At 42.9% G+C, this 115,343-nt stretch carries 100 protein-coding genes, 1 tRNA gene, 1 pseudogene and 2 riboswitches (2 of these 104 cut by a window edge); of the genes and pseudogenes, 42 read left to right on the forward strand and 60 right to left on the reverse strand.

Translation table 11 applies throughout. From position 1 onward, the window contains the following. From recB to rppH, 11 genes are all read right to left on the reverse strand, one after another. On the reverse strand, nucleotides 1-1,164 hold the beginning of the coding sequence (gene recB, locus PR795_RS10120) for an exodeoxyribonuclease V subunit beta (RefSeq protein ID WP_272516826.1). It extends 2,448 nt beyond the left edge of the window; 1,164 of the gene's 3,612 nt are visible here — the first part of the coding sequence; the start codon lies at nucleotides 1,162-1,164; its stop codon lies beyond the left edge, outside the window. Further along, entirely contained in the window at nucleotides 1,161-4,055 is a 2,895-nt protein-coding gene (gene ptrA / locus PR795_RS10125) for a pitrilysin (protein WP_006659228.1), read from the reverse strand. Before ptrA ends, recB begins: the two co-directional genes overlap by 4 nt. Nucleotides 4,056-4,071: 16 nt before the next feature. Continuing rightward, on the reverse strand, nucleotides 4,072-7,446 hold the full coding sequence (gene recC, locus PR795_RS10130) for an exodeoxyribonuclease V subunit gamma (RefSeq protein ID WP_154633215.1): 3,375 nt from the start codon (nucleotides 7,444-7,446) through the stop codon (nucleotides 4,072-4,074). Then, nucleotides 7,424-7,807, reverse strand: a complete 384-nt coding sequence (locus PR795_RS10135; protein ID WP_036962874.1) for a prepilin-type N-terminal cleavage/methylation domain-containing protein — start codon at nucleotides 7,805-7,807, stop codon at nucleotides 7,424-7,426. The genes recC and PR795_RS10135 overlap by 23 nt, the downstream gene beginning before the upstream one ends. Beyond that, entirely contained in the window at nucleotides 7,804-8,247 is a 444-nt protein-coding gene (locus PR795_RS10140) for a DUF2509 family protein (RefSeq protein WP_036975995.1), read from the reverse strand. Before PR795_RS10140 ends, PR795_RS10135 begins: the two co-directional genes overlap by 4 nt. Continuing rightward, complete coding sequence (locus PR795_RS10145; RefSeq protein ID WP_006659224.1) at nucleotides 8,244-8,858, reverse strand: prepilin peptidase-dependent protein; 615 nt, start codon at nucleotides 8,856-8,858, stop codon at nucleotides 8,244-8,246. Before PR795_RS10145 ends, PR795_RS10140 begins: the two co-directional genes overlap by 4 nt. Continuing rightward, nucleotides 8,852-9,361, reverse strand: a complete 510-nt coding sequence (locus PR795_RS10150; protein WP_006662969.1) for a prepilin-type N-terminal cleavage/methylation domain-containing protein — start codon at nucleotides 9,359-9,361, stop codon at nucleotides 8,852-8,854. Before PR795_RS10150 ends, PR795_RS10145 begins: the two co-directional genes overlap by 7 nt. 342 nt (nucleotides 9,362-9,703) lie before the next feature. Then, the gene (locus PR795_RS10155) at nucleotides 9,704-10,555 is read right to left on the reverse strand and encodes a thymidylate synthase (protein WP_006659222.1); all 852 of its coding nucleotides are present in this window, start codon (nucleotides 10,553-10,555) and stop codon (nucleotides 9,704-9,706) included. Nucleotides 10,556-10,633: 78 nt separating this feature from the next. Then, the gene (gene lgt / locus PR795_RS10160; RefSeq protein WP_006662968.1) at nucleotides 10,634-11,530 is read right to left on the reverse strand and encodes a prolipoprotein diacylglyceryl transferase; all 897 of its coding nucleotides are present in this window, start codon (nucleotides 11,528-11,530) and stop codon (nucleotides 10,634-10,636) included. A 100-nt stretch (nucleotides 11,531-11,630) separates the two neighbouring features. Then, nucleotides 11,631-13,877: a phosphoenolpyruvate--protein phosphotransferase gene (gene ptsP / locus PR795_RS10165; protein ID WP_181480203.1), complete on the reverse strand. Its 2,247-nt coding sequence runs from the start codon at nucleotides 13,875-13,877 to the stop codon at nucleotides 11,631-11,633. 4 nt (nucleotides 13,878-13,881) lie between these two features. Further along, nucleotides 13,882-14,415: an RNA pyrophosphohydrolase gene (gene rppH, locus PR795_RS10170; RefSeq protein WP_006659219.1), complete on the reverse strand. Its 534-nt coding sequence runs from the start codon at nucleotides 14,413-14,415 to the stop codon at nucleotides 13,882-13,884. A gap of 113 nt (nucleotides 14,416-14,528) precedes the next feature. After that, nucleotides 14,529-14,621: riboswitch (TPP riboswitch) on the forward strand. Between the two features lie 62 nt (nucleotides 14,622-14,683). On the opposite strand from rppH, the gene thiB reads away from it, so the two are divergent. The 6 genes from thiB (at nucleotide 14,684) to rluA (ending at nucleotide 24,352) form a co-directional block, all read left to right on the forward strand. Continuing rightward, nucleotides 14,684-15,688, forward strand: a complete 1,005-nt coding sequence (gene thiB / locus PR795_RS10175; protein ID WP_006662966.1) for a thiamine ABC transporter substrate binding subunit — start codon at nucleotides 14,684-14,686, stop codon at nucleotides 15,686-15,688. Beyond that, entirely contained in the window at nucleotides 15,664-17,268 is a 1,605-nt protein-coding gene (thiP, locus tag PR795_RS10180) for a thiamine/thiamine pyrophosphate ABC transporter permease ThiP (RefSeq protein WP_006659217.1), read from the forward strand. The genes thiB and thiP overlap by 25 nt, the downstream gene beginning before the upstream one ends. Next, entirely contained in the window at nucleotides 17,261-17,971 is a 711-nt protein-coding gene (gene thiQ, locus PR795_RS10185; RefSeq protein WP_006659216.1) for a thiamine ABC transporter ATP-binding protein ThiQ, read from the forward strand. The genes thiP and thiQ overlap by 8 nt, the downstream gene beginning before the upstream one ends. 62 nt (nucleotides 17,972-18,033) lie before the next feature. Beyond that, entirely contained in the window at nucleotides 18,034-20,385 is a 2,352-nt protein-coding gene (locus PR795_RS10190) for a DNA polymerase II (protein WP_272516827.1), read from the forward strand. 333 nt (nucleotides 20,386-20,718) lie between these two features. Further along, entirely contained in the window at nucleotides 20,719-23,625 is a 2,907-nt protein-coding gene (gene rapA / locus PR795_RS10195) for an RNA polymerase-associated protein RapA (protein WP_181480205.1), read from the forward strand. Between the two features lie 76 nt (nucleotides 23,626-23,701). Further along, nucleotides 23,702-24,352 (forward strand): bifunctional tRNA pseudouridine(32) synthase/23S rRNA pseudouridine(746) synthase RluA, encoded by a 651-nt coding sequence (gene rluA / locus PR795_RS10200; protein ID WP_006659213.1) that lies wholly within the window; start codon nucleotides 23,702-23,704, stop codon nucleotides 24,350-24,352. Between the two features lie 140 nt (nucleotides 24,353-24,492). Here the strand turns inward: rluA and djlA are convergent, their stop codons facing one another. Next, entirely contained in the window at nucleotides 24,493-25,308 is an 816-nt protein-coding gene (gene djlA / locus PR795_RS10205; protein ID WP_272516828.1) for a co-chaperone DjlA, read from the reverse strand. A gap of 204 nt (nucleotides 25,309-25,512) precedes the next feature. Between djlA and lptD the strand changes: the two genes are divergently transcribed. The 6 genes from lptD (at nucleotide 25,513) to apaH (ending at nucleotide 32,269) form a co-directional block, all read left to right on the forward strand. After that, nucleotides 25,513-27,873, forward strand: a complete 2,361-nt coding sequence (gene lptD, locus PR795_RS10210; protein WP_181480923.1) for an LPS assembly protein LptD — start codon at nucleotides 25,513-25,515, stop codon at nucleotides 27,871-27,873. A 68-nt stretch (nucleotides 27,874-27,941) separates the two neighbouring features. After that, nucleotides 27,942-29,264 (forward strand): peptidylprolyl isomerase SurA, encoded by a 1,323-nt coding sequence (gene surA, locus PR795_RS10215; protein WP_036962849.1) that lies wholly within the window; start codon nucleotides 27,942-27,944, stop codon nucleotides 29,262-29,264. Continuing rightward, nucleotides 29,245-30,237, forward strand: coding sequence for a 4-hydroxythreonine-4-phosphate dehydrogenase PdxA (gene pdxA / locus PR795_RS10220; RefSeq protein WP_006662960.1), 993 nt, complete (start codon nucleotides 29,245-29,247; stop codon nucleotides 30,235-30,237). Before surA ends, pdxA begins: the two co-directional genes overlap by 20 nt. Next, entirely contained in the window at nucleotides 30,234-31,043 is an 810-nt protein-coding gene (gene rsmA, locus PR795_RS10225) for a 16S rRNA (adenine(1518)-N(6)/adenine(1519)-N(6))-dimethyltransferase RsmA (RefSeq protein ID WP_006662959.1), read from the forward strand. The genes pdxA and rsmA overlap by 4 nt, the downstream gene beginning before the upstream one ends. An 18-nt stretch (nucleotides 31,044-31,061) precedes the next feature. Beyond that, complete coding sequence (gene apaG, locus PR795_RS10230; RefSeq protein WP_006659207.1) at nucleotides 31,062-31,439, forward strand: Co2+/Mg2+ efflux protein ApaG; 378 nt, start codon at nucleotides 31,062-31,064, stop codon at nucleotides 31,437-31,439. 2 nt (nucleotides 31,440-31,441) lie between these two features. Next, nucleotides 31,442-32,269, forward strand: coding sequence for a bis(5'-nucleosyl)-tetraphosphatase (symmetrical) ApaH (apaH, locus tag PR795_RS10235; protein WP_006659206.1), 828 nt, complete (start codon nucleotides 31,442-31,444; stop codon nucleotides 32,267-32,269). A gap of 79 nt (nucleotides 32,270-32,348) precedes the next feature. Here apaH and folA read toward each other — a convergent pair whose 3' ends face one another. After that, a complete protein-coding gene (folA, locus tag PR795_RS10240) occupies nucleotides 32,349-32,843 on the reverse strand; it encodes a type 3 dihydrofolate reductase (RefSeq protein WP_006659205.1) in 495 nt (164 codons plus the stop codon). Nucleotides 32,844-33,045: 202 nt separating this feature from the next. On the opposite strand from folA, the gene PR795_RS10245 reads away from it, so the two are divergent. After that, on the forward strand, nucleotides 33,046-33,660 hold the full coding sequence (locus PR795_RS10245) for a LysE family translocator (protein WP_006659204.1): 615 nt from the start codon (nucleotides 33,046-33,048) through the stop codon (nucleotides 33,658-33,660). 44 nt (nucleotides 33,661-33,704) lie between these two features. Here the strand turns inward: PR795_RS10245 and ftsP are convergent, their stop codons facing one another. From ftsP to nudF, 7 genes are all read right to left on the reverse strand, one after another. Beyond that, nucleotides 33,705-35,120 carry a cell division protein FtsP gene (gene ftsP / locus PR795_RS10250; protein ID WP_006662958.1) on the reverse strand — a complete coding sequence of 472 codons (1,416 nt, stop codon included), beginning with the start codon at nucleotides 35,118-35,120 and terminating at the stop codon, nucleotides 33,705-33,707. Between the two features lie 295 nt (nucleotides 35,121-35,415). After that, nucleotides 35,416-36,144, reverse strand: coding sequence for a 1-acylglycerol-3-phosphate O-acyltransferase (locus tag PR795_RS10255; protein WP_006662957.1), 729 nt, complete (start codon nucleotides 36,142-36,144; stop codon nucleotides 35,416-35,418). A gap of 57 nt (nucleotides 36,145-36,201) precedes the next feature. Then, nucleotides 36,202-38,457, reverse strand: a complete 2,256-nt coding sequence (gene parC / locus PR795_RS10260; protein WP_006662956.1) for a DNA topoisomerase IV subunit A — start codon at nucleotides 38,455-38,457, stop codon at nucleotides 36,202-36,204. Between the two features lie 36 nt (nucleotides 38,458-38,493). Beyond that, complete coding sequence (gene parE, locus PR795_RS10265) at nucleotides 38,494-40,389, reverse strand: DNA topoisomerase IV subunit B (protein ID WP_006659200.1); 1,896 nt, start codon at nucleotides 40,387-40,389, stop codon at nucleotides 38,494-38,496. Nucleotides 40,390-40,507: 118 nt separating this feature from the next. Beyond that, entirely contained in the window at nucleotides 40,508-41,098 is a 591-nt protein-coding gene (gene yqiA, locus PR795_RS10270) for an esterase YqiA (protein WP_181480207.1), read from the reverse strand. Further along, entirely contained in the window at nucleotides 41,098-41,937 is an 840-nt protein-coding gene (gene cpdA, locus PR795_RS10275) for a 3',5'-cyclic-AMP phosphodiesterase (RefSeq protein ID WP_006659198.1), read from the reverse strand. The genes yqiA and cpdA overlap by 1 nt, the downstream gene beginning before the upstream one ends. Nucleotides 41,938-42,070: 133 nt before the next feature. After that, nucleotides 42,071-42,709 carry an ADP-ribose diphosphatase gene (nudF, locus tag PR795_RS10280; protein WP_006662955.1) on the reverse strand — a complete coding sequence of 213 codons (639 nt, stop codon included), beginning with the start codon at nucleotides 42,707-42,709 and terminating at the stop codon, nucleotides 42,071-42,073. 309 nt (nucleotides 42,710-43,018) lie between these two features. On the opposite strand from nudF, the gene tolC reads away from it, so the two are divergent. The 3 genes from tolC to PR795_RS10295 all read left to right on the forward strand — a co-directional run bounded on the left by tolC (nucleotide 43,019) and on the right by PR795_RS10295 (nucleotide 46,682). Further along, nucleotides 43,019-44,401, forward strand: coding sequence for an outer membrane channel protein TolC (gene tolC / locus PR795_RS10285; RefSeq protein WP_006659196.1), 1,383 nt, complete (start codon nucleotides 43,019-43,021; stop codon nucleotides 44,399-44,401). Nucleotides 44,402-44,807: 406 nt separating this feature from the next. Continuing rightward, nucleotides 44,808-45,515: a DUF1190 family protein gene (locus PR795_RS10290; protein WP_036962839.1), complete on the forward strand. Its 708-nt coding sequence runs from the start codon at nucleotides 44,808-44,810 to the stop codon at nucleotides 45,513-45,515. Nucleotides 45,516-45,521: 6 nt separating this feature from the next. Next, nucleotides 45,522-46,682, forward strand: a complete 1,161-nt coding sequence (locus PR795_RS10295; protein WP_036962837.1) for a glutathionylspermidine synthase family protein — start codon at nucleotides 45,522-45,524, stop codon at nucleotides 46,680-46,682. A 90-nt stretch (nucleotides 46,683-46,772) separates the two neighbouring features. Here the strand turns inward: PR795_RS10295 and ygiD are convergent, their stop codons facing one another. Together ygiD and ribB are read right to left on the reverse strand one after the other, a co-directional pair. Continuing rightward, a complete protein-coding gene (gene ygiD, locus PR795_RS10300; protein ID WP_039861851.1) occupies nucleotides 46,773-47,576 on the reverse strand; it encodes a 4,5-DOPA dioxygenase extradiol in 804 nt (267 codons plus the stop codon). 170 nt (nucleotides 47,577-47,746) lie between these two features. Beyond that, a complete protein-coding gene (ribB, locus tag PR795_RS10305) occupies nucleotides 47,747-48,400 on the reverse strand; it encodes a 3,4-dihydroxy-2-butanone-4-phosphate synthase (protein ID WP_006659192.1) in 654 nt (217 codons plus the stop codon). A gap of 154 nt (nucleotides 48,401-48,554) precedes the next feature. After that, nucleotides 48,555-48,722: riboswitch (FMN riboswitch) on the reverse strand. 191 nt (nucleotides 48,723-48,913) lie between these two features. On the opposite strand from ribB, the gene ubiK reads away from it, so the two are divergent. After that, nucleotides 48,914-49,192, forward strand: a complete 279-nt coding sequence (gene ubiK / locus PR795_RS10310; RefSeq protein WP_006662951.1) for a ubiquinone biosynthesis accessory factor UbiK — start codon at nucleotides 48,914-48,916, stop codon at nucleotides 49,190-49,192. 88 nt (nucleotides 49,193-49,280) lie between these two features. Here ubiK and hldE read toward each other — a convergent pair whose 3' ends face one another. From hldE to PR795_RS10325, 3 genes are all read right to left on the reverse strand, one after another. Beyond that, complete coding sequence (hldE, locus tag PR795_RS10315; RefSeq protein WP_181480209.1) at nucleotides 49,281-50,708, reverse strand: bifunctional D-glycero-beta-D-manno-heptose-7-phosphate kinase/D-glycero-beta-D-manno-heptose 1-phosphate adenylyltransferase HldE; 1,428 nt, start codon at nucleotides 50,706-50,708, stop codon at nucleotides 49,281-49,283. Nucleotides 50,709-50,803: 95 nt separating this feature from the next. After that, nucleotides 50,804-53,647, reverse strand: coding sequence for a bifunctional [glutamate--ammonia ligase]-adenylyl-L-tyrosine phosphorylase/[glutamate--ammonia-ligase] adenylyltransferase (gene glnE, locus PR795_RS10320; RefSeq protein ID WP_154636119.1), 2,844 nt, complete (start codon nucleotides 53,645-53,647; stop codon nucleotides 50,804-50,806). 11 nt (nucleotides 53,648-53,658) lie between these two features. Continuing rightward, entirely contained in the window at nucleotides 53,659-54,621 is a 963-nt protein-coding gene (locus PR795_RS10325) for a CYTH domain-containing protein (protein ID WP_181480210.1), read from the reverse strand. Nucleotides 54,622-54,901: 280 nt separating this feature from the next. On the opposite strand from PR795_RS10325, the gene PR795_RS10330 reads away from it, so the two are divergent. Beyond that, nucleotides 54,902-55,513 (forward strand): TIGR04211 family SH3 domain-containing protein, encoded by a 612-nt coding sequence (locus tag PR795_RS10330; protein WP_006662948.1) that lies wholly within the window; start codon nucleotides 54,902-54,904, stop codon nucleotides 55,511-55,513. A 10-nt stretch (nucleotides 55,514-55,523) separates the two neighbouring features. After that, nucleotides 55,524-56,765, forward strand: coding sequence for a multifunctional CCA addition/repair protein (locus PR795_RS10335; protein WP_006659186.1), 1,242 nt, complete (start codon nucleotides 55,524-55,526; stop codon nucleotides 56,763-56,765). A gap of 51 nt (nucleotides 56,766-56,816) precedes the next feature. Here the strand turns inward: PR795_RS10335 and folB are convergent, their stop codons facing one another. Next, nucleotides 56,817-57,176, reverse strand: a complete 360-nt coding sequence (gene folB / locus PR795_RS10340) for a bifunctional dihydroneopterin aldolase/7,8-dihydroneopterin epimerase (RefSeq protein ID WP_006659185.1) — start codon at nucleotides 57,174-57,176, stop codon at nucleotides 56,817-56,819. 115 nt (nucleotides 57,177-57,291) lie between these two features. Here folB and plsY point away from each other — a divergent pair, with 115 nt between their 5' ends. Together plsY and PR795_RS10350 are read left to right on the forward strand one after the other, a co-directional pair. Further along, nucleotides 57,292-57,945: a glycerol-3-phosphate 1-O-acyltransferase PlsY gene (gene plsY / locus PR795_RS10345; RefSeq protein ID WP_006659184.1), complete on the forward strand. Its 654-nt coding sequence runs from the start codon at nucleotides 57,292-57,294 to the stop codon at nucleotides 57,943-57,945. 295 nt (nucleotides 57,946-58,240) lie between these two features. Further along, nucleotides 58,241-59,773, forward strand: coding sequence for a methyl-accepting chemotaxis protein (locus PR795_RS10350; protein ID WP_006662947.1), 1,533 nt, complete (start codon nucleotides 58,241-58,243; stop codon nucleotides 59,771-59,773). Between the two features lie 69 nt (nucleotides 59,774-59,842). Here PR795_RS10350 and tsaD read toward each other — a convergent pair whose 3' ends face one another. Next, nucleotides 59,843-60,862 (reverse strand): tRNA (adenosine(37)-N6)-threonylcarbamoyltransferase complex transferase subunit TsaD, encoded by a 1,020-nt coding sequence (tsaD, locus tag PR795_RS10355; RefSeq protein ID WP_006659182.1) that lies wholly within the window; start codon nucleotides 60,860-60,862, stop codon nucleotides 59,843-59,845. 353 nt (nucleotides 60,863-61,215) lie between these two features. On the opposite strand from tsaD, the gene rpsU reads away from it, so the two are divergent. From rpsU to rpoD, 3 genes and pseudogenes are all read left to right on the forward strand, one after another. After that, entirely contained in the window at nucleotides 61,216-61,431 is a 216-nt protein-coding gene (gene rpsU / locus PR795_RS10360; protein WP_001144069.1) for a 30S ribosomal protein S21, read from the forward strand. Between the two features lie 117 nt (nucleotides 61,432-61,548). After that, nucleotides 61,549-63,294 carry a DNA primase gene (gene dnaG, locus PR795_RS10365; protein WP_006659180.1) on the forward strand — a complete coding sequence of 582 codons (1,746 nt, stop codon included), beginning with the start codon at nucleotides 61,549-61,551 and terminating at the stop codon, nucleotides 63,292-63,294. A 164-nt stretch (nucleotides 63,295-63,458) separates the two neighbouring features. Further along, nucleotides 63,459-65,324 (forward strand): annotated as a pseudogene (rpoD, locus tag PR795_RS10370) (RNA polymerase sigma factor RpoD); the annotation flags it as partial. Nucleotides 65,325-65,413: 89 nt separating this feature from the next. Here the strand turns inward: rpoD and PR795_RS10375 are convergent. Continuing rightward, the gene (locus tag PR795_RS10375) at nucleotides 65,414-65,815 is read right to left on the reverse strand and encodes a hypothetical protein (RefSeq protein ID WP_006662946.1); all 402 of its coding nucleotides are present in this window, start codon (nucleotides 65,813-65,815) and stop codon (nucleotides 65,414-65,416) included. Between the two features lies 1 nt (nucleotide 65,816). Further along, nucleotides 65,817-67,148 (reverse strand): MFS transporter, encoded by a 1,332-nt coding sequence (locus tag PR795_RS10380; protein WP_154636117.1) that lies wholly within the window; start codon nucleotides 67,146-67,148, stop codon nucleotides 65,817-65,819. Nucleotides 67,149-67,246: 98 nt separating this feature from the next. Here PR795_RS10380 and PR795_RS10385 point away from each other — a divergent pair, with 98 nt between their 5' ends. Further along, on the forward strand, nucleotides 67,247-68,140 hold the full coding sequence (locus PR795_RS10385) for a LysR family transcriptional regulator (RefSeq protein ID WP_154636116.1): 894 nt from the start codon (nucleotides 67,247-67,249) through the stop codon (nucleotides 68,138-68,140). Here PR795_RS10385 and PR795_RS10390 read toward each other — a convergent pair whose 3' ends face one another. From PR795_RS10390 to PR795_RS10515, 25 genes are all read right to left on the reverse strand, one after another. Further along, the gene (locus PR795_RS10390; protein ID WP_036962826.1) at nucleotides 68,141-68,737 is read right to left on the reverse strand and encodes an ATP-binding cassette domain-containing protein; all 597 of its coding nucleotides are present in this window, start codon (nucleotides 68,735-68,737) and stop codon (nucleotides 68,141-68,143) included. A 4-nt stretch (nucleotides 68,738-68,741) separates the two neighbouring features. Further along, the gene (locus PR795_RS10395; RefSeq protein ID WP_006662942.1) at nucleotides 68,742-69,527 is read right to left on the reverse strand and encodes an ATP-binding cassette domain-containing protein; all 786 of its coding nucleotides are present in this window, start codon (nucleotides 69,525-69,527) and stop codon (nucleotides 68,742-68,744) included. Then, entirely contained in the window at nucleotides 69,521-70,333 is an 813-nt protein-coding gene (locus PR795_RS10400; protein ID WP_181480212.1) for an ABC transporter permease, read from the reverse strand. Before PR795_RS10400 ends, PR795_RS10395 begins: the two co-directional genes overlap by 7 nt. Then, nucleotides 70,330-71,298 carry an ABC transporter permease gene (locus PR795_RS10405; RefSeq protein ID WP_006659172.1) on the reverse strand — a complete coding sequence of 323 codons (969 nt, stop codon included), beginning with the start codon at nucleotides 71,296-71,298 and terminating at the stop codon, nucleotides 70,330-70,332. Before PR795_RS10405 ends, PR795_RS10400 begins: the two co-directional genes overlap by 4 nt. Continuing rightward, nucleotides 71,298-72,854 carry an ABC transporter substrate-binding protein gene (locus PR795_RS10410; protein WP_392397806.1) on the reverse strand — a complete coding sequence of 519 codons (1,557 nt, stop codon included), beginning with the start codon at nucleotides 72,852-72,854 and terminating at the stop codon, nucleotides 71,298-71,300. The genes PR795_RS10405 and PR795_RS10410 overlap by 1 nt, the downstream gene beginning before the upstream one ends. Before the next feature lie 79 nt (nucleotides 72,855-72,933). Beyond that, nucleotides 72,934-73,959: a hydrogenase expression/formation protein HypE gene (hypE, locus tag PR795_RS10415; protein ID WP_071524965.1), complete on the reverse strand. Its 1,026-nt coding sequence runs from the start codon at nucleotides 73,957-73,959 to the stop codon at nucleotides 72,934-72,936. Between the two features lies 1 nt (nucleotide 73,960). After that, on the reverse strand, nucleotides 73,961-75,073 hold the full coding sequence (gene hypD, locus PR795_RS10420) for a hydrogenase formation protein HypD (RefSeq protein WP_006662940.1): 1,113 nt from the start codon (nucleotides 75,071-75,073) through the stop codon (nucleotides 73,961-73,963). Further along, nucleotides 75,057-75,353 carry a hydrogenase maturation factor HybG gene (hybG, locus tag PR795_RS10425; protein WP_006659168.1) on the reverse strand — a complete coding sequence of 99 codons (297 nt, stop codon included), beginning with the start codon at nucleotides 75,351-75,353 and terminating at the stop codon, nucleotides 75,057-75,059. Before hybG ends, hypD begins: the two co-directional genes overlap by 17 nt. Further along, nucleotides 75,344-76,453, reverse strand: coding sequence for a hydrogenase nickel incorporation protein HypB (hypB, locus tag PR795_RS10430; RefSeq protein ID WP_006662939.1), 1,110 nt, complete (start codon nucleotides 76,451-76,453; stop codon nucleotides 75,344-75,346). The genes hybG and hypB overlap by 10 nt, the downstream gene beginning before the upstream one ends. Nucleotides 76,454-76,579: 126 nt before the next feature. Continuing rightward, nucleotides 76,580-76,921, reverse strand: coding sequence for a hydrogenase maturation nickel metallochaperone HypA (gene hypA, locus PR795_RS10435; protein WP_181480213.1), 342 nt, complete (start codon nucleotides 76,919-76,921; stop codon nucleotides 76,580-76,582). Beyond that, nucleotides 76,921-77,406 (reverse strand): hydrogenase-2 assembly chaperone, encoded by a 486-nt coding sequence (hybE, locus tag PR795_RS10440; protein WP_006662938.1) that lies wholly within the window; start codon nucleotides 77,404-77,406, stop codon nucleotides 76,921-76,923. Before hybE ends, hypA begins: the two co-directional genes overlap by 1 nt. A 7-nt stretch (nucleotides 77,407-77,413) precedes the next feature. Continuing rightward, nucleotides 77,414-77,908 (reverse strand): HyaD/HybD family hydrogenase maturation endopeptidase, encoded by a 495-nt coding sequence (locus PR795_RS10445; RefSeq protein WP_006659163.1) that lies wholly within the window; start codon nucleotides 77,906-77,908, stop codon nucleotides 77,414-77,416. Continuing rightward, nucleotides 77,908-79,611, reverse strand: coding sequence for a hydrogenase 2 large subunit (gene hybC / locus PR795_RS10450; RefSeq protein ID WP_006659162.1), 1,704 nt, complete (start codon nucleotides 79,609-79,611; stop codon nucleotides 77,908-77,910). The genes PR795_RS10445 and hybC overlap by 1 nt, the downstream gene beginning before the upstream one ends. Beyond that, nucleotides 79,608-80,795, reverse strand: a complete 1,188-nt coding sequence (gene hybB, locus PR795_RS10455; protein WP_006659161.1) for a Ni/Fe-hydrogenase cytochrome b subunit — start codon at nucleotides 80,793-80,795, stop codon at nucleotides 79,608-79,610. The genes hybC and hybB overlap by 4 nt, the downstream gene beginning before the upstream one ends. After that, the gene (hybA, locus tag PR795_RS10460) at nucleotides 80,782-81,846 is read right to left on the reverse strand and encodes a hydrogenase 2 operon protein HybA (RefSeq protein ID WP_006659160.1); all 1,065 of its coding nucleotides are present in this window, start codon (nucleotides 81,844-81,846) and stop codon (nucleotides 80,782-80,784) included. The genes hybB and hybA overlap by 14 nt, the downstream gene beginning before the upstream one ends. Before the next feature lie 2 nt (nucleotides 81,847-81,848). Further along, a complete protein-coding gene (gene hybO, locus PR795_RS10465) occupies nucleotides 81,849-82,967 on the reverse strand; it encodes a hydrogenase 2 small subunit (protein WP_006659159.1) in 1,119 nt (372 codons plus the stop codon). A gap of 609 nt (nucleotides 82,968-83,576) precedes the next feature. After that, a complete protein-coding gene (gene hypF / locus PR795_RS10470; RefSeq protein ID WP_181480215.1) occupies nucleotides 83,577-85,859 on the reverse strand; it encodes a carbamoyltransferase HypF in 2,283 nt (760 codons plus the stop codon). 136 nt (nucleotides 85,860-85,995) lie between these two features. After that, nucleotides 85,996-86,850, reverse strand: coding sequence for an MrpH family fimbial adhesin (locus PR795_RS10475; RefSeq protein ID WP_181480216.1), 855 nt, complete (start codon nucleotides 86,848-86,850; stop codon nucleotides 85,996-85,998). A 19-nt stretch (nucleotides 86,851-86,869) separates the two neighbouring features. Then, nucleotides 86,870-87,382: a fimbrial protein gene (locus PR795_RS10480; RefSeq protein WP_006659155.1), complete on the reverse strand. Its 513-nt coding sequence runs from the start codon at nucleotides 87,380-87,382 to the stop codon at nucleotides 86,870-86,872. Further along, the gene (locus PR795_RS10485; RefSeq protein ID WP_006659154.1) at nucleotides 87,379-87,882 is read right to left on the reverse strand and encodes a fimbrial protein; all 504 of its coding nucleotides are present in this window, start codon (nucleotides 87,880-87,882) and stop codon (nucleotides 87,379-87,381) included. The genes PR795_RS10480 and PR795_RS10485 overlap by 4 nt, the downstream gene beginning before the upstream one ends. An 11-nt stretch (nucleotides 87,883-87,893) precedes the next feature. Beyond that, nucleotides 87,894-88,376, reverse strand: a complete 483-nt coding sequence (locus tag PR795_RS10490; RefSeq protein WP_006659153.1) for a fimbrial protein — start codon at nucleotides 88,374-88,376, stop codon at nucleotides 87,894-87,896. A 34-nt stretch (nucleotides 88,377-88,410) separates the two neighbouring features. Continuing rightward, nucleotides 88,411-89,151: a fimbria/pilus periplasmic chaperone gene (locus PR795_RS10495; protein WP_006662931.1), complete on the reverse strand. Its 741-nt coding sequence runs from the start codon at nucleotides 89,149-89,151 to the stop codon at nucleotides 88,411-88,413. Between the two features lie 22 nt (nucleotides 89,152-89,173). Next, complete coding sequence (locus PR795_RS10500) at nucleotides 89,174-91,645, reverse strand: fimbria/pilus outer membrane usher protein (protein ID WP_272516829.1); 2,472 nt, start codon at nucleotides 91,643-91,645, stop codon at nucleotides 89,174-89,176. 152 nt (nucleotides 91,646-91,797) lie between these two features. Beyond that, on the reverse strand, nucleotides 91,798-92,364 hold the full coding sequence (locus PR795_RS10505) for a fimbrial protein (protein ID WP_006659150.1): 567 nt from the start codon (nucleotides 92,362-92,364) through the stop codon (nucleotides 91,798-91,800). A 1,170-nt stretch (nucleotides 92,365-93,534) separates the two neighbouring features. After that, nucleotides 93,535-93,611 (reverse strand) — tRNA-Ile (locus PR795_RS10515). A 354-nt stretch (nucleotides 93,612-93,965) separates the two neighbouring features. Here PR795_RS10515 and PR795_RS10520 point away from each other — a divergent pair. Next, the gene (locus tag PR795_RS10520) at nucleotides 93,966-95,039 is read left to right on the forward strand and encodes an NAD(P)H-dependent amine dehydrogenase family protein (protein ID WP_181480246.1); all 1,074 of its coding nucleotides are present in this window, start codon (nucleotides 93,966-93,968) and stop codon (nucleotides 95,037-95,039) included. Nucleotides 95,040-95,098: 59 nt separating this feature from the next. Here the strand turns inward: PR795_RS10520 and PR795_RS10525 are convergent, their stop codons facing one another. Then, nucleotides 95,099-95,695, reverse strand: a complete 597-nt coding sequence (locus tag PR795_RS10525; RefSeq protein ID WP_006662929.1) for a GNAT family N-acetyltransferase — start codon at nucleotides 95,693-95,695, stop codon at nucleotides 95,099-95,101. Nucleotides 95,696-95,947: 252 nt separating this feature from the next. Here PR795_RS10525 and PR795_RS10530 point away from each other — a divergent pair, with 252 nt between their 5' ends. Beyond that, complete coding sequence (locus PR795_RS10530; RefSeq protein ID WP_036968774.1) at nucleotides 95,948-97,969, forward strand: NADPH-dependent 2,4-dienoyl-CoA reductase; 2,022 nt, start codon at nucleotides 95,948-95,950, stop codon at nucleotides 97,967-97,969. 61 nt (nucleotides 97,970-98,030) lie between these two features. Here the strand turns inward: PR795_RS10530 and sstT are convergent, their stop codons facing one another. The 3 genes from sstT to PR795_RS10545 form a co-directional block, all read right to left on the reverse strand. Then, nucleotides 98,031-99,287 carry a serine/threonine transporter SstT gene (sstT, locus tag PR795_RS10535; protein WP_036959973.1) on the reverse strand — a complete coding sequence of 419 codons (1,257 nt, stop codon included), beginning with the start codon at nucleotides 99,285-99,287 and terminating at the stop codon, nucleotides 98,031-98,033. A gap of 281 nt (nucleotides 99,288-99,568) precedes the next feature. Continuing rightward, nucleotides 99,569-100,438 carry a hypothetical protein gene (locus PR795_RS10540; protein ID WP_272516830.1) on the reverse strand — a complete coding sequence of 290 codons (870 nt, stop codon included), beginning with the start codon at nucleotides 100,436-100,438 and terminating at the stop codon, nucleotides 99,569-99,571. Between the two features lie 102 nt (nucleotides 100,439-100,540). Beyond that, the gene (locus tag PR795_RS10545) at nucleotides 100,541-101,512 is read right to left on the reverse strand and encodes a TerC family protein (RefSeq protein WP_006662925.1); all 972 of its coding nucleotides are present in this window, start codon (nucleotides 101,510-101,512) and stop codon (nucleotides 100,541-100,543) included. Between the two features lie 609 nt (nucleotides 101,513-102,121). Between PR795_RS10545 and PR795_RS10550 the strand changes: the two genes are divergently transcribed. The 5 genes from PR795_RS10550 (at nucleotide 102,122) to PR795_RS10570 (ending at nucleotide 104,614) form a co-directional block, all read left to right on the forward strand. Next, entirely contained in the window at nucleotides 102,122-102,781 is a 660-nt protein-coding gene (locus PR795_RS10550) for a DedA family protein (protein WP_006659142.1), read from the forward strand. Nucleotides 102,782-102,943: 162 nt separating this feature from the next. Further along, nucleotides 102,944-103,249: a DUF883 family protein gene (locus tag PR795_RS10555; protein ID WP_006659141.1), complete on the forward strand. Its 306-nt coding sequence runs from the start codon at nucleotides 102,944-102,946 to the stop codon at nucleotides 103,247-103,249. Between the two features lie 9 nt (nucleotides 103,250-103,258). After that, nucleotides 103,259-103,666, forward strand: a complete 408-nt coding sequence (locus PR795_RS10560; RefSeq protein WP_006659140.1) for a phage holin family protein — start codon at nucleotides 103,259-103,261, stop codon at nucleotides 103,664-103,666. After that, nucleotides 103,650-103,955 (forward strand): YqjK-like family protein, encoded by a 306-nt coding sequence (locus PR795_RS10565; protein ID WP_006662924.1) that lies wholly within the window; start codon nucleotides 103,650-103,652, stop codon nucleotides 103,953-103,955. Before PR795_RS10560 ends, PR795_RS10565 begins: the two co-directional genes overlap by 17 nt. 263 nt (nucleotides 103,956-104,218) lie before the next feature. Continuing rightward, on the forward strand, nucleotides 104,219-104,614 hold the full coding sequence (locus PR795_RS10570) for a DoxX family protein (RefSeq protein ID WP_006659138.1): 396 nt from the start codon (nucleotides 104,219-104,221) through the stop codon (nucleotides 104,612-104,614). Between the two features lie 338 nt (nucleotides 104,615-104,952). Here the strand turns inward: PR795_RS10570 and PR795_RS10575 are convergent, their stop codons facing one another. Further along, a complete protein-coding gene (locus PR795_RS10575) occupies nucleotides 104,953-105,846 on the reverse strand; it encodes a LysR family transcriptional regulator (protein ID WP_006659137.1) in 894 nt (297 codons plus the stop codon). A 122-nt stretch (nucleotides 105,847-105,968) separates the two neighbouring features. Here PR795_RS10575 and PR795_RS10580 point away from each other — a divergent pair, with 122 nt between their 5' ends. The 10 genes from PR795_RS10580 (at nucleotide 105,969) to dagF (ending at nucleotide 114,963) form a co-directional block, all read left to right on the forward strand. Continuing rightward, on the forward strand, nucleotides 105,969-106,676 hold the full coding sequence (locus PR795_RS10580; protein WP_006659136.1) for a pirin family protein: 708 nt from the start codon (nucleotides 105,969-105,971) through the stop codon (nucleotides 106,674-106,676). A gap of 188 nt (nucleotides 106,677-106,864) precedes the next feature. Beyond that, the gene (locus tag PR795_RS10585; RefSeq protein WP_006659135.1) at nucleotides 106,865-108,802 is read left to right on the forward strand and encodes a BglG family transcription antiterminator; all 1,938 of its coding nucleotides are present in this window, start codon (nucleotides 106,865-106,867) and stop codon (nucleotides 108,800-108,802) included. A gap of 481 nt (nucleotides 108,803-109,283) precedes the next feature. Beyond that, nucleotides 109,284-109,622, forward strand: coding sequence for a transcriptional antiterminator (locus PR795_RS10590; RefSeq protein ID WP_006659134.1), 339 nt, complete (start codon nucleotides 109,284-109,286; stop codon nucleotides 109,620-109,622). A gap of 32 nt (nucleotides 109,623-109,654) precedes the next feature. Further along, nucleotides 109,655-110,020 (forward strand): SFCGS family glycine-rich protein, encoded by a 366-nt coding sequence (locus PR795_RS10595; protein ID WP_006659133.1) that lies wholly within the window; start codon nucleotides 109,655-109,657, stop codon nucleotides 110,018-110,020. Then, nucleotides 110,020-110,316 (forward strand): DUF4312 family protein, encoded by a 297-nt coding sequence (locus PR795_RS10600; RefSeq protein WP_006659132.1) that lies wholly within the window; start codon nucleotides 110,020-110,022, stop codon nucleotides 110,314-110,316. Before PR795_RS10595 ends, PR795_RS10600 begins: the two co-directional genes overlap by 1 nt. Nucleotides 110,317-110,342: 26 nt before the next feature. Beyond that, nucleotides 110,343-111,134, forward strand: a complete 792-nt coding sequence (locus PR795_RS10605) for a DUF4311 domain-containing protein (RefSeq protein WP_004258184.1) — start codon at nucleotides 110,343-110,345, stop codon at nucleotides 111,132-111,134. Between the two features lie 2 nt (nucleotides 111,135-111,136). Then, nucleotides 111,137-111,787, forward strand: a complete 651-nt coding sequence (locus PR795_RS10610; RefSeq protein ID WP_006659130.1) for a DUF4310 family protein — start codon at nucleotides 111,137-111,139, stop codon at nucleotides 111,785-111,787. 198 nt (nucleotides 111,788-111,985) lie between these two features. After that, nucleotides 111,986-113,125 (forward strand): amidohydrolase/deacetylase family metallohydrolase, encoded by a 1,140-nt coding sequence (locus PR795_RS10615; protein ID WP_272516831.1) that lies wholly within the window; start codon nucleotides 111,986-111,988, stop codon nucleotides 113,123-113,125. After that, nucleotides 113,109-114,221 carry a DgaE family pyridoxal phosphate-dependent ammonia lyase gene (locus PR795_RS10620; RefSeq protein WP_272516832.1) on the forward strand — a complete coding sequence of 371 codons (1,113 nt, stop codon included), beginning with the start codon at nucleotides 113,109-113,111 and terminating at the stop codon, nucleotides 114,219-114,221. The genes PR795_RS10615 and PR795_RS10620 overlap by 17 nt, the downstream gene beginning before the upstream one ends. A 1-nt stretch (nucleotide 114,222) precedes the next feature. Continuing rightward, nucleotides 114,223-114,963, forward strand: coding sequence for a 2-dehydro-3-deoxy-phosphogluconate aldolase (dagF, locus tag PR795_RS10625; RefSeq protein ID WP_006662920.1), 741 nt, complete (start codon nucleotides 114,223-114,225; stop codon nucleotides 114,961-114,963). Between the two features lie 126 nt (nucleotides 114,964-115,089). Here the strand turns inward: dagF and PR795_RS10630 are convergent, their stop codons facing one another. Continuing rightward, on the reverse strand, nucleotides 115,090-115,343 hold the 3' end of the coding sequence (locus PR795_RS10630; RefSeq protein WP_154629479.1) for a 4Fe-4S binding protein. 838 nt of this gene lie beyond the right edge of the window; the window shows 254 of its 1,092 coding nt (coding positions 839-1,092); the start codon falls outside the window, past its right edge; it ends in the stop codon at nucleotides 115,090-115,092.

A 115,343-nucleotide genomic window follows, 5' to 3' on the forward strand; every position in this document is an offset into this window, starting at 1 on the left:
AGGAAAACGCTTAGCTATTGCTTCGGCAAGCAGCTCGCCCCCATCTTTATGTAAAGCACTATCTAAACGGGTTAGTAAATCGTCAAATCCTAGCTCTCCTCGCGTTTGCTTTTCATGAGCAATAGTTTGGCGTACTTCGCTAATCGCTTGAGGAATAATTAAGTCTTTAATAGTGAGATTTTGAGCAAGTAATTCATCGATAAGCCGAAATACTGCATGAGAAGGTCCCGAACCGCTTTTAGATTTTTCATCTAATCTGGACTGAGCAAAACGCTCTAAAATATCCTGAGGAAGCTGGTAATCATCTGTTTCTTGCGCCGCCCAATGGGATATTTTCTCCAACCATGTTGGTAAATAACGCCCGCTATAGCTGCGTTTATCTACATCAGAATCCGCAATCAACTTTTCAAAATCAGCAACGTTTTGGCACCATTCATCTTTTACGTTTTGAATTAGATTAATTAGCCTATGATGGCGCTCTTCTAGCGTTTCGAGCTCTTTAGGTTGATTAATAATGGTGGGAATATCACCTTGTAAGAATGGTTTAATTTCATTCAATAGCGCTTCAGGTCCACTCCACTGAGAATGAACGACTTTCGTCATCGAATAATCCAAAGGATAAAAATGACGCCGCCAAAAATCCGCACATGCTTGTTTCTGAATCGGAAATTCATCTTGGATCATCGTTTGCTCAAATAAAATGCCAGACTCAAACGCATTGTGAGCCAGCATTCGTTGGCAAAAACCATGAATCGTATAAATTGCCGCTTCATCCATTTGGCGCTCAGCGGCTAGCAACCAATTAGCGGCAAAGTCCCTCTGCTCTTTACTTGGTAATTCTGCCAGTAACCTAAGGTATTCGGGTTCTGATTCAAAGCCTAAGCCATTACGTAAACATGCTAGACGCATTTTATGAATACGTTCGCGAATACGTCCACGTAATTCATTTGTCGCAGCTTCGGTAAAGGTAACGACCAAAATTTCTTCAACACTTAAAGGGCGAGGGAATGCATTCTCATTCCCTAACCCCAGTAATAAACGCAGATAAAGAATCCCAATCGTATAAGTTTTACCTGTACCCGCAGATGCCTCGATTAACCTCTGTCCATTTAAAGGCAATTTATAGGCATCTAACAATTGGGAATTCATCTGCATTTTATTCACTCAGCATTTTCCTTAATCGGTAACTTCTTCTGAAGGTCAGATGCATTCAGATATAGCGCCCAGTTTTTAAATTGTGCATATCCCGATTTCGTATCGACATTCTGACCAATAACTTGAGATGCCATAGCCAAGCCTTGGCGTTTTAATACTGCGTTTTCGTAGTAGTTAATCACTTCAGCTTGAGTTGCTGCCGCTAATCTCGTTAACAGTTTATCTCGAGTATCAAAACTGAAAATATTACGAGAAAAATCAGAACCATAACGTCCTACTTCTTCATAGAATGTTTGCGGTGGCTGCTTCATTTCTGTAATGATGGATTGCTTATATTGCTCAAACTCACTAGCAGGCAATTTTTTCAGCTTATCCAAAGCCGCCGTATAGAAATCCTGATAGCGAGTATTGAGATAATTTGGAGTTTTGGCATTACTTTGTAGTAAGAAACCAATTCCCCATTGATCGCCCAGCCCAACCTTAAAGGCAAATACCGCATAACCTAATTGCTCATTGGTTCGCAGTTGATCGTAGAACCAGGGTTGAACAATTTTCGATAAAATACCCGATAAAACAGCGCCATCGATACGATCATAGCCAGTAGGAATAAATAGCTCAGCTAACGCATTATCACTGCTATTACCTTGTTTATGGAAATTTGCCAAATACGTTTTATCTACAACAACGATATCACCACGCCACCAATTTTTACCTTTGCTCTTCAATAACTTACTCGCGTCCAAAATAGTTTGAATACTTTGTTGCTGAGTTAGATTTCCTACCACTAACGCCTGTAAGGCAGCCCCCTCAACGACGGAATCACGGTAGTCCGTAATATCCTTAAGCGTGATAGTCTCTAAAGCGGCTAACCGTTGTTCTTGTTCAAAATAAGGAACACTATTGAGACGCTGCAGTGGTTGCATAGCGAGTTCATACGCTTTCGCATTGTTTGCTACTTCGATTTGTTCTTTGTACCAAGATTTTGCTTGGGCTAACTCTCTTTCTGTTGGCTCAAAACTTAAATATTGCTTGGTCATGGACAAAAACAGCTCAGATAAATGCTGGGTATAACCACTAGCATTGAGCTGTAAACCAACCCCTTGAGAAACTGAAACAGACATTCCAGCTACAGAAGCCTGATACTGTAATTCATCCATTTTTAACGATGAAATATATTGCAGAAGTGAGCCAGCCACTTGAGATTTAGCCGTTTTATCTTGCTCGTTGTACCGGAGATCTAACGTAATACTCGCCTTAGGTTCATCAGCAAAATATTGGCTCGGCATATACAGAACACGGGTATTTCCTTCCTGATAAACCATTTCAGGATGCTTGTAAGCTTTGTCTGTTTTAATCAGTGACAAGTTGTCTGGAATATATGGGTTAAGTTTAGGCAATTTAAACGTCATTTTTGACTCTAAATCAGCCCACTGCGTAAATTGCTTTTTGCTAATTTTATCAACCTGATAGGGTGCATCGACAAAATAAGCTTTTTTATTACTTGGCTCATTCGGACTAATAAACCAAATACGGGCATTTTGCGCAGTTAACTCAGAAAGTCGCTGTTTTATTGCAGCAGGGTTATATTTATCCGCCACGTAATCAGAGTCCAATACATGATTAACTGGCATTGTGATCATTTGGTCAGATAGCCATTCGATATAGTTCATGTCTCTTACAATTGAACCATAACGGAATGATAAATTAAGCACTTTGGCTATTTCATCAAAATAACCTTGGTTAACACCTTGGTTTTTAATCAAATCAATATAAGCAAAAATGGCGGCAATGATTTGATCACGCTCGGCTAATCCTTTGTCAGTTAACGTGACATAAATAGAAAAGGAGCCATAGTTACGATCAGAATTTGGTGATGCTGATGCACTAATACCTTCCGCTAATCCTTGGGAGATCAGCCAGTCTGATAACGTACCAGGGCTACGGTTCCCGATTAAGTAGCTAATATATTCATCACTTTTGCTACGAAAGTCAGCCATATTATTTTTGATACTAAATTCAATTTGCAGTGCTTTTTGCGGCTGAGACGGAACGTAATGAATCACAATACCTTTTTCTTTATCCGTAACTGCTGGGATCGTGACTTCAGGTACTGAGGCATTAAAATTAGGGATACGACCAAATGTTTCATTGGCGATTTTCGCCAATTGCTCAATAGATTGATCGCCATATAGCACCCCGTTCATCAGGTTCGCAGAATAATAACGCTTGTAGAAACTCACTAACTCATCTTGAAGCTTACTATTTTTTTTATCCTTTAGCGTTTCTAGATTCCCCCCAGCAAAGCGAGAATTTGGGTGCGCGGGATTTAAGGTTTCTGAACGAATCTGCCAAATGCGCATTCCATCACGGGCACGAGCCATTGTCAGTTCTGCATTAACTGCATTACGTTCTTTATCCGCATTGATAGGGTCTAGTAATGGTTCTGCAAGGGCATCCGCGAGCCTATCAGTCGCCGCTTCTAATGCACCATTTTCGACTTCAAAATAGTAGGCTGTACGGTGAGGAGCTGTACTCGCGTTATGACTCCCGCCATGCTTTTGTAAAAATTCAGAGAAGCTGCTTGGCTCTGGGTATTTTTTAGAGCCCATTAACACCATATGTTCTAAATAGTGAGCAAGTCCTAACTGACTATCTGGATTCTCAATACTTCCAACAGGTAATGAGACCGCAGCTAACGATTTTGTGGCTTTAGGATCCGAAACCAGTAAAACCGTCATGTCGTTATTCAATTTAATAGCTTTATATTCTCGGGGATCACTCACGCTTTTATTGATAGTCTCTGGCAATACTTGCCAAAGTGGTTGCGCAGCAATGGCACTACCGACAAACAGTAGTGATAACAAGAACAGATGAGCGATATGTTTCGATAATCGTAACATTCTTGGATGCTCTCCTTTATTTTAAGTGCTCTGCCATCGGCAGTAAGAAGCGCCGAGTATTACTCAGCAGCGATTCAATCAATGAACTATTTATGCTTCTACAAGCCCGCAATACATAATCATCTTCCATTTCACCCACTTTCATTTGGCTTCCCTGAAGGCTTTGTAGTAGCGCCGATAACGCCTTTTGCTGCACATCTTCCGAAATAAAATCATATTCCTTTGTTTTTTTATCTAAACACGCTGAGAGCCAATTCCAACCACTTTGGTTTAAGAGGATCAGAGGCGTATTCATTCCTTCACAATAACCTTTGATAAAGGTATTTAAGTGCTCTTTGGCATTTTCGGTTGGTATGGCAGAAAAATGCCAAACACTGTTTTCTCGTCCTAATGCAATGCTCTCACCTTCACGAATGAATGCATTGAAAAATAAATGCTCTATCCATAATTGCACCCCATCATTAGCCGTTAGATAGGCAGGTCGATAGCGCAATATTCCTGATTCATGAATGTTTCTCAATAAACCCGTGATTTTGATTCCTTGTATTTCACATTCAATCGGGTAATCAATACGCTGATCGCCATACTCTTTAACTTTTTCAGCTAATGGAGCAATGTCATTTAGTTGCTTTTCCCAAAATATCTGACCAAATTGTTTAGCGGGTAGTTGTCCTGAGGCCTTTAAAGCATGATAAAGCGGATTTGGGTCTTCATCTTTTACCAACAAATCTAAAACTTGATCATTGATTTTATAACGTTGTAATCCACCTAATACAAACGGTTCCTCTTCTGGAAGCTCGGTCTCTTCAACCGAAAAATGGACCTTCAGACGTTGTTGGAAAAAGCCACGAATTGGGTGTCGATAAAAACGTAAAATTTGTTCTAACGATAATTCTGTAATAGGTTCCCTTTGCTTTAATACTGAAGTGAACACTTCCGTTGCTTTATCCTCACTTTTTGCTGCAGGTAACCACTCCTGAGCAAAACTTTGATAAAGAGAGTTTGGTACAAAATTTTCTTTCGCAAATGGTACTCGATTATGCTCAGTGACTAAGTGCTGCTTTAAGCGCTGGGCACTATCATCGATATTAAGTGATTGGTCACCTTGTAGGCAGAAGCTCTGACAGATGTACTCCAATAGTTCAGTCACCAACACCGATGGATTACATTCTTGATTATCTCGGATCGAGCGCCCGATATAACTAATGTAGAGCTGTTTAGCTGCTGAATTCAGCGCTTCTAAAAATAAATATCGGTCATCATCGCGGCGTTTTCTGTCGCCACGTTGTATTTTTTCTGCCATTAAATCAAAACCTAATGGCGGTACATTACGCGGATATGCCCCATCATTCATACCAAGCAAACAAACGACTTTGAACGGCACTGAACGCATTGGCATCAATGTACAAAAATTTATTGCTCCGGCAAGAAAACGCTGACTAATTTTTTCATCATCAAAACAAACAGATAACTCATCACGAATTAATCGTAATGGAATTGTTTCTTGATAATTGGAGGTCAGGGCATTTTCAATAATTTTATGCCATTGCTCAGTCAATAATGCCAACACCACTTCAGTTTCACTATCCACTTTGAAGCAAGTATCAATCAATTGCTGACAGACAGTTTTCCACTCCTCAAGAGTACGTTCTTGCTCCAGCAATGTTCTCCATTCTCTAAGAGTATCAACGAGTAATGCAAGTTTCCCCGCTAACTGAGCAGCTAACCCACTGCATTCATCATACGGTAATACCCCATTCCAGGGACCATTACGGCTATCCATTGCATAGCCAAGTAACATACGGCTTAAACCAAACTGCCATGTATTTTGCCCAATAACAGGCAAAGACAGTGAGCGAACATTGTCATCATCAAGTCCCCAACGAATACCAGATTCATTAACCCAACGTCTTAATAAACTCAGTTCACTTTCATCTATGTTGAAACGTGCTGAAAATGCCGACACTTCTAATAATGTTAAAACTTGTTCTGTAGAAAATCGGCTTTGAGGGAGATCTAATAACATGATAAAAGCTTGCAAGATCGGGTGAGCTTGCAACGCTTTTCTATCTGATATTGAGAATGGAATATAGTGTGATGAGTTTGTATTACCAAAGACGGCTTGAATATAAGGGGCATAACTATCAATGTCTGCAACCATCACGATCACATCTCGTGGTGTCAATGTTGCATCTTCTTCAAACAATGCCAGTAAACGATCCTGTAAAACTTCAACTTCTCGCTGAGCACTGTGGCATGAATGGAATGTCACTGATTGGTCTAATTGATTAAGCGGTCGCTTATGCTGACTACTTTCGTACTCTTCTAATGTCGCGCCTAATTGCGCGTGATTTTCAAGATCTAGAATATCTTGCTGTAAATTTTCAAGGAGATTATTTCTCCCATTCTCTACAAAAGCAGAAACTTCATTTGTGGCGTCAATTTGAGAAATAAAATACAGGTTGTCACGCCCAAGCTTACCCCATGATGCCAGTAATGGATTCGCAATATTTTGCTCGCCATCAGCATTAAATAAATTAGCGGCATGCTCCTCAATTTTAAAACGAGATATTTCATATTTATCTAAATAATGGCGCAATTTTCGTTGTTGCAATCTCGCCAAAAAGGCACTGCTTTGAATATCACCCCAATAATAGCGACATGGGTTGGTAAACATTAAGTGAATATCCGTATGTTCCGCAATAGCATTAAGCGCTTGTAGGTACACTGGTGGTAAAGAAGAAATACCACAGATAAATAAGCGAGTGGGTAAATTTTTAGCCAACTCTGGTGATTCCCGCAGCTTATCAATAAAGCTCTGGTATAGATTTGCACGGTGCCAAGGCGACTGACCAAGTTGCGCTGTATACTCGACCAAGCAGAGCCATAATCTTTTTTGCCATAATTGATTTGAGCTTAATCCTTCAATTAGTTCATTACACTGCCAGTGAGAAATCCACTCTGGTCGATAGACCAAATACTGGTCAAATAAGTCAGCAATTCGTCCTGATAATTGATGTAATTTACGCTTATCTGAGTCGTCATTAAGATAATGACGTAAAGGCTCAAATTCAGCTTCATTAATAACTGTTGGCAAAATAGTCATTAATTTCCACGTCATCGCTTGCTTGGTATAAGCACTTTCCTTAGGAATATCTGGAAGAACTCGACGGAACATATCCCAAATAAACGTCGCTGGTAATGGGTAGTTTATGTTAGCGGCTATCCCAAAACGCTTAGCAAGTTCTATTTGTAACCACTGAGACATTCCAGGGCTTTGAACTAACACAATTTCTTGCTCAAAAGGATGTGTGAGTGGATCATTCTCCATTAAGTGTGCAATTAGCTCTTTAAGAAGATCTAATTGGTTAGAATGATAAACCTGAAACATGACTCTCTCCTTTTGCGCATTGCCAGCGACTTATCGAATGCCGTTTATTGCCCGCTGACAAGGACACCTTAGATTCAGCACAGCTCCCAACATTGGCAGAATATACAATTTCTATCTGCTGTTCTCGATTCTGTAAATCATGAGCCCATGGCTCTACTTTTAATGGAATAGCGTTATGGGAAGATACTGTTTTTTCTAATGTTCCATGTAGAGACCTGACTGCCTTTGCACTTTGAGATATTTGATTAAAATTCAAAGCGATATATTGACTGTAGTTTAACAGAGCTATGAGTAAGATAGCAAAAACAACCACCGCTATCATCGACTCTACCAGCGCAAATCCTTGCTGTGAATTCTTCATTGACAAAATCCTTTAATGGCGACAGGGCAATAATCTATCCACCCATTTTCTCGTGCTTGTAGACGCCCTTCATTCCATATCGGTATTACCCAACGATATACCGTTAACGACTTGTTAGGCAGTAACTCACCGGTTCCCGATAAAATGAATTGATTGTTTTTATAATATTTAAGACAACTCACCCACCCTTGATTCTGTTCTTTTTGACATACCCAAGAACCTGATTTATCTGTCTTCAGCACCCAATGTTGAGTGAGCCCCCACGCCAAAGCAGATTCTGCTAAATTAAACGATTGATAATATTTTTCTTCTCGGCTCAGTTCATAGCTAGCCCGTGTTTGGTAGTAATGTAACGCTTTTAATAGTATGAGCCCTATACTCATTAAAACCATCACCATCACTAAAGCAATATTACCTTGCTCCGCTATCTTCCACTTCATGGCATATTCCTTAACATCACGGTAGAGCGGTAATTAAATGTTTTACTTGGCAATAAAAGGCTTTCTAAATTGATATGCGTCTCTAACATGTGCACAGCTGGCTGCCAATTAAAATTAAGCTTATTAACTTTAACAATAGAAGGATCAAATAAGGACTGCCAACGAGTTCCGTCACAGCTTGTGACGTTACGATTAGATTCAAGCTTATTATTGTTAAGCCTAAATCCAAAAAAATCTGAATGTAATGTCTTTTCTTGCCCGACAACCCAACTCCCTGATAAGTCTTGGTCATAGGCAAAAATAATGCAGGAGTTCATTTGGTGACTTAAAAACTTGGCGCTGATAGTGATTGCCTTACCTTCGCAGCGAGGCTTAGAGAGAGACTGGCTACAATGACCAATTCGGCGAAAATCCTTTTCTATATTAATCAGTACCTGTCTCACCTCCCTATCTAATTGGTATTGGAAAAACGCCTGAAATAGTTGCTTAAATAGCACGGGGATCGTATTCATTGCAGCTATACACACTAAACAGCCGACCAGCATTGCGACCAAAGACTCCAATAGTGAGAACCCTTTTTCCCTTTTATTCTCTCTAGCGCGTATTAACATTTAGGTACGCCTGCTAATGCTTGTTTGCTACAACTACGTACTCGTCCAGCAGATGAAACTATCACTGATATTTGGTCACTTTGATTACTGAGCGCTATTTGAAAAGGGCTGCTGGTTCCTTGCTTACCGTATAAATGAATCGATTGTCTAGACGCATGCTTAAGTTCAATACCATCGAATTTATCACCACTAAATTGGCTTATTTTCTGTAGTGTATCCACATTAGCGACCTTTAAATTCCAGCTCGTTAATGTGGAACTAACCGACATAATTCGATGTTGATTGAGATAAATCCCTTCCATTAAGTTACTGTAGATAAATTCTGCGGTTTGCCTCGCAGCATCAATAAGCTGTAACCGCTTCACTTGTTGTTGCCATTGATAAAATGCAGGTAACCCCACGATTGAACAAAGAAACAGTACAACTAACATTTCAATTAACGTGAATCCCTGTTCATCCTTTTTTTTCTTCAACCACTTCGTCGTTTTATTTATCAAATTCATCTGGTTTATCTTTCCCTTCTGATAGCAACCTATCTAGCCCCAGAGATAAGCATGACCGGAAATATCATAGGACAACAATCTTCATCGCCTATTTTTCGTAGCGCTTTCCAGAAAAATGTAATGGTTACATTTTCTCTCGTACTTTCTGGATACCACTTTGAATAATAAATAAAGGGGCAAAAAAATAGCTCACGAAAAAAAGAATGATGCTGGAAAGTAGTTGAACAAATGGCAAAGCAAAAAGATGAGAGGTAGAGAATTCAAGAGTAATTACATAGGCAGGCAATAAAGGCATAAGCAATGTGAAATGCCTATGCCTTCAGATCAACTAATCAATACTAATTAAACCGTAAATGGATATTTAATGGCTTCGTGACACTGATAACCTTCCAAAGTGAAGTCATCCGTTGTTACCCACGTTTCAATATCTTCTAAGGTTTTAATTTCAGGATTAATCGTTAAATTTGGAGATGGGTATGGCTCACGCGTTAATTGGACATCACGCATTAAAGGTAGCTGATTTTCATAAATATGAGCATTCACAATTTTATGGTAAGCCTTACCTGCTTTATGACCCGTAATACGCGCCATTAGCGCCAACAAGACAAAACATTGCACCTGATTAAAATTGAGTCCAAGGGGAACATCGCAGCTACGTTGGTATGAAGTTAAATGCAATGTATCGCCAAGCAGTGAAAAGGTATGGGTATGCATACATGGACGTAAGCAGCCCATTTCGAATTCGCCAGGGTTATAGAAAGTAATAATTTCCGCACGGTCATCAATGCCATTTTTCAGGTTATTAACGACTTTCTTTAATTGGTCAAGATGAGAACCATCGGGACGTTGCCATGAACGACCTTGGACACCATAAACGCGCCCCATGTCATCTTCGCCTTTGCGGTGCGGATTATCTAACCATGCTTGGTTTTCATTCGCATTGGCATTCCATGTATTACAACCAATTTCACGAAATTGTGCCGCGTTATCATAGCCACGTAAGTACCCTAATAGTTCAGCAATAGCGGCTTTATAAAAGCTTTTGCGGGTCGTAATTAGAGGAAATTGATTGTTACCTACATCATATTCGAGATCAGCATTAATAACGGTTAAACAGCGAACATTTGTGCGCTTGTTTTCAACCCATTGACCTTCATCGAGAATACGTTGGCATAATTCAAGATACTGCTTCATAGTGGCTCTCTTACTCAAAAATACAGGCGGTTTGTGCTATAAAACATCAGTAATAACACAAACCTATATTGACTTGATTTACTTACTGTCTGCGTTCTTAGCGGGCTTATGGGCAGGAATATTTTTACCATATTTATAAGCCCAAATAATCATCAATACACCGATAAGAATCATCGGAATTGAGAGTATTTGCCCCATACTGATGCCGCTAAATAGCCCTAACTGCGCATCCGGTTGTCTGAAGAATTCCACAATGATACGGAATGCACCATAGCCAATAAGGAATAAGCCCGATACGCTTCCCATTGGGCGAGGCTTACGAACAAATAAATTCAAAATCAGGAATAAAACGATGCCTTCTAAAAACATTTCATACAGCTGAGATGGGTGTCTTGGTAACACGCCATATTGCTCAAGAATAGGCAACAGGGATGGATCTTGTGCCGCAAGCTGAATATCTTCACTTCTTGAATGAGGGAATAAAAACGCCCATGGTGTATCTAATGTGACGCGTCCCCATAATTCACCATTAATAAAGTTACCGATACGCCCCATACCAAGACCAAAGGGAATTAAAGGTGCAACGAAATCAGACACTTGTAAAAAGCGTCGTTTAGTGCGATAGGCAAACAACATCATGGCACAGATAACGCCGATCAAGCCACCATGGAAGGACATTCCCCCATCCCACACTTTGAATAGGTACAATGGGTCAGCTAAGAAAACAGGTAAATTATAGAAGAAAACATAGCCTAATCGCCCACCAACAAATACACCGACAAAGCCAATATACAGGAGGTTTTCGACTTCATTTTTTGTCCAGCCGCTATTTGGCTTAGCCGCTCTACGCCCTGCTAGCCATAACGCAAAAACGAACCCCACAAGGTACATAAAACCATACCAATGTAGAGAAACTGGTCCAATCGAAAACATAACGGGATCAATTTCCGGAAATGCTAAGTAGCTGTTACTCATCGTTCCCCACTTTAAAATAATTGATTCAAAAATTATGCCGCATAATAACACGAGGTTATTGTCAGCATATAATTACATATTAATAACATAGAAGATCAAATTAGATCCCGCCACGCACAAACCCACCGAGTCCATTTTTTTCCATGAACTCACTGATTTTGTGTCGGACATTTTCACTCGTTTCTGCCGAAAGCAGTTCAGGTACTAATTCAGACATCAATAGAGGATCAAGCTGGCGAATTAAATACTTCATGCGAGGCACACTACGCCCACTCATACTTAAACTTCGATAGCCTAAAGCCATTAGCACCATCGCGCTTAATGGTTGACCCGCCATTTCACCGCACACACTGATTGGTAAACCAATACGCTGACATTCGGTATGAACCAGGGATAAAAAGCGAACCACCGCAGGGTGCAGGTTATCATAGAGTGCCGCTACATGAGTGTTATTACGGTCAACTGCAAGTAAATATTGTGTAAAGTCATTGGTACCAATAGAAATAAAATCAACACGTTGTTTTAGCTCTGGCAGCAAAAACAATAACGAAGGTACTTCCAGCATGACGCCTATTGGCGGTAAATTAATTGGTTTACCAAGCTGTTGGCTGACTTCATTTCGGGCGCGATTAATCAAGCCAATCGCTTCATCCACCTCATTAATGCTGGTGATCATCGGCAGCAAAATACGCAAATTCCCCGTATCTTGGTTCGCTCGCAACATAGCTCGTAACTGGATCAAAAATATCTCAGGTTGATCCAACATCACACGGATCCCACGCCAGCCTAAACATGGATTCTCTTCATTAATCGGCATATACGGCAGCTGTTTGTCCGCCCCAATGTCCAACGTTCTTAGCACAACCGGTTTGGTTGAAAACAGTTGCAATACTTCACGATATAACTGCTTCTGCTCATCTTCTGAGGGAAAGCCATTGTGCAGCATAAATGGCAGCTCAGTACGGTATAACCCGACTCCGTCAACACCATCATGAATTTGTTGTTCATAACGCGGACTCAGCCCAGCATTAAGGCAAATATCCACATGCTCGCCATTTTTCAGTATGGCGTCTTGGGAAAGTGTTCCTTCCGCTAATCGGCTAAGGTCATTTTCTTCTTCGATGATTTGCTGATATTCCTGAGCGATAAAATTTTCAGGTTCAATAAATACTTCACCACGATACCCATCCAAAATCAGATGACGATTGTGTAATAACGAAGGCTCAATATCCGCCCCCATAATGGCTGGGATCCCCATTGCGCGGATCAAAATCGCCGAGTGTGAATGTGTTGCACCATCGCGAACAATCACTCCTGCCAATTGCTCAAGCGGTAACTCAGCAAGAACACTGGCACTCAACTCATCCGCAACCAAAATAAAACGATCTGGCCATTGACTAGTGGGAGTCTGAGAGTCATCCAGATGAAACAATAAACGCTGCCCTAACGTCCGAAGATCCGAGCCGCGCTCTCTTAAATAAAGATCTCTCAGGCGAGAGAACTGCAAGGCATAATCTTCGATAACTGTTTTGACGGCCCACTCTGCCACTGCGCCTTGATTGATCGCCGTAAACAATCGTTTTTTCAGTTGGGGATCGCTAAGCAAGTGGTTATACAGATCAAAAATGGCAGCGCTCTCTTTGGATGAACTTGCCATAAAACGTTTGCTGATCCGGCGAAATTCCGCAGCGGCACTTTCCAGTGCAACAACCAAACGCTGGCGTTCTTCATCAATATTTAATGTGGTGGCTTGGCATATGCTATCTAAAGATGGCTGGGAAGTATCTTGCCAACCATATGCCATTGAAATTCCTTGTGAAACAGGAATGGCTTTAAAGCGATTTTGACGATATTGTCCAAAAATACCTTTGGTCTGTGCTTGAGATAAAATCACCGCTAACTGCATAGATAGCGTCACCATAAAGGACTCTTCGGTTTCGTTAAATAACCGCTTTTCTCGTTGCTGAACGACCAGCACACCCAGTAGCTGACGTCGATAAACCACAGGCACACCAAGAAATGCCTTGAGCTGCTCTTCTTTAATTTGAGGGAGATATTTGAATTGAGGGTGTTCACGAATGTCCGCGAGATTCAGCATTTCAGATTGTCGACCGACAGCGCCAACAACCCCTTCGTCAAATCCTAGACGAATAGCAATCCCGCTAGGCTTTTTCAGCCCGCGGGTTGCCATTAGGTAATAACATTGACGAGGATGATCTGCTAAATAAATCGAGCACACATCTGTGCGCATCGCTTTGCAGGTTTCATTGACCAAAACTTCAAGCGCTTGGGTCAAGCTGGTCGCCATCGCGACCTTTTCGACAATGTCACGTAAACGCGTCAACATAGGCTTATTTGACTCCGCGCCTACGATTATTAAAAACAGGTCGTTGTGGTAATTTTTGTTCCTGCAAAGGCATAACCACGGGGGCGAATTCCTTCATAACACGCCGATAAACTTCGCGTTTAAAAGAAACCACTTGCCTAACAGGATACCAATAACTGACCCACCGCCAGCCGTCAAATTCTGGCGATTTACTGCGCTGCACATTTATATCGGCGTCATTACATTGGAGTTGAAGTAAAAACCAACGTTGTTTCTGTCCAATACAAACAGGTTTTGTATCCCAACGCACCAAACGCTTAGGTAATTTGTAGCGTAACCAATTACGGGTAGATGCAAGTAACCTGACATCTTTACGCTGTAGTCCGACTTCCTCGTATAACTCACGATACATCGCTTGTTCTGGCGATTCCCCAGGGTTAATCCCACCTTGAGGAAATTGCCAAGAATGCTGACCATAACGGCGAGCCCATAAGACTTGACCTTGCCGATTACAAATTACAATTCCTACATTCGGGCGGTAGCCATCATCATCGATCACTAGACTACCTCAATAACCAAATTTGAAAGATGCCTAATTGTTTCACACATACCTAAACTGGTAAACCTATATCAATACAGTTTGCAGATATGTCTGAAGTAACTACAATAGTCTGCGTCTCAACGGGGTGCCAATTTGGGCTGAGAAATAACCCGTAGAACCTGATCCGGCTAATACCGGCGTAGGGATTTGAGCTGCCGTCTACAAATTATTGTATCGGTCCCCCCTCAAATCCTGTGTGTTTTTTATGATTTACGCAGGAATTACAATGACTAAAAATAAGCTATTTACCTCTATCATTGCATTAACCACCTTAAGTTTTGCAACGTTAGCCTCAGCCGAGAAACCAACGCTGACTGTCTATACCTATGATTCTTTTGCCGCTGAGTGGGGTCCAGGTCCACAAATTAAAAAGAATTTCGAAGCCCAATGTGATTGTGAATTGAAATTAGTTTCATTAGGTGATGGTGTTGCGCTACTCAACCGCCTGCGTATGGAAGGTGCTAAAAGCAAAGCTGACGTTATCTTAGGTTTAGATAACAACTTGCTTGATTCCGCAGAAAAAACAGGATTATTCGCCGCTGCAGATATCAAAACTGATGCCCTCAAATTACCTATCGAATGGAATAGCAAAACATTCATTCCTTACGACTATGGCTACTTCGCGTTCATCTACGATACCAATAAAATTAAGCAGCCACCGAAAAGCATGAATGAGCTGCTTGATAGCAAAAATAATTGGAAAATCATTTATCAAGATCCTCGCACCAGCACCCCTGGCTTAGGGTTAATGTTGTGGGTTGAAAAAATCTACGGTGAAAAATCTGCCGATGCATGGAAAAAAATGGCAGACAAAACGCTCACGGTCACGAAAGGCTGGAGTGAATCTTATGGATTATTCTTGAAAGGCGAAGGTGATTTTGTTCTTAGCTATACCGCCTCTCCAGGCTACCAGATTCTGAATGATAAGAAAGATAACTACGCTGCGGCTCTGTTTGATGAAGGGCATTATATGCAAGTCGAGGTAGCAGCTAGATTGAAGCACAGCCCGCAGCCTGAGCTCGCAAAGCAGTTTTTACAGTTTATGTTAACGCCAGAATTCCAAAACACATTACCCACAACTAACTGGATGTATCCGGTGATCGATATACCGCTACCTGAAGTGTATAACGTGTTGCCATTACCGAAAAAATCATTGCAATTTAGTGCTCAAGAAGTGGCTAAAGAACGTCAAGCATGGACTCGTTTATGGCAAACCGCCGTCAGTCGTTAATCAACTTAACTTTATTACCGGGGGCGCTTGCCTCCGGTTTATTGCTTGTCGTTGCATTGCTCGCATTTGGGGCTCTGTGGTTTTTCGCACCTGAAATTTCGCTCAAAGAAATCGTTGAAGATGATTACCTCTGGCATGTCATCGGTTTTACATTTTGGCAGGCACTGCTTTCCGCGATTTTTTCCATTATTCCCGCTATTTTTCTTGCAAGAGCCCTTTACCGCCGGCGGTTCTGGGGACGAACGCTCTTCCTCCGCCTATGCGCTATGACTCTCGTTTTACCCGTATTGGTGGCTGTTTTTGGTATTTTATCGGTATATGGGCAAACCGGATGGCTTGCAAAACTGTGCCAATGGCTAGGATTTGAATACCAATTCTCGCCTTATGGATTACGTGGCATTTTGTTGGCTCATATCTTTTTCAATATGCCACTCGCCACCCGAATGCTATTACAATCGCTTGAAAATATTGCTATTGAGCAACGACAAAGCGCAGCTCAACTTGGATTTAATGAGTGGCAACAATTCGCTATTTTGGAATGGCCCTATTTGCGCCGCCAGATGTTACCGACTGGCGCCTTAATTTTTATGTTGTGCTTTGCCAGTTTTGCGACAGTACTTGCTTTGGGAGGCGGTCCAGCAGCGACAACTATCGAGTTAGCGATTTATCAAGCGCTTAGCTACGACTTTGATTTAGGACGAGCCACATTGCTCGCCTTGATTCAGCTTGGCTGCTGCGTGGGCTTAATGTTAATTTGCCAGCACATTAATCATGCATTCTCAATTGGCTTTAGTCATCAAAATCAGTGGTTTGACCCTGCCGATAACCTATTTCGTCGCTTGCGCGATTTGCTTGTGATTGCTGCCGCCCTCCTCCTATTAATCCCGCCCTTATTAGCGGTTATTGTCGATGGACTAAATAGTCAACTACTGGACGTCCTCCAGCAATCAGCCTTATGGCAAGCAACATCAACATCACTGTTTATCGCACTTTTCGCAGGAGTGATATGTGTCATCCTCACGCTAATGCTGCTTTGGAGTAGCCGAGAACTACGACTGAGAAATGCGCTAAAACTTGGACAAGCGATTGAACTCAGCGGTCTCATCATTCTCGCGATGCCTGGGATTGTTCTGGCAACTGGCTTTTTCATTTTTTTCAATGAAACCATTGGTATCCCTGAGACTCCTTATCCGCTCGTGATCATGACAAATGCCTTACTTGCGATCCCTTATGCCCTAAAAGTGCTTGATAACCCTATGCGGGATTTGGCTCAACGTTATAATCCATTGTGTCAATCTTTGGAAATTACAGGCTTTAACCGATTTAAAATTATTGAGTTACGCGCGCTACGTAAACCTATCGCTCAAGCATTAGCGTTTGCTTGTGTTATTTCAATCGGGGATTTTGGCGTCGTCGCCCTGTTTGGTAATGAAGCGTTTCGCACTCTACCTTACTATCTTTATCAGCAAATAGGCGCTTATCGTACTCATGACGGTGCTGTCACCGCGATGCTATTGCTGTTACTTTGTTTTTGCCTGTTCAGCTTACTTGAGAGATTATCGGGAAAGACTCATGATTGAATTAAAAAACCTAGATTATCAATACGATAGTCTGAACATGCACTTTGATTTCATAGTTGCTTCAGGAGAAAGAGTCGCGATCATGGGACCGAGCGGCGCAGGCAAGAGTACCCTACTTAGCCTAATTAGTGGATTTCAGTATCCTCGCCACGGCACTATCACGTTAAATGGCGAAAATCATACTTTGACACCCCCTGCGAAGCGCCCTGTCTCCATGCTATTCCAAGAAAATAATCTCTTTGCCCACCTCACGGTTAGGCAAAATATTGGGCTAGGCTTACAACCTAGTTTGCGCCTTAATCAACTGCAAATGACTGAAGTTGAACAGATGGCACAACACGTCAGCTTAACTGAATGTTTGGATAGAACACCGGCGCAGTTATCGGGTGGTCAACGTCAACGTGCAGCGCTTGCTCGCTGTTTAATTCGCAACCAACCTATTTTATTGTTAGATGAGCCATTTTCTGCCTTAGATCCCGCTTTACGCAATGAAATGCTGCAATTACTCAATGACATTTGCGTTAATAAATCCATCACGTTATTGATGGTCTCTCATAGTATTGAAGACTCGCTACAAATCGCCCCTCGTAGCTTAGTGATTGCCGATGGCGCAATTGTGTATGACGGCGATACCGAAACACTGTTACAAGGCAAAACCGATGCTTCTGCATTATTAGGTATTTCTAATTATCTCGATAAATAATACTGTATAAATCCCCACTATTCGCGTATATTAATTGCAGATTATTTACGCGAGTTTCCTTTATGCCTCCATCCAATGCCCCCGCTGAAAAAGGCTTTATTCTTAGCCGCCATTGGCGAGATACCCGCTACGGTATCGAGGTCAGCTATTGGCTACTTACCGATAATCAACCGCAAAAAGTCATTGTTCCTTATCAACAAGCCGTCGGTTTTTTACCCGAATCTAAACTGCCCCTTGTACGCCATTTATTTGAAGGGCAAGCTGATATTAGCTATCGCCCCGTTGAGCTTCGGGATTTTAAACGCGAAAAAGTGTATGCCATTTACTGTCAGCAATATCGCCAGTTACAAAATTTGGGCAAAAATTGCCAAGCGCTAGGTGTCGAGTTATTAGAAACTGACATTCGCCCTTGTGAGCGTTATTTAATGGAGCGCTTTATTACCGCTCCCGTGTGGTTTTCTCGAAATCATCAAGGAAAATATCAACTTAAACCTTGTGACGGTTATCGACCAACATTACGCGCTGTCTCCCTTGATATTGAAACTAGCCAGCATGGGGAACTTTACTCAATTGGGTTAGCTGGCTGTGGTGATAATGTCGTGTTTATGCTGGGGCCTGAACAAGGTCCAGCCCTCAACAATGAACATCGGCTAGTGTACGCAAACAGTCGCCCTCAGTTACTCGAACAATTAAACGACTGGATTCAGCAATATGATCCTGACGCCATTATCGGTTGGAATTTAATTCAATTTGATTTGCAAGTGTTACAAAAACACGCAGAGCGTTATGGCATTCCACTTTTATTAGGTCGGCAAGGGAAAAAGCTTGAATGGCGAGAACACGGTTTTAAGCAAGGGGTGTTCTTTGCCTCCGCTGAAGGTCGCTTAATTATTGATGGTATTGATGCGTTAAAATCGGCAACATGGAGTTTCAGTTCATTCAGTTTGGAATCCGTTGCCCAGCAATTGCTTGGTGAAGGAAAGGCAATTGATACTCCCTATGATCGGATGGATGAAATTAACCGCCGCTTTGCTCACGATAAACCCGCCCTCGCCCATTACAATATTCAAGACTGTATTTTGGTGCATCGCATCTTTGAAAAAACCGATTTAATGGCATTCTTGCAAGAACGCTCTACAGTCACAGGGCTCGCCGCCGATCGCATGGGAGGCTCAGTCGCCGCCTTTTCCCATTTATATATTCCTCGGCTACACCGCTTAGGGTTTGTTGCCCCTACGCTCTCTGAGCAAAAATTTCAGCTCAATCCCGGCGGATTTGTCATGGACTCCCAACCTGGTTTGTATGACTCTGTTTTGGTGCTTGATTATAAAAGCCTATATCCCTCAATTATTCGCACCTTTTTGATTGACCCTGCAGGCATGATTGAAGGGCTGGCTCATCCTGAACCTGAGCATTCTGTTGAAGGATTTCGTGGGGCATGGTTTTCCCGCACTACGCACTGTTTACCTGATATTGTCAGCCATATTTGGCAAGGTCGAGATAAAGCTAAACAACAAAAAAATGCCCCTCTATCCCAAGCACTCAAAATCATTATGAATGCATTTGCAGGGGTTTTAGGTGCCGATGGATGTCGCTTTTTTGATCCTAGATTAACCGCTTCAATTACGATGCGTGGTCATGAAATCATGCGCATTACGAAGCAATTAATTGAATCTCAAGGCTATCAGGTAATCTATGGGGATACAGATTCCACCTTTGTTTGGCTAAGGGATCCTCACACAGATGAACAAGCGCAAAAAGTCGGTTATCAATTGCGAGATCATGTTAATAATTGGTGGAAACAACATCTTAAAGAAGAGTGGCAACTCGATGGTGTTCTCGAACTTGAATATGAAACCCACTATCGACGCTTTTTGATGCCAACGATCCGCGGAACTGACCAAGGCAGTAAAAAACGCTATGCAGGTTTAAGCCAAGATACCATGGTTTTTAAAGGGTTAGAGACTATCCGCTCTGATTGGACGCCTCTCGCTCAAAATTTCCAAAAAGAGTTGTATACCCGTATTTTTTATCGTCAGCCTTATCGAGAGTTTATTAACGATTATATTCGTGCCATTCGTTCTGGAGAATATGACAATCGCTTGATTTATCGTAAACGCCTGCGTCGTAAATTGTCCGATTATCAGCGTAATGTTCCCCCTCACGTAAGAGCTGCACGACAGGCGGATGAATACAATTTAAAATTACAGCGCCCTTTGCAGTATCAAAATGGGGGTTGGATCAGCTACATTATTACCCAAGCGGGTCCTGAACCGCTTGAAACTGTGACGGCTAAACCCGATTATGAGCACTATATTCTCAAACAAATCAAGCCTATCGCCGATGGGATTCTCCCTTTTCTGCAAGATGATTTCGATACCATTTTGACAGGGCACATTAATCTTTTGTTTTAAAGCCTAACGAGCAGCGAGAATTGTACAATTCTTATTACAATTGCCGCATTTTTAACAGGTGACGATAAGCGAATGTTGAATTAATATAACGCCCCTTTGATATCTCGACCTGTTATACGCACAGCTTGGCGAGAAAATCGGCTATACTCATCATAATTCGAGCAACGCGACTCGAAAGAGAAAATAGCTATAATTGCCAAACGGCAAAACGATTAAAAAATTTCGCATCACCCTTGGTATATAACCGTTATATCAACACTGGGCAAAGACACCGATTAGTTGTCTTAAACATCTAAAAATAAACAATCAAAATTATGGAATTAAATTAAACCTATGCCATTTACTCTTGGTCAACGCTGGATCAGCGACACAGAAAGCGAACTTGGGTTAGGCGCCGTCGTGGCTATTGATGCCCGTATGGTGACGTTGCTTTTCCCTGCAACAGGGGAAAACAGACTGTATTCACGAAGTGATGCGCCCATCACCCGAGTGATGTTCAACGAAGGTGATACCATCACCAGTCACGAAGGTTGGCAGCTACAAGTTGAAAGTATTCAAGAAGATAAAGGGTTACTGACCTATACCGGAACGCGCTTAGACACCCAAGAAGCGGATGTCAGTTTGCGAGAGGTTTTCCTCGATAGCAAATTGACGTTTAATAAGCCACAAGACAGGCTGTTCGCGGGTCAAATCGATCGTATGGATCGCTTCGCTCTGCGTTTTCGCGCACGTAAATTCCAAAGCGAACAAGTTAAACACCAAGCCACTGGCTTACGTGGTATCCGCGCAAGTTTAATCCCTCATCAGCTGCATATTGCTAACGAAGTAGGTAAACGTCATCATCCGCGCGTTTTACTGGCAGACGAAGTGGGCTTAGGAAAAACAATCGAAGCGGGTATGATTATCCATCAACAATTGATGGCGGGTCGTGCTGAGCGCGTCTTAGTGATTGTACCGGATAGCTTGCAGCACCAATGGCTAGTCGAAATGCTGCGCCGCTTTAATTTACGCTTTTCCCTATTTGATGATAGCCGCTACAGTGAAGCGCAACATGATAGCGATAATCCATTTGAAACTGAGCAGTTAGTGCTGTGTTCTTTGGATTTTGTTCGCCGTAATAAACAGCGCTTTGACCAACTCGTTGACGCAGGCTGGGATATGATGGTGGTTGATGAAGCTCATCACCTGCAATGGAGCGAAACCGCCCCAAGCCGTGAATATCAAGTCATTGAAACGTTAGCGGAACATGTTCCGTCTGTGTTGCTATTAACCGCAACCCCTGAGCAGCTTGGTCAAGAGAGTCACTTTGCGCGTTTGCGCCTCCTCGATCCTAGCCGTTTCCACGACTACCAAGAGTTTTTAGCTGAGCAAGAAAACTATCGCCCTGTCGCAGATGCGGTTTCACTGCTGCTGTCTGGCGATAAATTAACGAACGATCAGCAAAATATACTGAACGAACTCATTAAAGAACAAGATATTGAGCCGTTACTGAAAGCTGCGAATCTTGAAGGTGATGACAGCCAAGCCGCTCGCCAAGAACTGATCCACATGCTGATGGACAGACACGGTACTAGCCGCCTGTTATTTAGAAACACTCGTAATGGTGTCAAAGGCTTCCCACGCCGTGAATTGCATTCTTTAAAAATGCCACTGCCAACTCAATACCAAACGGCAATCAAAGTCGCTGGCATTATGGGCACGAAAAAGGATGTGGAAACTCGCGCAAAAGAGATGCTGTATCCTGAACAAATCTACCAAGAATTTGAAGGCGAAAACGCCACTTGGTGGAACTTTGACCCACGTGTTGAATGGCTGATGGGCTTCTTAACCGCGAATCGCCACGAAAAAGTACTGGTTATCTGTGCTAAAGCTGCCACCGCATTGCAACTTGAGCAAGTTCTGCGTGAACGTGAAGGGATACGCGCCGCGGTATTCCACGAAGGTTTATCGCTGTTAGAGCGTGACCGTGCTGCTGCCTACTTTGCTTCACAAGAAGAGGGTGCACAGGTTTTACTGTGTTCAGAAATTGGCTCCGAAGGCCGTAACTTCCAATTTGCTAACCAATTAGTGATGTTTGATCTGCCATTCAACCCTGACCTGCTTGAGCAGCGTATTGGGCGTTTGGATCGTATTGGTCAAAGCCGCGATATCGTCATCAACGTGCCGTACTTAGAAAATACTGCGCAATCTGTGTTGATCCGCTGGTACCACGAAGGGTTAGATGCATTCGAGCATACTTGCCCAACGGGTCGTACTATTTACGACAAATACTATCAGCAACTGCTGCAATTTATGGCAGAGCCAACTATCACTGACGGGTTTGATGAATTTATCAAAAACTGCCGTGAAGAACACGATGCACTGAAAGCCCAGTTAGAGCAAGGTCGCGACCGATTGCTGGAAATGCACTCAAATGGTGGTGATGCGGGTAATCAACTAGCCGAAGAAATTGGCGAAGGAGATAACGAAACTGAGTTAGTCAACTTTGCGTTGAACTTGTTTGATATCGTAGGCATCAATCAAGAAGATAAGAGCGATAACTTAATTATCCTCACGCCATCAGATCATATGTTAGTCCCTGATTTCCCAGGATTACCACAAGATGGTTGCACCATCACCTTTGATCGTGAGCAGGCTCTTTCGCGCGAAGATACACAGTTTATTAGTTGGGAGCACCCAATTATTCGTAACGGTTTGGACTTAGTGTTATCGGGTGATACCGGTAGCTGTGCCGTGTCTGTTTTGAAAAATAAAGCATTGCCAGTCGGTACATTACTGACCGAATTGATTTATGTGGTTGAAGCTCAAGCCCCTAAACAACTGCAAATCAGTCGTTTTCTACCCGCAACGCCAGTACGTTTATTAATTGATTTAAAAGGTAATAACCTCTCTTCACAAGTGGAATTCGAGAGCTTTAACCGCCAATTAAATGCAATTAACCGTCATATGGCGAGCAAGTTAGTCAATGCGGTACAAAACGAAGTGCATTCAGTGCTACGACTCTCTGAACCAATGATTGAGAAAGAAGCTAAATCTATTATTGAGAATGCGAAAGAAGCGGCCGATAAAGCTCTAACTCTTGAGCTGTCACGTTTAGAAGCACTGAAAGCGGTTAACCCGAATATCCGTGATGAAGAACTCGACATTATCGAAGAAGAGCGTCGCCAATTGATAACCAATATCGACCAAGCATCATGGCGCCTCGATGCTATTCGCCTCGTGGTTGTCACGCATCAGTAGAGAATGTAGCTCGGCACTAGCGGTGCTGGCTGATAGCAGCCAACACCGCTACAGCGTGAAGAATGAAGGATAAAAAATGTTACCCTATAATCCGCCAACAGACCCTTGGCTATATGTCCTTTACCAAGATGAACATATCATCGTAGTAAACAAGCCTAGCGGTCTGCTTTCAGTGCCAGGGAAAGCCCCTGAGCACCATGACAGCATTATGAGCCGTATTCAGCGAGATCACCCTGCTGCTGAATCTGTTCACCGTTTGGATATGGCAACCAGCGGAGTAATGGTGGTTGCGCTGCACAAAGCCGCTGAGCGGGAACTCAAACGCCAATTTCGAGAGCGTGAGCCCAAAAAACACTATGTTGCGCGCGTATGGGGTCATTTAGAAAAGCCCGAAGGTTTGGTGGATTTACCACTAATTTGTGATTGGCCGAATCGCCCTAAGCAGAAAGTCTGTTTTGAAACGGGTAAATCGGCACAAACCGAATACCTTGTTCTGGAATATGAAGAGCAAGCCACACGAGTTAAACTTTCCCCCATTACTGGGCGCTCGCATCAATTACGTGTGCACATGTTGGCACTGGGGCATCCAATCCTTGGGGATAGATTCTATGCTCATGAAGAAGCATTAGCATTGGCGCCACGTTTGCAATTACATGCTCAGGAGCTCTATATCACACATCCAGAGTATGGTACGCCAATGCATTTTACTTGCCAGCCAGACTTCTAACTGTCGCGTCGAATTTCCCTAATCACGCAGACTACCGCAAGGTCATGCCGATTGAATAAATCCCTAGGCACGTAGATAACTGCGTAACTAGGGAATCCTGCGAAGCCAATAACACCGAAGTACAAAATATAGTGGGGAAATTATTTGAAGCCTCGTTCTTTTTTGACTAGATCATAAGCGGCTTGAATTGACTGCGCTTTTTGCTTAGCTATCTCCATCATTTCCGGCGGTAACCCTTTTGCTACCAGCTTATCCGGATGGTGTTCACTCATCAGCTTACGATATGCGCGCTTAATTTTTGTCGGCTCATCATTCACAGCGACACCAAGCACCTTGCAAGCATCTTCCAGCGTCGGTCCATTATTTTGCTGATAGTATCCCCCAGACTGCTGTTGAGAGTAACCATGACCAAACTGACGACCGCTTTGAATCATACTCAAGAACTGTTCGAACTGAACTTGGGAAATGCCGAGCTCTTCTGCAATGATTAACAGCACTTTCTTTTCATTCGGATGCAATGAGCCATCGGCAAAAGCAGCTTGCAGTTGAATTTCCAGAAACATCTGAATTAGGTCATGCCGACCATAACATGCCATACGCAATTGCTTTAAAACATCACGTAGTGGAAACTCTGGCGATTTCCCTTCTCTAAAGGCTTGCTGAGCCGCTTTACGCGTTTCCCCATGCAGTTGCATTCTATCCATCAAATTCGACGCTAACTGAATGTCTGTCTCAGTAACACGCCCTTTCGACTTGGTTAAATGCCCTAGTATTTGGAAGGTACTCGCGAAGAAAATAATTTGTCTATCGCGCTTATTGATGGAGCTGGCGAACTTACGTTGAGCCGAGGCTTTATCAAAACCGTGTCCAATGAGTAAGCCTGCTAGTGCTCCCCAAAACCCTAAACCGGAGACAATAGCGAGTATCACCCCAATAATTTTACCCCAATAGTGCATATATCCCTCAATTCTTCAATGCTCAGAATGCAATTTTGCATTATCATACTATCCATTCTGCTTTTGTGCATAACGATAAAGAGCCTAACAAGTTGCTAACAACGAACGCCACAGTTTTGATATTATGCTGGCGAAAACGGATTGGCTAAGATAGTCTTTGAGCGTTTGCCGACTGTGCCCATTTGACGGACTCCTTATTTAATGATGAAAAAAAGTTATCCCACAATAATCGCCACCATGGTATGGGCGGCTATTTATAGCCAGCAAGCACATGCTGATCTTGCAGCACAATGTATGCTTGGGGTGCCTGTTTATGACAAACCGCTGGTCACTGGCGACTCCAATAGTTTACCGATTGAAATTCAAGCTAACGATGTCACTGGGGAATACCCTAATTTTGTCGAATATACAGGCAATGTTGATATTCAACAGGGTAACCAAACTCTCACCGCAGATAAGGTCAAACTGACGCAAACCCAAAAAAACGGTGAAGAACCTGTTCGTGAAGTGACGGCAACGGGTAACGTTCATTATGATGACCCTCAGATTATCCTGAAGGGACCTTCCGCATGGTCGAATTTAGATAACAAAAATACTGATGTTGATGACGGTAACTACATGATGGTAGGTCGTCAGGGTCGCGGTGAAGCGAAAAAAATGAAAATGCGAGGTGAAAACCGCTATTCCATTATGGAAAACGGAACCTTCACCAGCTGTTTACCGGGAAGTAATACCTGGAGCGTTGCAGGCTCTGAAGTCATTATTGACCGTGAAGAAGAAGTGGCTGAGATTTGGCATGCACGCTTCCGTATTGCGGATGTCCCTGTATTTTATAGTCCATATATGCAGCTACCAATTGGTAGTAAACGTCGTTCTGGTTTCTTGATCCCGATGGGAAGCTATTCAAATAATGACGGGCTGGAATTCACACTCCCGTATTATTGGAACATTGCCCCGAATTACGACGCTACTATCACACCACAGTTTATGACTCACCGTGGCGTTAAATTAAATAACGAATTCCGTTATTTAATTACACCTGGTACAGGCACCATGGCTTTCGATTTTATCAACCATGACCGTGCTTATATAAAAGATAAAGAGAATGGTAAACGAGATGCACGTGACAGCGATGACCGTTGGTTATTCTACTGGCGTCATTCAGGCACCTTTGCTCAACACTGGAACTTTGGTGCAGATTATACCAAGGTAAGTGACCGCCAATACTTTACTGATTTTAGCTCTCAGTACGGTAGTACCACCGATGGTTATGCCACGCAAAAATTTAATGTCGGCTATTCAGATACGAACTGGAACATGAATGTTATCCATAAACAGTTCCAAGTCTTCGTTGATAATCCAAACCGCCGCGCGTATAAAGCAGAGCCGCAAATCGATTTTAACTATTATCAAAATAACGTCGGTATGTTGGATTTCCATACCTATGCACAAGCTGCCCGCTTTACCAGTGTAGGTGAAAATAACCCAGATGCGACGCGTTTGCATATCGAGCCAGAAGTCAGCATGCCGCTGTCCAATGGCTGGGCGCAAATGAACAATAGTGTCAAACTGTTCGCAACACACTATGACCAAGACATTCCTAAAGCTCAAGAAAACAGTGGGTTAGATAAAAATGTCACCCGTGTACTACCGTTATTAAAGAGTGATGCGAAAGTCGTTTTTGAACGTGACCTATATCAAGGCAGTGATTTCGTTCAAACTTTAGAACCGCGCGTCCAGTACTTGTATATCCCGTATAAAGATCAGGACAATATCAATAACTACGATTCATCATTGCTACAATCTGATTACTCAGGTTTATTCCGTGACCGTATCTACAGTGGTTTAGACCGTATCGCCTCTGCAAACCAGTTCACCACCGGTGTAACCACTCGTATTTATGATGAAAACTTAGCCGAGCGATTTAATTTCTCCGTCGGGCAAATTTACTATTTAGAACGCCCTCGCGCAGGTAATTCAACAAGAAAAATAGATGATAAGAGTGACACTGGTTCATTACTGTGGGCAACCGATGCCATGTGGCATATTGATGAAAACTGGGGCATCCGTGGAAACTTACAATATGACCGCCGTCTCGGTAATATCACCATGGGGAATGCGGTTACTGAATATCGTTTAGACTCAGATCGTTTGATTCAACTTAACTACCGTTTTGTCGACCGAGACTATATTCAAGCAACCTATCAAAAAGATAATGAGCAGGTGTATAAGCTCCCTGAATACCAACAAGGTATTTCACAAGTTGGTACCGTGGTTAGCTGGCCGTTAAGTGACAACTGGGGCTTTGTGGGCTCTTACTATTATGATACCAAGCAGCAACAATCAGCGAGCCAGCTCGTCGGATTACAATACAATGCGTGCTGTTGGGCAGTCAATTTAGGGTATGAACGTAAGATTGTCGGTTGGCAGAAAGAGAAGTTTAACAGCGAATATGACAACAAATGGTCAATTAATGTGGAACTTAGAGGCCTAAATAACAATCATAGTTTAGGTAGTCAGGAGATGTTGAAACAAGGTATTATTCCTTATCAACGTGCTTTCTGATAATAAACAACATAACGATCACGATTAGCCCGCATATGCGGATTAAAAGTCAATTTTATAGGACCATTATGAAGAATTGGAGAACGCTTATTCTAGGACTGATGTTCGCAAGCTCTGCTAGTTTAGCTGCGCCACAGCAAATGGATAAAGTGGCTGCGGTTGTCAACAACGGAGTTGTACTGGAAAGCGACGTCCAGAATATGATCAACACAGTGAAACTGAATGCGCGTAACGCAAATCAACAAGTTCCTGATGATCAAACCTTGCGCCAGCAAATCATTGACCGTTTGGTTATGGATAACATCATGTTGCAGATGGCCAACCAAATGCAGATTAATATCCCTGAAGAAGCAGTTAATGCCACTATCGCGGATATTGCTCGCCAAAACAATTTAACCTTACCTCAGATGGAAAAACGCCTGACGGCAGATGGCATTAACATTGCCAAATACCGTAGCGAAATCCGTAAAGAAATGCTATTAGCGGAAGTGCGTAACAATGAAGTTCGCCGCCGTATTACTATTTTACCTCAAGAAGTCGATGCATTAGCGGACCAAATGGATTCTCAAATGAACGCGCAAAAAGGCGTGAATTTAAGCCATATCCTGATCCCACTGCCAGAAAACCCAACGCCAGAACAGCTGGCGAAAGCTGAATCTTTAGTCGATAAAATCTTAAGCGACCTGAAAAAAGGCTCTGATTTCGGTAAATTAGCGATTGCTTACTCTGCTGACCCTCAAGCACTGAAAGGTGGAAACATGGGTTGGTCACGTCTGCAAGAACTGCCTGTCGTATTTTCTGATGAACTAAAAAATGCGAAGAAAGGCGACATCGTCGGTCCAATCCGCTCTGGTGTTGGCTTCCATATTTTACGTGTAAATGAAGTTAGTGGTGATACTCACCAGCCAATTTCCGTCACTGAAGTTAAAGCGCGTCATATCTTACTGAAATCATCACCAATTATGGATGATGCCACAGCAAGACAAAAACTGACTCAGCTGGCTCAAGAGATCCGTAACGGTAGAATTTCATTTGAAGAAGCCGCTAAAGAGAACTCTGAAGACCCAGGTAGCGCATTAAAAGGCGGTGAGTTAGGCTGGAACATGCCAGATGTTTACGACCCAGCATTCCGTGATGCGTTAATGAAACTGAAAAAAGGCGAAATCAGCCAACCTGTTCCTTCAAGTTTCGGCTGGCACTTAATTCAATTAGAAGATACTCGTAGTGTCGATAAAACTGATGCGGCGAAGAAAGATCAAGCGTACCGTTTACTGTTCAACCGTAAGTTTAACGAAGAAGCGCAGACTTGGATGCAAGAACAGCGCGCAGCAGCTTATGTGAATATCGTCGATGGTCGCCAAAGCCAATCTAATGATGAACAAGCAAAATAAGCCCATTATCATCACCCCCGGCGAACCAGCCGGGGTAGGTCCGGATCTCCTGATTCAGCTGGCTCAACAAGCATGGCCAGTTGAATTAGTCGCTTGTGCCGATCCGGATTTACTTCTTCAACGTGCTAAGATGCTCAACTTGCCATTAACTCTGCACGAATATCATGCAGATCAGCCGCAATCGTCCATGGCAAGTCACCTTTCCATTGTTCCTGTTTCGTTGAACGTGCCTGCTGAGCCTGGAAAGCTGAATGTTCGTAATGGCGAATACGTCACTGAAACCTTAGCCCGTGCCTGTGATGGTTGTTTGAATGGCGAATTTTCTGCCATTGTGACGGGACCGGTTCACAAAGGCATTATTAATGATGCAGGCATTCCATTCAGCGGTCATACTGAGTTTTTTGCTGATAGAAGCCACTGTGACCGCGTTGTGATGATGCTCGCAACTCAAGAGCTACGTGTTGCCTTAGCCACCACGCACCTCCCGTTAAAAGATGTGTCCGATGCGATAACTCAGCAAAGCTTGCATGAAGTCATCACCATTTTGCATCATGATCTGCAAACTAAGTTTGGCATTGAAAACCCGCATATTTATGTTTGTGGACTTAACCCGCATGCAGGAGAAGGCGGACATATGGGAACGGAAGAGATTGATACCCTCATTCCAGCCCTAGAAACACTGCGTAAACAAGGTATGACCTTAATGGGTCCGTTACCCGCAGACACCTTATTCCAACCGAAGTATTTAGAGGATGCAGACGCTGTATTGGCGATGTATCACGATCAGGGACTACCTGTGTTAAAATACCAAGGTTTCGGCAGAGCGGTAAATATTACCCTTGGTCTGCCATTTATCCGTACTTCCGTCGATCACGGCACAGCGCTTGAATTAGCAGGTACGGGTCAAGCCGATGCGGGCAGTTTTATCACCGCATTGAAATTAGCTATCCAAATGACACAAAAGAATTCATGAATAATCGAGTCCATCAGGGGCACCTTGCCCGCAAACGTTTCGGGCAGAACTTTTTAACTGACCAATTTATTATCGACAGTATTGTGGATGCTATGCACCCGCAACCAGGACAAGCCATTGTAGAAATTGGTCCCGGTCTTGGTGCATTAACTGAGCCTGTTGGTAGCCGCATGGATAAAATGACGGTAGTTGAGCTTGACCGCGATCTCGCCGCTCGCCTGCACGTCCATCCTCAATTAAAAGATAAACTGACCATCATCCAACAAGATGCGATGACTGTAGACTTCGGTGAACTGGCAAAACAAGCTGGACAGCCAATACGTGTCTTTGGTAATTTGCCTTATAACATCTCAACCCCGTTGATGTTCCATCTGTTTACATTCACCAACCAAATTTCCGACATGAACTTCATGTTACAGAAGGAAGTGGTTAACCGGTTAGTCGCAGGTCCGGGGAGCAAAGCTTATGGTCGTTTAAGTGTTATGGCACAATATTACTGCAATGTTGTTCCTGTGCTCGAAGTTCCACCAACCGCTTTTGCCCCGCCACCAAAAGTGGATTCAGCAGTAGTAAGATTGATCCCTCACAAGGAAAATCCATACCCTGTGAAGGATATTAAAGTATTAAGCCGTATTACGACTCAAGCATTTAACCAACGTCGTAAAACTGTCCGCAATAGTCTTGGGGATTTATTCAGTGTTGAGCAGTTAACCGAGTTGGGTATCGACCCAGGTACACGCGCTGAAAATATCTCTGTTGAGCACTATTGTAAGATGGCAAACTATCTGTGTAATTTATCGGAATAGAGAATCTGAGGAGGCACAATGCTGAATGATCCTAATGTGAGCATCCAAGTTCAAAGTGTCTACATAGAAAGCCAATCCCAACCTGAGATCGCCCGTTTCGTCTTTGCGTATACCATTTGTATCCGTAATGTAGGGCGAGTCCCGATACAGTTAATGAGCCGGTATTGGCTCATTACCAATAGTGATGGCCGTAAAACTGAAGTGCAAGGTGAAGGCGTGGTTGGCGAACAACCCGTGATTTTACCGGGCAAGGAATATCGCTATACCAGCGGTGCAATATTAGAAACACCAATGGGTACGATGGAAGGCTATTACGTCATGCTGAGCGACCAAGGAAATCACTTCCATGTTGATATTCCTGCATTTCGTCTCGCCATCCCAACACTGATTAATTGATTATGTCCACATATATTGTAGGTGATATACACGGTTGTTATCGTGAGCTGCGGGAACTTCTTGATAGCGTGAGTTTCGATCCACAGCAAGATACATTATGGCTAACAGGTGATCTTGTCGCCCGCGGTCCCGATTCACTGCAAGTATTGCGCTACGTGAAAAGCTTAGGGTCATCTGCACGATTAGTACTTGGCAATCATGACCTACACTTAATTGGTATTTATTGCAAAATTAGCCGTAATAAACCCAAAGACCATCTTGATGAGCTACTGAATGCGCCTGATATTGATGAATTAATCAATTGGTTACGCCGCCAGCCACTGTTGCAAGTCGACGAAGACCAAAAAATGGTCATGACCCACGCAGGGATAACCCCTCAGTGGGATCTCGAAACAGCCAAAATGTGTGCTCGAGAAGTGGAAGCCGTTTTATCTAGCGATGCCTACCCACTTTTTATTGACTCGATGTATGGTGATATGCCAAACAATTGGTCTGAGAGCTTAATGGGGCTCGCACGTTTACGCTACAGTACGAATGCCCTTACCCGTCTGCGCTATTGTTTTCCTAATGGTCAGCTGGATATGGACTGCAAAGAAAGCCCAGCTAAAGCCCCTGCGCCTTTAAAACCGTGGTTTTCTCTACCAAGTCAATTCCCTGAAGATTACTCAATTTTCTTTGGTCATTGGGCATCACTGGAAGGTAAATTTACACCAGAGCATGTGTATGCAATGGATACGGGTTGTTGCTGGGGAGGAGATTTAACGCTGCTTCACTGGGAAACTAAAACATTCCATAGACAAAAATCTCACCAAAAACGTCGTAAAGAGTAAGTGTTTTCTCAGATACCAAAATGATAGATAGTAAAATGGCACCTAACAGTGCCATTTTTATTGACTAGACCAACAACGATTAGACGCGACGAGTCAGAACTTCAATGCAGAAACCGTGGCTATTCGCTTCGTCTGCTTCGTGATACTCAGTGAAAATAGAATCCCATTCATCGGGTTCATAGGCAGGGAAATGTGTATCTCCAATCACTTCCGCATCTACATGGGTCAAATACAGTTTATTGGCGAGTGGTAGAAACTGCTGGTAAACCTTGCCACCACCAATCACCATAATTTCATCGGCACCTTCAACTGCTTTCGCAGCTTCTAATGCTTCTTCAATGGATTTAACCCAGATAACACCGGTTTCAGTCCCTGCTTGACTACTTAAAACAATATTAACACGCTGTGGTAAAGGGCGGCCTAACGCTTCATAAGTCACGCGTCCCATAATCACAGGTTTATTCAATGTTTGACGTTTAAACCACGCCAAATCACCAGGTAAATTCCAAGGCATCGCATTTTCCATGCCGATAACCTGATCGAACGCCATTGCTGCGATTAAGCTAATATTCATCTAACCACCTTAGAAACGAAATATAAAAATTGTGCACACTATACGGAAACAGACATACTACGTCGACTAAATTTAATCTTCCTTAAATACGACGCAATCCCTTATACTCGAACGAATCAAGTCAATGCACTAAACGATGTTTACAACGCTTTTAGTCCCTTATTACTCAGTTTAGTTCAACCTAAAATAAAGAGATTACATTATGTATCAGACCAGTATCATGGTCGCGACGATTGCCGCCCTTGGCATGGTTTCACCCGGTCCAGATTTCTTTTTAATTATCAAAAACGCAGCACGCTACCAACGTTCTGCCGCTATGATGACCGCCTTCGGTATTATCGTCGCCATTGCACTTCACATGTCCTATTGCGTGGCAGGTCTTGCCGTGTTGATTACCACCACGCCATGGCTATTTAATATTCTCAAGTATGCTGGTGCTGCCTATTTAATCTGGATTGGACTAAAAAGCCTCATGCCACAAAAAGTCCAACGCATTGATTTGACTACCAATCAACATGAGCATGTGACGTTTAAAAAGGCTTTTATGCAAGGCTTCTTATGTAATGTATTGAATCCTAAAGCCACTTTATTCTTCTTAGCCATTTTTACGCAAGTGCTCAGTGTCGATTCTACATTCTCAGAAAAGCTGTGGTTCGCCTTTATTATTTGGGGTCTTGCAGTGATTTATTGGCCGATTTTAGTTTTATTGATTCAAAGCACCCCGGTCAGAAAAGGGTTAGCTAAAGTCCAAAAATATGTGGATAAAGTACTCGGAGTGGTACTTGTCGCCTTTGGCGTGCGTGTTGCGTTAAGTTAATGCTGAAAATGATAAAGCCCCAAATAATGGGGCATTATCTTTTATTAGTTAGCACTATCTTCTGGTGTAATGACCAATTGCCCTGCGGAGCCTAAATCCGCTTTCTCTAAATTTTGGCTATAAAACAAGAATGGGAAGTGGTTATATGATGGTTGCATCATTTGAACAAGTAGCTCACAACGCCCATCAATCCAAACTGTGTCTTTCCAACCAAAATTATCGGGTTGAGCGGGCTGACCGTTACAATTAATAACTTTGAATCGAACACCTTCAATGTGGAATGCCTGTGGCTGTTGGCTGCTCACATTCCAACGCTCCCAGCTACCTTGGCGAGAGGTGATATCCACACGAGTGGTATCTAATTTTGCACCGTTGATCCCCACAGGATCATTCAATTGAATCTCACGATTGGTGATTGACGACGTAATTTGCGTTGTATCCAAAACTAATTGTTTTGGAACATCATCCGTCACCAGCGACATTAATCCTGTTGCTTTGATGGTTAACACATTGGTCGAGATTAAGTTATTAGAAGGCTCAAATAACCCTTTTACGCGATCCATTAACGATGCGGACTCCCCTGCCGTTATCGTTAACTCTTGAGTTTTAGCCATATCAATCAAGACTTCACGACGTTCTCCCGGCGCAAGCGGCAACTCTTGAACACTCGCGGGAACCGTTAATAATCCTTGATCAGAGCCAATCATGATAAAAGGACGCCCATCACTAATTTTCATGACATAACGTCTAGAGTTAGATGCATTCAATAAGCGTAAACGTATCCAACCACGAGAAACCTCAATATAAGGGTCTTGTACCCCATTAACCACGAGTGTATCCCCAAGGAATCCATTTTCATCAACGTGATATTCAGGGGCTCCAAAATTATCTAAGCGCTTATCTTGAATAATAATAGGGAAATCATCGACACCGTAATGCTTAGGTAAACGTAGCTCTTTGGTAGAATCATCATCAATAATCCACATTCCCAGTAGACCATTGTAGACTTGCTGCCCCATTTTCCCTTGAGTATTCGCATGATACCAAAGCGTTGCAGCATTTTGGCGAATAGGGATCACTGGCGACCAATCCGCATTTGGCGAAATTTGCCTTGCTGCACCACCAATTTGCGTACCCGGTATTTGTAATCCGCTAATAGTCATCGAAACCGCATCAGGTAGCCTGTTGCTATAAATAAGTTTGAGATCATCCCCTTTTTTAACGCGGATCGTAGGTCCTGGATAAGAGCCATTAATCCCTAAAACTTCTGCCGAATATTTACCATCAAAAGACCAATGGATTTTTTGTAATGTTAAAAAGAGAGGCTGTCCCGAACGGGATTCTAACAAGGGTGGAACAGGGAGTGCGGTCGTTCCTTCTGCACTCGCATGAGTTGATACCTGTAATAAGCACACAGCCAACCCGCTAATCAGCAATGATCGGCAACGACTGAATAACATAGATTCTCCGCTAAATAAAAACCAGCAAATTATTTTAATAAACCATTAAAAATTAGTGGCTTATCTGAGTATTTTTAAGTATGTGCTGGTGATACCACAATTTGGAATTCAATAATTTATCTTGTGATAAATTTGCGAGCCATCATATCGCGAAAGGACATAGAATTCTAAAAATATATGTATCACTAATTAAAATATAATAAATTCAAGTGGTGATAATTGCAGGTGGGTTAAATAACAACGGGGATAAAATGGTGGGATGCTCTCAATAACACCCCACCTTCAATACACTTGATTAGCGTTTATTCAGCTCATCGACTTCTTTATCTAATTCTTTAATTTTAGCTTCCATCAAGTCATGGCAATATTCTGACAGCTCACGAACCTGATCTTTAGAATATTTAGATGTATCAATTGGATCTAACATTTCAATAATCACATGACCATTATTCCAACGATTCAAGCTGATTCTATTTTGTGTCGTAGAAACGCAGACAGGAACAATGGGTACACCCGCCGCAATCGCTGCATGGAATGCACCTGTTTTAAATGGCAGTAAACCACGACCACGGCTGCGTGTTCCTTCAGGGAACATCCACACTGAAATCTGACGAGATTTAATCTGTTCAGCAACCTGTGAAATGGTATTATGCGCTTTAGAACGATTCCCACGGTCAATCAATATATTACCGGTGATCCAATACAAAAAACCAAAAAACGGGATCATAACAAGGCTTTTTTTCCCCACCGTGACCGTTCTTGGTTGAACACCGTTCGACATGGTCACCATGTCATAGTTATTTTGGTGATTACCAATATAAATACTTGGGCCATAATCCTTCGCTTTCGCAGGAACCCGGTCAATCATTTTGATGCCAAACACTGGGGATAAACGCCCAAACATACGACCAAACGTCATCACATGTTTTGGATTCCGTGGGCTAAATAAGCAGTAAATACTTCCGCCTACACACACACAAATCGTAAATATGATCACAATGATAGCTCTAATTAGCGCTAGCATAATATTCCTTAACTTATGAAAAGGGCTTTAAACAAGCCCTTGAATTATCTTTTATTTTTATTCTGCATTCACAGAATCGACATCAATACGTTCAATGTTATGTAAACCGCGAGGTAAAGAGGTTCCTTTACGTCCACGCTCCGCACGGTATTTTTGTAAGTCTTCTGATTTAAATTTCAGTTTACGCTTACCAAAATAGAGCGTGATAGAGGCTTGTGGCGGTATTACCATTAACCAAACTAGCAGATCTTCACCACTTGCCGCTTGTGCGCCAGTGATATTAATAATCTTATTCCCTTTCCCTTTGGATAATTGTGGGAGGTCAGACACCGGGAATAATAACATACGACCCGCTTTCGTGATGGCTAATAACAAATCTTCTTTTTCGTTATTTAGCTCAATTGGCGCCATTACTTTTGCATTTTCAGGTAGTGACATCAACGCCTTACCAGTTTTATTCTTCGTCACCAAATCATTAAAGGTGCAAATAAAACCATAACCCGCATCAGATGCCATTAAGTATTTCTGCTCTTCCGGCGCCATCAGCACATGCTCAATCGTCGCACCCGGCGGTAATGTCAATTTACCCGTAAGTGGCTCACCTTGGCTACGTGCAGAAGGCAATTCCAACGGATCTATTGAGTAACTACGCCCGGTGCTATCAAGGAACACTGCCGCTTGATTAGACTTACCTCGTGCAGCACCTTTGAAGCTATCACCCGCTTTGTAGCTAAGGTTGCTTGGTTCAATATCATGCCCTTTCGCACTACGCACCCAGCCCATATCAGACAAGACAACGGTAATCGGTTCCGAAGGTAAAATCTCATGCTCACTCAGTGCTTTTGCTTCTTCACGCTCCTGTAATGGCGAACGGCGATCATCACCATACGCTTTAGCATCCGCTTGAATTTCCTTTTTAATCAAGGTATTCAAACGTGCTTCAGAGCCTAAAATAGCTTGTAACTCATCGCGCTCCTTGGCTAATTCATCCTGTTCACCGCGAATTTTCATCTCTTCGAGTTTCGCTAAGTGGCGCAGTTTTAATTCTAAAATTGCTTCGGCTTGCGTATCGCTAATATTAAAACGCGACATGAGAACCGCTTTTGGCTCATCTTCATTACGAATAATTTCAATCACTTCATCGATATTCAAATACGCAATGAGTAAGCCATCCAAAATATGCAGGCGTCTTAATACTTTTTCTAAACGGTGGTTTAAGCGATTACGTACCGTTTGGCGGCGATAGGTGATCCACTCGTTGAGGATCTCCACCAGCCCTTTCACTGCCGGACGGTTATCTAAACCAATCATGTTTAAGTTAACACGGTAACTTCTTTCGAGATCCGTCGTTGCAAACAAGTGAGTCATCACTTGCTCAAGATCCACACGGTTACTGCGTGGCACGATCACTAAACGAGTTGGGTTTTCGTGATCCGATTCATCACGTAGATCTTCCACCATTGGCAGCTTTTTCGCACGCATTTGGTTGGCGATCTGCTCCAAAATTTTCGCCCCAGAAACTTGATGAGGCAGTGCGGTGATCACCGCATTACCCTCTTCTTTTTCCCACACGGCGCGCATACGTACTGAGCCACGACCATTTTGATAAACTTTACGAATATCTTCTGGTGACGAGATAATTTCAGCTTCTGTCGGGAAGTCAGGACCCGGAATAAATTGCATGATCTCATCAAGGTTTAATTTCGGTTTTTCGAGTAGTGCCACCAGTGCACTTGCCACTTCGCGGGCATTATGTGGTGGAATATCCGTCGCCATACCGACGGCGATCCCCGTGGTACCATTTAATAAAATATTTGGCAAACGGGCAGGCAACATTTTCGGCTCATTTAATGTGCCGTCAAAGTTAGGTACCCAATCAACAGTACCGTGACCTAATTCGCTTAACAGAACTTCTGCATATTTTGATAGACGAGATTCGGTATAACGCATCGCTGCGAAGGATTTCGGGTCATCCGGAGCCCCCCAGTTTCCTTGGCCGTCAACCAAAGGATAACGGTAGGAGAATGGCTGCGCCATTAACACCATCGCTTCATAACAGGCGCTATCACCATGTGGATGATATTTACCTAATACGTCACCAACGGTTCTTGCAGATTTTTTATATTTTGCCGTATTGCTCAGCCCTAACTCGGACATGGCATAGACAATTCGGCGCTGAACTGGTTTAAGTCCATCGCCGATAAATGGCAACGCTCTATCCATGATGACGTACATCGAGTAGTTCAGATAGGCGTTTTCAGTAAAGGCATGAAGCGGTAAACGCTCCACACCGTCATGAGTAATTTCACTCATTCAATACGTTCCTTACTCTTATTCATCCGATTATGATCAGACCTCAATTTCTGCCGTATCGCCTTTTTCTTGCAGCCAGTTACGACGATCTTCCGAGCGTTTTTTAGCCAGAAGCATGTCCATCTTCGACATGGTTTCTGTGTAATTATCATCATCGATAGTTAACTGAACGAGGCGGCGAGTATTTGGATCTAACGTCGTTTCACGCAATTGCGGCGGGTTCATTTCACCCAGTCCTTTAAAGCGCTGGACGTTTGGTTTACCTTTTTTACGGCTTAATCTATCTAGGACCGCATTTTTTTCGCTTTCATCGAGTGCGTAGTAAGTCTCTTTACCTAAATCAATACGATATAGTGGTGGCATTGCCATATAAACATGCCCCTCTTTGACCAATTTAGGGAAATGGCGCACAAACAAGGCGCACAACAATGTAGCAATGTGCAGTCCATCGGAGTCCGCATCCGCAAGGATACACACTTTTCCGTAACGCAGCTGCGAGATATCTTCGCTATCCGGATCCATACCAATTGCCACGGAAATATCGTGTACCTCTTGGGAAGCTAAGACTTCATCCGAAGAAACTTCCCAAGTATTGAGGATCTTACCACGTAGAGGCATGATCGCTTGATATTCACGATCACGGGCTTGTTTTGCTGATCCACCCGCCGAGTCCCCTTCCACCAAGAACAATTCGGTCATCGACAAATCTTGAGAGCTGCAATCTGCTAATTTACCCGGTAAAGCCGGACCACTCGTGAGTTTCTTACGCACCACTTTTTTTGATGCGCGAAGGCGACGTTGAGCACTTGAGATGGCCATTTCCGCCAGTTGTTCTGCAACTTGGACATTTTGGTTGAGCCATAAACTAAAAGCATCTTTCACCACACCGGAAACAAACGCGGCACATTGGCGGGAAGAAAGACGTTCTTTGGTCTGCCCCGCAAATTGTGGATCTTGCATTTTTACAGATAAAACATAGGCGCAACGATCCCAAATATCATCCGCAGATAATTTCACGCCACGCGGCAGAATATTACGGAATTCACAGAACTCACGCATTGCATCTAATAAGCCTTGGCGTAAACCATTAACGTGGGTACCGCCTTGCGCTGTTGGAATCAAGTTAACATAGCTTTCTGTTAGGAGTTCGCCGCCCTCTGGTAACCATAATAGTGCCCATTGTGCCGCTTCAACTTCAGCAGAAAATTCACCTGTAAATGGTTTTGCAGGCAAAGCTTCAAAACCATCCACTGACTCCATTAAATAGTCAGTCAACCCGTCGCTATAGCACCAGCTTTGCTCAGTATCATTGAGCAGATCCTTAAACGTAATTTGTACGCCAGGGCATAAAACAGCTTTTGCTTTTAAATTATGGGTTAAACGAGAAACAGAAAAACGTGGGCTATCAAAATAGCTTTCATCTGGCCAAAAATGAACACTGGTTCCGGTATTACGTTTGCCACAAGTGCCAATGACTTGTAAATCTTCAACTTTGTCGCCATTTTCAAACGCAATCTGATAAACCTGACCATCACGGCGCACAGTCACTTCAATACGTTTTGATAACGCATTGACCACGGAGATACCTACACCGTGCAAGCCACCTGAAAACTGATAGTTTTTGTTGGAGAATTTCCCCCCCGCATGAAGCTGCCCTAAAATTAACTCAACGGCAGATACCTTCATTTCCGGGTGGATATCAACAGGCATACCTCGCCCATCATCAATCACTTCGAGGGATTGATCTGGGTATAAAATCACTTGGATGTGTCCTGCGTGCCCTGCTAAAGCTTCATCGACACTGTTATCAATTACTTCTTGAGCCAAATGGTTCGGTCGGCTGGTGTCGGTATACATGCCAGGACGACGGCGAACAGGCTCCAAACCACTGAGAACTTCAATGTCCTCTGCGTTATAACTAGATTGAGTCATGTTGTCATTCTGCGGTAATAGGTGATTAATTGAACTATATCCTAAATAATTCAAGGAGATTGGGTATGTTCAATCAGTGAGTTACTGTTGATAATAACAGTGTATTGGCGTTTTCGCACTATTTCTCTGCGTTATCAACCAGAGACAAAAAGCGAATGATCTGCGGGAAATAGCGTTCAAATCCTACAAATGCATGATCCCCATCCGGTTCCACCGTTTGCTTACACTCTGAAAGATAGGCAACGGCTTGGCGATAATCAAGTACCTCATCCCCCATTTGCTGCAATAACCAAAGTAAGCTTGGTGACTGTATCTTTTCAAGATGCAAAGCCTTCAATTCGTCCATGTGCTTAGGTTCGAGCAAATATGTTTCGTGGGTATACGGATTGGTATTTTCCCCAAGATAATCATTAAGCAAATCAAACGGGCGCACTGCTGGGTTAACTAATACCGCAGGAATTTGGTAGCGCTCAGAAAAATAAATCGAAAAGTAACCACCTAATGAAGAGCCCACTAAACCGACTTTTTCATGCTGGTGTTCTGCAAGAATACCATCGAGTAAGTTGGCAGCTTCCTGTGGGTAATTAGGCAGTTGAGGGACTACCATATTGATCTGTGGATAATGCTCCGCCAACCACTGCTTAAAATTATTTGCTTTCTCAGACAGTGGCGAACTATTAAAACCATGAATATACAGTAAAGTAGCCATTAGTAACCATCAGAATCAAAATCGGGACTAAACGCCTGAGTATTTAGACGATGAACTTGGGTTTCAATCACTTTTTCCCCATTTTCATTAACCGTCAACTCAAGATAACGCCAGCCTGGAGCTACAGTATCTAAAGCAAAATTGGTGCAGTGCGGTTTAAATTGTACACAAGTTGATGGTGTCGCTAACAAGCGGATACCATGCCAGTTTTCATCCATTTCCTGATGAATATGTCCGCACAACATCGCCTTCACATTAGGGTAGTTCTTGAGGTAGTCCGCCAAAATATGCGAATTTCGCAAACTGTGCTGATCTAGCCACGTGCACCCTGACGGTAATGGATGATGGTGTAGCATAATCAGTGTCGTGCGAGTTGGTTGCTCATCTAAGCACTGCTGCATCCACTCTAATTGCTGCTCAGAAAGCTCACCGTGCGCCACATCTTGTAATTGGCTATCTAACATTAAAATTTGCCAGTCATCACCAATAAAAACCTGCTTAGCACTTGAGATTCCCGCTATTTTCAAGGTTCCGACCATTGCAGGTGGGTAATCGTGATTGCCCGGAAGCCACACGCAAGGCGCAGGAATACGCTCAATCCCAGCCGCAAAATGTTGATAGGCTTTAGGGGATTGGTCTTGAACGAGGTCGCCTGTCGCGACAATTAAATCGACAGGTAAGTTTTGTTCTGCAATCGCATCAAGTACCGCCTGATAGCTTCGGTAAGTATTGATCCCTAAAAGGGTGTTTTCCGTATCAGCAAAAAGATGCGTATCAGTAACTTGTAAGATTCTAATAACGTTAGGGTTATTAGCAGTCACTTTAAGCTGGCTGTCCAAAGTATTCCTTTATCCTTAAAAATAGCGCCAAGTATTATCACCTAAATCGAGAAGTGCATAGGTCTCTGATTTTAACCTAACTATTCACTTAATATCTGCTAATCAGCACACACTTCATTAGATTAGTGGTTATTTAAATCGGTTTCACCCATTTTTCATGCAGTTTTTGGTGATGAAGTTGTAGCCATTGAATGGCAATCACTGTCGCCGCATTGTCAATTTTACCCTCTTCAACCCATTGATAAGCTTGCTCTCTGCTCACCACATGCACGCGGATATCTTCATTTTCTGACGCGAGACCATGAATCCCTTTTGCTTGAGAACTATCGACTTCACCAACGAAAACATGAATACGTTCGCTGGTTCCTCCTGGGCTCGATAAATAACTTACTGATTTTTCGATGCGTCCAATGGTCAGTCCCGCTTCTTCTGTTGATTCGCGGCGCACAACGTCTTCAGGGGATTCATTTTCTTCTATCATTCCCGCGACTATCTCTAGTAACCAAGGTGTTTCACTTGATTCAAATGCAGGAAAGCGTATTTGTTCAATTAATACGACATTATCCGTTTGAGGATCATAAGGAAGTATTGCGCCTGCATGCCCTCTTTCAAATACTTCACGAACAATCTCTTTACTCCATCCGCCTTCAAATAATCGATGTTTGAATCGATACTCAATCATTTGAAAAAAACCGTTAAATAATTTACGCTTAGATATAATTTCAATATCATTTTTACTGTATTTAATCGGATTTTCGATTTTATTATTCATTGATATTCTCCTAATCCCTTCATTTTTATACTAAGAAAGATGACAGGATTAAATCAGTTTTTAAGGTTTTTTAACCTTAGATGAGGTAATGTTTAAACTAATTAGGACTAAATGGCACAAAAGGCTACCGTTATCGGTGCCTCACCTCTGTTACAATGTGCGCCATTATTCAAATTTATGAGCAACAATAGGGTCTGTTTTGAGAACGGTCTCTCTTTTCAGAGTTCCAACTGCCTATCATTGTTCAATAACATGATAAGTTTTAGATAACAGGCTCAACATAATTTGCTGTTTAATCAAGGAATCCAAATGAAGAAACTGCTTCCCCTTTTTATTGCGATGAGTTTTGTGGGTCTCAGTGCTAATAGTTATGCAGAAGATTTACTTCAGGTTTACCAAAAATCCAAAGAAAGTAACCCTGAGCTCAGAAAATCATTTGCTGAACGTAATCAAGCTTTTGAAAAAATCAATCAAGCACGTAGCCCACTGTTACCGCAACTTGGCTTAGGCGCTGGAGCAACTTATGGCAGCGGTTACCGTGATGCAAGCAACACTGAGAGTACTGGTCTTAATGCATCATTGAAATTGACCCAAGTTGTATTTGATATGTCAAAATGGCGTCAGTTGGATATTCAAGAGAAAACAGCTGGAATTTCTGATGTTACCTACCAAACAAGCCAACAACAGCTCATTTTAGATACAGCAACTGCATATTTTAACGTATTAAAAGCGATTGATGCGTTATCTTACATCCAAGCTAATAAAGAAGCTGTTTACCGTCAATTAGACCAAACAACTCAACGTTTTAATGTTGGTTTAGTGGCAATCACTGACGTGCAAAACGCCCGAGCAAACTATGATAGCGTTATTGCACAAGAAGTTGCGGGTCGCAACGACTTAGTCAACGCAGTCGAAAAACTTCGCCAAGTTAGCGGTGTTTACTATAGCCAATTAGCGTCTTTAAATATCGACCGTTTTAAAACAGCAAACCCAGACAATGTTGAAGCCATCTTAAAAGATGCAGAGCTGCGTAACTTAAGCCTTCTTAGTGCACGTTTAGCACAAGACGTTTCGCGTGAAAACATCCGTTTAGCAGAAACAGGTCATATGCCAACTGTAGGATTAGATGCATCGACTAGCGTTGCAAACACCTACAATCATGGCAGTGGTTATGATCGTACCGGTGGCGCAAGCAACAATTATAACGGTCAAAACAGCATCGGCTTAACATTAAGCCTCCCACTCTATTCTGGTGGTGCTGTAAGCTCACAAGTTGAACAAGCACAATATGGTTTCCAAAGTGCAAGTGAGCAGTTAGAAAGCGTTTACCGTAACGTAATCCAATTAGTACGCTCATCCTATAACAACGTAACGTCGTCAATCAGTAGCATCAACGCATATAAACAAGTTGTTGTGTCTGCACAGAGCTCATTAGATGCGATGGAAGCTGGCTACCAAGTGGGTACTCGTACTATCGTTGATGTGTTAACAGCAACAACTGCGCTATATCAAGCGAAGCAAAACCTGTCTAACGCTCGTTACGATTATATGATTAACCAACTGAATATCGAATTTGCACGCGGCACATTAAACGAAGATGATATCGCTCGTTTAAATGCTAGCCTAGGTAAAGAGATTCAAACCTCACCTGATAGCATTATTCGTAACTCAACAGCACCAAAAATCAAATAATCATTTGGTTCAGTCAGTTAGATAGCTCGCCCAGTGGCGGGCTATTTTTTTACCCTTATCACCCAAGAGATTATTTGAAAATAACGCGAAATTTGCAGTTCTCTAGATAATGAATAACTTATTGCATTATTTATTCAATCTATCCTTAAAATTCAGTCAATTCTGACTTATGTTAATTGCAACATTAATTAAAAAATCACCATAATTAATTTATTGATATCAAAGAAAAATAAGAATTGCTTGGCGTTAGATTTAACCAACATTCTATAAAAATGGAATCAATATCGCTAAATCCATCATTTCCCATTATTTGTGCAGCATTTGTACTTTAATTTTTATCTTATATCCCCTATTCTAGAGGCAATATCTCGAACCTCTTACTTATTATTTATTCAAGGTAATTACCATGACCATGAAGCGCACCAAAAATATTAATCAGAACGCCTTCCGTAAGTCTTGGCGCTCATACCGTTTAGCACCTGTTGCTGTGGCAGTGAGTGCTGTATTTATGCTGTCTGCATGTGAAGAGAGCGATGAAACAGTTTCTCTGTACACCAACGCACAAGACTGTAGCCAAGCCAATCCCTCTCAAGCAGAGCAATGTACTCTTGCGTATAATAACGCACTGAACGAAGCTGCAAAAACAGCACCAAAATATGCCACTCAAGAAGATTGCGTTGCGGAGTTCGGTGAAGCGATGTGTACTCAAGCACCAGCTCAAGCAGGTATTGCGGGTACAAGCACCCCAGCTGCAGGCGAGCAAGCCGCTCAGCCACAAAGCAGTGGTAGCATGTGGATGCCATTAATGATGGGCTACATGATGGGTCGTATGATGGGCGGAGGTGCACCATCTCAGCCACTTTTCAGCTCTAAAAACCCAGCCAGCCCAGCAAACGGTAAATTTGTTGATGCGACAGGTAAAAGCTACGGTCCTGCTGTTGCAGGCGGTCGTTCAATGAGCGTACCAAAAACGGCTATGGCGCCAAAGCCAGCCACAACCTCTACAATTACTCGTGGTGGTTTCGGTGATACCGTTAATAAACAAGCAACAGCACAGCGTTCATCTTCGTCTGCGAAATCAGGCTCAACCTCTTCCCGCTCTATGGGTGGTTGATAAGTAATGAAACGTGTTCCTATTGTCGAGCGCCCTAACTGGCGCGAAAAAGCGGATGAGTTTGGTTTTCACTTCCACACTATGTACGGCGAACCGTACTGGTCTGAAGATGCCTATTACCAATTCACGCTAGCCCAAGTTGAAGAAATTGAAGAGGCAACTGCTGAAATTCACCAAATGTGCCTTAAGGTTGTTGAGCGTGTCGTCGAAAGTGATGAATTACTCGCTCGTTTCCAAATTCCTAAGCATTGCTGGGAATTTGTACGCAGTTCATGGAAAAGCGAACAGCCATCATTATATTCCCGTCTTGACTTAGCTTACGATGGCGTCAATCCACCGAAGCTATTAGAGAACAACGCAGATACACCAACATCACTGTATGAATCTGCTTTTTTCCAATGGATTTGGCTCGAAGATCAAATTGAAGCGGGCAAACTGCCTGAAAATGCTGACCAATTTAATAGCATCCAAGAGCAGCTCATTGAACGTTTTACTGAGCTCAAAGATCAATACGGTTTCCGTTTATTGCATATGGCATGCTGCCAAGATACTGAGGAAGATCGTGGCACCGTACAATATTTGCAAGATTGCGCGAACGAAGCGGGTGTGGCTACCGAATTTCTATATATTGATGAAATCGGATTAGGCGAGAAAGGCGAATTCACCGATACACAAGATCAGGTCATTAGTAACCTGTTCAAACTGTATCCATGGGAATTTATGCTCAGAGAAATTTTCTCCACCAAACTGCAAGATGCTGGTGTTCGTTGGTTAGAGCCGGCTTGGAAAAGTATTGTTTCCAACAAAGCCCTGTTGCCAATGTTATGGGAAATGTTCCCTAATCATCCAAATTTGCTGCCGGCCTATTTTGCCGATGGTAACAAACCGGAACTTGAGAGCTATGTAATTAAACCATTATTCTCTCGCGAAGGTGCCAATATCCGTGTCATCGAAAATGGCAAAGAAATTGCGTCAGCAGATGGCCCTTACGGTGAAGAAGGAATGATTATTCAGCAGTTCCATCCACTGCCAAAATTTGAAGGCAGCTATACATTAGTGGGAAGCTGGTTAGTTAACGACCAGCCTGCGGGGATCTGTATCCGCGAAGATAAGGAATTGATTACTCAAGACTTATCCCGTTTCTATCCGCACATCATCCTCGACTAATTCACTATTAGCTTGGTAAAACAGCATCAAATAAACAAAAAGCGGCGACGAAATATTTCGTGCCGCTTTCTTCTTTCGCCATTCGACTCATTAACCGATTTGTACTGATAACATACTCAATGATGCCGAAACAATTCCTTCAACAGGCGTGCTAATCACTTCTTCACCATCCCATGTACCTAAGATAGGTAATATAGGTAAAAAATGTTCCGGTGATGGATTTGATAACTGACCATCTTCACGCTCTAACCCTGTTGTCAGCGGGTGCGGCTGCTCATGACTTCGCAGATTTGCATAAACAAATTGCTCAAACGAAATTGCCCAAGGGTAAGGTTCTGCATGTGAATTCTGCCAATCCATTGCACGTAAATTATGGACAACGTTACCACTCCCCATAATCAAAACCCCCTGCTCTCGCAAGACTGCTAATTTTTTACCTAGCTCATAGTGCCACGATGCAGGCTTAGTGCCATCAATACTCAGTTGCACGACGGGAATATCGGCTTGCGGATACATGCGCACTAAAATTTCCCATGTGCCGTGATCAAGTCCCCACTCCTCTTTATCTTGATGAATTGGCTCTGGAGACAGTAATTCAGCCACCTGTTTAGCCAGCTCAGGAGAGCCTGGTGCCGGGTACTCTATTTGGTATAAAGCTTCAGGGAAACCACCAAAATCATGGATCGTTTTCGGTTTAACCATCGCCGTGATCGCCGTTCCACGGGTATACCAGTGTGCAGAGATCACCAAAATCGCACGCGGTCTAGGCAAAGTTTTACCCAGTTTTTCCCATGCTTCAGTGTACGAATTATGGTTAATCGCGTTCATCGGGCTACCATGACCGATAAATACCGCGGGCATTCGATGGGTTAAGTGTTGGTTATTTGTCGACATGATGACCTCAATTCCACAAAAAGGATAATGAGTATCAGCATACCCTTTTTTATAAAAAACACAGTGGGGGAATTATGAGAATGATCATCAAAAAATTTGAAGAGGCCACAAAGGTGTGCAACTTTGTGGCCGATGACTCTATAGGCAAAGCGTTTTAAAAACTTAGCGAATTAACTCGCTTTTTTTTCCAACTGAAGACGATAGCTAGCTAAGTCCTCAATGGTGACAACTGTCATGTTGTGTTCACGAGCAAACTTCACCACATCTGGCGCACGCGCCATTGTGCCATCATCATTGGTCAGCTCACACAGTACTCCAGCAGGTTTGAAACCGGCTAATGTGGCTAAATCAATCGAGGCTTCTGTATGACCACGACGTGTTAATACACCACCTTCACGACCTCGTAATGGGAATACGTGACCAGGGCGGTTAATATCCGCAGGCACTGCATTATCCGCAATCGCCGCTTTGATAGTCGTGATACGGTCTGCCGCAGAAACGCCGGTTGTGACACCTTTCGCAGCTTCAATTGTGACCGTAAAACCCGTTTGGTTTTGGCTGGTGTTTTTTTCCACCATCATCGGGATATCAAGCTGCTTACGGCGTTCTTCCGTAATGCATAGGCACACAATGCCGCTGCTATAGCGAATTGTCATTGCCATTTGCTCGGCGGTCATGGTTTCTGCTGCAAACACTAAGTCACCTTCATTCTCACGATCTTCATCGTCGAGAACTAAAATGCCTTTGCCTTGGCGCAGAGCTTCGATTGCATTTTCAACACGCTCGGTTGGATTACCGAATTCGGAAAGTAGCGTCTGATTCATGGTAAAAACCTTCTTTAATTAACAATATTTGAGTTACCAGAACCAGGGCAGTCTTAGGAGTACGAGAAATGAATAAACACCACGACCTACTAGCCGTTTAGTTATTCAATATGTAGAACAGTGTTGTACCTAAAAGATACAAACATGCAGATACAGTGATTCTCTCCCATCCGGACTATAACCGTCGGCTCCAGATTCACACTGGATCTGCTGACCTTTACTATCCATGACAATAATGCCAAAAATAACAAAGCGCTCGCGGGCTTCATGCGCGATGCATGTTACCGCCGGTGGGGACTTTCACCCCGCCCTGAGATTACGCAATTAATATAACTCCAATAATCCAATGGCGCAACGAACAAACGATAAACTGAAGACTTACTCACACTTTTCGCCAATAAAAACAAGATGAAACAGCACATTTCTATAATAATAGAAGAAGGTGGTTTATTCATAACGCTGCAGGTATTACACTACCCCACATTATTTATTTTGAAACTGAAGGACCCGCGAATGCTCGATCCGAAAAAAATTGAACAAGTTGCTCGCCAAATTCAAGGTGCATTACCGAAAGGCGTGCGTGACTTAGGTGAAGACTTTGATAAAAAGCTCCGTTCACTGTTGCAATCTCAGCTTGGTAAATTAGATTTAGTCAGTCGAGAAGAGTTTGATATCCAAACACAAGTTTTATTGCGCACTCGTGAGAAACTGATGAAAATGGAGCAGCGTGTCAGCGCCCTTGAAGCTCGTTTCTCAGATGAAAAAGTGATTGAAGAAAAACAAGAAGATTGATTCAGTCACAAACAAAAAAGCCTAACTTCTGTACGCATTTAAATGCAGACAAAAAGTTAGGCTTTTACTGATACCAACTAATGTTTAATTATTTGGTTTTCATAATATTTTTAATGATATTGGTGGTTGAGATACCATCTTCGAAATTTAGCACCATCACTTGTCCACCCGCAGCCCAAACTTCCTGGCTTCCGGCAATTTCATCTGGTTGATAATCCCCGCCTTTTACTAAGATGTCAGGCAGAATTTCTGAGATCAAACGCTGCGGTGTATCTTCCTCGAATGGCACAACCCAATCCACGGCACCTAATGCACCCAACACAATCATACGTTGGTCTAATGGATTAACTGGACGAGTCTCCCCTTTTAAGCGGCGAGTCGATGCATCGCTATTTACCGCAACAATTAGTCGGTCACCGAGTTTACGGGCATTCGCCAGATATGAAACATGACCCGCATGGAGAATATCGAAACAGCCATTGGTCATCACCACGCGCTCACCACGCGCACGCGCATCGGCAACGGCTTGCTTAAGTTGGCTTTCGGTCATAACACCGAAACCATTTTCTGCGCGACCACGGATCGCATTTTCCAATTCAATCGGGGATACTGTTGACGTTCCTAATTTACCAACGACCACGCCAGCCGCCGCATTCGCTAGCGCACAGGCTTCATGCAATGGACGACCTGATGCAATCGATGCCGCCAACACGCCAATCACCGTATCCCCCGCACCAGTAACATCAAACACTTCTTGCGCTTCGGTCGGTAAATGTAATGGAGCCTCATTACGACGAATCAAGCTCATTCCTTGCTCTGAACGCGTGATTAATAATGCAGATAGCTCCAGAGATTCAAGAAGTTGCATCCCTTTTTCTTCCACATCTTTATTATCTTTGCAACGCCCAACAATCGCTTCAAATTCAGACATATTTGGCGTTAGCAGCGTCGCACCACGATAACGCTCAAAATTATGACCTTTCGGGTCGATAAGAACAGGAACGCCAGCCTTATTCGCCAACGCAATCATCTTCTCAACTTCTGCCAATGCCCCTTTCGCATAGTCAGATAACACTAACGCACCAATGTGAGGCAACGCTTGTTCGATGCGTTCCAGCATTGGCTGAGCATCCACATTTTCGAAACCTTCTTCAAAATCGAGGCGGATAAGCTGTTGGTTGCGGGATAAAACGCGTAATTTAGTAATGGTTGGATGAGTTGGGATCGCCACGAAATCACAGCGTACATTCACGCCATTGAGATTCTCGGTGAGCGCTTTTGCTGCATCATCAATCCCTGTTAATCCAACCAAACGGGAGTTAGCACCAAGGGAAGCAATGTTCATTGCCACGTTAGCTGCACCACCAGGACGCTCTTCAACCATGGTCACTTTAACAACCGGAACCGGCGCTTCAGGTGAGATTCGATTAGTCGGTCCATGCCAGTAGCGATCTAACATTACATCACCAACAACAAGTACACCTGCTTGCTTATAATCAGGAAGGGTTACTTTCATCCCGCACTCCAGTTATGAAAAGAAAATCTACAATTAATTGCCGCCAATACTACCATATTGCACGATATCGCCTAAATAATTTGCTACCTAATCAATTACTCCAGCCATTTTCGCCAACTGGCTAACACCAGCGCTCGCTGAGTCGCAAATTGCTGGCTCTCTACGCGGCTTGGTAAAGATTGCAATGCAAGATGGTGCAATTCATTACGCATCGTCACATACGCTTGTGTTAAGCCATAAGCCTCTTCGTCTGGCATAAAATCGTACTGCGCCATTAATTCAAAGATGCGTACATTATCTGACCAGCGAGTTAAAGCCGGATTCTCTGTCGCAAAACGCAATACTAAATATTGAGCAATAAATTCAATATCCGTGATCCCACCAGGATCGGCTTTTAAATCAAACTCATTTTCCTGATGACTGCCCAAATGCTGATGCATCTTCACTCGCATATCTCGCACTTGTTCACGCAGCACATCGGGCTCTCGTGGCAAACATAAGGTTTCATGGCGGATTTGCGTAAATTTCTGTTGCAATGAACTATCACCGAAAACCATACGGGCGCGGATCAGCGCTTGATGTTCCCACGTCCACGCATCATTTTTTTGGTAATCATCAAAAGATTGAATGGTACTGACTAACATCCCTGACTCACCGGAAGGTCGAAGACGTGCGTCCACTTCATAGAGCACCCCTGAGGCTGTTCGGGTACTGAAAAGATGAATAATGCGTTGTGCGACACGCAAATAAAATTGTCGTGCGTCAATGGAGCGATCCCCTGTAGTGACCACATTCATTGGGCAATCAAACAGAAAAACCAAGTCTAAATCAGAACTGTAGCCCAGCTCCCATCCACCTAATTTACCGTAGCCTAAAACGGCGAATCCGTACTGTTTTTCATCAAGCTGAGCCAGATGAGCCGGTTCTCCGTAACGCTTCGCCATTTTTTGCCAAGCTTGATGTACCACAGCATCAATAATCGCCTCAGCCAGATACGTTAAGTGATCACTCACTTTCATGACAGGGAGCACCCCTGAAATATCTTCCGCAGCAATACGCAATAATTGCGCCTGTTTAAATTGGCGGAGGGCTTCTAATTGTTGCTCTTCATCATCATCCGGCACCCGCATAAGATATTGACGTAATTCATCTCGATAAGCGGTCAGTGGTAATGGCTGATACAGCGATTGCGGATCAAGCAATTCATCTAATAATAGTGGATGACGAGCGAGCTGTTCTGCAATCATCGGGGATGCTGCACATAGTCGAATAACGTGGGTTAACACCTCATCAAATTCGAGCATCAGTTCTAAGTATGTTGTCCGGCTAACAATACTTAACAATAATGGTGTAATGCGCTCGATAACTCGCCCTGCATCTTCACGCTCCCCAACTTTTGCCAGTAATTTAGGCATTAATTCATCAAGAACATCTCGACCTCGGGGACCGATGGTACGCTTATTGAGGTCGTGTCTGAACAGGTTAATGCCGTGGATCATTTTCTCAGCGACAAATTCATCTTTTGACGGTAGATAACTAGCAAGTTCTTCTTTAGAAAGCTCACTTTGCCACAACGTGATGTAGGCTTCATCGCACTCTTCTGCACGGTCTTCTTCATCATCGCTGCCAATTTGCTCCGCAAATATCTGATGCACTGAGGTCATCATAGCACTGAGCTGCTGGTAAAATTCAGACCAACTAGTGAATCCCATTCCCCATGTTAAACGCGCCTGATTTAAGGCGTCATCGGGTAATGTCTGGGTTTGTTGGTCATCAATGCTTTGCAATAAATTCTCCAATCGGCGCAGAAAAATATAGCTGTTTTGGAGCTGAATTACTTGTTGAGATGGCAAAAGTTCAAGTTCTTCAATCCCCTGTAATGCGGCGAACAAAGACTGAGACTGTAAAACGGGCTCTCTCCCACCACGAATCAACTGGAAAACTTGGGAAATAAACTCAATCTCACGAATACCACCAGCACCTAACTTGATGTTATTGATTAATCCACGACGGCGAACTTCCCGCTCAATCATGTTTTTCATGTTGCGCAGAGATTGAATCACACTGAAATCAATATAGCGGCGATAGACAAACGGACGTAATAATTTACGTAGCGTATCGGCATAATGAACGCTGTCAGGTCCCATAATACGCGCTTTGACCATCGCATAGCGTTCCCAGTCACGACCTTGTTCTTGATAATAATCTTCTAGGGCTGAGAAACTAAAAACCAATGGACCGCTGTCACCAAAAGGGCGTAAGCGCATGTCAACACGATAGACAAAACCATGAATGGTCACTTGGTCGAGAACTCGAATCAGTTTTTGTCCAAGACGCGTAAAAAATTGCGCATTATCCAGCTCTTTGCGCCCACCTTGGGTCACACCGTTTTCTGGATAAGCAAAAATCAGGTCGATATCAGACGAAAAGTTTAATTCTCTGCCACCCAGTTTTCCCATTCCCAGCACTAATAATGGCTGGGGATTTCCAGCTCGGTCACAAGGTGTTCCCCACAATTGGCAATAGGTTTTATATAACCAATCCCGTGCTGAGACGATCAAAACTTCAGCCAGTTCACTAAGTTGCACAATCGTCTCGCGTTGGGAACAGATTTCCAACGTTTGCATCCAAGCTATGCGCACTAACATATGATGACGAAAAGTACGCAGAACCTGCATCAAATGATCTTCATCAGTTACGCCTGCTAGCGTTTCTTCCAGCCAGTCTCCATAATATTTCCATTCATCGCCCATCGGAGGTTGAGTGCGAATCTGTTGTAAAAATCGAGAATGGGTAAGAACCTGTTTCAACGCAAAATCACTGAACGCTAAAAAATTCAGCTCATCTTCACTTAATGGGAGCAATGCTGAAGAGAGCTCCGAAAATTGACGAATAATACGTTGATGTTGGTCTTGCAAAAGTTCGGAAGAAAGCGGCATAGATTCAGTACCTATTCGACATCGGTATATGTTAAGGCGGTTAACCACTGAATAAAGGCTAATTTACATTTTAGCCATTGGCTACTGTAACAAAAATCTTCTGCACTGATCGTCTCGTCAGTCACATCCAAACGTAATTGTTCTAGAGGAAGGTCATGCACAAAATGCGGTGCCGAGTTTTGATAATGCACTAAAAATGCCTGAACAAAGCGCAAGAATTCACTTAATCCATGACGAGCATGTTCACCACCAGATAACCAATATTGCTCATGCTGCTGGCACAGTTGCTGCATGTGCAGCAATGATTTTTCAATAGGTTGCTCTTCATAATCAAACACGGATTCAGGGCGAACTAACGGTGCTGGTTCACTCATCAATAAGGAGTACCCACGGGCAGCTTTGCTCAGTGACGAAAGACTGAGACCATCGATATCAGCGAATTTTTTCGCCAAATTAAGCACATCCGCCACAAAACCTTGTTTTAGTTCCAATTCAAACTCTTGAATCGGGATATCTTTAGCCCCTGCTGAAACTTCCCCTTGATCGAATACAATTTCAATCTCGCTATCTTCAAACTTCACTAACCACTTTTCACGAGTAAAGTTTGTGCTAAACAAAACTTCTAGCTCTGATTCAAGTTGCGCCAAATCGGTGCCTTCGGGCCAAATCGCAGCGGGAAATGCAGAGAGGTTGATTTCAGGAGAATCGATTTCCACATTGTATTCTGGGCGCTGGTGTAACCCACTGATCACTTGACCTGCCGTTTTAATCGTCATTTCATAATGACCATCACAACCACGGATCCGTAGCCCCATATCCCATTGACGAAGCTGTCTTGTCTGCGTGTCAAAATAGATATTGGTCAGTTTGCGAGGGGCAAAATGCTGAGGTGAAAGTGTTGAAATACACTGGCGAACAGCATCAATAGCAGAACTCTGAGCCGCTAACTTGAGTTCAACTTCTATGTGGTTCATACATTTCCTTATTTAATAATTTCACTGCATCCATATTACCCCAATCCCTGATAGCAGAGAAAAGAAACCGCACAGAAACCAAAAATTCCATGCAATCCCTCCCTTTTAGAGAGTTATTTCGATAACGCACTGAAAAATTGAATTATCCAGTGACTTAGGAAGGTTCTCATTCTTATTCAACATTTACACAACTCTAAGCTTTAACGTTTGCACCAATATGCTTTACTTATTAATATTTAATTAATAAGACACTCATTCACCCTAAAAAGATCACAACACTATGCGAAAAATTCCACTTTTATTTGTCTCAATCATGGGGTTAGGCCTTTCAATCACAGCAAACGCTGAAACACGCTACGTTTCTGAAGATTTATCGACTTATGTCCGTAGTGGTCCAGGCACCAACTACCGTATTGTTGGCTCGCTGAATGCAGGTGAATCTGTTGAACTGATTTCAGTTGATAATAAATTTGCCCAAATTAAAGATGGCAAAGGCAGAACGGTTTGGATACCTACAGATCAACTCAGTGACATCCCGAGTATGAAAAGCCGTATTCCTCAGCTAGAAGCTGAGAACCAAAAGTTACGCCAACAATTAGATAATATTGATAATACTTGGAATACCCGCACCGCAGACATGCAGCAAAAAGTGGCGGATAATGATAGCGAAGTACGTCAGTTAAAAGCTGAAAATGAAAAACTGAAAAATGAGCTTATCAAGGCAGGTAAGAAATTAGATATTGCTGAAGTGAATCTGGATGACCGTCGCCGCGAGTTGATTTTACAGTGGTTTATGTATGGTGGTGGCGTTGCTGGTGCGGGCTTAATTCTAGGTTTGCTGCTGCCGCACATTATTCCTCGTCGTAAAAAACGTAATGATGGCTGGATGTAAGAGAATTTAAATGAAAGTCTATCTCGTCGGTGGTGCGGTACGCGACAAACTACTGGGATTACCTATCTCAGATAGAGATTATGTGGTGGTAGGTACTACGCCAGAGGCGATGCTAGCCAAAGGTTTTCAACAGGTTGGTAAAGACTTTCCTGTCTTTTTACATCCCAAAACCCATGAAGAATATGCCCTTGCCAGAACTGAACGAAAAATCGGTTCTGGCTATACTGGATTTAGCTGTTATAGCGCGCCCGATGTCACCATCGAAGATGACCTTCTACGCCGTGATTTGACCATTAATGCCATTGCTCAGAGCGACACTGGAGAACTAATCGACCCTCATCATGGCGTACGCGACCTCAAAAACCGTGTTCTTCGCCATGTTTCTGATGCGTTTTTAGAAGACCCTCTGCGCGTTTTACGCGTAGCACGCTTTGCCGCTCGCTATTATGCACAAGGCTTTCGAATTGCTCCTGAAACGATGTTTCTGATGCAATCCATGTCTGAATCCGGTGAGCTCTCTCATCTTACGCCTGAGCGAGTTTGGACGGAAACACACAAAGCGCTCATGTCCAATTCGCCACAAATCTATTTCGAGGTTTTACGCGAGTGTGGGGCTCTTGCCATCCTATTCCCTGAAATTGATAACTTATTTGGCGTTCCAGCCCCTGAAAAGTGGCACCCTGAAGTGGATACTGGCATCCATATTTTGATGGTGATGCGCGTTGTGGCAACGTTATCGAAAGATATTGACGTTCGTTTTGCTGCACTATGCCACGATCTGGGTAAAGGCCTAACGCCTAAAGCCGTTTGGCCAAGCCATCCACAACATGGTGAAGCAGGGATCCCTTTGATCATCGATTTATGCGAACGCTACAAAATTCCGAGTAGCACCAAAGATCTCGCCTGCTTAGCTGCAAAATATCACGATATGATCCATGTAATTAATAAGCTTAATGCGTGCGATCTCGTTGGTATGTTCGATGGATTAGATAGCTGGCGTAAGCCTGAACGTATTTTACAGCTCGGCTTGGTGAGCGAAGCCGACGCCAGAGGTCGAGGTGGATTAGAAACACAAGCCTATCCCCAAGGGATATATTTACGCCAATCCTATGAGGTTGCCAAAGCGGTTGCTGTCAAATCAATTATTGAGCAAGGTTTTCAAGGCGCGCAAATTCGAGAGGAACTCACAAAACAGCGGATTCACGCCGTTGAAGAGTGGATAAAAAACCAACAGGTTATGGTTCAAAGATAAAATGAAAAATATTGGCGGTACTGACCGCCAACATCCACGAGGCAATCCCCATTAGCTGGTTTTTGTACCACGCTCAATCAGTACGCCCATGTTAGCAGCACGAGCAACAGCCCCTGGCTTAGATACTCGGATACGTACCCAAGGCGTGAAAAATTCATTCAGCAGAAGTTGAGCAACCTCTTCAGCAACTCGTTCAACTAATCCAAACTTATTCTGTTCTAAATAGCTAACAATGCGTTCGCTAACATCTGCGTAATTCAAGCACAATTCAACATTATCGCTCATCGCGGCCTGTTTATTGTCCCATCCCATTTCGATATCGAGCAAAAGTTTTTGTTCTATATCTTGTTCCCAGTCATATACACCAATGGTGGTGATGACTGATAATTGTTCAATAAATACGATATCCATCACGTCATTTTCTCGTTTATGTGCTGAATTGATACCACTTCAGGAAAAATGTGCGTATTATCCAAGACTGAAGTGAATTACATATAAATAGCTTAAACCGTTTTTGGAGTTAGTTATGAGTGCAATCGCGCTTGGCATGATAATTTTCGCCTATCTCTGCGGATCAATATCGAGTGCTATCTTGATCTGCCGTCTGGCAAGATTACCCGATCCCCGTCAACACGGCTCAGGTAATCCCGGTGCAACTAACGTCTTACGCGTCGGTGGTAAAGCCGCCGCAGCCTCAGTACTGATCTGTGACGTACTGAAAGGGATGATCCCTGTATGGCTTGCTTATTATTTAAATGTGCAACCATTCTATCTTGGCTTGGTCGCGATTGCAGCCTGCCTTGGACATATTTATCCCGTTTTCTTCCACTTTAAAGGCGGAAAAGGCGTTGCCACCGCATTTGGTTCTATTGCCGCTATTGGCTGGGATCTCTCTGGGTTAGTCGCGGGAACATGGCTGCTCACCGTATTACTTAGCGGATACTCGTCACTCGGTGCGATTGTTAGTGCACTACTCGCCCCCTTCTATGTCTGGTGGTTTAAGCCAGAATTCACGTTCCCTGTAGCCATGCTCTCGTGCTTAGTGTTAGTCCGTCATCATGCAAATATCCAACGCTTATGGCGTGGGCAAGAGAGCCGGATTTGGCAAAAACTGAAAAACAAAAAACAAAAGACCGCCAAAGAGATTGCTCAAGAACAACGTGACGATCATGATGAATAATCACTAAACATGAACTATAAAAATCACCAACAATAAGGGCTAATTTTTAGCCTTTTTTGTTGTGACTAGCCCGCCTTTTACATTCAGCCAAAACCCACTCTATTATCAAAAATTTCCCCTATTTTTTACTTCGCTCACTCACAAAATCTCACTTATTTTTGTACGTATTTACACCTACGTATAACTTAGCGCACACTTTTAAAAAATAGTTAAAAGATTGCAAATTTATTACTAATGAATAATTAAAAACTGTCGACTATATAAAGGAAAACTTAACTATAAAAGTGAATATAAAATGAGCAGAACTCCTTATGTAACTCAAAATGAACATATCTTAGATGAAGATATAACCCTGATGACCACAAGTGACCTTCAAGGGAATATTATTCACGCTAATGATTTCTTTGTGCAGGTGAGTGGGTATGATCTCGATGAATTAATGGGACAGCCTCACAATATTATTCGCCACCCTGACATGCCAAAAGAAGCATTTGCCGACATGTGGCGAACCTTAAAAATGGGTGAACCATGGACTGGAATAGTTAAAAACCGCCGTAAAAATGGCGACCATTACTGGGTTCGTGCCAATATTATTCCTATGCAACGAAAAGGCGTGATCACTGGCTATATGTCTATTCGGCTACGAGCCACACGCGATGAAATTGCCGCAGTCGAGCCGCTTTACAAATCACTCGTTGAAAATCGTAGTAATCGCCGTATTTATAAGGGGATCGTGCTACCCAAACGCCGCCGATTCTCGCTATCAACACTGTCTGTCCGTTGGCGCTGCCGACTTATCTCTTCCAGCTTATTCGCATTGTGGATGGTGATGGCAGGTTTATCGGGCTTATCAGGCAATGCGCTGCTTCTTTCCAGTTTGTTCACTTTTATCACCCTACTGCTGGGTAATGTGGTACTCGAACGCAGCTTTGCCAACCCACTTGAAAATATCATGTCCCAAGCACTCAGCGTAGCAAGGGGCAATCGTAATAGTATTACTCACATGAGTCGCGTTGATGAAATCGGGCAAATTTTGCGCTCAATAGGCCAGCTAGGCTTAGTGTGTCGTTGGCTAATCAACGATGTCTCAGAACAAGTCGATAATGTTCGCAAAGGAAGTGAGTCATTGGTTAGTGGTTGCAGTGAATTAGATACCCATACACAACGCACCGTGGGCTATATGCAACAAACCGCCGCCACCATGAATCAAATGGCGGTTTCGGTCAAAATGAACGCAGACAACACCCATAAAGCGGATGTTTTATCGAATGAAACCAGTGAAACAGCCGTTAATGGCGGTGCGATGATGGATGCCGTCGTCATGACGATGGATGAAATCGTACACAGTACCAGTAAGATAAACTCCATCACGGATGTGATTAAAGACATTGCATTCCAAACCAATATTTTGGCATTAAATGCCGCGGTTGAAGCTGCAAGAGCAGGTGAGCAAGGGAAAGGTTTTGCCGTTGTTGCCAATGAAGTTCGTAGCTTAGCCAGCCGTAGTGCCAGCGCAGTAAACGATATTCGCGAATTGATTAACAACTGTGAGAAGAAAGTCAGCTCAGGTAAGGATCAAGTCTATGCGGCGGGCAACACGATGAAAGAGATCGTGGGTCAAGTACAAAACGTCACCCAACTGATCACACACATCAGCCATGCGACAACAGAGCAAGCGTCTGGGATCTCCGATATCACGCAAGCGGTCAGTGAGCTGGAATCGATTACTCAGCAAAGTAGCTTATTAGTCGAGCAAAGCACTGAAACAGCAAGCCATGTAAAAGATCGTTCCATTCGTTTGGAAGATGCGGTCACTATTTTACATTAAAACGCTTTTGCATAAAAAATAGGGGCTGACGCAATACGCCAGCCCCTACTATCGCATCAAAATATGACGTTATTTTTCTAACGGTGGAAGTTCTGCAAGAGGCCAGCGAGGACGAACCGTCACGCCTAAACCTGCATTTGCCCCACCTTTTAGGCGAATCAATCCTGCTAATGCAATCATGGCACCGTTATCGGTACAAAATTCAGGGCGTGCATAGAAGACTTCCCCACCGCGCTGCTTCAAAACGTCTTCCATTTTAGCTCGTAATGCACGATTAGCGCTCACGCCGCCCGCCATGACCAAACGTTTAAACCCAGTTTGTTCAAGTGCCCGTTTACATTTGATAGCTAATGTATCGACGACTGCATCCTCAAACGCGCGAGCAATATCCGCACGAGTTTGGTCATCATCATCATTTTCACGAATCGTATTCGCGGCAAATGTCTTTAAGCCTGAAAAGCTAAAATCTAACCCAGGGCGATCGGTCATTGGACGAGGAAAAACAAAACGTCCAGCAACCCCTTGCTGTGCCATACGAGATAAAACAGGTCCACCGGGATAATCTAAACCAAGCAATTTCGCCGTTTTATCGAATGCCTCGCCCGCGGCATCATCGATAGACTCACCGAGAAGCTCATATTCGCCAATACCTGTTACGCTAATTAGCTGGGTATGACCACCAGAAACCAACAGCGCCACAAATGGGAACTCTGGACTTTTCTCTTCCAGCATAGGTGCGAGCAAATGCCCTTCCATGTGATGCACTGCGACTGCCGGTACGTTCCATGCAAACGCTAACGCACGACCCACCGTCGCGCCGACCATCAGAGCGCCTACTAAACCAGGCCCTGCGGTATACGCAACAGCATCGATATCTTCACGAGTTAAATTGGCTTCTTTTAGCGCAGCTTGAATCAGCGGCACTGTTTTACGGATATGGTCACGAGATGCTAATTCGGGTACGACGCCACCGTAATCAGCATGTACTTTAATTTGGCTGTATAACTGGTTCGCGAGTAGACCCAGCTCATCATCATAAATTGCGATTCCGGTTTCATCGCAAGATGTTTCAATACCTAAAACACGCATTGCACTACCCTTGTTTGTTGCATGGAGGCAAGTCTATCACTAAATTTGCGTCATCGCGCAATAAATGTCATGAAAACACGCAATTAATCCCAGCAAAAGGCTGACTTTCTTAGTTGTATAGTCTATAATCAGACCCCTGTAATAAAAATTTCGTGTGGCAAATTCTCATTATTATCTGGTTTTTCTCACTTTATTTATTAAAGCTGGGACGAAAACAGGCAATCTTGTGTGATTCAATTTTATACGGCACTTTACAAACCCGTACTCATTGAAGTAAAATTCCGCACCATTTTAAATGATGGCTGGTGAACAAAAACCAGCAACAAACCGATTTCTATTGAGGTGAGAGGCACATGCCGGTAATTAAAGTACGTGAAAACGAGCCATTCGACGTAGCACTGCGTCGTTTCAAACGTTCTTGTGAAAAAGCAGGAGTTTTAGCTGAAGTTCGTCGTCGTGAATTCTATGAAAAACCAACGACTGAACGTAAACGCGCTAAAGCATCAGCGGTAAAGCGTCACGCTAAAAAACTGGCTCGCGAAAACGCACGCCGTACTCGTCTGTACTAATTGATTGCGATTCTCATCGCAACCAACGCAGACAAGTAGTAGTTAGCAGTTAAAGGCCGTGCTTTCCTAACGGAAGCGCGGCTTATTATCGTTCATCAACAGGCGAAAAAGAGGCTTATGGCTGGACGAATTCCGCGTTCATTTATCAATGACTTACTCGCTCGTACCGATATCATTGATTTAGTCGATGCAAAAGTCCCGTTAAAAAAACAGGGTAAAAACCATCACGCTTGCTGTCCTTTTCATAACGAAAAAACACCATCGTTTACTGTCAATGGTGAGAGACAGTTTTACTATTGTTTTGGCTGTGGTGCCCATGGTAATGCCATCGATTTTCTGATGAATTACGACAAACTCGATTTTGTCGAAGCGATAGAAGAGTTATCCGCATTACATGGTCTGGATGTCCCTTATGAAAAAGGAACGGGAACCAGTCAAATAGAACTCCATCAGCGTCAAAATTTGTACCAATTGATGGATAAAATAAATCAGTTTTACTGCGCTGCCTTAAATCATCCCTCGGCGAATAAAGCCAAAGATTATTTAAGCCAACGTGGTTTAAGTGCAGACATTATCTCGCATTTTTCAATCGGTTTTGCTCCCCCTGGCTGGGACAATCTTTTAAAGAAATTTGCAGTGAATCCAGAAAGCCGTCAGCAACTTGATGAAGCGGGTATGCTGGTCACTAATGATAATGGTCGCGTATATGATCGCTTTAGAGAGCGAATCATGTTCCCTATTCGGGATCGTCGCGGTCGTGTGATTGCATTTGGTGGACGGGTATTAGGCGATGCCTTACCGAAATATTTAAACTCCCCCGAAACCGATATTTTTCATAAAGGTCGCCAGCTTTTTGGTCTTTATGAAGCCACGCAAAATAGTAGTGAGCTTGCAAAATTACTTGTTGTTGAAGGCTATATGGACGTTGTAGCACTCGCACAGTATGACATCCGCTATGCGGTTGCATCACTTGGCACCTCTACAACCTCTGAGCATATTCAATTGCTCTATCGTTCAACAGATACCGTAATTTGCTGTTATGACGGAGATAGAGCAGGAAGAGATGCCGCTTGGCGTGCACTTGAAAACGCCCTTCCCTATTTGACCGATGGTCGCCAACTCCGTTTTATGTTTTTGCCTGATGGCGAAGACCCAGATTCATTGGTACGCAAAGAAGGAAAAGACGCCTTTGAGCAGCGCATGGAAAATGCGCAAAGTCTTTCCACATTTTTGTTTGACTCTTTAGTTCCTCAAGTGGACTTAAAAACCCAAGAGGGTCGAGCAAAAATTAGTAAACTTGCTATCCCATTGATAAAACAGATACCGGGTGAAACTCTGCGCCTTTATATGGCACAAGAGCTAGGAAATTTCATTGGCGTACCGGATATTTCCCAAGTTCTTGCTATGATTGATAGAGAGAGCACTGAACCAGTTAACTATCAGGCACCCAAACTGAAACCAACAACAATGCGCATACTTATCGCGTTGTTGGTACAAAATCCGAACTTTTCGGAGCTTGTTCCCTCACTAGAGGGAATTGCCCATATCCAGATGCCGGGGCTTTCTCTATTTCAGGAATTGGTTGAAGTTTGCCGTTCCACCCCCGGAATGAACACAGGGCAGTTGCTAGAACGTTATCGCGATAATAATTTTGCGAAACAACTTGAAAAACTCGCAACATGGAACGATATAGAAATAGAGGAAATAGCGGAAAATACCTTTATAGATGCTCTAAATCATCTATTTAATAGCGCCCTCGATGAGCGTTTCGACTATCTAATAGCGAAAGAACGAACACAAAGGCTGACACCTGAAGAGCGCGAAGAAGTCCGTCTAATCACTCTTTCACGAGTGAAAACATAAAGCATCCAAAAAATAGTATACAAAACGGCTTAAGTGCCGCATATAACAAGGCAAATGCCTGTAAATGCTACGAAATATAAAGGGCGTAGCGCGTAGTCAAATGTCCCTTTAAATGTTCTTGTTGGCCGTTAGTTTCGCCGACCGACACCAATTTAAATACTCAGAAGTGTGGATACCGTCTTATGGAGCAAAACCCGCAGTCACAGCTTAAGCTACTCGTCACCAAGGGTAAAGAGCAAGGTTACTTAACTTATGCCGAGGTAAACGACCATCTGCCGGAAGATATCGTCGATTCAGATCAGATCGAAGATATCATCCAGATGATTAATGACATGGGCATCCAGGTCATGGAAGAAGCACCTGATGCCGATGATTTAATTTTGGCTGAAAATACTTCCGACACGGACGAAGATGCGGCAGAAGCCGCAGCTCAAGTATTATCCAGTGTTGAAAGTGAAATCGGCCGTACCACTGACCCTGTTCGCATGTACATGCGCGAAATGGGAACCGTCGAATTGCTCACCCGTGAAGGTGAAATCGACATTGCAAAACGTATTGAAGATGGTATCAATCAGGTTCAGTGCTCTGTCGCTGAATACCCTGAAGCTATCACCTACTTACTTGAACAGTATGACCGCGTTGAAGCTGGCGAAAGCCGCTTATCTGACCTGATTACAGGGTTTGTTGATCCGAATGCGGAAGAAGATTTAGCTCCTACAGCTACTCACGTAGGTTCTGAACTTCCACAAGAAGAGCTAGATGACGACGACGAAGAAGAAGATGAAGACGGCGATGACAGCGATAGCGATGACGACAACAGCATCGATCCTGAATTAGCACGCCAAAAATTTTCTGATCTTCGTGAACAGTATGAAAAAACGCGTACCCATATTAAACAATATGGTCGTAGCGATGCGAAAACTGTGGCAGCTATCGAGCAATTGTCCGAAGTTTTCAAAGAGTTCCGTTTAGTACCTAAGCAATTTGACTATCTGGTCAATAACATGCGTGAAATGATGGATCGCGTTCGTCTGCAAGAACGTACCATCATGAAACTGTGTGTTGAGCAGTGCAAAATGCCTAAGAAGAACTTCATTACCCTATTCAGCGGCAATGAAACCAGCGAAACTTGGTTAACCGCAGCAAAAGCGATGAACAAGCCGTGGTCTGAAAAACTGCTGGAAGTGGAAGAAGAAGTTCTGCGTTGTCTGCAAAGACTGCGTCAAATCGAAGAAGAAACTGGCCTGACAATTGAACAGGTTAAAGATATCAACCGTCGTATGTCTATCGGTGAAGCGAAAGCGCGTCGTGCGAAGAAAGAAATGGTTGAAGCAAACTTACGTCTGGTTATCTCTATCGCGAAGAAATACACCAACCGTGGTCTGCAATTCCTTGATTTGATTCAAGAAGGTAATATCGGTCTAATGAAAGCGGTTGATAAGTTTGAATACCGCCGTGGTTATAAGTTCTCAACTTATGCAACATGGTGGATCCGTCAGGCTATTACCCGTTCTATCGCTGACCAAGCACGTACAATTCGTATTCCGGTTCACATGATTGAAACTATCAACAAATTGAACCGTATCTCTCGTCAAATGCTGCAAGAAATGGGCCGTGAGCCATCGCCAGAAGAACTGGCAGAACGCATGCTAATGCCGGAAGATAAAATCCGTAAAGTACTGAAGATTGCGAAAGAACCAATCTCCATGGAAACGCCAATCGGTGATGATGAAGATTCACATTTAGGCGATTTCATTGAAGATACCACATTAGAGTTACCGTTAGATTCTGCAACATCAGAAAGCTTACGTTCGGCAACTCATGAGGTTCTGGCTGGCTTAACCGCTCGTGAAGCAAAAGTTCTGCGTATGCGTTTCGGTATCGATATGAACACTGACCACACCCTTGAGGAAGTGGGCAAGCAGTTTGATGTAACCCGTGAACGTATTCGTCAGATTGAAGCAAAAGCGCTGCGTAAATTACGTCACCCAAGCCGCTCAGAAGTTCTGCGCAGCTTCTTAGACGAATAAGCAATAACCGTCTTCAAGTCTAAAAAATCAAACACCTGCTCCGGCAGGTGTTTTTTTATTCAATAACCGCTAAAAAACATATTTTCCTATTAAGCCACTAATATTGGCGTTTCATGCAGATACAGCCAATGACATTTCCCATCTTCAATTTTTATACACACTGTCGACGTGCGACTATTTTCTTTGCCAGCCAAGGTCTGATGTTCTAAATATTGTATCCAATATGTATTGCCATCACACTCAAACAGCGGCTGAATATTTCTAATTTCAATAACTAATGAAGGTCTAACACCTCTGTTTTTACTAAACAACTCAGATGCCTGCTGTGCATTCATCGAGGCACCTTGAATAGTGACCATTTTAAATGTCTTATCAAAGCTCCCTAATAAAGCCTGAAGACTTTCACCTTGATCTCGCCCCGTAAATACATCCTCAATGAGCATATGGACATCAATAATATTCTGTATAGCTAAAGACATTTGTGGATTCATTTTATTTTCCTTTAAATACTGAAATTAACGATAGCAGACCCAACAGTGCTGCAATAAAAAAAGTATATTGGTAACGAATTAACTCTGATGAAAATGAAATAAGGTTAAACACTGAAATAAGTACGACCGTCCCTACACTGAAAGCTACCTGACGGTTAATATTCCACAACACGCTACCTTGCAGTAAATCTTTATCTTTAAAATCAATTAATGCACTAATTTGAGCCGTATTTGCACTTATTCCCCCGCCCATTCCCATCAATAAATAAGCAGTAATCAATAATGCTAACTGACTTTGACTGTCTATCCAGAACAGCGTAAGAATCCCAACACTGTGCAAAATAATCCCCACCACAAAGAGGTTTCTCTTACCAATACGATGATAAAAATAGCCTCCTGTCACCATGGAGATCAGAGCGCCAGCTGCATATACCAGCATAAACATGCCTGTTTGCTGCGCATTAAACCCAATATTATTTTGTAAGTTAAAAATATTCAGTAAATTAACACCGGTGAAAATTCCAGGCACCGCGTAATAAACAATAAATCCATTACGTAAATTATAATTCTTCAGTAATAGCAAATTTAAAATAGGCGCTCGGCATTTTTGGGCATATTTTAAATATATCCTCAGTAAAGCCGCAGAGACGCCAAAACTCAATAAAGCCAATACCCAACTTTGCTCATCGTTATACAGAGTAAATGAAAGTAATAAACCCAACAAACTGAGACTCACTAGCAGTAAGCCGATAATATCGGGCTTTTCTCGAAGTTGTTTTTCACCATCCTTGACCCAGACCCATGCAAGTATTGATGCTAATAATGCGAATGGAAGATTGGCAAAGAAGACCCAACGCCATGAAAATGAATCAATAATCATACCGCCAATTGCCGGTGAAAATGCAGGTGCAATTAAGGCAACAGTCATAATCAAAGTTGATATTTTTTGGCGTTCTTGATTGGGAAATAGCCCAAACACTAATGCTTGCCCAACCGGAATTAATAATCCGCCAGAAACGCCTTGAATAAAGCGCCAGAAAATTAAACTATAAATCGAATCACTGAGCCCACATAACCCAACGGAAAGCGAAAATAGCAACATGGAATACGTGAGTAGCTTTCTTTCTCCCAAACGTCCAGCCAGCCATAAGCTAATGGGCATAATCAGCACTAGTCCTAAAATATAAGCATTGGCGACCCAAGCCACCATCGACTGGCTTGTCGAAAAAGCTGATGCAATATCAGGCAGCGCAATAGCAGACATAAAAATGTTAATACAATCAATAAAAAAACCGAGAAGAAATACTGTCGCAATTTGATAACGATATGACATGGTGACCTCCGGTTGCAAAGAGTAGAGCTCAGCCCTTCTCCTGTCGATGCAAAGGAAGTAAAATCATTGTTTAATTCAATCAAACAATCGAGTTGATTATGCAAAAAAATCTCAAGCAAATTACCAGCTTTCTTCAAGTTGTCGATTCCGGCTCTTTTACAAAGGCTGCCGAGGTTTTAGGACTAAGTCGCTCGATGGTAAGTATTGATATAAAACAGCTAGAAAAAAGCTTAAATGTCAGCTTATTGGTGCGAAATACACGCAATATTGCACTCACTGAGGTAGGAAAACATTTCTACGATGATTTTAAACGGATTCAATTACAGATTGAGGAAGCGTTTGAAAGGAATCAAAACTTAGCGACCAATATTACGGGGACATTGCGCTTTTCTTCCACAAACGAATTTGGGCAACGTTATGTTTTGCCACTGATTCCAGAATTTTGCCGGCAATATCCTCAACTGCGTCTGCAATACAGTTTCAATTCATCTTTTGATGATTTATTGGCAGAAAAACTCGATATTGCCATCCGCTTAGGAAATTTAAAAAACTCCTCCCTAAAATCGAGAAAATTAGGGGAATATGCCATTTATTTAGTCGCAACCGCGGAATTTCTCGAACAATATCAGGTTGAAAATGTGGATGATTTAGCCAATATTCCGTGGATCACCCATACTTTGCTGAACTTACAAGATAGCCAATATGCTCTACAGAACCGTCACGGTGAAAAGTTTGAGTTGCCTCTATTAAACAGCCAGTACGAATCTAATTCCGCAGAAACTATCCGCCAGCTTGCATTAGCATCACTCGGTGCCGCTATTTGTCCGGCATGGCTAGTTGAAGAGGATTTAAATGCTCATCACTTAATCCGTTTACTTCCAGATCTTGAACTCCCCAAACAAAATATTCAGCTGCTCTACCCGAACACCCAAAATCTCCCCGCTAAAACACGGGCATTTATTGATTTTTTGGTTAAAAAAATCGATCTGTGATTAGGCTTCAGCCACCGTCCATACCTTGGTACACACTTTCTCTAACAGCGCTTTATTGTGGCTAAAAACAATCATTGCCAGAGGACGTTGCTGTGAAATACGGATCAAATGCTGCCACACTTCCTTTTGTAAATGCGCATCTAATTGGGCAGTCATCTCATCTGCGATTAATACTTGAGTGCGGGGATCGAGTGCGCGAAGCAGCGCAATACGTGCTAACTCTCCACCCGATAATTCACTTGGGCGCCGTTCTAGCCATTGAGGTTTTATCGATAACCAATCTAGCCATTGGGCATCCGGCTCCCATGCATCGCGTACACTGGAACCTACGGTACGATAAGGATTAAAACTTTTTTCTGGGTGCTGCGGGACTAGCTGAATAGGGCAATAACCGCGATGAGGAACAGGTTCACCATTCAATAAAACTTGCCCATCAGTGGGTTTTTGCCACTGCCCAAGCACTCGTCCTAGCGTCGTTTTCCCAAATCCACTGGGAGCGGAAATGCCAAGCCGTTCATTATCTGCCAATGACAAATTCAGATTATCCCACAGCACTCTGCCTGCCTGTTCAATACGCAAGTTTTGTATTTCCAGCATGCAGCTACCTCCACTCATCCAGCATCATAAATTGATGTTCTGGCAGCGCATTCCACAAAGATTGAATCCACTGACCACCACCGCCTTGTTTGAGTTTTTGGCTGCTCAGCACCTCTTCTAGTGCCCCATTACGCAATAATGCTACACGGTCGGCAAAGCGCACCGCCATTGCTAGATCATGAGTTACCCACAACACACCACGCCCATCTCGACATAGAGATTTGATATTGTCGAGTAACTGTACCGCATGCTCGTCATCCAGCCACGAGGAGATTTCATCCGCCAAAATATATTCCGCGCGCGATAAGGTGGCGCTACTCGCTAATACCCTTTTCGCCATTCCCCCTGAGAGCTGGCTTGGGTAGTGATTCACAAGGCTAGATTGCAAACTATATTCTTGTAGATGCCGAGCGACATCGTGCATTTTAATATGTTGCCCACTAAGTACGGCGGCACGCTCAAGCTGAGGACCAATTTGAATCAATGGGTTTAAGGCGCTGACCCCTTGAGGTACGTAACACAGAGAATTCCCTCGATACTGAGATTTCGTTTTTTCCGTCAATGGCTGACCATTGAGCTCAATGGTCCCTTGGCAACGCATATTTTCGGGTAATAATCCCAATGCACTTTGCAGTAATAAACTTTTACCTTCACCGCTACCACCAATCAACGCCACCATTTCACCGGGTTGAATATCCAGAGAAATATCATGCAATAACGGAGACCACTGCTTTCTCCCCAGCCAGCGGTATTGCGCTACGTCGATGGTAAGATTTTCAAACTTCAGCATACTGCGCCCCTTAACCATAACCGTTGGACTGATTTAGCAAATTGGTCAAACAACAACACTAGCCCCATCAATGCAGCACCAGGAAATACCACCATCCACCAAGCGCCCGTACTCAAATAACGTAATGCCTCGGACAGTAAAATCCCTAAAGAAGGCTCATGAGGTGCTAGCCCAAAGCCAAGAAAGCTGAGTGCCGCACTGTGTAAGACAGAATGTGGAAACATCAATAATGTTCCGACCATCCATTGAGGGAGTAGCATGGGCAGATAGTGATACCGTAGGCGCCATAACGCACTGTTGCCAATACGGTGGGATAACATAATGTAATCAGTTTGCTGAACACGCAGAAGCTCTGAACGTAAGATAAGCGTTAATTTAGGCCAATGAGTTAATGCCACCGCCAAAATCACCCCCATCTTTCCGCCCCCTAGCGTAAAGCAGATCAACACCAATAACAGTAGATGAGGCAAAGCAAGCAGCGCATCAATCACGCCGCGAACCATATAATCCATACTTTTATTCAGTGAAGATAATCCCGCCATGACTAAGGCGATCATTCCACTGGTAATCGAGGCGGTTAAGCCGATTTGTAAACTGGTAGCAAGCCCTTGAAATGTGCGTTCAAAAAGATCACGCCCCAAATTATCGGTGCCAAATAAATGCAGTAATGAAGGGGCTTGTCGCCTATCGAGTAGGCTCATTTCAATATCAGAGGAGAGCAGCCAAAACGCGTAGCCACCCAATAAAATTAGGCAACTTAATGACAGGATCAGTGTGATCAAAGCTCGATTCGGGTTATAAGTCATGATTCTCTTATCACTCCTTTATTTACCCGTTTCAATAACAAATCTGCTAGGGTATTGCTGATGAAAATCAGTACTGCACAAAGCATCACAATTCCCATTAACAATGGCACGTCTCCGCGTAACCCAGCATCAATTGTCGCTTGCCCTAGCCCTGGATATGCAAACACTTTTTCCGCTAATAACGCACCGCTAAATAGCTCCCCCACAGAGGCAAACTGCAAACAAATTGCGGGTGTTATCGCATGTTTGAGCACATGAAACCTCATCATCGACCACCCTTTATCCCCTTGAGCTTGTGCATAATGGATAAACTCACTGTTCATGACTTCTACCACCTTCGAACGGGTGTGTAGAGCTATCGTTCCTACCCCCAACATCCCTAAGGCAATCACCGGTAAAATTAAGTGATGAATTTTTTGTGAGAACGTCGCCGTTTGTTCGTCCAGACCAATTGGCCATGCACAGCAGATCGGCGCCCATTTTAAGGTGACAGCAAATAAGGAAAGCAGTAATAAACCGACCCAAAAGACCGGAATGGAGGCAAGTAAATAACAAAATGTAGAAATAAGTTTATCGGGCCAGCGATTCAAGTAACGTCCCGCCACCAACCCAAGTCCAAACCCAACAACACCGGAAAAAACCCATGCGCTTCCCAGTAGTGCCAGTGACGGAACAATACGATCAGAAATGACTTGGAGAACCGGAGTATTGTATAGCATCGAATACCCCAAATCCCCTTGTAGCATTTGAGAAAACCAACGCCAGAACTGCATCCATAACGGTTGATCTAGCCCCCAGCGCGCCGCGATCAGCGGGTATTGCTCTGGAGGCACATGCATCAGATCGTTACCAATATAGGCTTTGATTGGATCAATCGGCGAGTAACTCAGTAGGATAAAGATCCCCACGGCAGTTACCGTTAACAGGCAGATAAATCGCAATAAAAGCCCAAAGGTTGTTCGCATTACTGACAGGTCCACTTCCACTCATCAACATTGTTCAACACAGACCAAGAGCCGTGAATTTCGGGAGCACTTTTACCTAAATCCACACATTGATTTGATAAGTAAATATGCTGAACATTCATAAGCCAAGCCCATGCAGCATCCCCTTGGATACCAACGCCGACTTTGCCATTCCAATCCACTTGTTGCCATAATGGGATCGCTGCATCTTGGTCTGGCTGGCGTAAAGCCGCTTCGATGATTTCATCCACCGCAGGGTTTTTATAGTAGCCCGCGTTATAGAAGCCGACACCTGCCGCTTTGCTGCTGTAGTTATGCACCAGTTCCATTGGATCTAAACTCCCCCAACCAAATAGCGTTGGGTTGGCATGCATATGTCGCTCAACAGTTTCCCAGCTTCCTGATTTTAAATCCATTTCAATACCGAGCGGTTTTAAGCTTGAGCGAATGGCTTGCGCTAAATCACGGCGAGTGGTGTCACCGCTAGCGTACCAGAGGGTCAATTTAGCCACTTTGCCATTCTTCTCTCTCAAACCATCTTTATTCAGCTTCCAGCCCGCTTCTTCCAAAATGGCTTTCGCTTTATCTAAATCCCCATCTTTGAATGACGATTTAGGGTTATTCCAAGGTAACCCAGCGACACCGGTATAGGCAGGAACAGCAAATCCTTCAAGAACAGATTCTGCTAATAATTTGCGGTCTAACGCGTAGTTAATCGCTTTACGGATAGCCACATCGGAAGTGATATCGTTACCAATAGGGTTGCCTTGTGCGTCTTTTTCACCCGCGGGTGGAATTGGGAATGAGATACCCCGGTTTTCTACACTGTAGCGTTCAATCAATTTCATGTTGGGTACATCACCCGCATGGCTCGCCACAGCAGGAGGAATGCGAACAACTTCTAACTGTGCGCTTTGTGCCGCCGCAAATGCAGCATCTTCGTCAAGGAACACAAACACCATTTTGTTGTAGTCGTTTTTAGGTCCTGCATAGTACGGGTTTTGCTCAACAATCAGCTGCTGACCAGGTTGAAATGCCACTAAACGGTACGGACCTGCCCCAATCGGATTATGTGCATACGTTTTCGCATCATATTTATCCGCAGAGACGATCCCCAACGAACCGAGCACATTGATAAAGGTACTTTGCGGGGAGGACAACGTGATTTTAACCGTTAGCGGATCAATCTCTTCCGCTTTAGCAAAGTTCCCCATATCCACTTTACCGCCGCTCGCGGCAGCATTGTTGTAGCTAAATACGACGTCTTTTGCAGTTAACGGTGAACCATCTGAAAATTTCAGATCTTTTTTCAACGTTAGCGTCCACTCTTTACCATCCGCATTATGCTGGTAATTTTCCAGCATATAACTGTGCCAAGACAGATCTGCCTTTTGTTTCAAGAGCGGGCTATGCAGGAGCAGATAACTACCATGGCTCCAACCCAACATTGGGTCAAAACCTTCTGTGGGTTCTGCGCCAATGGCGAGTCGTAAAGTGTGTGCCGAGGATGCGGGCTCAGCCGCTTGTGCTTGGAGAGTCAATCCCATTAGGCACATGGCAACCGCTAATTTTTTAATCATATATCCCTCTAATCAGTGATTCTTATTTTTGGGTATGGCTTTAGGATACCAACAACTAACAAATTCGAGGTAATGGCTCACTATGTGGCAAGTCTAGCAGGCGAGAAGCACCGAAAATGCCGACTAGCTTGACCTGCTTGTTTTCAGTCACACTGCCAATAGTTTTTGCATGAATACCCAATGGGTGTTGATGTAACGCGGCTAAAACTTGCTGTTCAGCCTCAGGTTTCACCACAATCACCAACTTGCCCTCATTTGCAAAATTAAGTGGTTCTAAACCTAATAATTCACACACACCACGAACCGCTGAAGAGACAGGTAAATCATCTTCATTGATGGAAATACCACAGCCACTCGCTTCGGCAAATTCATGCAAAATCGCATTCACACCACCACGGGTTGCATCACGTAATGCACGTACGCCATCAATATGACGTAGCGGTTCAATAATGGGTGTCAAAACCGCACAATCACTACTGAGTTGACCTTCCAAACCTAACTGTTCACGCAAATTCAGAATGGTTGCTCCGTGGTCTCCCAACGTTCCGCTGACAATCACTTTGTCGCCCACTTCAATTTGCTGTGCACCCCAGTGTATTTCTGTTGGTATCACCCCAATGCCTGCGGTATTGATAAAAATTTTATCTGCTGCGCCGCGCTGTACGACTTTGGTATCTCCAGTCACGATCTGTACCCCTGCCGCTTTAGCGGTTGCAGCCATCGACTCAACGATGATTTGCAATTCTGAGAGAGGTAAACCTTCTTCTAAAATAAAACCGCAAGAGAGGTATTTGGGTACAGCACCACTGACAGCTACATCATTCACAGTGCCACACACCGCAAGTTTCCCAATATTGCCACCAGGGAAAAAGACGGGGTCAATCACATAACTATCGGTACTAAACGCTAAGCGGTCACCTAACGCGGTCATTTCGGCAAGAGAGAGACGAGCTTGATCTTCACGTTCATCGAGTGCTTGGTTAGCGAACGCCTGTAAAAACAGCTCTTCAATCAGCTGCTGCATCGCTAAACCACCGCTACCATGAGCCATAGTGACCACATTTTTAGTATCTGAGCTCATTTTACGCCTCCCGACGATATTGGTAATACGCAGCGCAGGCACCTTCAGAAGAGACCATCAGTGCGCCAAATGCAGTTTGTGGTGTACAACGTTGCCCAAACAGTGGGCATTCATTCGGTTTACAGCGCCCCGTTAGCACGTCACCACAACGCGCTTGAGGGTCATCCGACACTTGATGAGGCTGAATATTAAAACGCAGCTCAGCATCGAATATTTGATAATCAGGCGTTAATTGAACACCAGAACCAGCAATTTCGCCTAGTCCACGCCATTCGCTGGAGGCTTTCAACTCAAAAACCTCATCTAAGGCTTTCAAAGCCAGTCGATTGCCTTCATCCGCCACAATACGTTTGTATTGATTTTCTACCTCACAGCGCCCCTCTGCAATTTGATCCACCAGCATGGCAAGAGATTGCAAAATATCGAGAGGTTCAAAGCCCGTTACAACTAACGGTTTATGGAATTCTTGAGTAATAAATTGGTAAGGATGAGACCCTATCACCATGCTGACGTGCCCCGGCGCAAGGAAACCATCTATTCGCACATCAGGCTGTTCAAGTAAGCTACGAAGCGTTGGGATAATGGTGATATGTTGGCAAAATACGGAAAAATTTTTCACTTGGCGCAAGCGCGCTTGCTGCAATGTTAGCGCAGTGCTTGGCATGGTAGTTTCAAAACCCAACCCAAAGAATACGACTTCACGCTCAGGATTTTGCTGAGCAAGATTTAATGCATCTAATGGCGAATAGACGATCCGCACATCTGCACCACGGCGTTTGGCATCAAGCAGTGAACCATTTTTGCCCGGCACTCGCATGGCATCACCATAAGTACAAAAAATGACCTCTGGACGTTCTGCAATTTCAATGCAGCCATCAATTCGTCCCATTGGTAACACACAGACAGGGCAACCGGGTCCATGTACAAATTCAATTTCAGGAGGAAGAAGCTGGTCAATACCAAACTTGAAAATCGCATGGGTGTGTCCACCACACACTTCCATTAGCTGCAATGGGCGCTGCTTGGCTCTTGGGATATCCGCAATGCGCTTGCGGATATGCGCCAATAATGCTTTTGCCAAGGCAGGGTCGCGAAACTCATCGACGTACTGCATCTGTTGCTCCCGAATTTAACCCAGTAAAATCACCCACTTCATGATCTAATTGGCTCATCGCCATTAGTGCATCAAGGGTAGCTTGAGCTTCTTCTTCGTTAATCACACTCATCGCGAAGCCAACGTGCACTAAGACCCATTGACCTAATAAATCCGCGGTGTCACCTTCGCAAATCAACCCAATATTGACATCGCGTTTTACGCCACAAACATCAACTTGCGCCAATTGGTGGACATCTTCGCCCACCGCGACGATTTTACCCGGTATTCCTAAGCACATAGCTGAGTCTCCAGCCACGCAAGCCAAGCTTCCATTCCTTCACCACTGGTGGCAGAGACTTTTATCACTTGGATATTCGGATTCACTCGTTTTGCATTAGCGATACACGCTTCAACATCAAAATGCAGATACGGTAATAAATCGATTTTGTTCAGGATCATAATGTCTGATGCGGCAAACATATGTGGGTATTTCAATGGTTTGTCTTCACCTTCAGTGACAGACAATACCGCAACTTTATGGCGCTCACCGAGATCAAAGCTCGCAGGGCAAACTAAATTACCCACGTTTTCGATGAACAGTAAGCTATTGTCATCTAAGCCTAAACGGTCTACTGCATCATGCACCATTTGTGCATCTAAGTGACAACCTTTACCGGTGTTCACCTGAATCGCAGGGACGCCCGTTTCACGAATACGCTGAGCATCGTTCGTGGTTTGCTGATCGCCTTCAATCACTGCACAGTTGAGTTTGTCACGTAAGCGTAAAAGTGTTTCCGTCAGTAAAGTGGTTTTACCGGAACCTGGGCTAGAAACCAGATTCAACGCGAGAATATTTTTCGCTGCAAAATCTTCGCGATTATGCTCAGCTAGATGGTTGTTTTTATCCAAAACATCCATCTCAATTTGTAACATGCGTTTTTGGCTGATGCCCGGCGCATGGGTTCCCGCTTCACCTTGACCATAGTCTAGGTCATGGTGGTCACCTGCGGGGGCAAAAGAAGATTCTGTTTCATGACTATGTTCATGAGCATGCGGGTGCTCGTGCTCATGTTTATGCTTATGTTTATGCTTATGTTTTTCAATCTTCACGCCGCAAGTTTCGGGTTCTGATTGATAGTAATGATTCACATCACCTTGATGATAATAATGGTGATGGATAATCACCGTTTTGCCACTGTGTTGCGCCGCATGATCGTGGTCATGCTCATGGTGATGATGGTCATGTTCGTGATGATGATCATCATGCTGATGCGAATGGTGGTCATGGTGGTGATGATCATGAGAATGTGGATGATGATGTTCATGATCATGGTGATGTTCGTGTTCATCACCTTCAATTCTGCGCTCTCCCGAAGCACAGCCGCAAGTACTACACATAATGATTACTCCATAAGTGAGTGATGAAGTTAGCTTAGTGCAACATCAAAAAAATAGGTTGATTCACCGCAAGGTCAATTCACAATTTCCTATCTAAATCACACAAAAGATTCTTAGATCAAAAATCTATTCGATTTCTAATTCTTTGATTCGCAGACTGTCACCGTTTTCAACTTTGAGGTTAAAACCGTGGCATTTAGGACAAGCGGCATCGTGAGTGTGGACATCAACACTTTCACTACAATCCCAACACCATGCTTGAGCAGGACGATAGAGGATATGTAACTGACTACCGTGTGCCACGGTACCGCGGCACGCGATATCAAAACAAAAACACAATGCACTCTCTTCAATACAAGAGAGTGCACCAATTTCCAACCAAACGCCTGTCACCTTCTTGACCTGATGCTGTCTTGCTTGCTGCTCAATAATCTCAACAGCACTTTGGCACAAAGAGACTTCATGCATTATTGGTCTCCCAAATAACGAGCGAAGACTGCGCGACGCTCCGGTGATTTAGGGACATTAGGGTCCGTCACAGGTAGAGAGAGCAACATCCGAGCACAATCATCCGTCAGATGCTGACCCTGTATTGCAGTCAGCTTTCTGTCTAATGGTGACATTAAGGAACACGCTAAATATTGCGTTAGCCCTTCCAGCTCCCCAACGGTGTAAGTCATTTCACCATAAGGGAGGATCAAACCTAGCTTCTCACCGACAGTACGGTACTCCCAATACTGGTCAGGACCCGGAAGAATAATCGCACTCAACATCCAAGGCGTGATCACCGCCCCAACCCACTGGTTTTCAAACAACGAGAATGAACTGGCATAGATACCCATCGTCGGATGCAAAAAAGACAAATCATGCATCGACTGCTCAGCAACTCGTTCAAAAGCAGCCTGAACTAAAGGCTGCGGGTTTTGTGAGTAACCTTGGATCTCTTTTGGCATGGATTCATTAGGCATGGAGACACTCTTCTTTTTCAGTAATCTCTAACCCTTCACTGCGCAGAACTTCAATCACTTTTTGCAGCGCAGGCTCTAACGCAGCTTGCCCTGTTGCCGTTAAACCGATATGAGGTTCTAAGGATTCAGGTACAATCCCCACTAGCGTCAACCGCTTCGGAAATTCATCTGTTAGATGCAGTGCCGATAGCACATCGGAAAGCCCTAACTGATGGGGTGAGATTTTACGGGTAAACAACGCGGGCACTTCCGCATCGCGTAGTACCAAAATGCTGCCAGGCTGCTGACTCGACAGCACGACATCCGCAATAATCAGATGGTCACGGTCTGCCATGGCGCCAATGAGCTCCATGCCCGCTGTACCGCCATCTAATACCTCAACACATTCAGGTAAGTGATAACGATCTTCGAGCGCTTCAACAATTCGCACCCCAATACCTTCATCACTCAACAGAATATTACCAACACCTAAGACTAATATACGCATTAGAGCACCTTCACCTTAGTGACTTCAGAGCCTTCGGTATCAACGATATGCACAGCACATGACATGCATGGATCGAAGGAGTGGATAGTTCTGACCACTTCTAATGGTTTGGATGGATCGGCAACGGTTGTGCCTACCAGCGCTTGTTCATATGGACCCGGTTCATCATTGAAATTACGCGGACCAGAGTTCCAAGTTGATGGTACAACAGCTTGATAGTTTTCGATTTTACCGTCTTTCACAACCACCCAGTGAGATAACAGACCACGAGGAACTTCACCAAAACCGACCCCTTTAATCACGGTATCTTGTGGGAAATTTGGCTTGATAAAGGTTGTGTGGTCGCCTTTAGCAATATTATCTACCAGTGCTTGCCATTGAATAGACAAGGTCTCATTTAGCACACAGCAACGAACAGTACGACCGATAATGCGTCCGAGTGTTGATTCGAGCTGATCTTTGGTGATCGTATTACCTGTTAAGGTTTGATACAGACCGACAACATCATTAAAGTGTTTTTCAGTTGGCTCATGTTTCGCGGCTAATTTACACAGCAAGTCAGCTAATGGTCCCACTTCGACGGTTTTATCGTAGAAAGTTGGAGCCTTAACCCAAGAATATTTACCGTCATCATCCCAGCCAGTGTAGTCAGGAATTGTGGTACCTTCCCAAGGTGCTTGAGGCTCATTATCTTTGTACCATGCGTGTTTACTGCTTTCTTTGATACCGTTAATCAGGTATTCATCCGTATGGCTAGTAATTGGGCGATAAGTACTGAAATCCCCATTTTCCAAATAACCACCCGGTAGCAAGAAACTGCCATTTTTGTTATCCATTGGCATTTCAGGCACGCACATATAGTGCTTCGCACCTTTACCCATTTCCAACCATTCTGGATAACCTGAAGCAATCACCGCTGCATCAATTTTGTACACTTGCTCAATGAAATCCCCTAAACGATCAATAAAGGATTTCACATACATTAAGCGTTCAAGGTTAAGCACACCTAAACCATCAAGGTTAATAGGGTTAGCAACACCACCTACTGCAAGGTTTTGAATGTGTGGCGTTTTACCACCAAGTAACGCAACAATACGGTTGGCATCACGTTGGCATTCCAGTGCTTGTAGGTAGTGAGCCACAGCAATTAAGTTCACTTCAGGCGACAGTTTCATCGCTGGGTGACCCCAATAACCATTAGCAAAAATACCTAGCTGACCACTTGCCACTAAATCTTTAATTTTGTTCTGAACGCGGGTGAACTCTTCTGGGCTATTTAACGACCATGTAGAGACCCCTTTCAGCATATTTGCCGCTTTCGTCGGGTCTGCATTTAATGCGGAGGTAATATCGACCCAATCTAGCGCAGACAGTTGATAGAAATGCACAATATGGTCTTGGATGGTATGTGCCGCCAAAATCATATTACGGATATATTGCGCGTTCACAGGCACTTCAAGATTAAGTGCGCTTTCAATTGTACGGACAGAAATAATTCCGTGAACCGTCGTACATACCCCACAAATACGCTGCATGATCATCCACGCATCACGAGCATCTTTCCCTTTAACGATTTCTTCCATACCACGCCACATGGTGCCGGATGCCCACGCTTTTGTGACTTTTCCATCTTCGATTTCGCAATCAATGCGTAAGTGACCTTCGATACGAGTTACCGGGTCGATTGTTATACGTTGGCTCATGCTTTACCTCGGGCCTGAGAAGGACTTGAATTAGATTTTTTTAACGCTGGAATAATTGGTAATAGGCGAACTAGCAAGATGTATGCACACACCTCAATGGCCACAAAACCAATAGAAATTAAGATCTCTTCTGCGGTTGGGAAATAGTCATATCCACCGCCAGGATTGAACGCAATCAGTGAATAGCTCATACGCCACAGCGCAGAACCTAGCAACATGCTTAATCCACTGAGATACAACCATCTTGAGTCAGTACGTAAAGATGGCATGCGGAAAATGATCAACGGGATGACCATTAACGCAGTCTCAATCCAGAACATCATGGCGTAGAAATCTAACGCCATTACATAGTGCATTTTGCCGCGGTAAATCAGTTCACCGAAGCGGCAAACCAAAAACAGCACTAAGAACACTTGAAGGATATTGGTTAGCTTAACAAACAGTGGTCGTTCATCTGCCCCTTGCCCTTTTAGCGCAGACTGAAGTAATGAGCCTTCAAAAATCACAATCGAGAAGCCCATAATAAAGGCCGTCAATAGCGATAATAGCGGCAACATTTCATAGCTTTGCCAGATAGGGTGCACCTTGTGCCCTGCCGCAATCATGAGCGAACCCATCGATGATTGGTGCATCATTGGTAGCAATGCTCCCAAGGCAATGATGAAAAACATCACTTTATTCAAGCGTTTTAATGACACTTTCCAATTGAAGCGCTCACAAATTGCAGGTGCAAATTCCAGAGCCATCACACCGATGTAGATAGTCATACACACCGCAGTTTCAAACAGCACGGAGTTGGTATTAAAGTACCCTGGAATATAGAAGTAAGGCAGGTTCCAGTAACGCCCCACGTCGATGGTGATGGATAATCCCCCGAGGGAGTAACCAAATAAGCTAGCAAGTAGCGCAGGACGTACTAATGGGTGATATTCACCACGGTTAAATACGTATACCGCCCACGCTAATGCCCATCCACCACAGGCAAAACCGGTACCAATCAGTAAGTCAAAGGCAATCCAGATCCCCCATGGGAACCCACCGTTCAGGTCAGAAACTGACCCCAAACCGAACACTAAACGTTTTACAATCAAGATCAGGCACAGGATGACAAAGGGTCCGAAGACAATCACTGGCCAACTGACTAAACGCCCGCCTAGCGGCTGTTCTTTATCATGCGTCGCCATTAGAGTCGTCTCCCTTATCCTTATGAACCGAGTTCTTATGAGACTGATCGTCATGAGATTGCTCGTCATGGGATTTGTCGTCATGAGAATCATGATGATCCTGCTTCTTGGTATTGCGATACACTAAGAAACTGAGCCCCGCTAATGCAGCGAGAGGCAGAACCATACCTTTGTACAAGGTGTGCTGAACATTTTCAGAACGCGCACCGGTTGCCAGTTCATCTAACTCTGGCAGTCCCAGGTTTTGATATGGCACACCAGAAAGCACCATGACCTGAGTACCACCGCCTTCCAATTCACCGTAAATATGCTGCTGGTATTTCGGAGCTGGCATCACGTTCGGGTCATTGTGATGAACGGTTTGGCGAGGGAAGCCATACTCTTCGCCCACTTTCAGCGATAAACGTTTTTTCGCTTCGGCGAGGAGCTCTTCACGAGTCCCGAAGATCACCGCACCCGTTGGGCACACTTCAACACAACCCGGTAAACCACCTTTATCTAGGCGTTCTACACCTTTTTGGTTACACAGTTCGCATTTATGGATCGCCCCAAATTTGTCATCATAAGCATATTTAGGGATGTTAAATGGACAACCCACCATGCAATAACGGCAACCTGTACAGATATCGGGATCGTAATGGACGATGCCTGTTTTCGGATCTTTGGTTAATGCAGATACTGGGCAAACAGACACACAGTTCGGATCCACACAGTGCATACATTGCTTTTTAATGTAAGCGTAACCGTCTTTTTCCTGATCTTTATGTAAACCGGTTCCCTCACTCCATACTTGGATGACATTGTTGGTATAGGGCGTGAGTTTGTCATTGTTTGACCATGTTTGTGGTCCCACAGGATTGCGTTCAGGATGATTGATATCCTGACATTTGGTCACACACGCCTGACAACCGACACACAGCGTCGAGTCATACAACATACCTAATGCGTTTGGAATTGGCGGTCTATTTTCCGCTCCCGCCAAGCTTGGTGAAGTGGTGCTTGCCAGCAACGCTCCCCCAGCTGAGAGCTTAAGGAAATTTCGTCTATCCACGGTTATTCTCCCCGTGAGTTGCTATCATTGTGACGCTTTTGTCGCCCTAACTCACGCACAGCCATCACACTGACACCCGCCACAAGACCGACTACACCACCAATTAATCCCACTGCGGTTGCCGAAACCTGTCCACCTTCTTTGTTATTCAAATCTGGCTTTTCAGAACGTGGTGTTTGGTTTTCCACATTGGCTAATTGATGAATACCTTTGTGAAAACCCACGTTTTCTTCATTACAGCCGTAGCACGGGTGACCGATTGCGACAGGCCAAACACCCCCGACATCGCAAAATTGTAAGGTTGAACAGTTACCGTATGTTTCCGGTCCTTTACAACCCAAATGGTATAAACACCAACCTTCACGGTGACCAGCATCACCGAACTCTTTTGCGAAGCGCCCCGCATCAAAGTGTGGACGGCGTTCACAGTGTTCATGAATTAATCGACCGTATGCGAACATTGGACGATTTTTGCTATCCAATGCTGGTGGGCGATTAAAGGTGATGATATGCGCCACAGTCGCCAAGAAGTTATGTGGATTCGGTGGGCAGCCAGGAATATTAATGATGGTTTTGTCTTTAAGGACTTCGCTCAGACCAACCGCGCCGGTAGGATTACTCCCCGCAGCAGCAACTCCCCCCCAAGATGCACAAGAGCCGATAGCAATAATTGCCGCGGCACCTTCAGCAGCCAGACGAATATGTTCAACGATAGGTTTACCTGCAACCATGCAGTAAATACCGTCATCTTTGAGTGGAATCGAGCCATCAACGACTAAAACATATCTGCCTTTATATTTTTCAATCGCATTGTGTTTATTTTCTTCAACTTGTTCACCGAATGCGGCAGACAAGACTTCGTGGTATTCGAGAGAAATGGTATCGAGAATTAGGTTTTCGAGTGTTGGGTGAGTTGCACACAACAGTGATTCTGTACACCCTGTACACTCTTGGGCACCAATCCAAATGACTGGCGGACGTTCTGGATCACTAACCGCATCTGCCATTTGAGCAGCGGCTTTTCCACTTAACCCCATTGTCGCAGCAAGCGCTGTACATAACTTCATAAAGTCACGGCGATTAATGCCATGGGGAGAATGAATAGTGTTATCTCCTGCCATTTCTATTTCCTATTATGAGTGGCTTAGAGCCTATTTATTAGGCTATTTCTCTTTACAACCGTCGGTTCCAAAAAATAAATAAAATCCGTCACATATTAGAAATATGCATAGAGTTTTAGGTATTATTTGTATTCAAGGTCGCTTCAACAATTACACCGAATAAGCAACTTTCTTATTAGGCATTACCTGGTGTGTAAATATGAATGAGATCCTATTCCTACCGCTTTTTAATCACTTGATCTTCATCAAGAGCCAATAAGAAATTTGGTCTTTTTTAAATTTATGATAGAAAAATCGATTCAGCGTCGAGTTAAAAGATTATTTAACTTTTCATATTCGTCTCAATTTCTTTAAAAAAATGGGAGTTAAAATGTTAATTAAAATAACAAATCATCGCTATTTCATGATGTTAAAATAGAATCATTTCAAAGAGGCATTAATTAAACGAATTCCGAGTACCTTCTAAATTCGATCATTTCCTTTTACCACAAAAACAAATAAGAATTAATATCAATTAAATGAAATAAGAATTAATATCAAAAATAAATAAAGTAAAATTTATTTCTTAATATAAATCTCATAAACTTGAATAATATCTGACTATTATTCTCAGTTATTTTTTTTCAATATTGCCGCTGCTATCGCAACTTGTCCTAATGCTAATCCTCCATCCCCCATCGGTAATTGACGAGCATGGAGCACCTCAAGTGGCTGTAATTTTTCGATTAATAAATGACGTAATAATTGGTTATGGAACACACCACCAGACAACACCACTTTTTGAATACAATGCAACTTCGCTTGTTGAATAGCCAAATCAGCAAATCCTTGAGCGAGTGCTTGGTGAAAAGCATGAGCACGCTCTGCTCTTGGGGCATGATACGCAAGCCATTCACGCCAAAAAGTCTGTAAGTCCAATTGACTCCCCACCAGCGGCATCGTGACAGGATGCTGTTGAATCCGACTTTCTAATGCAAGGGCTTCGAGTTGACAAGCCGCCTCCCCCTCCCAGCTGGTTTGTTCCGGGCAAATTCCTAACGCCGCTCCAACAGCATCAAATAACCTACCTGCCGATGAGGCGGTAGGACTATTTAATCCTCGAAGAATCGCTTTTTGTAATACGGGATAAGGGAAAGGCGCTAGCACTGAAGCAATGGGCTGAGCTTGCCAATCAGGTAGATACTTTTCTAAATGAGCTAATAAATTTCGCCATGGCTGACGAGACGCTAAATCCCCGCCAGGCATGGCAACTGGCGGTAACCCACCAAGGTGTAAGCTAGAGTGATAATCGACCAGTAAACATTCACCACCCCATAACCGATTATCATCACCAAATCCCAATCCATCTAGCGCTAAACCAATGACTTTCTCATCGCCTAATGGAATACCATGTTCAATCATCGCGGCTGCAATATGAGCATGATGGTGCTGCACCTGAATCATCGGGATATGGAGCTGCTCACTCAACACCTTGCCATAACGGTGGCTGACGTAATTAGGGTGCATATCCCCCACGATGTACTCTGGTTTAAATCGGTAGATGGATTCAAAAAGTAAAATAGATTGCTGATATTGTTGGTAAATATCGACATCGTCCAAATCACCTAAATGCTGACTAAGAACCGCGCTTTTATCTCTGAGCAGACAAAAGGTATTTTTTAAGTCTGCACCCAATGCCAAGATAGAAGGAGAATGTTCAAATCCCGCAGGTAAATCGACGGCATCCGGCACATAGCCGCGTGCGCGACGCAGCATTTCGGCCTGAACTCCGTGATAACGCACTAAGGAATCATCAGCTCGCTGAACAATATCTCGGTTATGAATCAACCACAGATCCGCGATGTTTGCCAAATCAAGGAAAGCAGCTTGTGCCGTTAATACTGGCGGTTTACCGGATGCATTTCCTGACGTCATGACTAACGGTTTATTCACCTGTTCCATCAATAAATGTTGCAATGGATTTGACGGCAACATGATGCCTATTTCTCGCAGATGTGGCGCAATATTTTCACTTAGTACGCTATTTTTCCATTTATGAATCAACACTATCGGCGCCGCAGCACTTTCAAGTAAAGCACATAGCCCTTCAGTTAATGTAACGCCTTGTTCTTTTAGCCAGTCAATGGATGGAACCATGACCGCCAAAGGTTTACTTGGGCGGTGCTTACGCTGACGTAATCGCTCAATCACGTGAGTATGGGTTGCATCACAAGCCAGATGAAATCCACCAAGCCCTTTGATTGCAACGATTTTTCCATTGAGCAAGTGGCTTGCAGTTTGCTCTAGCGCTTGATGATGAGTGGCTAATATATTGCCATTTTTGTCACATAACTGAATTTCAGGACCACAGGTTGCACATGCATTGGGTTGAGCATGAAACCGACGATCCGCAGGGTTTTCATACTCTTTTTGACATTCAGGGCACAACGGAAATGCCGCCATAGAGGTATTCGGGCGGTCATAGGGCATTTGGCGAATAATCGTAAAACGGGGTCCACAATGCGTACAGTTCGCAAATGGGTAATGGTAACGGCGGTTTGTCGAGTCAAATAATTCGTCACGACACGCCTTACAGGTTGCGGCATCAGGGATCACTTGGGTATCCATCCGCCCTGCACCACTGTGACGAATAGTGAATTTTTCAGGAATTTCATCCCATTCAAAAGGTTGGGCTTGCACAGATTCAATATGGGCAAGCGGTGGACAATGTTGATATAAAAGTTGGGTAAATAAATCGATATCAGCGGTATTTAACAGGCGCACCAGAACACCTTCGCCATCATTACAGACATCGCCATTCAAGGCATATTGATGAGCAAGCTGCCAGACGTAAGGTCGGAATCCAACCCCTTGAACTTTGCCTTTGATCCGTAATTGTATTCCGTTTTTCACTCGAATGCCCTCTGGTGATAGAGACTCTATTCTCGCGCTTCTACGTACAAATAACCTAAGTTCAGATCAAAAAATGGCAGGTTTCAGTCACGATGAATTGACTCAAAACCTGCCATTTTATTTTATGCTTCGTCAATTAAGGCAATTCTACGGATAGTAAAAAGATCCCCGAATATTCGTTGGGTGTGAGATCTTTGGTTTTTCTCAATGTACTGGTGACGTTAAATGTTTGCTTCACGAACGAATCGACCGAAAGAACTGTGGATGGGCGTCCATTAACATTAATTTCTGACTCCAGTCCATCCGCCATAAAGATAAAATTATCATTATCTAAACCGGCAACTGCTGAAATTTTTACATCGGTAGGATTGGTACAACTGACAGTAAAGTTTTCGCTAACCGTATGACCATTCATCGAACTATTCGACAATGTTCCGTGATCAATATAATCCGGACCCTCAATATCACAATTTGAGATCGCAGGGTCTAACGGTGAGCAAAGAATAATGGGATTATTTGCCGTTTGCTCTCTTTGCATCACGCCAGTGTAGTGAATTCCAAGATTGAAACAATAACCCACACCAGGGCGTCTTGGGTAAAATTGCCAGCGGCCTTGAATGTTTTTATTCAATACGCCATCTTTTTGTAATGCTCTTGCGACTTCACTAAATGTTACTGGTTTTTCTTCCCAAGAACTTCTTTCCGTTAATTTCACCGTCTGGGTATCGAAGCTCACAATATGCTGAGTTCCGGCGCCGTACTGACCATCTTCCCATGTCCCCCATGAGCCAAGAAAAATGTTACATGGACAAGCACCAGATGCTTGTATCGCTAATGGACGGTTATCATGTTCTAAATCCCCACGCAGCACATATGTGGTATCCATCCAAGCACCATAGTCTGTGCGTAATTCCCCTTGCGCCGCAAATTCAGCACGTGAGAATTGAAAAGGGGCGACCACTAATAAACAGAGAAGAATAAGTCTTTTCATAATATCCTTAACAGCCGAGTTATTCGTAATAGATATTAAATGTCGTTGTAGCGCTAAACTCCCCGAGTTTAATGCTTTTATTTTTGATAGCGTCTTCTTCACCTAAAATAGAGGCTTTAAGCGGAATGACTTGAGGAAATTTATTACCGTTCATTCCTGTAATAGGATACTGGCGATTAATATCCATATTTCCCTTATCGCTAGTTAACATAATAGCGTAGCCAAGATCACCGGGATCACCATCAATCCGTAATGACCCTTTAATTTTCGAGTTACTGACCCCCGTGAATGCCATCGAAAATGAGAAATCAGGTAAGAATTCGCAATCTGAAAGTGTAATTTCAAAAGTTTCTGTAATATCTCTTTGACGGTAAAGATCTTTATCATTGACCTCGTAAAATGGCACCACCAGCTCTTCGCCGCCATTTACCACGCAAGGGATTGCATGCCTCAGTACTCCAGAAAAGTTCACTTCATCTGCGAGCACATTCCCAGTGAAATAAAGTAATAGAGTAAAGAAAATAATCCTCATTGATATGCAACCGTTAATGTCGCGCTGGCAGTAAACTCACCCGGCTGTACATTGGCAGTACTTGAACTATTTTTTACTAAAGCTGCTTTTAAATCAGGAATTTGAGAGTCAGAACGATAGGTATATACAAAATCATCATTCACTCTCAGTGTCTTTGAATCGTAATAAATTTGTAGCGCGATATCTTTTTGCTCATTGATCTTCAGCAAATCATTATCAAAGGAAGCGCGGGAGCCTTCAAAACTAAAGACCACATCGGTTCCCGATGAAATGTTGTCACATTCCCATTCGAAATCGATATCTTCGATGTATTTTTTACCATCTTTCGTCGGAACTAACGAAACCACTAAGTCATCACCAAAATCCACTTCAATCGGACGGTTATTATTGATGACACACGGTGTTCCCTCTATCAAGTTTCCTCTGAAGTTCACTTTGACAGCCTGTGCGGTACTCGCATATGTCAGGAATAAAACAACCGATAATAAGAGTTTGTTCATAAGATAATACCTTAATGATATCCTACAGTTAGTGTTGCAGCAGTAGAAAACTCACCCCCAATAGGTCTTATCCCATTAGCCAGTGCCAGTTCTGCGGTTAAAGAAGGTAAATATTGGATGTTATCAATCTCATATTGAGAACCGATATTCATTGGCTTGTTATCAATATAAAGTTTGATATTCAAACCCGGTGTATCCGCGACTTTCAGGCTGTTAGAGGTTTCTCCTTTAACGCCTTCAAACACAATGTACAGCTCGTCAAACTGAGAATCACACGTCAGATCATAAGGAACCGTTTCGGTGTATTTGCCTGAGTCAATTTGTCCAATAACAATGTCATCACCAAAATCAACGTAGATATCTTCGTTATTATTCAACACGCATCCACCGGATAAAACATTCACTCTGACCGTTACAAACTTCCCATCCGCAAATGCATTCACCGATAAAAAAAACAGTAAACTAAGACAAAACAAACTCTTAAATTTAAACATTAGATTTACCCGTTTCCATCATTTGCTTATGAGATTATTTGGCATCTTTTGCGTGACACTCTGTAGCAGAACACACAAACGGTAAATCAACCTGACCGCCGTAGTCATTGATATAGTTAATTACAGGTGATGAACCTAACTGCTCTGCGGTAATAGCAATCTTTTGCTCGGAAAATGGAGCAATATCTGTTGCCACAAACCCCTTATTTTTCTCAGCCGCTGCATTCTTTTTAATATTATTGAGTACCACGTAATAAGCCGTTGGGTTTTTCGCATAAACCTCACTGCCTTTTTTCACTAACACTAATTTATTCTGCCACGGTGAATTTTTCATTTGTGTGGAATCAACCACTAAAGAGGCTGGTCGATAGAAAAATTTCACTCGAGTTTGCAATGCAATTTGTAATACGTTGGATTTTTTACTGGTAGGTGGAATCTCTCTTAAATTAAAAAAGAACTGACTTTCTCTATCTTGTGGTAATTTCACAACGTCGGGTAAAGCTTCAATACGTAATTGGCTAGTTTGTCCTGCATTAATTCTTTGGATTGGTGGCAAAATAGTAAAATACGACGTTAACTTTTCACCTTTATCATCTTGAAACCAACCTTGAGCTAAATAAGGCAGTTGGGTATTCTTATTACTAACCGTTAATGAAACAGAGTTACTATCACCATTATAAATAATACGCGTTCTGTCCATTGAAATTGCCGAATAAGCATTCGCCGTAACGAAGCAGCCAAGTAATAATACGGATAATTTTTTCATCATAAACATTAGCCTTCTTTTAAGATTTTTATTAATTACATGGTAAGAGCAATTTGTCATAAATATTATGCTCTTCGATATTTTGTGGGAATGTTATTTTACATTCTGAACCTTGCCATGATACTTTCATTTCTTCACCAGGTCTGATTCCACCAATATAAGCTTCACCTTGATCCCCAACAATTCCTGTTGTTTTCCCAGAATCATTTCTAATATCGGCAGCAAATGGTGGATAACTACCATCTTGTAATCTCAGCGTTACCATCATTTTTATTCCTGAAATAACGTCAAAGCTACGATAACCAATGGCGCCTTCAGTTAATGTGGTTTGGGTTACTGAATCAGCAATTTCCACATCTTTAGGTAACTTGTTAATATCAACAACTACATCGGTCTTGTAGTAACTGTTAATATCTGGAACAACGACTTTTCCAAAACTGCTTGAGCGTAAGTGCGAGCCATTGTATTTCACCGGAACATCACCTACGCCATTCATATCAACAAATACACGCGTTCCACCTGTTGATGTAACGGGATGCATACTCACACCGTACCCCGTCATCGTCACACCACCTTGAATATTGGCAGACAGCGACATTGAGTTATTGCTCATATAGTTATAACTAGTATTAAAGTCATTCATATTGCCTTTATGGCTATAATAACTACTCAATATTCCGCTATGTCGATTGTTACCCACAGACAGTGATAGATTATCTTTATTTTCAAGGCGTTTATTCATTGTCACTTTATTCGTATTATCATTTTTTCCGTTATACGTTGAATAATTGACATAGGTTCCTGATGCTAATGGAACGGAAAGGCTGACATAAACTCCGTTATCCTGATAACCCTGCATTTTGCTATTAAACATATTGATAGACAGACCGACATTATGAAACATGCTCGTATCAAAATACTTCGAGAAAGTCATGTTATAGCGATAACTATTTGGTCTATTCCAATATGTTTGATGCGTGTAATTTAAATTTATGGAAGAACGCCAATCCGTAAAGTTTTTACTTATCGATGCTGAATACAAACCTTTATTGTGTCCCGCATACGTAATATTGTTTTGGTCATTATAGATGAGAAAGTCACTCATCGTCATGAACTCACGATCCATAAAACGATACGCCAATAATTGCAGTTGGCTATTACTGCCTTCAAAGCTTTTATAATAATCAACTTTAAATGCTTTACCTTTTAAAGTCGGTCCGTCAGTCAGTGCCGCAATTGAATGATTAAATGAAAATGAAATGGCACCAAATTTAAATAAGTCGCGCCCAACACCGGCAGCAAAAGAATTGAATCGACTACTATTAAGTGCTCCACCAAAAATTGACCAGCCGTTATTTATACCCCATGAAACTTCACTTTGAGCAAAGACATCGCCCATGACATGTCGATCCATATCCGTGGGTTTACCCGCGCTCACTTTATAACGTACAGAGCCTGGGCGAGATAAAAATGGAATATTTCCCGCGTCCACTTCAAATTCAGAAACACGCCCATCACTCTCTTCAACTCTAACTTGTAATGTACCTGAAATGCCGCTATTTAAATTTTGAATTCTAAACGGACCAGCAGGCACTAAGCTTTCATAAATCACCCGACCATCTTGGCTTATTTTAACCACAGCGTTAGTTTCTGCAAAACCAGTGACCTCTGGCGCATAAGAACGTAAGCTTGGTGGCAGCATATTGTCGTCAGAACGTAATGAAACTCCTACAAACTTAAAGCTATCAAATAAATCAGTTTGCAGAAAATCCTCACCGAGCGTTAATTTAGATTTTAAGCTGCGAATGGCTCGATAAGCATAGATATTGGTCCACTTAATATCATGGGTATCATCAGCTCGGCTATTTTGAGTATGGTTATATGAACCTTGCCAAAAACCCCGTAAACGCCAGCTATCAAAATTAGCTCCCACGGCACCTAAACCTGACAAGAAAAAGGTATCACTCGCAGTGTTGCTGCCTAAGCTGCGGTTATATTGTGAAGTCAGATTATAATCAAAAATAATGCCTTTAATGCCATCTTCCCAGCGCGAAGCCGATTCCCAATCATTCGCAGAATATTCTTGGTACGTTTTAGGAATATTAATAATTAATGTTCCAGTAGATAAATTGGGTGTCACTGACATGCCATCTAAACTAGCTATATCTAAACATTCTAAGCCATCAATAGCATTCCGGTGCAATTTACTTTCTGCATTCTGGTTTAAATCAAATTTCTCGACAATTTCATCCGTTAAACAAGCTTGAGATTTATCCTCATAACTCACAACGGTAATTTTTTGTTCAGGAATATAGGCATTATTTATGCTTAGCTTAAAGGGGTAAACACCCGGAACAATATAAAGATCCTGAGAAAAAACGGCCAAGTTAATATTTTCTCTATCTTCTGCATTCAATATATTAATATTGAAATCCACCGCCTCTTCAGCAAAAGAAACTAATGAATTCAACAGTAATAAAGAAGCCGTGATACGCTTTTTCATGACTTTATTTTTTATTAAAATTTAAAAACACGGAACACATAATTTTATTATTGAATTTTTTCATTACAATGCCCTTAAATTTTAATAAATCTTCTAAGCTGAAGTAATGATTAGTCTCATTACTTCAGCTTACCGTTACAATAATTTTTAAATTAGTTGTACGACAATACGAAATCTGTTACTGCTTGGAATTCACCTGCTACAATTTCAACTGGAGCTTCTGGTTTACCTTGGCTTCCTAAACCTTTAATGTAAGCCGCAAATTGCAAAGTGTTTGTTGTGCCTTGTAATTTGTGAATTGATTTAGTTTGCTCATTTAAAACGATTGGCGCATTGTTGCTATCCACGATTTGAATACCTGCACCCGCAGCTGTACCTGTAATAGCTAATAGTGATTTAGGATCATTTGTAGCGGCCGCTCCTGAAAATGTGATGTTCACGGTTTCTTCCGTTTCCAAAGTGCAGTCAATTAATTTAATATCAAACATAACTGGGGATGACTGACCATCTGAAGTACCGCCGTTTTTTAAGACAACATCACCTACTTGACCTAAATCTACTGTTTGATCAACAGAAGATGGGTCAATAGAACAAGGTGCAGTAATAATGCTACCAGTAAATGTTACTTTACCATTACCGTGATTAACTGGCGCTGCATTTGCACCAAAACCAATTAATGTTGTTGCTGCGATAGCCATAAATGTCTTATTGAATTTCATTAGGTACGTCCTCAATCAAATAATAATTTAAAAAAATAAAATTAGCCTCTGTAATTAAACATTAATCACAATATAAACTTGAATTTCAGAGACAAGGAATAGATAAATATACTTAAGTAAAAACCACTAATATATTTATGTATATGGTAATTAAATCTTTTCGCCTTTTGAGCTTTGGTTCACATAAATACTATAATTACACCTAAAAGCTGTAAAGTCGCCATCACCTATTAAAATCAATGGATTTAATAGGCAGTTATTTTTTGATACATTTACTCATATTACGATTATTTCGCACCCAATAAAATCAATAAGTTACAAATAATGTGTCATGAATTCATACTTAACAACATTTCTTTCACATATATCGGACATTACTTTATTGCAATTAGTTACATTTTTAATGTGTATTATAGTTACAAATAAATAAATCACCGCTATTTAGCGTAATAGTTTTTCCATTTTTTATCTTAAATTTATATTTTCAATAAAGAAAAATCCTATTTTTAATTTAACCCCACTCGCTAACACATAGATTTTCGATTAAAAATAAGAGAACAGTCTCATTTTTTATATCTAATGATAATTATTCAATATGTATAAAATACATTCTTTGTCTAATCAGTGTTTTATTTCCTCCTGAATACAAAAAATTAAGCTTATAGCAATGAACATGAGAGATAAGTATTTACTAATATAAGTGATGCGTTTAAGTAAAAATACTATTTGGATAGAAAATGAGGTTAAAACAGCAAGTCACGTTTAACTGAAAATATAAAGTCCCAAATTGATACATTAAACCTTCACGTGAATCATCATCAGTTTTTTATATTTGGCTCAATTTCTTCAGACATTCAAATTTCTTTGGGTGCTCTACTCGCTTAATCGCTCGTAGATCGCGAATATTCTTTTACCGATAACGTCCCACGACTTGGCATCGATAAAGCCCATGAACGGGCTAACATATGGGGAAACCAATTCATGCAGATTAAAGATGGAGGATATTTAAATATCGATGCGGGATATGGTAAAAAACATGAAGGGGAGCGATTAATTCAAGAATTCACGGGAAAAACAATTAGTTAAGCGATAATTTGGTTTCAAGATTTTAGATACAAAAAAGCCACTTCTTTCAAAGTGGCTTAATGCGCTGATTTAACAGCTAAAATTTGGTGGCCCCTACTGGACTTGAACCAGTGACCAAGCGATTATGAGTCGCCTGCTCTAACCAACTGAGCTAAGGGGCCAAAGTGGTGCGATTATACGTGCTGTTTTGGTGAAGGTCTAGTATTTCAATTCTATATGGTGAATTTGTATCCAAGGCATAGTATCGCCCTATAATTCAATGCCATGGCATCATCAAAAACTATTATTCCTCTCTTAATTATCGGATTTTATTCTAGGGTTCCATTCTTTATTGAGACATCATTGACGAACAAACCTGCGTGAACAGCTATCCTATAGTAAATAATTGGCGGTAAAGAGTGAGTTTTCGTATTCTCATTTATTAAGCATTATTTATTCAATTGATTGATATAAAACAATAATTTTACACTCTAGATAGAACATGATAATTAAAGATAAATAGAAACAGGACAACAATGATGAAAAAAGTACGTGCAGTTCAATATGGTTGTGGAAAGATGGGCAAATTTCTCATCCGTTACCTACAAGAACATGATGCTGAAGTTGTGGCGGCTTTTGATATCAATCCAGCCGTGATCGGTAAAGATATTGGCGAAATTGCAGGAACAGCCCTCACAGGCGTAAAAATTCAGCCGCTTAATGAAGCCGATAAAGCACTCGAAACCTTAAAACCTGATGTTGGGATCATTGCGACTCTCAGCACAATGGCAGACTTAGAAGATGCCTTCTCCCTATTTGCTCGCCATGGTGTCAATGCAATCTCAACCGGTGAGGAAGCGCTATATCCGTGGAATTCCTCCCCTGAAATCACACAAAAATTGGATGCTTTAGCCAAAGCGAATAACTGCACCTTAGCCGGTAGTGGCTACCCAGATATGTTCTGGGGTGTGCTCATCGACACGTTAGCTGGCTCTATGCATAAATTGGTGAAAATCAAAGGGTCTAGCTGCTATAACGTGGAAGATTACGGTATCGCACTAGCGAAAGGTCACGGTGCAGGCTTAACCGTCGACGAGTTCAATCAGCAAATTGGTAACTATAACGACCTGCCATACGCAGTTATCGCTGAAAAAATTGAGAGCGGCGAGTATGCGCCACCGTACATGTGGACGCAAAATGGGTGGCTATGTAGCCGCTTGGGGCTGACTATTACCAATCAAACTCAGCGCTGCGTACCGCAAATTGCCAAAGAAGATATCTATTCTGATACCTTAAAAATGACGGTGAAAAAAGGCGATGTTTTAGGGTTATCTGCGCTGGTGATCACTGAAACAGCAGAAGGCATCACCTTAGAAACGGAATGTATTGGTAAAATTCTAACCGCTGATGAGTGTGACAAAAACAGTTGGCAGCTGATTGGTGAGCCGGATACAGCAATTGAAGTGAATAATCCAGCAACCGTAGAATTAACCTGTGCAAACTTGGTTAACCGTATTCCTGCGCTAATCAACAGCCCTGCGGGTTATACCACTACGGAAAAAATGCCAAATAACGTGTATATGACTAAACCTATGCACGAATATTTGTAATCAACTGATTTAGCTAAACATTAACTATATAGCCCACATTATGTGGGCTATTTTGTGACTTATCGAGGCTTTGTCATCTGCCACTCTAAATGGCGACGTACTGCTGGCCATTCATGATTTAAAATGCTGTAAATGCAGGTATCTCGCAATTCGCCAGTACGTGTCAGCATATGGCTACGTAAAATTCCATCGAGTTTTGCGCCTAAACGCTCAATCGCTTTACGGCTTTGATGATTTAAAAAGTGCGTTCTTAGCTCCACCGCAACACAATCTAATTCTTCAAATGCATGTTTTAATAACAGATACTTAGCTTCTGTGTTAATCGGAGTACGCTGCGCTTCGGCCCCATACCACGTTGCCCCAATTTCAACACGTCGTACGCTTTGGTCGATCCGCATATAAGAGGTCATTCCAACCGCCCTGCCTGTGCGCTTATCGATAATGGCAAATGGCACCATCTCTTTCTGGTCGAAACGCGCTAAACGACCATCGACATCTTTCGCCACATTTTCTGGCTCGGGTACCGAGGTATACCACAGGTGATGCAGCTTATCTCGTTCAATAATGTCTGCATAAATCGCATCATGCTGATGAGTCAGCAACTCTAATCGCACATGGTTGCCTTCTAAGGTCACAGCTTGGCAAATCTCTTTCATCGGCGTATTTCCTGAATAACTCGGTTGTGTGAAGTCAAAGCCCATCAAATTATGATGATAACAGTCTGTTGTTGTAATCCTTTTTTATGACAGAAAAATAAATCAAAAGAAATAGTCCTGTGAATTTATTAATTCCCACGTAAAACATATGATAAAAATCACAATTTTTTAACATTATTTTTAATTCAATTGCCCATTAGGCTACAGTTAACTCATCCGACCTGTTATTGACAGCCCCAAATGGGAGCCATTATGAGCAATTTTCCACATCTTTTTACCCCACTTGATTTGGGGCATACCGTACTTAAAAACCGCATTTTGATGGGTTCAATGCACACCGGCTTAGAAGAACATCCTCAAGGAAGCCAACGTCTTGCCCATTTTTATCGCCTGCGTGCAGAAAATGGCGTGAGTCTCATTATCACCGGAGGGATTGCCCCGAATCCTGAAGGTGTTTTGGCGCCTCACGGTGCCATTTTAAACCACCAAGACCAACTGCCTTTTCATCAGCAAATCACCGAAGCAGTACATCAAGCTGATGGAAAAATCGCCTTACAAATTTTGCATGCGGGTCGCTATGCTATGCATCCTGCATTAGTGGCTCCTAGTCCAATTAAATCAGAAATTACCCCCTTTCCGCCTCGCGAATTAAGTCGCGATGAAATACAGAAAACCATAGATGACTTCGTGAATACCGCAAAACTGGCTCAGCAGGCAGGCTATGATGGTGTCGAAGTGATGGGTTCCGAAGGGTATCTTATCAACCAATTTATTACATCGCGTACCAATCACAGAACCGATGAATGGGGCGGTAGCTATCAAAATCGGATTCGTTTCCCCATTGAAATAGTTAAGCGCATTCGCCAGACCGTTGGAGAAAAATTCATCATTATCTACCGGCTATCGATGCTAGATCTTGTGGAGGGAGGTTCTACGTGGGATGAAATAGAGCAACTTGCAAAAGAGATAGAAAATGCAGGTGCCACGATGATCAATACTGGAATAGGCTGGCATGAAGCACGCGTGCCAACCATTGCCACGTTGGTGCCCCGCAAAGCATTCAGTTGGGTGACTGAAAAATTAATGGGCAAAGTGAATATCCCCCTCATCACGACCAATCGTATCAATGACCCCTTTGTCGCAGAGCAAATTATTGCTAGCGGCCAAGCTGATATGGTGTCGATGGCTCGTCCTTTTCTTGCTGATGAAGCCTTTGTTTCAAAAGCTCAAGAAGGTCGAGCTGATGAGATAAACACCTGTATTGGTTGCAACCAAGCCTGTCTCGACCAAATTTTTAATGGGAAATTAGCCGGATGCTTAGTCAATCCACAAGCCGTGCGAGAGATGGATTATCCCAATGAATTAGCTGACAAACCCAAAAAAGTGGCGATTGTGGGAGCAGGTCCTGCGGGGCTGTCTTGCGCCATTTATGCCGCGAAACGCGGTCATCAAGTCACGCTATTTGAGCGTAGCAACCAAATTGGCGGACAATTTAATCTTGCTAAACAGATTCCGGGCAAAGAAGAGTTTTACGAAACCTTGCGGTATTTTTCACGCCAATTACAACGGCTCAATGTTGATGTTCGATTAGAACAGCTTGCTCAAGCAAATGATTTAATCAAATTTGATGAAGTTATCATTGCAACAGGCGTTGTCCCTCGTGCTATTCATCTCGCGGGAGCCGACCACCGCAAAGTCATGTCGTATATCGATGCCTTAAAACAGCCCGATAGTGTTGGTAAAAACGTCGCGATTATTGGTGCTGGTGGTATTGGATTTGATGTGGCAGAGCTGCTTACCCAACAAGGGATCAGCAGCAGTTTAGACGACGATAAATTCAATCATGAATGGAATATTGATACATCTATCACAACCCGAGGTGGCGTTTTCTCACCCAAAAAACAGCTTGAACCCACACCTCGACACCTCTATTTATTACAGCGAAAAAATAGCAAAGTCGGCGCTGGTCTTGGAAAAACGACGGGTTGGGTACATCGTTTATCATTAATGAAACGTGGCGTTGAAATGTTCAATGGCGTGGAATATATGAATGTCGATGATGATGGGCTACACATTCGTTATCAAGATGAAAACTTATGTCTTGCCGTTGATAATATCATCTTATGCGCGGGACAAGAGCCGTATCGCCCATTGAAGCAACAGCTGGAAGAAATTGGGATACACCCCTATGTGATTGGGGGTGCGGATGTGGCAGCAGAATTAGATGCACGCCGAGCCATAGAGCAAGGCATGAAAGTTGCTTATCAGCTGTAAATTATCTCTCACATAAAAAACCCGCTAAATCAGCGGGTTTTCTTTTTAATCGACAACAAACTTAATCTTGAGTTTGGGATAACTCAGCGTCGTCCTGCGCCAGTCTATCATCTTCCGATAAACACACTGCCGCAGTGAATAACACGTCAGTTGAGGAATTCAATGCGGTTTCTGCGGAATCTTGCAGAACACCAATCATCACACCCACGGCAACTACTTGCATCGCCACTTCATTAGAAATACCAAACATATTACACGCCAGCGGGATCAGCAGTAATGACCCACCCGCAACACCTGATGCTCCACACGCACACACCGCAGCCACCACACTTAATAACAGCGCAGTAGGAATATCAACAGGAATGCCCAGTGTATGTACAGCGGCCAGCGTCAACACCGTAATAGTAACCGCTGCGCCACCCATGTTAATTGTTGCCCCTAATGGGATAGAGACAGAATACGTATCTTCATGCAAATTCATTCGGCGGCACATGCCCATATTCACAGGGATGTTCGCTGCGGAACTACGGGTAAAGAACGCCGTCACGCCACTTTCACGTAAACAAGCAAAGACTAATGGATATGGGTTACGTCTGATTTTCCAATAAACAATCAATGGGTTAACCACTAATGCCACGATAATCATACAGCCCAGTAATACTGCGAGTACGTGGAAATAGCCTTTTAACGTTTCAAAACCTGTGGTGGCGATAGTTGAAGACACTAAGCCGAAAATACCTAATGGCGCTAAGCGAATAACCACACGAACCAGTTGAGTCACGCTTAAAGAGAAGTCGTGGATCATCGTTTTGGTCGATTCATTCGCATGACGCAGTGCAATACCTAAACCAATCGCCCATGCTAAGATGCCGATATAGTTACCTTTGATTAACGCATCAACAGGGTTAGCAAAGATATTAATTAATAAACCCTTTAAAACTTCAGCAATGTTCCCCGGAGGAGTCAGTTGAGTGTCCCCCATAGCTAAAATCAAGTTTGATGGGAACATAAACGAACCGATTACCGCAACAACCGCCGCGAAAAAAGTTCCTAAAATATACAGCACGAGAATGGGACGAATACTGGTTTTTTGCCCTTGGCGATGGTTAGCTATCGATGCCATGACTAACACCCAAACCAACACCGGTGCAACCGCTTTTAATGCGCTCACAAACAAGTCACCCAATAAGCCAACATTTTTTGCTGCGGATGGCCATAACCATGCCAATAAGATACCCGCAATCAAGCCCACTAGGATTTGTTTGACCAAACTACCTTGACTAATTACTCGCCATAACCCTGTTTTATTTGTATCCATAATAGACCTTTATGATTTATCTTTTTTAGGAATTAAATGTGTTTGCCGAGCCAGTATAAGGAATATTAATCTCCTGAAAAGGCTATTATTCAAAATATACACAATGATTGAGCATGATTAACATTAATTTTACATATCTGTGATCACAATAGAATTTTGTTTCTTATAGTAAACACAGAGCATTAAAAATGATTTAGTCTTTTCAGTCAGTTAAAATAAAAAACACCTTAGAGGCTCTCTAAGGTGTTTTCCTAAATTTCATAAAATCTTGCTAATAAGATTTAACCTTTGGTCAAATAGTCACCAAAATAATGCACTGCTTTTTCTTCATCTATTTTCAAACTGCCTTTCCATCCCGCCCAAGGCATCTCCATATCAGAACGCCCTTTTGTATTATTAAGCTGATTTTCTGCGCCAGTAATATCACCGAAGTCATGCCAACTATCGAGAGACAGTGAAATAAAAGTATTAGGAATAACGCCAATCAATGCGAGTGAATGTAATATGCCTCGCAATGTATATTTATCGCCTTTAACTATTTTTGCCTGAGATAAACGCTTTTCAAATTTCCCAGGAGTCTCATCTTCAGGTGCATTACGTAATAAATCTAACAGCTGGTTAAAGACTTTCTTATCGTCATCGGTGGGTTTAATCGCCTCTACCTTCATTAAATGTCGGAGATTTAAATACGCATAGCTCGGATTTCCTGTATAGGAATTTCCGTAATATAAACAGTATTGGAAGTAGCTATCATTAATATAAATACGTTTGTTATAGCCACTACAGATCCAGCAACACGCATATTGCGGTTTTTCTACATATACGTGATCCGGTAAAACGTTCAGTTTATGGTAAGCACCTAAAACTGAACGTCCTCGCAAATAACTTCCGCCCACATCCGCAACAAAAGCATCCAAGCAACGTTGGCGAGTCAGTACACTTACTTGCTTTAGGCTGTGCAGCTTATTAACCATATCTTGATGACCTGCAAACTCTTCAATTGTATTAGCTTGCCACTGAAAATCCTCTAATACATTACGCTCTTTATCAGATAAACAATCTACCGAATAAATAGAAACGGCTCGTTCTCCGTCATATTGGCTATTTTCATATTTATAGAGTTTCCGCAAAACCCGCATGATTTGCTGCACAGAGCATCCTTTTATTCGTTGCACAATCAATAAATCATTAGATATAAAAAAGCTCCCAAAGTCATGGCTAACTTATGGGAGCTTTTCAATTTAAGAAAAAGATTATTCGTTAATTAGTTTTTTCGCTTCATTGCGCTTATTCACAATAGTATTAATCACTAAAGTCAGAACTAAAATCGCAGCAACGGTACCTAACGAAACCGCAGTTGGGATATGGAAAATATCCATCAACAGCATTTTCACACCGATAAAGCTTAAAATCACAGCCAAACCATACTTCAGCATTGAGAACTTCTCAGCAACGCCAGCTAATAAGAAGTACATGGCGCGTAACCCTAGAATCGCAAACAGGTTAGAGGTTAATACGATAAACGGGTCAGTGGTCACAGCAAAGATAGCTGGAATACTGTCTACCGCAAAGATAACATCGCTGATTTCCACTAAGATCAGAACCAAAATTAATGGTGTAGCAAATAGTAATCCATTCTTTTTAATAAAGAACTTTTCACCATGCAGCTCATCAGTCATACGTAAATGTGAACGTACCCATTTTACTAACGGTTTTTCATTTATGGGTGAATCATCTTCTTTAGCGAACGCCATTTTGATTCCCGTAAACAGCAAGAATGCGCCGAAAACATACAGGATCCAACTAAATTGAGTGACTAACCAGCTACCCGCAAAAATCATAATGGTACGTAAAACGATAGCCCCAAGCACACCATAAACTAGCACACGACGCTGTAAGTTTGCTGGAATAGCAAAGTAACCAAATAGCATTAACCAGACAAACACGTTATCAACAGCAAGCGCTTTTTCTAAGAGATAACCCGTGAGGAATGCCATAGTTTGCGTGTTAGCGACTTCAGGTCCAACGGTATCATTAAAGTACCACCAGAGACCGCCCGCAAAAATCAGTGATAGCGTAACCCACAAGATGCTCCAGCCCGCAGCTTGTTTCATCGACATCGCCTGACCTTTATGTTTTCCTTGCCAAAACATATCGATGAGTAACATCACGAGTATCATGACAGCAAAGCTGCCCCATAAAACTGGATTACCGACAGAGTTCATTTAGATTCCTTAAAAACAAAAAACGGCTGATATCCAGAAGACATCAGCCGCTTAAACTGTTTTCACCTTATGTTATCACTACACGGTTGTAAACAATGAGCAAACCTCGCCTTCTGGCAAGGTCTCACTTACAACACAGATAACCTAAGATAAGGAAATTGTGGTGCTCGGTTACCGGGTGCAATGTGTGCACCGTAATGACGATAATCCGACAGAAGAAGTTACTCCCCTTTGCTATGCGCCTACAATAAGGTAATTAGTCTTAAAAAGCAATGATTAGCTATCAATATGTTCGTGAGATTTTTTAATTCACTAAACGTAAATTTACTGCCAAATAATGAGGTTTGAGCGCCACATCCAGTGCCATTCACGCTTTTAATGAAGCGAAACAGCGCATCACAGAGATGCGTAAATGTAAAAATCAGCCGTAATTTAAATAAATCCTAAAAATAAGCTCAAAATTTACTGTTTAGTTATTTTCTGTTTTGTTAAAGTGGACGGGTTTTACACTAACAGCCCGAAGAAACAGCGTTTTCCTTCCGGCATTTACTTAATCCATTTCTGCCCAACAACATGTTTGTTGCTGTTATTGCCGTTTAGGAAACATTAATGGAATTAGTTAGAGAACTTTTTTTCGCCCTTTGGCATCAAGATTACGAAACCTTATCCAACCCATCGTTGATATGGTCCATTTATTTCATGCTGTTCATGATCCTTTTATTGGAGAACGGCGTGCTTCCTGCCGCATTCTTACCTGGTGATAGCTTACTGATCCTTGTTGGTGTCCTCATCGCAAAAGATGCGCTTAGCTATCCGTTAACGTTAGTCATTTTAACCGCTGGAGCCAGTATTGGTTGCTGGGTGGGTTATATTCAAGGGCGTTGGCTGGGTAACACTGCAATTGTCAAAGGTTGGTTATCACACCTTCCCGAACACTATCACCAACGGGCTCATGGGTTATTCCATCGCCATGGCTTAGCCGCCTTACTGATTGGTCGATTTCTTGCATTTGTTCGAACCCTATTACCCACCATTGCAGGTCTTGCAGGCTTGCAAAACGGGCGTTTTCAAGTGTTCAACTGGTTGAGTGGATTCCTCTGGGTATTTATTTTAACCGCTATCGGCTATGGATTCGGTAAAAGCCCTATTTTCCAGCAATACGAGCATCAAATTATGAACGTTCTGATGCTAATTCCTGTTGGTCTACTCATTTTGGGTCTTATCGGTAGCATCGGTGTTGTCATTAAGAAAAAATTTACGCGTAAATAGATAACTGTTTCTCAATTAAATCAATAGCGGGAGTAACTCACTATTCCCGCTTCTCGCCTTTATCAATTCTCAATCTATTCTAATTAGTGATTGCACTTAAGCTAAAAAAAGCTATTGTAGTAGTATTCAAACGATCTTTTTCTATTGATAGGAGGTTCTACTATGTCATCCAATCATTCTTCTGAAGATCTACGTGCTGAACTTAAATCACTCGCAGACTCTCTCGAATCCATTCTGAATAGTACTCAAGATAAATCAAAAGAAGAGATTGAAAGTTTAAAGGCTAAAGCCCGTGAAGCTCTCTCCTCTTCGAAAGCAAAACTTGGTCAAGCAAGTGATAAAATCACTGAGCAAACCAAAGAAATTGCAGGTCAAGCTGATTGCTATGTACGTGAAAATCCATGGAAAAGTGTAGGCATTGGCGCAGCAGTCGGTGTGGTTTTAGGCATGCTGCTCACGAAACGCTAATCACCGCTTATGGAACAATCACCACGTCAAGGACCCGCTAAGCGGGTTCTAGATTCACTGCAAAGAATTACGGGTATCGCCGTGAATATGGTAGAAACCCGTATTCAACTTATTGCGGTGGAATTAGAAGAAGAGAAACTCAACCTTGTTCAATTATTATTATTAGCAGGGCTGACTCTCTTATTTTCTGCATTTGGTCTGATGTGCCTTATTGGGCTTATCTTCTGGTCTGTTGATCCCATTTATCGTTATCAAGCTTTCGCGATCACCACCGGTACTTTGATTTTACTTGCTATTATTTTTGCTATTTGGACATTAAAAAAAGCGAAACAATCCACACTATTAACTGCAACACGTGAACAGCTTCGTAATGATGCCAAAGCACTTGCAGGAACAGATAATGATGAGCAAAAGTAAACGCCAATTACTTGCAGAGAGAAAACAACGTTTAGTTGCTGATATCGAGCAGCAACGCATTATGCTATCCGCAAGCAAAGAAGAGTGGCTACAAGCGACTGCCCCTTATGACCGAGCATGGCAAACCATCATGACCTTTCGCCCAATCTTTATTGCCGCGACGGGTCTTATCTCTATATTGACGTTAAAACACCCCAACCGATTTATTTCCCTCAGTAAGAAAGCGATTGCAGCATGGGGCTTAGTCCGCACGCTGAGAAATAGCCTAAATAGCGCCAATCAAAAGTAACCTATCTCACTAAGATAAAAATAGTCTTTACCCGTCAATTAGATAGATAAGCCCTCCCTTTTTCATTTTTTTTCACACCCAATTACACATATTCAATTTTTTTGTCTATCTTTGTTAATAAGCTTAGCTTTTTATTGAATGAGCTAAGTAATAAGATACGCACATCCAAGATTTCTAGCCTTTTCGTGCTGAAACTTAGCTTACAACGCGATAGACATCGCACTTTATTTATATTTAATGACCGTTTTATCTGGAGAGACTCAATGAAAAATTTAGAAAGTGGAGCTATTTTATTAGCACGTATTATGATGCCAGTTCTGTTTATCGTCGCAGGTTACGGTAAATTAGGTGGTGCTTATGAAGGCACTCAGCAATATATGCAAGCCATGGGCGTCCCAGGCTTTTTACTGCCATTGACTATTTTACTTGAGTTAGGTGGTGGCTTAGCGGTGTTATTTGGTCTGTTAACACGTACAACCGCTATTTTTACAGCAGTATTCACATTCTTAACTGCGATGCTGTTCCATACGAATTTCAGCGTTGAGCCAAACAGCTTAATGTTCATGAAAAATATGACCATTGCAGGTGGCTACATTCTGTTGGCTGTTACTGGTCCAGGTAAATTCAGTATCGACCATTTATTAAATAAAAAATGGTAATTAGACCCAACTTCCTCGCCTATACCTACCTATAGGCAGGGAGTCAGCAGTATCTTTATGTCAGAAGTACCCTCAAGTCCAACATCCTTATCCATAAGTTAAATGCCTTTGCACCTCTTGTCCGAGGTGCTTTTTTTTGCTTTTATCTCTACTTTCTTATTTATTCTCTTTTTCGCTTTTCGCTTAAAAAAAGAATTCAAGAATAGGTCACGAGTGATCTCTAAATAATTCGAGTTGTAGCAAGGCGGCAAGTGAAGTTATCCCTAGGAGCATACATAAGTATGTGACTAGGGTAACTTTATGAAGCCAACACAGCTACAGCTTGAAGTATGACGAGATCAAGATCTAAATAATTTGGGAATTTCTCGGAGGCACCACGACTTAGCCTCCCCCATGCTATCGCGTCGCCACGCCATAATCATATTCGACTCATGACTAAATTCTGCCGCTACAACTTTCAGGCGCCCTTCCTTAATATCTTGCTCCACCAGCGGATATGGCATTGTTGCCACCCCTAGTCCTGCAATCAGCGCTTTACGTTTGTCTTCAATGCTCGATACCGTCAACCGTTGTTGTTTATCTAGCAATTGCACTGTGATCACCGGACGTTCGCGCGCCGTATCTGCCACCGCTATTCCACGGTATTTCACTCGAGTGGTTTCAGACAATGGCTCTGGCTCTTTATGAATCGGATGCGAAGGGCTCGCGACATAAATATGATTCAGGGTATATAACACTTTGGAGTTAATTTCCGAGGATGAGCGGAAATGCATATCGGGGGCAATCACAATATCCGCACGCCCAGATTCGAGCCGCTCCCATGCCCCGGCTAATACCTCCGTGATTAAAGAGAGCTGAGTGTCGGATTTTTCAGCCAGTTTATCGACCAATGGAAATAGCGATTCAGCCGGAACCAGCGCTTCACACACAATGGTCAGATGCGTTTCCCAACCTTTCGCTAATGCCTCTGCATCGGATGTCAGTTTATCTGCTGCTTCAAGTAACACTCGACCACGCTCTAATAGCATGCGCCCGACATTGGTAAACTTTGTTCGATGTCCTGAACGGTCAAACAAAATGACATCCAGTTCCTCTTCTAACTTCTGCATGGTATAGCTTAATGCTGAAGGCACACGACCTAATTCCTCTGCCGCTGCTGCGAAACTGCCACGCCGATCGATTGCATCCATCACCCTTAACGACTCAAGTGTTAATGCTCTCTCTTTGCTCATGATGTATCTCTTTCAGGAAATTTGAATAATGGAAACAGATTAACTGGCTAACAATTCAACGTCCAGATATTTATTATAACAATATATTACTGGCTATATATTTTGAGTGAGGGTTAACCATTATGATGAATTTGAGATCAGTTAACCATTGTGGGAAAGCAGACTACGGTTGGTTACAAGCTCGCTATACCTTTTCGTTTGGACACTATTTTGATCCAGACTTAATGGGATTCAAAACGTTGAAAGTGCTAAATCAAGAAGTGCTTGCGCCCAATAGCGCGTTTCAACCAAGAGTTTATCCTCACGTTGATATTGTGAATATTATCCTGCAAGGACAAGCTGAATACCGTGATAATTTAGGCAACACCGTCAGCGCAAAAGCGGGAGAATGTGTGAGTTTCTCTCCTCGCCCTGACCTCAGTTACAGTGAGCATAATATCAGTGAGACGACGCCATTAACACGGCTTCAACTGTGGTTAAATGCCTGTCCTCAGCAGGAATCTATGCCACCACAAAAATTGATGTTAGCGGAGAAAGATTCCAAACTGATTGCTTCACCAGAGGGAGATGAAGATAGCTTACAGCTTCGCCAAAAAATTTGGATAAGCCAGATTTATCTTGAACCTCATGAATCAAAAACTATCCTATTACGGGGTAAAAACGCCTATTTGCAATCTATTCATGGCGGTTTACTGGTAAAAGGAAAAGAGGGGCAATCTCTTTCGATGAATTGCAATGATGGGCTGTTTATTCAGGATGAAAATATTCTGACCTTTACCGCTGAGAAACCATTTAGAGGTTTATTGATCGACTTGGGAGAGTCCCTTTAAGGAATTTTTAGGCAGGAAAAAGAGAGTTTATGACTAAAATGGTCCAAAATTTGCGAATAGATTCGCAAAATTCATCATTTATATTTCCGCTATCCTAATATCACTGTGATAGAGTCCAGCCATAAGAGAGTTAAAAGACCATCCGTTTTCTAACTCCGAACTTTATTTTTGATTTTAAAGGGGTTCTTGTGGCTTTGTTCATTTTGCAGCGACACAATCAAATTTTCTCTCGGATCCTCAATGAGGTTGTCCCTCAAGATGAATTAGCGAAAAACTTTTCGGTTTCTACACGGACCATTCGTTCTGATATCAATGAAATCAACGAATTAATTAAAGATTATAGTGCCCATATTGTGTATGAGCGCGGTCGTGGCTATCAATTAAAAATCGAAAATGCAGAGGCTTTTGCCGCCTTTACCAAGCAAAATGATAAACATGGTCAGATCCCCCGTACGAGCAAAGAGCGCATTGATGCGCTCTTACTCAAGCTCTTAATGCTATCACTCCCCGTCAAGCTCGATGATATCGCAGAAGAGTGGTTTGTCAGCCGCAGCACTATCCAACAAGATATGGGCGCAGTAAGAGAACATCTTCACCGCTATCAGGTTCAACTGGAAAGTATTCCACACCAAGGAATTCGTCTCAATGGAAGTGAGTGGGCAATTAGGGCCTGCATGACTGAAGCATTATGGCGGCAATTCAGCGAACAAATCACCCCCGATCTCGCGACCTTCTATCCTGAAAGTCTTGATAATCTGGATTTAACCTACATTAATAAAGTGGTTCATAACAGTTTGAATCGCTTTGATATCCGCATCAGCAATGAGGGTCATCTTTACCTTGTCTTTAACTGTGCAGTGACTATTTTGCGCATTACCCGAGGTCATGAACTCAATAGCAGCGTGAAAAATGAAGAATCCGAAGAGGTCATCAACCAAGCCTGCGATGAAATTTCCAAAGGGCTGATTTATTTTCTGGGTAATGATTTATCTTCCGCTGAGCTGAGTTTTTTACATGATCAAATTATCGCGCAGCGCATCAGTAACCAACATACATCTTCGCAGAAACACAGCCAGCACAACGAACTATCTGAGTATATTTTAAATTATATCAATGACTTGTATAACTACGATCTGCGTAATGATGAAAAGCTGAAAAAAGATTTAAATACCCACCTTGCCGCCTTAATTACTCGGCTCCAATACCATATATCTACCCCAAATCCGCTCCTGTCAGATATCAAGCAGTATTATCCGTTTGCCTATGATGTCACGTTGAGTGCGTTAACCAGTGCAAGCAAACAGTTGCTTCCACACCCAATCAATGAAGATGAGTTGGGCTACTTGGCGGTGCATATCGGCGTTAGTCTTGAACGCAATTATGGGGCAGGATCTGCACGCCAAACGGAAGTGCTCGTAGTGACCGATGCGGGTAACTCCACATTTCGTGTTGTGGAATCTAAAATCATGCGGGAATTTCCGCAGCTGAAATTTAGCCGTGGACTCACCTTGCAAGAGTACGAATCTCTGGATGAGATAACGGAAGACTTTGTGATCACCACCGTACGGATTTCCGAGAAAAATAAACCCGTTATTAAAATTGCCCCCTTTCCAACCCCCTACCAGCTCGAACAAGTGGGTCGCTTAGCGATGGTGGATCAGACCCGTCCCTATATTATTGAGCGCTTCTTCGATGAACGTTTCTTTATGGTTATCAATGAAAAAATTAGCCAAGAAGAGTTATTCCAAACGGTCTGCCATAAATTACAACAAGACGGCTATGTCACTGCCGATTTTTATCCGTCATTGCAGGAGCGAGAATCCATTGTCTCTACGCTACTCGGGGAAGGCATTGCGCTACCTCACTCCTTAGGGTTACTCGCCAATAAAACGGTTGTGACAACCATCCTTGCCCCAAAAGGCATCGAGTGGAACAAAGAAACCAAAGAAAACGCCTATGTCATTTTCTTACTGGCAATCAGTAAAACGGACTATGAAGAAGCCATGGCAATTTATGACCTATTTGTTACTTTCGTCAAAGAAAAAACAACACGACGCCTCATTAATGTTAAAAACTTCAATGAGTTCCAAGCGATAGCCAAAGACAGCCTGGCTCGAATTGTGTGATTTCAATGAGTTTCCACTTCCTTGCGGAAAAAGGGAAGTGGGCACTGTTTACGTGATCCTAACCACAACTCCATCAAATGATTTTTAGTCTAATTCATCCATTTCATGCATAAAATAGGTAAGTGGAAGTGAAAATTTCCACTCTACGTATGTTTCCATTTATTCATTTCCACTTTTATTACACCCTCCAAACATCATTTCCAGATTTCAAAAAATCAATCTAATTTATTGAATTTAAATATCTTTAATCTTTTAATCATAATTAGCCCCTACTTTTTGTCCCTCATAATGCATAACATTTTCCAGTTAACTTCCTTTTAGACCAAAAAATAGCCTCAAATCGTCCGTTTATGCTTCCGAATTATTTCCACTTAGAACTGGAAATTCCCTGTCTGCAAAAACAATAAAGAAGCGACTAAGGTATTAGCATGAATAAATGAAGTTACATGATTTGAAATATTATCTTGGATTTTAAATAGTTATGAATGAATCAGTTGTAGTTTTCAAAATGTTAGAGGACGACCTTGATGTTCAACAGGTCACACACAAACTGCTAGCAGTGATTACTGACTGGCTCAAACAGGAGGGTTGCTACACCACAGATGTACAGCAGCAGATGTTGGAGTCTCATCTACGTGCCATGGTTGATAGAGCCAAAACTGGCGAAGCCTTACCGGAAGTGGATATTAGCTTGTTTGATGAAATCTCGGCACATTCGATTGCATTAGCACAACGAGTCGTCGATACACTTCCGGGACTTGCACCAGAAGAGACTTACTTGCTTTCAGTCCACTTTGAAGTTGCCCGTTCTAATGATTAATTTTTAGCATTAAATTTTTTGGAGAATATTTTATGAAACAGATAGTTATTGTTATTGGCGATCGTTTAGGTAAAGGGCAAAAAGTGGCTGCTGGCGTTGAAACCGCGGGTGGAAAAGCCATTGTCGTACCCGGCGTCGCTGCCGATATGAAACTCGGGGATGTGATGAACCAAGAGCAAGCAGACCTGGGCATTTCATTCTGTGGAAGCGGTGGCGCAGGCGCTATCACCGCTCAAACTAAATATGGCTATAAAGCACGTTATGGTATGCGTTCGATTGAAGAAGGAGAAACCGCAATTGCAGAGGGCTGCAATGTATTAGGTTTCGGTTTTATGGACAAGGAAGAGTTAGGCGAGCGCTTAGTCAAAGCTTTTAATAAAAAATACGGCAACGCTTAATGAAAAAATCTATCGAAACGACAGTACGGGTGACAGGGCAAGGCGACACAAAGCAAAAAGCGATTGCTGACGCCTTAAATTCGATTCAAAAAACCGTACTTAAGAACAGTACCGACATCATTCTGCGGATAGAACCCAAGGATGTTGAGGTTGTTAGTGCTCACTCTCATTCGCGGACAGAAAAGTTTCTTTTTCTCTTTTTGCCACGCAAACGTGAACATTTCCGAGTTGTTCTCGACGTTTCGCTGGATGTTACCTTACTTTCTGTCAACGAAATTCCATTTACAGAACAATAAAAGCAATCAGGTCTGGAGTAAATTCCATGAGTGAAACTGCATCTTTCTTAGAAATATTGGGCATGTCCCTCATTATCGGCGGTCTCTGCGGCTTTGGTTTAGGCGCAGGGGCGGCACGTATGTTCCACGCGCCAACCGTTCAAGGTATGGGCGCATTCCGTACCCTTGGTGAGTTAAACGCGTGTGAGGGCGACCCTGCATCACACTTCTCATTCGGCTTAGGATTCTTCTTCAACGCATGGGCATCATCGGTCGCTGCGGGTGCCTTCACCCAAGACGTTGATCACCGCATCATCCCTAACTGGGGTGCTGCTGCTCTATTAACTAAAAACCGTAGTGTGGCAGATACCCTGCATAACCCGAAAAAAATGGCGATTGCCTGTGCCATTATCGGGGCATTGGTGGTCGCCTTCTTAAATACCACGGCGTCCGCAGTACCCGCCGCGCTACAAACCACCGCGATCAACGTACTGGTTCCGGCTGCTAACTTACTGGTTAACACCGTGATGCCCGTGATTTTCTGGTTAGCCGCGATGGACGCAGGTCGTCGTTCCGGTTTCTGGGCAACCTTATTTGGTGGTTGCGCCCAATTAATCATGGGTAACGCTATCCCAGGTTTAGTGTTAGGGATCTTGATTGGTAAAGGCGTGGATGACAATGGCTGGAACCGTATCACTCGTACCATGATGATCACCGTTGTTCTGCTGTTCGTTCTCAGTGGCTTCTTCCGCGAGTTTGACCTGAAGATGATCACCTCTTTCAACTTAGACAAACCACTGTGGCTTGAATATGTCCACGGACTGCTGAGCGGGAAATAATCATGACAACTGAAATTAATAAACAAGACTTTTGGTACGCGGAATGGTCTTTCCCTATCTTTGTTGGCTTGTTATCTGCTGGGATCTTCGCAGGTACGCACATGTATGTGGTGTACGGCTTCGGTGCTTTTAACGAAGTGGCTTTTGTCGCCATGTTACGCGCCGGGCTAGATACTGGAGTTTACGGGGCGGTTGCCGCCTTTGGTGCCAGTTTCCTGTTTGCTCGGATCATAGAAGGGTCATTAGTGGGGATTTTAGATATCGGTGGTGCACTACAAACCGGTATTGGCTTAGGTGTTCCAGCCCTCTTTTTAGCGGCTGGCTGGGATATCTTAGTCACTAACTTTTGGATCTCCCTGCTCACGGGCTTATTCCTCGGTGTACTTATCGGCTTAATTATTGTTTTTGCTCGTAAGTTTACCATTGCCCAAGCTAACTCCACATTTGGCGCAGACGTCATGATGGGCGCGGGTAACACCTCCGGTCGTTTCTTAGGTCCATTGATTATATTGGCAGCGATGGCGGCATCGATTCCAATTGGTATTGGTGCACTGATTGGCTCACTGATTTTCTATGTATGGCAAAAACCTGTCGCCGGTGGCGCTATCTTAGGCGCGATGTTATTTGGGTATTTCTTCCCACTCGCAGCTTAATAGCATTTAGAACAAATGCGACGGTTTGCATCACTTAGAACAAACACTTGAGCATACTCTAAATAATTCAAGCTGCAACTAGGCGGCAAGCGACGATATCCCTAGGAGCATACATAAGTATGTGACTAGGGTAGCGGAAGAGCAGCCAACAACGCTGCGGTTTGAAGTATGACGAGTATGACTATAAAGAAGGTAATCATGTATTCTCTAATCATCAAACAGGGCAAGCGTATCGATGGTTCAATTATCGATATTCTAATCAAAGACGGAAAAATCGAAGCTGCGGGCCCTGAGCTTTCCCACAATCAGCAAGCTGAGAAAATTATTGATCTTGAAGGAAAGCGGTATGTTAGCGCTGGATGGATAGATTCTCACGCCCACTGTTTTGCAGAGTCACCGATTTACTTCGATGAACCTGATCTCGCCGGTGCTGCTGGCGGTGTCACTTCACTGGTTGATGCGGGCAGTGTGGGAGCTGATGATATTGATCGGTTTTATCGGTTAACCACTCAATCCAAAACAAATGTCTTCTCACTGCTGAATATTTCGCGCATTGGCATTATTGCTCAGAATGAGCTGTCCAATATGGACAATATCGATGATGCGAGTTTCCAAGCCGCACTTGAGCGCCACCCATGCTTTGTGGTTGGTATGAAAGCAAGAATGAGTAAAAGTGTGGTAGGCGAAAATGGTATAGCGCCGCTGATTAAAGCCAAAGAAATGCAGAAGAAACACGCGCTTCCGCTAATGGTACATATTGGAAACAACCCACCTAATATTGATGACGTTGCCGACCTACTCACTCGTGGCGATATCATCACCCACTGTTTTAATGGCAAACCTAATAAAATTTTAGGGGATGATGGCTATCTGAAACCGTCCATTGCCCGAGCATTAGCCCGCGGCGTGATCCTCGATGTCGGTCACGGTGGCGAAAGTTTTAGCTTTAAAGTGGCAGAACAAGCCATGCGTATCGGGACTTACCCCGACATTATTAGTTCCGATATTTATCACCGCAACCGAGTGAATGGTCCCGTGTATAGCCTCGCTTTTGTGATGACTAAATTCCTGTGTATGGGATTCAGCGCGGAACAAGTTTTACGCTGCGTAACCGAAAAAGCCGCTGATTTACTGTCTCTTCCAGCCAAAGGTTATTTAAGACCGGGCTTTGATGCAGACATTACCTTATTTGACCTGAAAGAAGAACCCACTGAGCTGACAGATGCAGAAGGGGAACACCGTATCGGAACACATCGTTTTGTGCCGGTTGCTGCCATCGTCGGTGGAAAACATATTATTCCTGCGCAAGGTGAAACCGAACATGCAATCAATCTATGAAAAATATCAATTAAAACACGTCATCAATGCATCGGGTCGAATGACTATTCTGGGCGTTTCGACTCCGACACCAGAAGTGGTAGAACGCGTCACTTATGGATTGAATCACTATTTTGAAATTAAAGATTTAGTGAACAAAACTGGGGAATACATCGCTCAGCTATTAAATGTTGAGTCGGCTGTCGTCGTTTCCTGTGCATCCGCAGGTATTGCCCAAGCCGTCGCCGCTGTTATTGTTCAAGATGATGATGACCTCCTTTTGAACTTACACTCCTCAAGCAAATCAGTTCCTCGCGAAATTATTCTGCCTAAAGGACATAACGTGAATTTTGGTGCCCCCGTAGACACCATGGTCACCTTAGGCGGCGGTAAAGTCATTGAAGCTGGCTTTGCTAATGAGTGCAGCGCGGCACAACTCGCGGCAAAAATCACCCCCCAAACCGCCGCGATTTTGTATATCAAATCCCACCATACTGTGCAAAAGAGCATGTTAACGGTTGCTGAAGCCGCCAAAGTGGCCCATGCCCACCAGCTTCCGTTGATTGTCGATGCAGCAGCAGAGGAAGACTTAACGACATATTACCAAGCCGGTGCCGACCTCGTTATTTATAGCGGCGCCAAGGCAATTGAAGGTCCGACGAGTGGCTTGGTAATCGGTAAAAAACAGTATGTTGAATGGGTTAAACGCCAATCTCAAGGGATTGGTCGAGCCATGAAAGTGGGTAAAGAAGGTATTCTCGGATTAACGCTAGCTATCGAACAATATCTCACTGCGACCAAAGAAACCGGCGCAGAGATGGTTAGCCGTATGAATAAATTCCTTGACGATTTAAATGGAATTTCAGGAATTTCAGTGCGCATCGTTTGGGATTCCGCTGGACGCGATATCGCCAGAGCCGAGATCAGTTTTGATGAAAAAGCGATTGGCAAAACGACCTATCAAATTATGGCTGATTTAAAGCAAGGCGATACGGCAATTTATTTCCGTGAATATAAAGCGAATGAAGGCAAAGTTGAAGCTGATATTCGTAGCGTTAGCACCGAACAACTCGATGTTATTTCGCAAAAAATTCGTCGATTAGTAGAAGGAATTTAAAATGAAGTTATCACCTAATTTTTACCATGACCGAGTGTGCTTAAACGTCTTAGCAGGGAGTCATCAAAACGCCAAAGATATCTATACCGCTGCGGAAAGCTTTGTGGTTGTTGGCGTGTTATCCAAAAATTACCCTGATCTTGAAAGCGCTATTGCGGATATGAAAATTTACGCCAAAGAAGTGGATAATGCCTTGTCTGTGGGATTAGGCGCGGGCGATCCGAATCAATCCACCATGGTGTCTCTGATTTCAAAAGAAGTTCAACCACAACATGTGAATCAAGTGTTTACGGGAGCCCCCATTAGCCGTGCGTTATTGGGACAAAATGAAACTTTTGTGAATGCGTTGATTTCCCCAACTGGCACTGTTGGTATGGTGAAAATTTCAACGGGACCATTAAGTTCCCAAGCGCCGGATGGCATCGTCCCGATTGAAACAGCCATCATGATGCTCAAAGATATGGGCGCAGATTCTGTGAAGTTCTTTAATATGCAGGGCTTAAAACATATCGAGGAATATAAAGCGATCGCCAAAGCATGTGCCGAGTTTGATTTTTCTTTAGAACCAACGGGCGGTATTGATTTGGATAATTTTGCTGAAATTTTACAGATTGCTCTTGATGCTGGCGTGAAGAAGATTATTCCCCATATTTATAGCTCTATCATCGATAAAGCTACCGGCAATACTCGCCCTGAAGATGTACGCCAGTTATTGCAAATGGTTAAACAAGCCGTTAACTAATACGGCAGCAAGCTGCAAATAAGAAAATAAATCTAAGCGAGAGATTAAAGTCTAGTCCATTACCACAATAAAAAAGCAACAATGCCCCACTCATTTTTCATGCTGTGGGGCATTTTTTATTTTGAATTAATGACTTATCATTTTAGCGTTCGGTATAATGTGAAACCAATAGCTATCGGGTACTGGGCTATCCCAAACGCCCATGTAAACTGCAACACCAATCATCAAAAATAATATGCTGAGCGTCAAAACGGCCATTGACACTCCTGATAATGAACGTTGATGTTTTTGAGTCGGAGTGTGTAGTGAAAAAGTCAATGTTGATGCAACAGGGCATGATTCAACGCATGTCATGCATCCCGTACACTCGACCGTTCTGA

Source organism: Providencia sp. PROV209, from assembly GCF_028479485.1.
GTDB classification, from domain to species: Bacteria; Pseudomonadota; Gammaproteobacteria; order Enterobacterales; family Enterobacteriaceae; genus Providencia; species Providencia alcalifaciens.

Excerpts from the sequence above, each read along its gene's own strand:
- ptrA (WP_006659228.1), bottom strand. The coding sequence starts at position 4,055 with ATGTTACGATTATCGAAACATATCGCTCATCTGTTCTTGTTATCACTA.
- recC (WP_154633215.1), bottom strand. The coding sequence starts at position 7,446 with ATGTTTCAGGTTTATCATTCTAACCAATTAGATCTTCTTAAAGAGCTA.
- PR795_RS10135 (WP_036962874.1), bottom strand. The coding sequence starts at position 7,807 with ATGAAGAATTCACAGCAAGGATTTGCGCTGGTAGAGTCGATGATAGCG.
- PR795_RS10140 (WP_036975995.1), bottom strand. The coding sequence starts at position 8,247 with ATGAAGTGGAAGATAGCGGAGCAAGGTAATATTGCTTTAGTGATGGTG.
- PR795_RS10145 (WP_006659224.1), bottom strand. The coding sequence starts at position 8,858 with ATGTTAATACGCGCTAGAGAGAATAAAAGGGAAAAAGGGTTCTCACTA.
- PR795_RS10150 (WP_006662969.1), bottom strand. The coding sequence starts at position 9,361 with ATGAATTTGATAAATAAAACGACGAAGTGGTTGAAGAAAAAAAAGGAT.
- PR795_RS10155 (WP_006659222.1), bottom strand. The coding sequence starts at position 10,555 with ATGAAGCAGTATCTTGAATTATGCCAACGTATTCTCGATGAAGGTCAA.
- lgt (WP_006662968.1), bottom strand. The coding sequence starts at position 11,530 with ATGAGTAACAGCTACTTAGCATTTCCGGAAATTGATCCCGTTATGTTT.
- ptsP (WP_181480203.1), bottom strand. The coding sequence starts at position 13,877 with ATGTTGACGCGTTTACGTGACATTGTCGAAAAGGTCGCGATGGCGACC.
- thiB (WP_006662966.1), top strand. The coding sequence starts at position 14,684 with ATGACTAAAAATAAGCTATTTACCTCTATCATTGCATTAACCACCTTA.
- thiP (WP_006659217.1), top strand. The coding sequence starts at position 15,664 with ATGGCAAACCGCCGTCAGTCGTTAATCAACTTAACTTTATTACCGGGG.
- thiQ (WP_006659216.1), top strand. The coding sequence starts at position 17,261 with ATGATTGAATTAAAAAACCTAGATTATCAATACGATAGTCTGAACATG.
- PR795_RS10190 (WP_272516827.1), top strand. The coding sequence starts at position 18,034 with ATGCCTCCATCCAATGCCCCCGCTGAAAAAGGCTTTATTCTTAGCCGC.
- rapA (WP_181480205.1), top strand. The coding sequence starts at position 20,719 with ATGCCATTTACTCTTGGTCAACGCTGGATCAGCGACACAGAAAGCGAA.
- rluA (WP_006659213.1), top strand. The coding sequence starts at position 23,702 with ATGTTACCCTATAATCCGCCAACAGACCCTTGGCTATATGTCCTTTAC.
- djlA (WP_272516828.1), bottom strand. The coding sequence starts at position 25,308 with ATGCACTATTGGGGTAAAATTATTGGGGTGATACTCGCTATTGTCTCC.
- lptD (WP_181480923.1), top strand. The coding sequence starts at position 25,513 with ATGAAAAAAAGTTATCCCACAATAATCGCCACCATGGTATGGGCGGCT.
- surA (WP_036962849.1), top strand. The coding sequence starts at position 27,942 with ATGAAGAATTGGAGAACGCTTATTCTAGGACTGATGTTCGCAAGCTCT.
- pdxA (WP_006662960.1), top strand. The coding sequence starts at position 29,245 with ATGATGAACAAGCAAAATAAGCCCATTATCATCACCCCCGGCGAACCA.
- rsmA (WP_006662959.1), top strand. The coding sequence starts at position 30,234 with ATGAATAATCGAGTCCATCAGGGGCACCTTGCCCGCAAACGTTTCGGG.
- apaG (WP_006659207.1), top strand. The coding sequence starts at position 31,062 with ATGCTGAATGATCCTAATGTGAGCATCCAAGTTCAAAGTGTCTACATA.
- apaH (WP_006659206.1), top strand. The coding sequence starts at position 31,442 with ATGTCCACATATATTGTAGGTGATATACACGGTTGTTATCGTGAGCTG.
- folA (WP_006659205.1), bottom strand. The coding sequence starts at position 32,843 with ATGAATATTAGCTTAATCGCAGCAATGGCGTTCGATCAGGTTATCGGC.
- PR795_RS10245 (WP_006659204.1), top strand. The coding sequence starts at position 33,046 with ATGTATCAGACCAGTATCATGGTCGCGACGATTGCCGCCCTTGGCATG.
- ftsP (WP_006662958.1), bottom strand. The coding sequence starts at position 35,120 with ATGTTATTCAGTCGTTGCCGATCATTGCTGATTAGCGGGTTGGCTGTG.
- PR795_RS10255 (WP_006662957.1), bottom strand. The coding sequence starts at position 36,144 with ATGCTAGCGCTAATTAGAGCTATCATTGTGATCATATTTACGATTTGT.
- parC (WP_006662956.1), bottom strand. The coding sequence starts at position 38,457 with ATGAGTGAAATTACTCATGACGGTGTGGAGCGTTTACCGCTTCATGCC.
- parE (WP_006659200.1), bottom strand. The coding sequence starts at position 40,389 with ATGACTCAATCTAGTTATAACGCAGAGGACATTGAAGTTCTCAGTGGT.
- yqiA (WP_181480207.1), bottom strand. The coding sequence starts at position 41,098 with ATGGCTACTTTACTGTATATTCATGGTTTTAATAGTTCGCCACTGTCT.
- nudF (WP_006662955.1), bottom strand. The coding sequence starts at position 42,709 with ATGAATAATAAAATCGAAAATCCGATTAAATACAGTAAAAATGATATT.
- tolC (WP_006659196.1), top strand. The coding sequence starts at position 43,019 with ATGAAGAAACTGCTTCCCCTTTTTATTGCGATGAGTTTTGTGGGTCTC.
- PR795_RS10290 (WP_036962839.1), top strand. The coding sequence starts at position 44,808 with ATGACCATGAAGCGCACCAAAAATATTAATCAGAACGCCTTCCGTAAG.
- PR795_RS10295 (WP_036962837.1), top strand. The coding sequence starts at position 45,522 with ATGAAACGTGTTCCTATTGTCGAGCGCCCTAACTGGCGCGAAAAAGCG.
- ygiD (WP_039861851.1), bottom strand. The coding sequence starts at position 47,576 with ATGTCGACAAATAACCAACACTTAACCCATCGAATGCCCGCGGTATTT.
- ribB (WP_006659192.1), bottom strand. The coding sequence starts at position 48,400 with ATGAATCAGACGCTACTTTCCGAATTCGGTAATCCAACCGAGCGTGTT.
- ubiK (WP_006662951.1), top strand. The coding sequence starts at position 48,914 with ATGCTCGATCCGAAAAAAATTGAACAAGTTGCTCGCCAAATTCAAGGT.
- hldE (WP_181480209.1), bottom strand. The coding sequence starts at position 50,708 with ATGAAAGTAACCCTTCCTGATTATAAGCAAGCAGGTGTACTTGTTGTT.
- glnE (WP_154636119.1), bottom strand. The coding sequence starts at position 53,647 with ATGCCGCTTTCTTCCGAACTTTTGCAAGACCAACATCAACGTATTATT.
- PR795_RS10325 (WP_181480210.1), bottom strand. The coding sequence starts at position 54,621 with ATGAACCACATAGAAGTTGAACTCAAGTTAGCGGCTCAGAGTTCTGCT.
- PR795_RS10330 (WP_006662948.1), top strand. The coding sequence starts at position 54,902 with ATGCGAAAAATTCCACTTTTATTTGTCTCAATCATGGGGTTAGGCCTT.
- PR795_RS10335 (WP_006659186.1), top strand. The coding sequence starts at position 55,524 with ATGAAAGTCTATCTCGTCGGTGGTGCGGTACGCGACAAACTACTGGGA.
- folB (WP_006659185.1), bottom strand. The coding sequence starts at position 57,176 with ATGGATATCGTATTTATTGAACAATTATCAGTCATCACCACCATTGGT.
- plsY (WP_006659184.1), top strand. The coding sequence starts at position 57,292 with ATGAGTGCAATCGCGCTTGGCATGATAATTTTCGCCTATCTCTGCGGA.
- PR795_RS10350 (WP_006662947.1), top strand. The coding sequence starts at position 58,241 with ATGAGCAGAACTCCTTATGTAACTCAAAATGAACATATCTTAGATGAA.
- tsaD (WP_006659182.1), bottom strand. The coding sequence starts at position 60,862 with ATGCGTGTTTTAGGTATTGAAACATCTTGCGATGAAACCGGAATCGCA.
- rpsU (WP_001144069.1), top strand. The coding sequence starts at position 61,216 with ATGCCGGTAATTAAAGTACGTGAAAACGAGCCATTCGACGTAGCACTG.
- dnaG (WP_006659180.1), top strand. The coding sequence starts at position 61,549 with ATGGCTGGACGAATTCCGCGTTCATTTATCAATGACTTACTCGCTCGT.
- PR795_RS10375 (WP_006662946.1), bottom strand. The coding sequence starts at position 65,815 with ATGAATCCACAAATGTCTTTAGCTATACAGAATATTATTGATGTCCAT.
- PR795_RS10380 (WP_154636117.1), bottom strand. The coding sequence starts at position 67,148 with ATGTCATATCGTTATCAAATTGCGACAGTATTTCTTCTCGGTTTTTTT.
- PR795_RS10385 (WP_154636116.1), top strand. The coding sequence starts at position 67,247 with ATGCAAAAAAATCTCAAGCAAATTACCAGCTTTCTTCAAGTTGTCGAT.
- PR795_RS10390 (WP_036962826.1), bottom strand. The coding sequence starts at position 68,737 with ATGCTGGAAATACAAAACTTGCGTATTGAACAGGCAGGCAGAGTGCTG.
- PR795_RS10395 (WP_006662942.1), bottom strand. The coding sequence starts at position 69,527 with ATGCTGAAGTTTGAAAATCTTACCATCGACGTAGCGCAATACCGCTGG.
- PR795_RS10400 (WP_181480212.1), bottom strand. The coding sequence starts at position 70,333 with ATGACTTATAACCCGAATCGAGCTTTGATCACACTGATCCTGTCATTA.
- PR795_RS10405 (WP_006659172.1), bottom strand. The coding sequence starts at position 71,298 with ATGCGAACAACCTTTGGGCTTTTATTGCGATTTATCTGCCTGTTAACG.
- PR795_RS10410 (WP_392397806.1), bottom strand. The coding sequence starts at position 72,854 with ATGTGCCTAATGGGATTGACTCTCCAAGCACAAGCGGCTGAGCCCGCA.
- hypE (WP_071524965.1), bottom strand. The coding sequence starts at position 73,959 with ATGAGCTCAGATACTAAAAATGTGGTCACTATGGCTCATGGTAGCGGT.
- hypD (WP_006662940.1), bottom strand. The coding sequence starts at position 75,073 with ATGCAGTACGTCGATGAGTTTCGCGACCCTGCCTTGGCAAAAGCATTA.
- hybG (WP_006659168.1), bottom strand. The coding sequence starts at position 75,353 with ATGTGCTTAGGAATACCGGGTAAAATCGTCGCGGTGGGCGAAGATGTC.
- hypB (WP_006662939.1), bottom strand. The coding sequence starts at position 76,453 with ATGTGTAGTACTTGCGGCTGTGCTTCGGGAGAGCGCAGAATTGAAGGT.
- hypA (WP_181480213.1), bottom strand. The coding sequence starts at position 76,921 with ATGCATGAAGTCTCTTTGTGCCAAAGTGCTGTTGAGATTATTGAGCAG.
- hybE (WP_006662938.1), bottom strand. The coding sequence starts at position 77,406 with ATGCCAAAAGAGATCCAAGGTTACTCACAAAACCCGCAGCCTTTAGTT.
- PR795_RS10445 (WP_006659163.1), bottom strand. The coding sequence starts at position 77,908 with ATGCGTATATTAGTCTTAGGTGTTGGTAATATTCTGTTGAGTGATGAA.
- hybC (WP_006659162.1), bottom strand. The coding sequence starts at position 79,611 with ATGAGCCAACGTATAACAATCGACCCGGTAACTCGTATCGAAGGTCAC.
- hybB (WP_006659161.1), bottom strand. The coding sequence starts at position 80,795 with ATGGCGACGCATGATAAAGAACAGCCGCTAGGCGGGCGTTTAGTCAGT.
- hybO (WP_006659159.1), bottom strand. The coding sequence starts at position 82,967 with ATGGCAGGAGATAACACTATTCATTCTCCCCATGGCATTAATCGCCGT.
- PR795_RS10475 (WP_181480216.1), bottom strand. The coding sequence starts at position 86,850 with ATGAAAAGACTTATTCTTCTCTGTTTATTAGTGGTCGCCCCTTTTCAA.
- PR795_RS10480 (WP_006659155.1), bottom strand. The coding sequence starts at position 87,382 with ATGAGGATTATTTTCTTTACTCTATTACTTTATTTCACTGGGAATGTG.
- PR795_RS10485 (WP_006659154.1), bottom strand. The coding sequence starts at position 87,882 with ATGAACAAACTCTTATTATCGGTTGTTTTATTCCTGACATATGCGAGT.
- PR795_RS10490 (WP_006659153.1), bottom strand. The coding sequence starts at position 88,376 with ATGTTTAAATTTAAGAGTTTGTTTTGTCTTAGTTTACTGTTTTTTTTA.
- PR795_RS10495 (WP_006662931.1), bottom strand. The coding sequence starts at position 89,151 with ATGTTTATGATGAAAAAATTATCCGTATTATTACTTGGCTGCTTCGTT.
- PR795_RS10500 (WP_272516829.1), bottom strand. The coding sequence starts at position 91,645 with ATGAAAAAGCGTATCACGGCTTCTTTATTACTGTTGAATTCATTAGTT.
- PR795_RS10505 (WP_006659150.1), bottom strand. The coding sequence starts at position 92,364 with ATGAAATTCAATAAGACATTTATGGCTATCGCAGCAACAACATTAATT.
- PR795_RS10520 (WP_181480246.1), top strand. The coding sequence starts at position 93,966 with ATGATGAAAAAAGTACGTGCAGTTCAATATGGTTGTGGAAAGATGGGC.
- PR795_RS10525 (WP_006662929.1), bottom strand. The coding sequence starts at position 95,695 with ATGAAAGAGATTTGCCAAGCTGTGACCTTAGAAGGCAACCATGTGCGA.
- PR795_RS10530 (WP_036968774.1), top strand. The coding sequence starts at position 95,948 with ATGAGCAATTTTCCACATCTTTTTACCCCACTTGATTTGGGGCATACC.
- sstT (WP_036959973.1), bottom strand. The coding sequence starts at position 99,287 with ATGGATACAAATAAAACAGGGTTATGGCGAGTAATTAGTCAAGGTAGT.
- PR795_RS10545 (WP_006662925.1), bottom strand. The coding sequence starts at position 101,512 with ATGAACTCTGTCGGTAATCCAGTTTTATGGGGCAGCTTTGCTGTCATG.
- PR795_RS10550 (WP_006659142.1), top strand. The coding sequence starts at position 102,122 with ATGGAATTAGTTAGAGAACTTTTTTTCGCCCTTTGGCATCAAGATTAC.
- PR795_RS10555 (WP_006659141.1), top strand. The coding sequence starts at position 102,944 with ATGTCATCCAATCATTCTTCTGAAGATCTACGTGCTGAACTTAAATCA.
- PR795_RS10560 (WP_006659140.1), top strand. The coding sequence starts at position 103,259 with ATGGAACAATCACCACGTCAAGGACCCGCTAAGCGGGTTCTAGATTCA.
- PR795_RS10565 (WP_006662924.1), top strand. The coding sequence starts at position 103,650 with ATGATGAGCAAAAGTAAACGCCAATTACTTGCAGAGAGAAAACAACGT.
- PR795_RS10570 (WP_006659138.1), top strand. The coding sequence starts at position 104,219 with ATGAAAAATTTAGAAAGTGGAGCTATTTTATTAGCACGTATTATGATG.
- PR795_RS10575 (WP_006659137.1), bottom strand. The coding sequence starts at position 105,846 with ATGAGCAAAGAGAGAGCATTAACACTTGAGTCGTTAAGGGTGATGGAT.
- PR795_RS10580 (WP_006659136.1), top strand. The coding sequence starts at position 105,969 with ATGATGAATTTGAGATCAGTTAACCATTGTGGGAAAGCAGACTACGGT.
- PR795_RS10590 (WP_006659134.1), top strand. The coding sequence starts at position 109,284 with ATGAATGAATCAGTTGTAGTTTTCAAAATGTTAGAGGACGACCTTGAT.
- PR795_RS10595 (WP_006659133.1), top strand. The coding sequence starts at position 109,655 with ATGAAACAGATAGTTATTGTTATTGGCGATCGTTTAGGTAAAGGGCAA.
- PR795_RS10600 (WP_006659132.1), top strand. The coding sequence starts at position 110,020 with ATGAAAAAATCTATCGAAACGACAGTACGGGTGACAGGGCAAGGCGAC.
- PR795_RS10605 (WP_004258184.1), top strand. The coding sequence starts at position 110,343 with ATGAGTGAAACTGCATCTTTCTTAGAAATATTGGGCATGTCCCTCATT.
- PR795_RS10610 (WP_006659130.1), top strand. The coding sequence starts at position 111,137 with ATGACAACTGAAATTAATAAACAAGACTTTTGGTACGCGGAATGGTCT.
- PR795_RS10615 (WP_272516831.1), top strand. The coding sequence starts at position 111,986 with ATGTATTCTCTAATCATCAAACAGGGCAAGCGTATCGATGGTTCAATT.
- PR795_RS10620 (WP_272516832.1), top strand. The coding sequence starts at position 113,109 with ATGCAATCAATCTATGAAAAATATCAATTAAAACACGTCATCAATGCA.
- dagF (WP_006662920.1), top strand. The coding sequence starts at position 114,223 with ATGAAGTTATCACCTAATTTTTACCATGACCGAGTGTGCTTAAACGTC.